Raw genomic sequence first — 115,343 nt, 5'->3', positions numbered from 1 at the left:
ACTCACTTGGGGTTTCCGTTTCTTTGAAACTGTCACGCCAATTAAGGCAGATGCCACACTGAAAAAGCAGCGTGTCTGGTTTGGTGATACTTCAGAAGTTGATTTAGGTGTTGCCGATGATGTTTCAATTACGATTCCTAAAGGGCAATTGCAAAACTTGAAAGTGGATATTCAACTAACTAACGATTCACTTGAAGCGCCTCTTGCTAAAAACCAAGCGGTAGGAACGATTAACTTTATTCTGAATGATGAAGTCGTCGAACAGCATCCTCTAGTTGCAAAAAGTGCCGTTGAGGAAGCGGGGTTCTTCGGTCGTATTTGGGATTACATCATGAAAACGATTAGCGGCTGGTGGAGTGCCATTTTCGGTTAATAATGATTAAATGAAAATGATGTGAACAAAAAAATGCCTGCATTAGCAGGCATTTTTATAGAGACGATAGATAAACAAATGCTATTCGCAGTGAGCCAATTTAATCGCTAATCCCCCTTGGGATGTTTCACGATACTTAGCGTTAATATCTTTACCAGTTTCATACATGGTTTCAATGACTTTATCGAGGCAAACACGTGGGTCACTGACACGGCGTAATGCCATGCGTGCGGCATTTACGGCTTTAACGGAAGCAATGGCGTTACGTTCAATGCAAGGTACTTGAACTTGCCCTCCAACAGGGTCGCAGGTGAGACCTAAGTTATGCTCCATGGCAATTTCTGCTGCGATACACACTTGCTCAGGGCTACCGCCCATTAATTCGGCGAGCCCCGCAGCGGCCATCGAACAAGCAACACCCACTTCTCCTTGGCAGCCCACTTCGGCGCCGGAAATTGACGCATTCATTTTATATAATGCACCAATGACACCGGAAACTAGAAAATAACGGGTATAGGAATTTTCATTCACAGGGCGAATAAACTTATCATAATAAGCTAATACCGCAGGAATAATGCCACATGCACCATTCGTTGGTGCCGTTACAACACGACCACCCGCTGCATTTTCTTCGTTAACGGCAAGCGCATACATATTGATCCAATCTATGACGGCCATTGGGTCCATATTGGTGTTATCGGTTGTTACGAGTTGACGACGTAACGCTGCTGCTCGACGTGGCACACGTAATGGGCCTGGTAGTAAACCTTCGGTTGTCACTCCCCGTTCAATGCCGGATTTCATGACATCCCATACGGACGAGAGATATTGCTGAATTTCTTCTTTACTGCGTAACGCTAATTCATTCTGCATCACGAGTGCGGAAAGTGATAACCCTGTGTCTTTACAATGTTTTTGCAGGTCGGCCGCATATTTAAATGGGTAAGGGACTTGAACTGCATTTTCGTCTGACTGGCCAAAATGTTCTTCATCGACAATAAAACCACCGCCGATAGAATAGTAATTTTTGCTGTAAATAACATCATCACCACTGAATGCCGTAATACTCATTCCATTTTCATGGAGGGGGAGATTGGTTGTATGAAAATTCATCCCCCCTTCAGTAGGGAAATCAACTTCATGTTGCCCTTGTGCAAGGGAGAGCCTTTCAGTTTGCTCAACATTACGCATAAAAGCAGGAATAGCGTCAATATCAATGGTATCCGGTAAGTTACCCGCAAGACCCATAATAATCGCCATATCCGTTGCATGGCCTTTACCCGTTAAAGAGAGCGAACCATATACATCAACTGCAATTCGTGTTGTGCGAGAGAGTAATTTTTGCTGGATAAGGTCGTCAACAAACTGTTTGCCCGCTTTCATTGGGCCGACGGTATGGGAACTTGAAGGGCCGATGCCAATTTTGAAGATATCAAATACACTAATCATATTCAGTGCTTCCTTTTGTAGAAAGTCATTGAAATTAGGTAGCTTCCGTTGTTGGTCGCTACCTAGTGGCTTCAATTAGAAGAATAACTTATATGTTGCCGCAGAGATAGCGACCAGACCCATAATTACGATAAATACATTACTGATTTTACCTGAGTATTTACGCATTGCTGGTACCTTGCTAATTGCATACATTGGCATCAAGAACAGTAAGATAGCGATAACTGGGCCACCGAGGCTTTCAATAATATCCAGCACACCTGGGTTCAATGTTGCCACTAACCAAGTTGTGACTAACATGAAGATTGCAGTACCGCGGTTTAACTTGCGAACATCAATTGTTTTACCTTTTGCACGGTAAGCACGTTCAACTAGACCATTGAAACCTTCACGAGCACCTAAATAATGACCAAGGAAGGATTTAATAATTGCAATAAAGGCAATGATTGCAGCTGCATATTTAATGAATGGCTGGTCAAAATAGCCAGACAGGTAGTCAAGAATACTGATATTTTGTGCTTTAGCTTGTGCAAGATCCGCTGAAGATAAGGTAAAGACACAGCTTATCACGAAGAACATAACTGTCAGCACCATCAGAATGTGTGCAGAAGCAAGGATCCGTGAACATTTTTGTTCAGCTGCATCACCGTATTCTTCACGTTTTGCAACGGAGAAAGCGGAGATAATTGGCGAGTGGTTAAATGCGAATACCATCACTGGGATTGTTAGCCAAATAGTGACCCAGATGCTTTGTCCGCCGGTATTTTTTGTTGCTTCAGTGATACCTTCCCAAGTTAATGTATTTAGTACATCACCAGACCAATGTGGGATCATATACAGTGAGAATGCAACCAGCACGGCGATAAATGGAAACACTAACATACTCATGACTTTTACGATGTATTTTTCACCGAATGCCACAATCGCCATTACTCCGCCTACAAGGATCAAGGCAAGTAACCAGCGTGGTGGTGCGCCAACGCCCAATAATTCGGTTAAGAATTTATTGACGTTATTGGTGATGGAAACACCATAAACAAGAAGAATAGGGTAAATAGCAAAGAAGTAGAGTAGGGTGATCCAGTTTCCTGCTGTGCGACCAAAATGTTCTTCTACAACTTCAGTGATATCACCATCAGGTTTTGAACCAGAAAGAACGAAGCGTGTTAACCCACGGTGAGCAAAAAATGTCATTGGGAAGGCTAATACCAGCATCAGTAAAACAGGTAATAAACCACTCATACCTGCATTGATTGGCAAAAACAATACCCCAGCACCGATAGCTGTACCATATAAACCCAGCATCCATACTGTGTCAGTTTTGCGCCAAGCACTACTATTTACTGTTTGCGAGGCCGTTTTGTCGATGGAACCAACTTTTGTTGCATCCATAATAGTCTCCGAAAATATAAGTCAAAAAAATCATTTAGCGTAACTGCAAATGCGTTACGACCTTTTAATCTTTTGGTACGAACAATTACTCAATAACAATTGTTTTCTTTTGCGTAACAATCTGATTGGAAATAAAACTAAAATTGACGGTAAATTGATTTTCAATCAGTTTTGTATTTTTATCATTAAATTTTAACATTGGATTTTGAGTGTGTGAATTTATAGTTTACCAGAATAAAATGCCGTGATCATTATCTCAAAAGAGAAATATCCCCCAAGATTGCGAGATATAATTATATTTTATAAAAATGTTAAATAAATTTGTGTTAAGTTTGTATTTATTAGCAATTAAATAGTGGGTGAATAAGTTAAGCTTTACTTAAATGTGAGCAGAATTAAATTCTGTTAGAAAAATATTATTATATTAATGATTAAAATTGAGCTGATTAAAATATCATCCATATCAATATAAATATTGAGCTGTACTGTAATAATAGTACAAGTAAATTGTTATAGATAAATGATAACCAATTGAAAATAAATAAAATATTTTTATCTTTTAGATTGGTTTATTGCGTAACTAATTAGTTTGAAAATTGGAGGAAAGATAACTATATATTAATTATTTTACGTTTTTTTTGTGCTTATATTTGCCACTTTTTTTGCAACGAAAAAAATAATTAAAATAGGTAACAAGATATTTGTTAAGTAATTGTTTTAATAATTTTATTGATAACTTCAAAAAAGTTTTAATCATGAGAATGGAAATAAACAGAAACTTTGATTTAGCGCAATTTTTATAATGCTAAACATACTGGCATTAATTAATGCCAGTATTTGAATATACGTTGTTATGGTTGAAACCAACCTTTACGAATAAGAGATGCAAAAATAAAACTATATAGCCGAGTGATAGGTAATTGAATTTTATACGCACCAACAGACCAGAGGATCTGGGCCAAACCGCATGCGACAATCGCCAGTATAAAGGCACCTGCCATATCTAAAGGCCAATGAACACCGAGGTAAATACGTGACCAAGCAATAACGACAGCGGGGATCATCATCACGAGGCCAACCCAAGTTCTTAGCCAGAAAAGAAATGCAAAAGCGAATGTAAAGACAATCGTGCCATGGTTACTTGGGAATGAAGGCGTGGCTTCATGCTCGGAGAAATTAGTGCCAATTCCCATGACAAATGGGCGGTCATGCGGCGCGAAATAGCCCACTAGCCATGAAATGGTTAAGCCAATGACGATAGCAATGGCTGCTTTACAAGCAAAAGCACGTTGGCGAGTCATATTTGGCTGGGCGCCCCAAAACCAACAAGCAACAGTAAATAGTGGAAATAATAGAATTAAGCGTTTCGCAATCACGTTCGCTACAGCAATGGTTCCACTAGCGGTTTCTGGAGTCGCATTGATCAAATTGAATAGATCAAGGTTAAGTTGTTCCAGCACAGTTCAGTACCTCGGTCAGATGGTTAGTGAGACAGAATAGATATAAAAGGGGGAGATTAAAGTTTCTTAATGAGCAGGTAAAGTCCCTTTGTCTTATTATTGAAAGCTATATGCGACAAATTTACTTGCGGTTTAACATTTACTCAATAATTATTTAGTGCAGTAATGAGTTTAGATAAGTCAAGGGAGAAAAAGTGATGTGGTGGCAAAAAGAGATACAACTTAGCGCAAAAGCGAGAGGGTTTCATTTAGTGACAGAAGAAATTCTCAAGCAACTTCCTGAACTTAGCTTAATCAAGGTTGGTTTAGCGAATATTTTTATTCAACATACATCAGCATCTTTAACAATCAATGAAAATGCAGATTACACTGTCAGGGAAGATTTCGAGAGCTTTTTCAATCAGGCCGTTCCTGAAAATGAACCTTATTATAAGCATGATTATGAAGGAAGTGATGACATGCCTGCGCACTTAAAAAGCAGTTTATTGGGTGCAAGTTTGACTATTCCAATTACTAAAGGGCGTTTAAACATGGGGACGTGGCAGGGGATTTATTTATGTGAGCACCGAAATTATGGTGGAAAACGTAGGTTAATCATTACATTGCAAGGCGAACTCAGCCGTTAAAAACAAAAAACCCGATAGCAGGAAAACAAAAAGTTGGCTATCGGGCTCCTCAATATGGGGACATCAAAGAAAAGCAGTGGCATTAATTAAGACTCCGTCTAAAAAAGAAAGTTCTCACTTAGATGAAAAAAAGTGCAATATTTTTATTAAATTTGGCTTAAATAGCACAAAAAGAACAAGCAAAGTGTTAACACCTATAAATAAGTGAACAACTTTGCTTGTTGAGATGAAAAACGGAAAGGGCTAATTATTTGTATAAATTCAAATTTTCTTTTGCGTAAGCTTCGAAATCTGTACATCCACCAATATGTTGCTCATCAATAAAAATTTGTGGAACGGTTTCAACAGGTTTGCCAACAGTTTTAGATAAATCTTCTTTAGAAATACCTTCAGCTTGAATATCAACGTAGCGGTAGTCAAAATCTTCACGTTCATTTTTCAGTTTTTCAGCGAGTTCTTTTGCACGAACACAGTATGGGCAGCCAGGACGACCAAAAATAACAGTATACATAGTATCTCCTTTTTATCTTGAGCTCAGATTCTAATTGCAATGCTCAATACTATGCCTACATAAGTTATGAAATAAAAGTCGAATTTTCCTGTTATACCTATAGGTATGACATATAATTCTCAGTTTGAGAAAGTGACACAATAATGAGAGGAGAAAAAGAATGAGCAATAAACCTCAGTCTAAAGGGACAATGCGTTCACTGGCGGACATGCCAAAGCCCATTATCGTGTTAGAAGGTGTGGGGATCATTCTGCTTATTATTGTTTTGTTAGCAACAAATGACTATATCACATTGCCGGAGCCTTTAATGCAGCCAGGGGCGATCGTGAGCATGATTATGGTCGGCATTGGCTGTTTGGTGCCCGCAATGGTCAATATTGTCTGGCGAGCAATTCATGGCCTGAGTTTTTTGGGCATTGATAATAAACAACCAGAAAAGAATGTATCTAAAAAACCAGACTCTACAGATAATAAACCAGATGAATAAGTAGATTGAGCGTGGTTTTACTGGTGTTTCGCTCTACAATGTGTGAGAATTATTCGTTTTTTAGTTAGGGGGAAAATGTGCCAGAACCCTAACAAATCGATATTGCACGACTATTTTGAGTTGAAGAAGGTTACTATCCATGGATTCTATTTGTTACCCTGACATCACTAAGTTACGTGAATGGTTAGACCAACTCAAAACCTCTTATTTCGAGTGTGATTCCTGCTCTGCATTACATTTACCTCATATGCAAAATATAGACGGTATTTTTGATGCAAAGCTTGATATTTTAAATAATGTTTTGGTGTTGTCTGCATTAGCTGAACTCAAACCGACAGCGATTGTGACGTTAGTGGCGAATATCAGCCAAATTAATGCCAGCTCATTAACGGCAAAAGTTTTCCTTGAAATAAACAATGAAAACTTGCCTAAATTGATTGTTAGCCAATCATTTTCATTAGAAGCAGGAATGACGTATCGTCAATTCTGCCATTTTTTACAGCAAGCGGAAGAGCAAATTTCAGCTATTGTCTTTGAAATCTTTAGTAATAATTTGTTGTATGCAAATCAAGATGACTTTAGTGAAGATGATGACAGCTCTGAAGAAGGCTCTGAGCTTTCTCTTGATGACAAACCTTCAGTTATTCTCCACTAAGTTTTTGCTATGCATTGTGAAAAATATGCCACTGGGCAATGCCATTCATGCCAATGGCTAACATTAACGCCTGAACAGCAAATTATTGAAAAGCAGAGCCAACTACAGGCTCTTTTGCCTGCTATTGATACTTATTTATTTCAGCCTCCAGTGACAGGGCCGCAAACGGCTTTTCGCAATAAAGCCAAAATGGTCGTTAGTGGTAGTGTTGAGAAGCCAATTTTAGGTATTGTTGGGCGAGATGGGCAAGGTGTAGATTTAACGGACTGCCCGTTGTATCCAGATGCCTTTTCTGATGTGTTTAGTGCCATTATTCCTTTTATTGCAAGGGCAGGGCTGACGCCTTATAACATTGAGCGCAAACGCGGTGAATTAAAATACCTATTATTAACCCAAAGTCATTACTCTGGGAAATTCATGCTGCGGTTTGTGTTGCGCTCAGAGAAAAAAATTGAGCAGTTAAAAAAGGCACTGCCATGGCTACAAGAACAGTTGCCACTGCTTGCGGTGATCACCGCCAATATTCAACCCGTGCATATGGCAATACTTGAAGGTGAGGATGAGATTTTCTTAACGGAGCAGCGCACACTTCGTGAAGAGTTTAATCAAGTCCCTTTATTTATTCGGCCACAAGGTTTTTTCCAAACGAATCCTATAGTGGCTGCAAAATTATACCAAACCGCGAGGGAATGGGTTAAAGCGTTAGATATCGATAGCTTGTGGGATCTGTTTTGTGGCGTGGGCGGCTTTGGGCTGCACTGTGCTGAAAAAGACACTCACTTAACAGGGATAGAAATCAGTGCGCCAGCGATTGCCAGCGCACAGCAATCAGCGGATGAACTTGGATTAAAGCATGTTGAGTTTAAAGCACTTGATTCAACGCGTTTTGCCACGGCGAATCAGGATATCCCTCAGCTTATTTTAGTCAATCCGCCACGCAGAGGAATTGGTAAAGAGTTATGCGATTTCCTTTCCCACGTGCAGCCCGAATATATTTTGTATTCTAGCTGTAATGCACAAACCATGGCGCAAGATTTACAACTGTTGGCTGGCTATCAAGTCTGTAAAGTACAGCTATTTGACTTATTCCCTCATACTGCACACTTTGAAGTGCTGACGTTGTTAAAGCGTATTGTACAGTAAAATCCATGTGATGGTTTTTACTGTATAAAACGACAATTCAATATTCGTTATATCATTTGGGTAATTAATTTAATGTTTCAGCAGGAATGAATCCATGGATAATACTCTGAACTTAAATTCATCGATATGATTCGGTATAGGTTTATCACTATGATAGGAGAGCAAATGTTTTAGGTTTTCTAAAAAATCATTTTCGTTATCATATTTTTTTATACCTCTGTTAGGGTCAAAAAACTTATATATATAATTATTTTTATCGTGTTTAATTGAAATTGCCATACAATGGCCATCATAAGAAATCAGTGAATAGTAATCATTGTTATATTTTAATTTATTCTCTATATCAGCTTTTAGTTTTTCAATATTTGATTGGTTTTTATTTATTTGTAAGTTTGCATAGTCACAAATAGGTAGGCTTATATCATTGATTAACCCAGAATTTATATTCTTAGCTGTATTTTTATACATTTCTAGCTTAGATATAAACTCGAAAGCATTAGCTAGAAAAATTTTAATTTCTTTATCATCTAATGGTAAGTCAGATATTATTTTGTTTTTTATATTCTCATTCAATATTTTATGACAATAATAAATTTCTATTGAGTCTTCTTTGTTTTTTCTAACTAAATTATAGTAAAAGGTAACCAACTCTATAATTTCGTATTTACTATCTAAATAACTTACATTTTTATTTACACGAGATATATTTTTCATTAGTAGATGGGTTATATCGTATAGATTTTTTATATTAAGGTCATTTTCCTTATTATCTAATGATATTAAATTTTTATCTACTTTAATATCTGTGCTTTTATTGATTAATGATGTTTTTTTCTTTTTATTATCAATGAGTAATGAATCTATTTTGTGTGCAATTTTATTGAAATCATATGCGCGTTCATAACTGATCTGAATATTCAGGCCATTGACTATCTGTTTATTTAATAAACTTACTTCAACATCATTCGGCTTTCTGTTTTTTAAATGGTAACTTTGTGCTTTTATGGATTTTAAAGCGGCCCCCATCGATTCAATTAGTTTATCCCCATCACTCTTGTTTTCATTAAGAAGGTATAGGTTTGATAGACCATGGCAAATTCCATTGCTAGCATTAGAGGTATTTCTGACTTGAGTGAGCTTTTTTCTTAGGGCATTATTTTCTTTTTTATTAAAGTATGTAAGCAGTTTGTCTTGATCAAAAGGAATGTCAAATTGAATTTTTTTCATAATAAACTCATCAATCATATCTATTTAATTAGTTTAATTAGTTTAATTAGTTTAATTATTACATTTTCAAATAAAGTGTTCTTTAAAAATCCGATTGAGCGAATAAAAAAAGCTTGGTATAAGACCAAGCTTTTTTTACTTGTCGGAGAGAAAGAAAGACTAACCTCTGTGCTCAAATTCCAACGCTTTGCGTTCAATTAAACGCATTAGCACTGTTAAAATTGCATTGACCACTAAATAAATAATCCCCGCAGCAACAAACGCCATCACATTCCAGCTTTGACCAAAGATCAGTTGGCTATAGCCCATGACATCTAACATTGTAATCGTACTGGCAAGTGACGTACTCTTGAAAATCAGGACGACTTCATTGGAATAGGACGATAACGAACGCTTAAAGGCATAAGGCAAAATAATACGCATGGTTTGCATTTTGCTCATACCGAGGGCTTGGCAAGACTGCCATTGGCCTGATGGGATGGCTTTAACTGCACCGTGGAATAACAAAGTGGAATAAGCCGCACTGTTTAAGGCCAATGCAACCATTGCACAGACCCAAGGCGTGGAAATAATCTCCCACAACATGGGATAATCTTGCAATGATTTAAATTGACTTGGACCGTTATAAATTAAGAAAAATTGTACCAATAACGGCGTACCAGTGAAAAGCGTGATATAGATTTTAACGGCTTGAGAAACCACAGGGGTTTTCAGCGAGAGAACTAAAGTAAATAATATCGCTAAGATAAAAGCCACAATGAGTGCGCTAAACGTTAGTGATAAGCTGGTTGGTAGCCCTGGAAGAATATCTAAAATTAAATCCATCATTTTGATTCACCTCGCTCAAAGCGAGTAGTACGCAATTCAATACGTTTTAAGATAACTTGACTGACTAACGTAATGGCAAGGTAAATCAAACCCACAATGGCGTACCATGTGAATGGTTCGTGAGTTCTATTGACGATTGTTTTTGTTTGTAGCATCAAATCATTAACACTGATGAGTGAAACTAACGCGGTATCTTTTAATAATACAAGCCATTGGTTGCCTAAGCCTGGAAGCGCATGGCGCCACATTTGCGGCATAATGAACCGAAAGAAAATAGTGCGTTTGTTTAAACCTAATGCAAAACCTGCTTCCCACTGGCCATAAGGTACCGCTTTTAAAGCTCCTCTTAATGTTTGTGATGCATAAGAGGCGTACAACAAGGCAAGGGCAATAACACCACAAACAAATGGGGTATAGTCAAATTCGCCACTATTAGCAAAGAAAATGCTGGGGTCGATTTGAATAGTGGTTTGCCAAAAACCGAGGTTTATATCGAACCCATCACCAAACAAATTGATCAGTTGTAATGTACCGAAGTAGACAAATAATACGACCAATAATTCAGGTAGACCGCGGATCAAGGTAACCCAGCAGGTCCCTAAAAAGGCAATAGGTTTAAAACGAACGGACTCCCACGCAGTAAATAACATGGCGAGGATCAGCCCCAAAACCAGTGCAGAAACAGCAAGGCCGACGGTGATACCGGCGGCACTTGTTAAAAATAGAAAGTTGCTCATTAATTATATCAATTACTGTTGAAACCATTTTTTGTGGATAGCATCATAAGTGCCGTCTGCTTTAACTTCAGCTAAGGCTTTATTCATTTTATCCAACAGCTCTTTATTCCCTTTACGAACCGCAATACCTAAACCAATACCGAAATATTGTGGGTCAGTCACTTTTTCACCAACAGCAGCTAAGTTTTCGTTACCTTTAGCTTTTAACCATTCGTCAGCAACTGCGGTATCACCGAAGACGGCATCGATACGGCCATTTTGTAGGTCTAAAATAGCAGATTGGTAGTTATCATAAGGAACGGTTGTCATCCCTTTATGTTGTTCCATGATGTATTTTTGGTGAGTGGTTCCGTTTTGAACACCAATTTTTTTATCTTTTAATTGGTCTACTGAGCTGATTTTTTCTTTTACAGCAATAAATTCTGCTGAGTTAGGGTAGTAAGTCTCAGTGAAATCTACTTGCTGTTGGCGCTCAGGGGTAATATCGATACCTGCCATTAATGCTTCAAAGCGACGGAATTTTAAGCTAGGAATTAAGCTGTCGAAAGATTGGTGAGTAAATGTACAAGTTGCATTCATTTTTTCACACATTGCATTGGCTAAATCAACGTCAAAGCCAACGATTTGGTTATTCTTATCGAACATTTCAAAAGGTGCGTAAGTCGCTTCTGTTGCAAAACGGATGGTTTCTTTTTCCGCAGCAGTTGCAGATAGGGTTACAGCGCCCAGCAGTGCAGCTAATATAATTTTTTTCATTGCTTAATCCTATATCTATTAATGTGACAGATAATTTGCAAATGCTTCTGTTTGAGGTGCAGTGAAATGGCTTGCATCCCCTTGTTCTACTATATGGCCGTTTTCCATATACACGACACGACTAGCGGTTTTGCGAGCAATTTCCACTTCGTGAGTGACGATGACTTGTGTAATCCCAGTTGCAGATAGTTCACGAATAATATCAACAACTTGAGCAGTGATTTCTGGGTCAAGTGCAGCGGTTGGTTCATCAAATAATAAAACTTTTGGTTCCATCATTAGCGCTCTTGCAATCGCAACACGCTGTTGCTGACCACCCGATAAATGTAAGGGGTAGCGATCAGCAAATTGCGACAACCGTAAGCGTTCTAATAACTTGGACGCTTTTGCTTGCGCTTCTTGCTTTGATAATTTTAACACGCGGCAAGGTGCTTCAATTAAGTTGTCCATAACGCTCAGATGAGGCCACAGATTATATTGTTGAAATACCATCCCTACATTTTGACGCAGCTCACGAATCGCTTTCGCATCTGGAGCTGAAGAAAAGTCAAATTGCTGACCCACAATATTCAAGTGGCCTGAACGTGGCATTTCTAATAAATTGAGGACACGTAACAATGAGCTTTTACCAGCCCCGCTTGGCCCAAGTAATACCATAGTCTCACCAGCAGAACACTCTAGATTGATATCAAAGAGTGCCTGATGGGAACCATAGAAACAGTTGATGTTTTTTAATTGAATGCTCATGTGTACCAATAATATCTTATTTCACTACCCGCGATATTAATCCTATAAGCATATTTATGCAATAATTTCTGCATAAAAATTTGGTTTTTACGCTAAAATTATTCCGATTTAACGGTCAGTTGCTCTGCTTGCTGTTCTTTAGCGAGTTGTTTATCTCGCTCATAAGCCAGTTCGCTGATGCGTTTTGCCATCCCCTTAAAAATAAATAAATGTGCGGGCATCATGGCAAACCAATAGAGTAGGCCGCAAAAGCCAGCTGGGTGCCACCATGCTCTAACATCAATTGAACGGCGGTTCCCGCTATCATGAATAGTAAAAGTTAAGCGGCCAAGTCCTGGGGCTTTCATACCAAATAACAAGCTAAGTTGTTTATTAGGTTCAAGATTAATTACGCGCCAGCCGTCAATCTCATCACCGAGTTGGAGCTGTTCACGATCGGGGCGGCCGTACTTCACTTTATTTAACATCATATCGTCCATGATGGCGCGAGTTTTCCACAGGCCATTGGCATAGAAATAGCCGTTTTTTCCGCCGATTTGTTGCACTGTATACCAAAGCGATTCTGAACTGGCTGTTGTTCCAAGGGTTGCTCCCGCTTGTTTTGGGTAATAGCCATAGCCGGGACGCCAGCGTTTTCTGACTTCTGGATCATAACCCCAATCTGCGTTATCAACGGCATCGGCTTCTTCTGCTAAAGTCGTTCTAACGGCATCATCAAAAGAAATTAAGGTTTGGGGGATCAGTTCTCGTAACGCTTTATCATCCGCGGGGAGGTCGTGCTGCAAGCCTTGAATTAACTCCTTAGCGATTGACGGTGGTACGGAGGTGATCAAACTGATGAAATGCACGGAAATCATACTGATGGGGATCGGAATAGGAATAAGTAAACGCCGCTTACCACTGACTTTAATAAAGCGCTTAAATAGCTCTTGGTAGCTAATAAACTCAGGGCCACCTGCATCAAAAATCCGATTCTCAGTTGTTGGTATTTTTGCCAGTTGCGTTAAATAATACAAAATATTCGATAAGGCGATAGGTGACGATTTAGAACGAACCCAACGTGGTGGCGTTAAAATCGCTAAGTTGTAGACCATATCACGCATAATTTCGAATGCGGCAGAACCAGACCCAACGATAATTGATGAGCGGATTTCGGTAATAGGAATTTGGCTTTCACGTAAAATATCACCGGTTAAACGTCGAGCAATTAGGTGTGGTGAATAGGTATGCCCGTGTTGTAATGCGCTGAGATAGATAACATGTTTAACGCTTGAGCCTTCAAGGGCTTGTTGCACGTTGCGAGCGGCTGCACGCTCACGCTCGACTAAATTGGCTTGGTCGGCCATGCTATGAACGAGGAAATAAACAATATCGATGCCTTCCATGACACCTTTTAGTGTTTCAGGGTCGTGAAGATCCACATAAATGCATTGGGTATCTTGCCAGCCTTGAGATAACATCCAATCAACACGGCGTGCACCTGCTGTTACGTCATATCCTTGCTCAATGAGTTTAGGGATCAGATTCTGACCAATATAGCCACTAGCGCCCAACACTAAAACACGTTGTTTATCTGTCATGTTAATTTCCTGATTCACGCAAATTAACAGCTATTGTGACTGAAATTTTACCTATGTAAAGAAGGCCATGAGAATTGGCGTAATAAGACTCAGTACGAAGCCGTGAACAATAGCAGCAGGGACAATTGAAACCCCACCACTGCGTTGTAAAACAGGCAGTGTAAAATCCATTGATGTTGAACCACAAATGCCAAGAGCGGTTGAGCGGTAACGGTTAATAATAATTGGGATAAGCATGATTGCAGCAAGTTCCCTTGCTAAATCATTGAAAAAAGCTGCGCTCCCCATGACTGGGCCATAAGCATCGGTGAGGACAATCCCTGTTAATGAGTACCAGCCAAAGCCAGAAGCCAGTGCTAACCCCATTTTCACGGGAAGGTCTAGTAAGAATGCAGCTAACGCACCACCCGCTAATGCACTGACTGCCATGACAAACGCAATGGTTGTGCCGCGTCGGTTGATTAAAATTTGCTTGATGCTCATGCCGCTGTTACGTAGCTGGATACCGACAAGTAATAACAATAGCATTAACGCCAGTTGGCTGCCTTTGTCGGCATAGTGTAGAAAGTCAAAATGAGTTAGGCCAACGACAAATCCGAGCAGTAGCACACCGCATAGCTGTAAGGATTCGAGAACCATTTTGATTCGTGAAGGTGGTTTTTCTTGTTTATGTTGCGGAATTTTCCAAGGATCAAATTTATCCAGCAATAACAGTGAGATTACATTCAATGAAAATATGCAACCAAAAAAGGTAACTGCATAAATTAAAATAGAAAATAAGTGAACACTTAAATTTTCAAGAAGTGCAAGAGTAATTCCCATTAAAAATAAAATAACATACACCATTGAATTCAAGGATTGGTGTACTCGATGGAGAATTTGCTTGTTTTTAATAGGAATAAGATAACCAAGCGTTAATGGTAGAAGAATAATTAAGAGTCCTGAATACATGGCCGCATCCTTAGAGGTTATCCCATCGACTAGCTAAATATAAACAAAGGGTTATACAATTTTATTTATTTAGGTTATTGAAGTACAAACCCGATTTAACGCCCCGTGCTAAAAGTTCTTTTTGTTATAAAATGTTTTTATTGGCTAACTAATAAAAAATAGGTCAAAAACACTAAAAATAAAAGTTTTACTATTTTATAACACTGCAATTAGATGCTCAACATAGTTTGCTATTTTGCTATGAAGAATTTTTATTTTACATACATAGTTATAGTAATAAAGAAGGTTAATCGGTAAGCTCTAAATATTGTTCTTTAGTATATCCAATTGACGGAATCACCCGATATGTAATGAAAACTAATAATATTTAGGGTGAACTAAAAATATTCCAAGGAGAGTGATATGTACCTGGAACGTGTGGAAATATACGGATTTAGAGGGATTAACCGCCTTTCATTAGAACTGAATAACAGTACAGTTTTAGTTGGCGAGAATTCATGGGGAAAGTCGAGCTTACTTGATGCACTTGACCTTCTTCTTTCTCCTGAACATATAGATTACCAATTCAGTCTTCATGATTTTCACTATCCCGCAGGGAATGATGAGTCACGTTACCGTTCATTGCAGATAGTCTTAAAATTTTGTGAACGCCGCAAAGGGCGTCATCAATCCTATCGTTTTCATAACTTAGCCTCAGTTTGGGTAGATAACGGTGATGACCTTAAACATATTTTTTATCGTGTTAGTGCGGAACTTAAAGATGATGACACGATAGTTGTCGATAAAAGCTTTTTAAATGCAGGTGGTAATAAACTTTCATTGGACAACGTCGGTAAATATATTAAAGAAATTATTCGGTTGTATCCTGTTATTCGCCTTCGTGATGCGCGTTTTTTACACTCACTTAATCCAGAAACGATTGTTTCAGGGCAAAAAGAGGTACGTGACTTATTTAATGCTCGTATTAAGGAACTCACTAGCGCATTGGTCAACAACCCTGAACGCTTAAGTGATGAAGATCTCTGTGATGGGGTTGATGCCATGCAACAGTTGCTTAGTCATTACTTCTCTGGGCAAAGCTCCCATATTATTCGTTCAGATAATTCAATGGTTAAAATAGAACCGCGTAAACGCGGTTGGAAAGCGCTTGATAATATTAACCGGTTAATTGCCAAGCCAAATCAACGTAATATTCGGTTAATCATTTTAGGGATGTTTTCTTCTTTATTACAATCAAAGGGCAATATTCATTTAGATAAATACGCTCGGCCATTGATTATTGTTGAAGACCCTGAAACGCGTTTGCATCCAATTATGCTTTCCATTGCATGGGGCTTATTTAGCTTATTTTCTCTACAGAGGATCACCACGACGAATTCAGGGGAGCTACTTTCATTAGCGCCTTTGGAGGATTTATGTCGTCTGGTTCGTAATACGAATAAAGTTTCAGCTTATCGTTTAAATGAAAATGATTTGAGTGCTGAAGAATTACGTAAAATTTCTTTCCATATTCGCTTTAATCGTCCGTCAGCCTTGTTCGCTCGCTGTTGGTTATTAGTTGAAGGGGAAACTGAAATTTGGCTGATGAATGAATTCTCGCGCCAGTGTAACTATTACTTTGAAACAGAAGGAATAAAAGTTATTGCATTTGCGCAAAGTGGTTTGAAACCACTGCTAAAGTTTGCCAATAAAATGGGAATTGAATGGCATGTTTTAACTGATGGTGATGAGGCAGGGCGTAAATATGCGGCAACAGCGACGCATTATGCTAATAAAATTAATTCCTCAGATAGGGATAGGCTAACGATGCTACCCGCACCAGATATGGAACATTTCCTATATCGTGAAGGGTTTCGAAAACTTTATCATGAAATTGCTGATATTCCAGATAATGCGAAAGTTTCAACAAGGCGAGTGATTATTAAGGCGATCTCTCGTACATCGAAGCCAGATTTAGCGTTAGCAACTGTTAATCGGGCGGCTGAGTTAGGTCCAGATAGTATCCCTCTACAGTTGAAAAGTATGTTTTCTCGTGTGGCATGGTTGGCAAGGGGTAAAGCAAATTAATGGTGATATCGATAAATTTTACGGGTTGTTGATGGATTATTGAGAAATCCCACTCTTAGGTTTATCTCATGTTGAATCAATTGATAACTTAAGTGATATATAATTTGATCATTAGTTTTTAGCTGGCAACAAATTGGAAAGTCACCTCCTTTTACAAGTTGTCAGCGATCTTAGAGGGCAATGCCCTCTTTTTGTTCATAGGAAGCGAATAAACATGAAGGCAAAGCCTAAGAAAAAGTGGCCGATTTATTTGGCAATCATTATTGTTGCCCTAGTCACTGCTGGGTTTCTTTTTAATCGTGAGGAAGAAGAGGTTTTTCAAACCGTAGATGTCACTCGAGGCGATTTAGATAAACAAGTGCTGGCAACGGGAAAACTTGACGCTGTACGTAAAGTCGATGTGGGGGCTCAAGTGAGTGGGCAACTACAAACTCTGTATGTTAAAGAGGGTGATTATGTTAAAAAAGGTGATTTATTAGCCGTTATTGACCCGAAAAAAGCCCAAAATGATGTGACTGAGTCTGAAGCGATGACTCGTGAACTTGAAGCGAATCTATCATTAGTTCAAGCGGAACTTCGCCTTGCTCAACTGACTTATCAACGTCATTTAAGCCTAGCGAAACAGCAAGCCGTTTCCCAACAAGAGCTTGATAAAGCCAAAACGGATGTAGAAGTGAAAAAAGCGCAAGTTGCCACTTATCAAGCGCAAATTAAGCGTAACCAAGCCACTTTAGATTCGGCAAAAACAAATTTGAAATACACTCAAATTACGGCTCCAATGGATGGCATTGTCACCTTTATTAAAACATTACAAGGGCAGACGGTTATTGCTGCTCAGGAAGCACCAACGATTTTAACACTTGCGGATTTAGACACGATGCTAGTAAAAGCGGAAGTTTCTGAAGCAGATGTGATTTATTTGGAGTCTGGGCAAGATGCCTCGTTTACCGTCTTAGGCGCTCCAGATAAAAAATTCTCAGGGCAACTAAAAGATATTTTACCAACACCTGAAAAAATCAATGATGCCATTTTCTATTATGCGCGCTTTGAGGTACCCAATCCGCAACATTTATTGAAATTACAAATGACCGCTCAGGTCACTATTGAATTAGAGTCACGTAAAAATGTTCTGTTACTACCGCTATCTGCATTAGGCAATGAAATTTCACCACAAACCTATGAAGTGGATATCCTTCAAGGCAATAAAGTCGAGAAAAAACATGTTGAAATTGGTGGTCGAAATGATGTGTATGTGGAAATTACCAAAGGCCTAAATGAAGGTGACAAAGTGGTCATTGGCCATAGCGAGACGGAATACTAACTATGTCTGCGTTAATTGATCTTCAAGGGATCACTCGCCGCTACGGGGAAGGCGAAAACCAAGTTACAGTCTTAAAAAATGTCTCACTGCAAATTAATGCAGGTGAGATGGTGGCGATTATTGGTGCTTCTGGTTCAGGTAAATCCACGCTCATGAATATTATTGGGTGCTTAGATAAACCAACTGAAGGGAATTATTGCATTGATGGTCAAAGCGTTGCAACGTTAGATAACGACCAATTGGCAGAACTGCGCCGAGAGCATTTTGGCTTTATTTTTCAACGTTACCATTTACTGAGTCATTTAAGTGCGGAACAAAATGTTGAGGTGCCTGCGGTGTATGCAGGGGCGGGTAAAAACCAACGTCGTGAGCGAGCAGCCCAGCTATTACAGCGTCTAGGGTTAGGGGAGCGAGTTGATTATCGTCCAAGTCAGTTGTCTGGTGGGCAACAACAGCGCGTGAGTATTGCTCGCGCTCTTATGAATGGTGGGCAGATAATTCTCGCAGATGAGCCAACAGGAGCACTGGATAGCCATTCGGGGGAAGAGGTCATGAATATTTTAAAAGACCTCTGTGCCCAAGGGCATACCGTAATTATTGTCACGCATGACCCTGAAATTGCTCAACAAGCGGAACGTATTATCGAAATTAAAGATGGCGAGATTTTGAATGACTCGGGTAGCAAAGCCACGAAACGAACAAATTCATTACCAAAAGCTCCCCCACGAAAATTCTCTTTAGCTCAGGCGTATGGGCGGTTTAGTGAGGCCTTATTAATGGCTTGGCGTGCCATGGTCGTTAATAAGATGCGTACATTGCTGACTATGCTTGGGATTATCATTGGCATTGCGTCGGTGGTATCAATAATGGTGATCGGTGATGCTGCTCAAGGCATGGTCCTTAATGATATAAAATCAATCGGGACGAATACCATTTCAATTTATCCAGGGGAAGACTTTGGGTACGATGATGCAAAAAATCGTCAGTCCTTAAGAGCCTCAGATATTGATGCATTAGCAAAACAGCCTTATGTGTACGCGATTTCTGGCGAGCTCAACCACTCAACACGCTTAAGAAAAGGGAATGTTGACGCTTCGGCACAGCTCACCGGTGTTGGTCGGGATTATTTTAATGTTTATGCCTCTAAATTTTCAGAAGGTATGAGTTTCACGCAAGATATGGTGGATAAGCGCGCACAAGTGGTGGTTATTGATGCCAATACTAAGCGCCGCTTTTTCCCTAAACAAGAAAATGTTATTGGCGAAACTTTGCTCATTGGTAATATGCCTGTAACGGTTATCGGTGTGCTTGAAGAGAAAAAATCGACTTTTGGTTCGAGTAAGTCGCTATCGGTTTGGTTACCGGATACTACGGTGAATAGTAAAATTCTGAACCGTCCATACTATGAGAGCTTTGTTGTTAGGGTGAAAGACGGTTACGATGCGAAAACGGTAGAACAGCAACTGACCCGCTTACTCACGTTGCGCCATGGTAAAAAGGATATTTTCACCTATAACCTTGACACTTTTGTAAAAACAGCGGAAAAAACCACCCAGACTATGCAACTGTTTCTAACATTAGTCGCGGTTATTTCGCTGGTGGTTGGTGGTATTGGTGTGATGAATATTATGCTGGTTTCTGTTACCGAAAGGACGCGAGAAATTGGTATTCGCATGGCGGTAGGGGCTAGGACTAGCGATGTGATGCAGCAATTTCTTATCGAAGCCGTACTAGTCTGTTTAATGGGCGGGTTGATGGGGATTGGCCTATCGTATGGGATTAGTTTATTGGCTCAAATGGCACTACCAGGCTGGACTTTTTCTTTTGACCCGGTGGCATTAGTCAGTGCCTTTGTTTGTTCAACAGCCATTGGCATTATTTTTGGCTTTTTACCTGCTCGAAATGCAGCTCGCTTGAACCCAATTGATGCGTTGGCGAGGGAATAAATTGTTCGTATAAAGCTCTCCATGCACATTTATCAAAATAGTGCATGGAGCATTGTTTATATATTATTTCAGTACTTTAAGTAATGCTTGCATATATCCCATCGCATAAGCCATACCTGCGTGCCATGGCGCATCACATGACATTTGTGGCGTATGGTCAGGGATTAATACACCTGTATAATTATTTTCTTTTAATATTGTTAATACCTTCAACATATCAATATCGCCCTCATCAATGAAGGTTTCATGATAGTGTGGCACTTTACCTTTAACGTTCCTAAAATGGACGTATGCCATCGTATCTTGACTTGCATATTGTTGTACTGCTTCGTAAACGTTGCCCTCAGACATTTCGGCAATGGTTCCAAGACAAAACTCTAGTGCATTTGATTTACTTGGTTTTATATCTAGTAATTTTTGATATAAGTGAGGTTGATTGACGAGCCTTGGCTGGCCTCTGACAAACTCTAGTGGAGGATCGTCTGGATGAGCAGCTAGGCGAACGCCTGCTTCTTCAGCGACAGGGATAATATGGTTTAAGAACCAGGTTAACCTTTCCCAGAGTTGCTCTGTTGTTGTTTCAGGACGATAACCAGCACTATGGTTATTGATTTTCATATTCCATGCCATATTATCCGGCATTGGCTCTAGAATGTCTTCATTGATGCCAGATAAACCAACAGTTTGAGCACCTCCTCGTGCTTTGTTTTCGATAACTCGCCCTGCGACTCCTGCCAGACTGAAATTATATCCAAAGACAGGAATACCTGCTTTCCCTACATTTCTAATAATGTTTTTGACGACTTCAAGCTGTTCTAATTTTTTAGGGCCGTCAAACAAAATATCATCCCAGTGGCAAGGGTCGAAATTTTCAATTGCATAAAATGTTAAGCCAAACTCTTGCATCCGGTCACGGATTTTTATTAGTTCATCTACTGTCCAGACATCACCAACAGCCGTTCCCCAGCCATCATTATCGCCAATTGGCTGGTCGCTACGTGAAAATCGTTCATTACTGTTAAAGTAGTCGACCATATGAACAACAATATGAGTTGCTCCACATTGTTTTGCGAAAGCATAATGTTCATCATTAAGCATATGTAGATATAAACCAAATCCTAGTTTTATAATTATTAACCTTTTAATTTGAAAATTTCTTAGTTAGTGAGATTTAGTGGTTTTACATATAATGCGACACTGATTGCGCCAACAATACCGATTCCACCTGCCACAAAAAATGCGATGCTATACATTCCAGACCATTCAATGATATAGCCTGTAATAATAGGGCCTAAAATTCCGGCAACATTTGCCATTGCGTGTACAAATCCACCAACTGCACCAATATTATTTTTTGCAACGGTATCTTGTAGGATTGCCCAATAGGTTGTAGCAGATAAATATAAGAAAAATATTCCGAATGCCATGAGTGCTACGGCACTTTCAACACGAGTAACATTACCGACAAGAAAGACAAGGATTGCCGATATTCCTAGACAACTAACCAACACGATTTTTCTGGAGAATAATGGTTTATTTGTTTTCTTTAAAACAAAGTCACAAAGTATTCCCCCTAGAGCCATTCCAATAGCACCTAATAGCCAAGGTATAATACTTACTATACTCATATCTTTTATACTGAGATTTTGAACATTAGATAAGTAACTTGGAAACCATGATAAAAAGAAAAATAAAATATAATTCAAACTGAAGAATGCAAGAGTTGTTGCTAATATAGTCGGACTCTTTATATAAAAAGATAATGGTTTAGATATAGTATTTGTGGTTTTTGATTCTACATTATTATCGTCAGATAAAATATATTCTAATTCTTCTTTTGATATTTTTTTATGTTGTTCCGGTTTATCTTTGGCAATTTTTAACCACCCAATTAGCCATATAAAGCCTATTGCAGCAAGTATAAAAAAAGCAACACGCCAACCAGTTGTAATTATTAATATTCCCATTATAGGGCCAGCAATAGCTCCACCTATTGGATTACCAGCAGTTGCTATACCTATAGCAGTAGCAACTTCTTTTTTAGGGAACCAGTTATTAACCATTTTATTGAGTGTTGCTGCAAAGGGGCCTTCAGCTGCACCAAATAAAGTTCGGATAATAAGCATAGAGATAAAACCAACAGTTACCCCAATCATGCCGCAAAAGATAGACCAAAGAGCCATACTTACGGCAAAAACCTTTTTGGGACCATATTTATCTGATGCGTATCCGCCAATGAAATTAAATAAAGCATATCCAATAGAAAAACTACTGAAAAGTATACCCATTTCACTTGGTGTTAAGTTTAAATCTTTAGAAAAAACAGGAGCTGCAATAGCAAATGCAGAGCGATCCATATAGTTTATCATTCCTCCAAGAGAAATAAATAAAACTAAATTCCATCTTATTTTTCTAAACATAAATCACCTTTGATATAATGATATGTTTATTATTAAATTTAATAAGACATATCTATTTTTATGTTTATCACATGACGCCAAATTTATTATATGCTTCTACAGCACCCATTCCATTTGCTATTTCTTTTTGTACTTTATTCTCCATTTTTTGTTTTTCAAATGCATTTGCAATAACGTAAGACTCTACATTTTTAGGAATAATTAATACGCCTTCTTCATCGGCAACAATTAAATCACCTGGTTCAATTAAAATATTATTGATTTTGATTGGAACTCGATAATCTAATACTTTACCTCTTATTTTTTGATCTTGAGCATAACTACCTAATGAAAATACAGGGAAATCAAGTTCTAGTATTTCTCTCTTATCTCTTGAATCGCCATAAATAATAGCGCCCGCAGCGTTAAGTTTTTTAGCTCTTGTCGACATTAATCCACCCCACAGGGCGTAATTATGCGAAGAACCGGAAGCGATATAAACTTCACCTTCCTTTAAGCCATCTAGTGCTTCAAACATAATACCGAAATCTTTATTTCCTAATGGCCCATTAGATGTAACGTCAGGCGGTAACATGTAATCAGCTTCTAGTACAGGCATTGCTCGACCTACAATCTTCATATCCTCAGATAAAGGTTTGAGTATAGGAGGCAAGAACTGATGGTGTAATCCTATTTCATCTAAAATATCCCCTAGAAGAGCTACGGGTAATTCCTTTTTAATCTTGTCAAACAAATCATTATCTTTATTCATTTCATATTCCTATGTATCTAAGGTTTTAATCTTACTGTTTGGCTGCCAACCTGTCATACGGGCTAACAGTATGGCCTTAATATTAAAAGAGGGTTAATATAGGTTTTGTGATACGACTCTAGTTTTATTATTGTTTTAATCACAGGAAGATTATTTTTTGATTTTAAATCAAATGGATATTGCTAATTTTGGGGGTTAGATTGCATCCTTTAATTGAAAAACAAACACTTTCAGAGCAAGTTAGAAGCTATGTTCTATCTTTAATATCTCAATCAAATCTAAATCCAGGTGATGAAATACCGAGTGAAAAAGAGATTATTGAACGTTTAGGGGTGAGCAGGGGGGTGGTTAGAGAGGCTTTTCAAAGCCTTTCTATATTAGGTATTTTAGATATTAGTAGTGGCAAAAAACCTAAAATACAAAAAATTAACTCAAACCCGTTAGAAACTATTTTTAATCATGCCATTGTGACTCAGCAGGTTAATTATAAGCAAATCTTAGGCCTTCGACGTGCGATTGAAGTTGATTCTGCAGTGTTGGCTGCAATGCATGGAAATAAAAATGATTATATCAAGTTAAGAAAAATTGCAGATAAAATGAGGAAATCCTTGTTGAGTTCTAATGATTGGGATTTGTTCATTGAGAGTGATATTGATTTCCACTTAACATTAGCTGAAATGTCACAAAATCCGTTATATGCATTGATGCTAAAAGCATTAAGAGGCGCATTAGGTGGTTCTATTTCAGCTGGTTTATTAAACCAAAACAACCATGATGAACATAAAAAGATCATTGATATTCATTTTGATATTTTAGAGTCAATTGAAAAACAAGACTTTGTGGCAACTGGGTTAAAGATGGATACTCACTTTAAGTTAACCATGGATAGTTTTTAGATCAGCCACCCATAATAATTTTTCTTAGTGAGATTTTTGAGTGGCGAAGGATAAGCTAAATTCCTTCGCTCTACTTTCTGTGTAACTCAGTTTTAAGGTCAATTATCAATATGTGAATCATCTGCTTGTAAATAATTTGATTTAGGGGTGGTCTCATTTTTCGGAACCAAGTTCCTCAATTAAATTCTGCTAATTAAATGCGTTATTTTTAACTCCTTCATTTCCCGATAATATTTTTTTCAGTCTGTATATTCCCTCGTTTCTTAAAATATTTCATAATAAAAAACTGTCTGAAAAGATAAATTCTACTTGCGAATTGGTATCGATCATGGATATGATTTGCCTTGTAGAATAAATGAAACCTAGTTCCATATAATGGAACTTATAATAAAGCCAGTAAAAAACTAAGCAAAGACAACCACACAGCAGGTGCGATATGGCGAATAAAGCAGGTGAAGATTATTCTTTGGCTCGGGTACCCCAAAGTGCTCGTAGGCCGTTCTATGAAGTGTTAATTCTACGAATTGGCGCACTAGCTTGTGTTTCACAAGTTATGTTAGGTGCGGCTCTTGGGTATGGGTTAACTTTTTGGCAGGCGTTTTGGGCAACGATGCTTGGATCTGTAATTTTACAGGTTGTCAGCTGGGGGCTTGGAGCGGCTGCGTGCCGCGAAGGAATGTCGATCAGCCTACTGTCTCGGTGGGCGGGTTTTGGTAAGTTAGGCTCAGCCCTCATTGGTGGTGCGATTGCTATCTCCTTAATGGGTTGGTTTGGCGTCCAAAATGGTTTCTTTGCGGATGGAATGTATAAAGCGACTAATGTGCTAACACCAGGGACTTGGTCACTTATTACAGGTATTGCGGTGACGGTTATAACAGTATATGGGTATCGATTTTTATCTATTACTGCCAATATCTCAACGCCGCTATTTTTATTCGCGTTAGGTTGGGCGACATATAATTTATTATCAGGTCAAGACATTGGTACGCTTATCAATGACACTGAACCCGCCGGGCCATTAATGACTATGCCTGCTGCCATCACAATGGTTGCTGGTGGTTTTATTATTGCAGCAGTGACAACACCCGATATCAGCCGTTTCATGAAAGGGCCTAAAGATGTGTTTTGGATGACGCTTATCGGCACATTTTTTGGTGAGTTACTGGTCAATATGATAGCGGTACTAATGGCGCTGTCATTACGTACAAGCCAAGTATTTGATTTAATGATGGCGCTGACAGGCCTATTAGGTGCATCGATTGTTATCTTCTCAACAATAAAAATGAATGATATCAATTTGTATTCATCATCGTTAGGTTTTTCAACACTGTTAAATGCCATATTTAATAAGCGTTTTGACCGTCGTTATTTAACGTGGGTGATTGGTATCTTTGGCACAATCGCTTCAATGTTAGGGATATTAGATAACTTTATCGGTTTCTTAATTTACTTAGGAATAGCCATTCCTCCTGTCGCAGGGATTATGGTTGTTGACTATTACTTGTTAAAACGTGATCGGAAAGAACTAGATATCACTCGAGAGCAAGGCATATTACCACCGAGCTGTGAAGCATATAACCCAGTAACACTCGTGGTGTGGGTGATCGCAGTACTGGTTGGCTGGGGGACATCAGAGTTAGGTCCGCTGCATGCAGACTACGGTATCCCAGCGCTTAACTCTTTGATTACTGGTGCAGTTGCTTATTGGATAGGCATGCGCTGGCAGGCGAAAGCGAGAGGTGTTGAAACGGTACACTTTCGCAAAGTCTCTCATTTAGATTAAGGATTAAACAATGTCAGGTACAAAAGTTAAAGTTGCTCTGGCTCAGTTTGATTCAGAACTTGGCAATAAAACCAATAATTTACAACGCATGGCACAGTTGTGCCAACAAGCCGCAGATTCAAGGGCAAAACTGATTTGTTTCCCTGAGCTGGCGACAACGGGTTACCGTGGTGACTTACTGACCACTAAGTTGTGGGATTTAAGCGATTCCATCGGAAGTGAAACTTATACGCTATTTAGCGAACTTGCTACTCGTTTAAATATCACTATTGTTAGCGGTTTTGTTGAGCGCGGTGAATATTTAGGCGATATCTATAACTCTGTCGGTGTTTGGAACCCGGGGTGTGAAGGTATTAGTGGTGTTTTTCGTAAAGTTCATGCTTTCGGCATAGAAAAACAATGGTTTGGACGAGGTGATAGTTTCCCTGTGTTTGAAACGCCGATCGGTAAAATCGGTATCATGATTTGCTATGACATGGGGTTTCCAGAAGTCGCACGAATTTTAACATTACAAGGCGCGGAATTGTTATTAGCCCCTTCAGCTTGGTGTGTTCAAGATCGAGATGTATGGGATATTAATAGCGCCTGTCGAGCACTAGAAAATGGAACTCACTTACTTGCAGTGAACCGTTGGGGTCATGAAGAAGATCTGCATTTATTTGGTGGTAGCAAGATTTTAGGTCCTCGCGGCCAAGTACTTTGTGAAGCGAGCTGTGAGGGCGAAGAGCTATTAATCGGTGAGGTTGATTTTTTAAACCAAGCCCATACACGTTTAAAAGTGCCTTATCTGAGAGACAGAAAGCCACAAAGCTACAGTGTATTAACCCAAGGTTTAGGGTCATGAGTATTTTATCTAGCGTGGTTGATGTTTACCAACTGTTCTTACGTTCAGGCAATGAACTGACGGTGACAACGTTGGTTAATGAATTAGGTATGCCAAAAAGCTCGGCCTCCCGTCTTTTAAAGCAAATGGCTGAACTCGGATTGCTGGAAAAGAAAAACAATGCACCGATATATCGACCTGGCTTGCTGATTATGGAATTAGCTCATCGGGCAAGGGGGATGAACCCGCTAATCGATATGATGCTTGAAGCACTTGATGAACTTGCGAAAGATAGTGGGTTTACCAGTTATGTGTCAGCACTTGATGATGATATGGTTCGTGTTGTTCATGCTCGTTTTGGTAATAGCATGCTGCAAGTGATCACTCAACCGGGTACCCGCTTACCCATACTGGGAACGTCAACGGGGCGTGCACTATTAGCAAGGTTACCGCTAAATGAGCGGTCAAAAATTATCGACCGTGAACCAAAAGAAGAACGGGGTAAATTAGTTGAGCGTTTGGACTTAGTGGCAGATCGTGGCTGGGAATTTTCGATGGATGAATCCGTTGCTGGAGTCGCTTCCATATCCAGCACGGTGTTCGACCCTGCACAAAATACGTTATATGCCTTGTGTTTAAGTTTGCCTGCTGCACAAATGAATGATGAGGTTATGGTGCAGTTATCTAAGAGCCTTTGTCATAAAGCCGCTTATCTTGGGTGTATGGTGGGTGACCCGTATTGGTTGCAAAAAAGCATGAATAAGTCATGAGATTATTTCATGTTATAAAAGCAAAAAGTAGTAAGTAGTTGAAGTAAGTAGTTGAAGTAAATAGTAAATTATAAATATTTAATATTGTTAGCATTTTAAGTGCGTGAATACGCCTTCATCAGGAAAAATGGAACCTCTATTACGTGAGATTCCATCTAGAGTGAAATGAGATTAACTCGCTATTCTATGCGAGTTAATCTCAAAGTAGCTCTTTACTCTCATAAAAAATAATTAAAATTAAAGGAAGTACAATGAGTCTAAAACAAACTCTTTGCGTATATGATCTAATCGATTGCGCTAGTGTTAAAGGTGAAGACATTGTTGCATTGTTCCAAGATTTCCCACACATTGAAGTCATGTCTAAAACGGTTAAGGATCACAAAGGACAAAGTGACTTTGTTCGCATTCTTATTCCAGGAACACAAGGTAAATCACAGCATAAAGACGCGCCAACACTGGGAATCATCGGGCGTTTAGGTGGAATTGGTGCTAGGCCTTCTCGAATAGGTGTTGTGTCTGATGCAGATGGTGCGATTGCCGCACTTGCAGCAGCGCTTAAACTGGCACAAATGCATGAAAAGGGTGACCAGTTACTCGGTGATGTCGTGATCACGACCCATATTTGCCCAAATGCACCAACACGTCCGCATACACCTGTTGATTTTATGGACTCGCCCCTTGAAGATGCCACGATGAATCAACATGAGGCGATCCCTGAAGCGGATGCTATTTTGTCCGTAGATACCACGAAGGGAAATCGTTTACTCAATCATAAAGGGTATGCACTGTCTCCAACAGTAAAAAATGGTTATATTTTACCTGTATCAGAGGATTTAATTCGTTTGATGGAGTGGAGTAGTGGCCAAAAAGCGGTGACATTTCCATTATCAATTCAAGACATTACGCCATATGGTAATGGTCTACATCATATCAACAGTATATTACAACCTGCGGTATCAACATCTGCACCAGTGGTTGGTGTCGCTATTTGCTCAGAAACGGTAGTACCAGGTTGCTCTACAGGGGCTAGCCATGAGGTTGATATTGCGGCTACTGTAAAATTTATGATAGAAGTGGCTAAAGCATTCACAGGAAAACAATGTGCGTTTTATGATGTTGAACAATATGATTTATTGACATCATTGTATGGTGATATGTCACACCTGCAAACAGCAGGTAATAATGCAGCAAAAAATGATTAATTTATAAATAGTCACAGTTAATTATTAGCGTTGTCAGTGTTATTAAAATAATTAACTGTGCTCTATTGGTGAGCTATAAATTCGATTCTGTTGTGTTGTCTGGAACATCCTCATTTTCAATAGGAACAATGAGGTCTGCATGATTACCTTTTGGGCCAATAGTCACACTAAATTGAACTTTCTGGCCTGCTTTTAGTGTCCTGTAACCGTCCATTTGGATACAGGAATAATGAGCAAAAATATCTTCTCCGCCATCAGCCGGGCAAATAAAACCAAAGCCTTTTGCGTTATTGAACCACTTAACGATACCCGTCTCCATATTTTATCCTTCAAATTTACCAGTATTTGCATTTAGAACGATGTATAAAAAACACATACAAAATAAGTATAAATACGATGTTATTTGTTCGTAAAATATACTGTAATAAATTACCTTCTAAGGTCAAGAGGTACGGTTCAGGAATTGCTGGAAAGTGTTAAGAATTCGCTAATCAATAGCGCTCATTTTCTATAATATTTGATATGGCTCACAGATTGCTAACCATGGAAGCAAAGGTGATTCCCATGATACACTGTCGCTTGATGCAATATAGACAAAAAACAGCATAGTAACTAAATGGTATAGTTTTATGATGTTATCAATATGATTGATAGAAATCGTTGATAATAAAGACTATGCTTAAATTGAAGTTAAACACTGAGCAAGAAAGCAATGAGTGATTTTCTGGGCACATTTAAAACTGACGTCATTTTTAAAGATGAAATAGAACAAACCTTACAGCCACCATCGATGTATAAGGTGCTATTAAATAATGACGATTACACCCCGATGGATTTTGTTGTCGAAGTGTTACAAAAATACTTTTCTTTTGATGAAGAACGCGCTACACAGATAATGTTAGATGTCCATATTCAAGGAAAGGGAGTTTGTGGAATTTTTACTGCAGAGGTTGCTGAAACTAAAGCGGCGCAAGTCAATACTTTTGCTCGTGAACATGAGTACCCTTTGCTTTGCACTATAGAGAAAGTCTAATTTGGCTTAATATCAATTTTGGGAGGTGCTTATGCTCAATCAAGAACTGGAGCTTAGTTTAAACGTAGCTTTTACGAAAGCGAAAGACAGTCGCCATGAGTTTATGACTGTAGAGCACCTATTGCTAGCGTTACTGAGTAATATCTCTGCTCGCGAAGCTTTAGATGCTTGTAAGGTTGATCTTGTTGCATTACGTCAAGAACTTGAACACTTCATCGCGCAAACTACACCTTTGTTACCCGAAAATGATAGCAGAGACACCCAGCCTACGCTGAGTTTTCAGCGTGTATTACAGCGCGCTGTTTTTCATGTGCAATCATCTGGGCGCAACGAAGTCAGCGGTGCAAACGTATTGGTCGCGATTTTTAGTGAGCAAGAGTCCCAAGCTGCGTACTTATTACGCAAGCATGATGTAAGCCGTTTAGATGTAGTTAATTATATTTCTCATGGCACGATAAAAGGCGAAGAGTCGTCATCAGAACAAGATATCTCCTCTAATAGTGTGCAAAACGAAGAGCAGCCGGTCCCAGAAGACCATATGGACAACTTTACGACCAACTTGAACCAGCAGGCCAAGAAAGGGAATATCGACCCTCTGGTTGGACGTCAGGCTGAATTAGAGCGTACGATTCAAGTATTGTGCCGCCGTCGTAAAAATAATCCACTATTAGTCGGTGAGTCAGGTGTCGGTAAAACCGCGATTGCTGAAGGGCTAGCATGGCGTATTGAGCAAGATGATGTACCTGACGTAATGAAAGGCTGCACAATTTTTTCATTAGATATTGGTTCATTATTGGCTGGAACCAAATACCGTGGTGACTTTGAGAAACGTTTCAAAGCATTATTAAAAATGCTGGAAAAAGATCCGAAGAGCATTTTATTTATTGATGAAATTCACACTATCATCGGTGCAGGAGCCGCGTCTGGTGGGCAAGTTGACGCAGCGAACTTAATTAAACCGTTGCTATCAAGTGGTCGAATTCGTGTTATTGGTTCAACAACATACCAAGAATTTGGCAGTATTTTTGAGAAAGATAGAGCGTTGGCTCGTCGTTTCCAGAAAATTGATATTGTAGAACCAACTCCCGAAGAAACAATTCGTATCATCAATGGGTTGAAGCCTAAGTATGAAGCTCATCATGATGTTCGTTATACCGCAAAAGCGATCCAAGCGGCGGTGGATTTATCCATTAAATATATTACCGACAGGCATTTGCCAGATAAAGCCATTGACGTGATTGATGAGGCCGGGGCGCGAACGCGACTGGTTGCACCAAGTAAGCGTAAAAAAACCATTGGTGTGCCTGAAATTGAAACAGTTGTGGCGCGTATCGCCCGTATTCCTGAAAAAACGGTTTCCTCAAGCGATAAAGATAAACTCAAGACACTCGACTCTCGTTTGAAAATGTTAGTGTTTGGACAAGACAAAGCGATAGATTCATTGTCTGAGGCAATCAAAATGAATCGGGCAGGTTTAGGGTTAGAAAATAAACCTGTGGGTTCTTTCTTATTTGCTGGTCCAACAGGGGTGGGTAAAACCGAAGTGACCGTCCAGTTAGCGAAAGCGTTGGATATCAAATTGCTGCGATTTGATATGTCTGAATATATGGAGCGCCACACGGTTAGCCGCTTAATTGGTGCGCCTCCTGGCTATGTCGGCTTTGACCAAGGTGGTTTACTGACCGATGCGGTTATCAAACATCCGCATTCAGTGGTGCTGTTAGATGAAATCGAAAAAGCGCATCCAGATGTGTTTAATATTCTTTTACAGGTAATGGACCACGGAACGTTAACAGACAATAACGGTCGTAAGGCGGATTTCCGTAATGTTGTTGTGGTAATGACAACCAACGCTGGGGTGCAAGAAACTCAGCGCCGTTCTATTGGTTTTGCTGAGCAAGATAATAGCACTGATGCGATGTCTGAAATCAAAAAGGCGTTCTCACCAGAATTTCGCAACCGCCTTGATGGTATCATTTGGTTTAACTCATTAACTCCAGAAATTATTACGCAAGTCGTTGATAAGTTTATTGTGGAATTACAAGTTCAGCTTGATGAAAAGGGTGTATCAATTGAAGTTAGCGCCGCGGCTCGCCGCTGGTTGTGTGAAAAAGGTTATGATAAAGCGATGGGTGCCCGACCTATGGCTCGCACCATTCAGGATAACCTGAAAAAACCATTAGCAAACGAGTTGTTATTTGGTTCACTAACCAATGGTGGCTCTGTAAGTATCGGGCTTGATGAAAAAAGTAACACACTGACATACAGCTTCAGTAGCGTGCACAAGGCCTCTCCGGAGGATGCGGTATTCTGACGAATAGACCACAGGTGTATCAATGCACCTGTGGTTGTCAGGCCTTGCCTGAAGAGAATATCAACGGCTACGGAAAATGATTCGGCCTTTGCTCAGGTCATAAGGTGTTAACTCTACAGTTACCTTGTCGCCTGTCAGGATGCGGATATAGTTTTTACGCATTTTTCCAGAAATATGAGCAGTCACCACGTGACCGTTTTCCAGTTCAACACGGAACATTGTGTTTGGCAGGGTATCTAAAACTGTGCCCTGCATTTCAATATTGTCTTCTTTGGCCATCTAATCCTCTAAGTTTAATAACCGTGATTTTTAACGGGCAAGATAATGCCCAAAAACCCGCACTAAGTAAAGAAGTGTCGCATTTTAACGCGATCTTTATTTTTAAGTGAAGGAATAAAATTAATGTAAAACCAAAATTCATTAATCGAAAATTGGCGGTATTTCAATCGATTGCGGTATCCAGCAGGCGGGGTCAATCGCTTTGTCACGCCACCGATAAAGAATATGTAAAAAATCCCTACGGGATATCTCTTTTGCGCCCATTGAGGCGGTATGGTGGTTAAGTACCTGACAATCAAAAAGTTGCCCATTATAGCGCAAAAAATGAAAATAGAATGTAATAAAAGCAAATTTGGATGCATCATTCATTCTACTGAACATAGATTCCCCACAAAATAGGTGCCCCATGTTCACGCCATACAGGCCTCCAACGAGTTTATCGCCATACCAAGCTTCAATGGAATGCGCCATACCTGCTTGGTGTAGCGCTAAATACCCAGCTTGAACTTCGGGTAAAATCCATGTGCCTTCTTGGCGTACAGAACAAGCTGCAATAACTTGCTTGAATGCATGGTTAACAGTAATGCGATAAGTCTGCTTTTTTAAAACTTTTTTCATTGACCGGCTAATATGGAGTTCACCAACCATGAGTACTGCTCTAGGGTCCGGAGACCACCATAAAGGCATCTCTCCAGGATTAAACCAAGGAAAGATACCATCATAATAGGCAGCTTGCAGCCTTTTTGATGAAAGATCTCCGCCAATCGCTAATAAGCCATTGGGCTCCCGCATGGCTTCAGACACGGGAGGGAATAAATAGGAGTCATCATCTAATTGGTACATATACGCCTCAGAGCGGTTGCTGTGCCCAGTGGCGCTGGCGGAACTGATAATACTGGCCTTGCATACCTAACAGCGCTTGATGGGTACCTTGTTCGATGATTTTACCATTATCCATCACACAGATGTTATCCATTTCCTCTAAGCCCTGCATACGGTGAGTAATGACAATTAACGTCTTATCGGCACATTTTTCTTTTAACAGTGCTAAAATTTGCTGTTCAGTTTGTGCATCAAGCCCTTCCGTTGGTTCATCCATTAGAATTAATGGTGTGTTATGTAATAAAGCACGGGCAATACCTAAGCGGCGTTGTTCCCCTCCAGAAAGTTGTCGGCCGCCTTCACCCATCCACGCATTAAGCTTTAATTCGTTTTCTAATAAATTACCTAGACCAACTTGCTGCAATACTTCGCTTAATTCGGTATCCGTCGCTTGTTCATTGGCGAGCAACAGATTATTGCGCAATGTATCACTAAAGACATGAACCCGTTGTGGTACTACAGACATCATATTACGTAACGATTTTTCGCTAAATTCGTTAATAGGCGTGCTATTTAAGTAGATGGTTCCGCTATCAACATCCCAAGCACGGGTTAATAACTGCAGAAGAGTGGATTTACCACAACCTGTTTTACCTAATAAAGCAAGGTGTTGGCCTTTATTTAATGTTAAAGACACATTTTGAAGAACGGCAAATGGCTGTTCTGGATAGGTAAATGAAATATTATCGACAGTCAGATTTTCCAATGTTGCGATTGAAGGGCTTTCACTTGGGAAAGTTACCTCTGGTTTTGCGGTCATTAATTGGGAAACGCGAGTGGCAGATGCAATCACTTGACCCATATGTTGGAAGGCAACAGCAACAGGGCCTAATGCTTCGAAAGCCGCTAGCGCACAGAATACAAATAAAGCAATCAGTGCTCCCGGTTTTGTATCGCCCCCTACATGGTCGGCAGCCATCCAAAGAAGTAGTGTTGCTGTAACACCAGAGGCAAATAAAATAATGGCTTGAGATAACCCAGTGAGTGCCGCTTGCTGTTGTTGACGCACTTGCCACTTATTTTCGATATTAAGCAAGTTTTGGCGAAAACGTTCAGTGGCGCCAAATAATGTTAACTCAGCTTGCCCTTGCAGTGCGGAGGTTAAAATAGTGCGATAACTTCCACGTAATTCGGTTAGCTCACGGCCAATGGGTTTTCCTGCACGATAAAATATAAATGGCATTGTAAATAGCAAGAACAGCATGATGCCACCCAGTGTCCAAGCAAGACGAGGGTCGAGATAACTTAAACCAAAAATAAGGACAAAAGTAACAAAAAATGCAGTAATGATCGGCGATAAAACACGTAAATAGAGGTGATCTAGGGTCTCTACGTCAGCGACCAGACGATTGAGTAACTCCCCTTGACGAAAACGACTGATACCACCCGGCGAAAGGGGCAATACTTTACTAAAAGCAAAAACCCGTAAATGAGCAAGTACTTTAAAAGTAGCATCGTGGCTAACTAGGCGTTCTCCATAGCGGCCAGCGGTACGAAAAATAGCGGCACCACGGACACCCGCAGCGGGTAACATGTAATTAAAATAGTAAAGACCCGGAAAACCAGCAATGGCGGTTCCGGCTAAAAACCAACCAGAAAGGGTAAGTAAGCCAATACTTGCCAGTAAGGTCACAATCGCCAAGATAATGCCTAATGTAATTAAAAACCAATGGCGGCGGTAAAGGGCTAAGAAAGGTAATAAAATTTTCATTATCAAAGCTCCTCACTGCGATGGGCAAGTAACTGGGCAAAAGCGCCTTCTGACTGGCTTAACTGTGTGTAATTACCTTGTTGAATGATTTGCCCGTTAGCCATTACCCAAATTTGGTCATAATCAAGGGTTTCTTCCAGTAAATGGGTGACTAAAAGGGTCGTTTGCTGACTTGATAGCTGGTTAAGTGTTTGCATAACACGTTGTTCGCTGTGGGAGTCTAAGCTCGCAGCAGGCTCATCTAGAAGGAGCATACGAGAGGGTTTCAACAGGGTTCGTGCAACGGCAACTCGCTGAGCTTGCCCGACCGAAAGGCGAGCGGCATAGTCACCCAGCTTGGTATTTAGGCCATCAGGCAAATGGGCTAAGAATTCGGAAACATATGCATTATCAATCGCCTGTTGAATTTCCGCTTCTGTAGCATTTGGCTTGCCTAAACAGATGTTTTCAACCAGTGTTTGCTCTGGAAGGTGAGGGTTTTGCCCAACCCAACCGAGTAATTCACGCCATTTATCAGGGCATAATTCACGAAGTTCAACACCATTTATGGTGATGGAACCGCGATAAGGCAAAAAGCCTAACAATAAATTCAGTAATGAGCTTTTTCCCGCACCACTTTGACCAACAATTGCAATACGTTGTTGTGGCTCAATATTGAAATCTAATGGCCCAGCAAGGCGCACACCATCATGGGATAAAATTTCTAATTGTTTAGCTTGAATATAGATAGCCTCATCACTCAGTGTTTGGGTTCCTTGTTGAGCTTTTTGTTCGCCATCACTGTTTAATAGCGTTTCGAGTGTTTCAGCGGCACCAACAGCTTGCGCCTTGGCGTGGTAGTATGTGCCAAGGTCACGTAATGGTTGGAAAAACTCTGGCGAAAGTATCAGGGCAAGAAAACCTGCAAATAGCGTGACAGGTAAACCATAGCTACCGAAGTTCATTTCGCCCAAGTAGGAAAAACCAAAATAGACAGCAACAACAGCAATAGAAATCGACGCAAAAAATTCAAGAACGCCAGAAGACAGAAATGCCATCCTCAATACTTCCATCGTTCTGGAACGAAAATCTTCTGTTGATTCACGAATTTGCTTAATCTCTGCTTTTTCACGAAAAAATAACCGTAAGGTATCAAGGCCCCGTAATCTATCGAGAAAACTCCCGCTTAAACGACCTAAGGCAATAAAGTTACGACGGTTAGCATCCGCAGCGCCTAATCCGACTAATGCCATAAAGATAGGAATCAGCGGGGCAGTGACGAATAAAATAAGTGCTGCAGCCCAGTTAAAGGGGAAAATAGCAATCAGGATCATAATGGGGATGATCCCAGCTAAATACATTTGAGGAAGATAGCGCGAATAGTAGTCTTGCATATCTTCAATTTGTTCAAGAATAATTGTAGCCCAGCTACCCGCTGGCTTACCTTTAACCCACACAGGGCCGAGTTCTTGAAGTTTATCGAGTACCATGGTACGTATTTCTTGGCGCACCACTTGGCCACAACGAAAGCCAACGCGTTCTCGTACATAAGTGACAATTGCGCGTAAGATAAAAACGCAAAGCAGAAGAACAAAAGGGGTTAATAACTGTTCTCGAGGAACGTTATCCATAATCAATGCTTGTAAGATAACAGCTAAGAACCAAGCTTGAGCAATAATCAGTAATCCACTCAAAATGCCTAGTAACATAGAGATCCGCAACCAGCGCTTGGCAGGGGCACTGTATTGTTTTAACCAACGTACCAATTCAGTCTGTCTTGATTTATCCATAATGATTTAGTTAGCAGGTGTAGTTTTAATGTCATTGAGTATAGTTAGGAAACATCACCCTAACGTTGTTTTTACCATGCGTGATATTGCAGTTGACCTGTTTTAAACCGCATGAGAACGATAAATTTTGATCTGGTAACGCAATTGGTGATTATAAGAAAATCTGCGTTTTTGATCTTACCCACAAATTCGAGTATTAGAGTACATCATAACAGCTTCACCGCGATATGTTACCTAATAAAAGTGGGTTATTTAAAGTGAGTTGTGCTTTGTTATTAAATTGTTTTATAAAGGTAAATTTAATATTTCAGTAAATTTTTAGATGTAATGATATTGGGATATTACTGTATTTTTACGTAATAAAAAGGTGGCTTAACAAAGAAATGTTAAGCCACCGGCATTTTTCACTACAATTAGAATGTGGGGTCTATCATTAACCATTCTTTGGGTTTTAATCTATAGTTTCCTTTTAATAAATTATCCCAAGCCTGATCTTTTTCTTTCATGGTATTAAATGAGCGAGTTTGCGTATCCATTAACTCCCAGGTTTGTTCCGTTTGTTGCCATATATTGCAATCAATACTAGAACTACTTGGATAGGAATAGCACATAACCACATCATCTTGATTGTTTTGGTTAACATCGGCCATAAAGCCCACACACGGGTATGGGTCGTATTGTGAGGTACAATACCAAGCACTGCTAAGGTTTTCCCCGAGGTCGAACCAACTCTCCGGTATTGCAGGGCTATTTTGAGCTTGAATTAATACTGATTTTAGCGATCTGCGCTGTTCTTCTTCATAAGGGCTGGTTTGGAATAGTTTTTGATATTCAGGGTTATTATTGAGTTTTTCAAAAGCTTGTTGCCCTTTCTCACCTAATTGTTTTAAGTCATAAGCAAGCGAGCTATTGACTTTGATTTTGCCATTTTCAATCCCCGCAAGAATACTGTTCAGTGTGATGCGTTTAAAATCAGCAATAGGGCTGTTAATGACCAATATAATGGCAATTAGAGACAAAATTCCCGCTTTATTGATAGGGCCTAAATAGGACATCCAGGCTGATTTTTTATAGATAATTGCGATGCTATAAGCAAAAACCAATACAAATAGGAATAGGGCAATAGTAAAGGCGTATAGGCGCTCAACACTCCAACTATACTGGTTAACTCGTACTAAAATTCCATAGAGCGAAAGCACTGAAAATGCATTAAGTAACATAATGCTAATTAAGACAAAACCGTTGAGACCCGCACGGAATTGATATTGGGTTGTGCCATCGCCATACACGAAATTGATAAAAATAAGGTTTAAAATTAAAAACCACAGCATTACTGCGGAGCCTAAGCCTGCAGAGGTTAAACCTGAAAAGAATGAAACAACGAAACCGCCTAAGAAAATAACAGCAACAATATTCAATAGAGGTAAGAAAAAACGCGCAATAAAGCTAACAAAATTACTGAGTTGTACATTCAGTGCTGTGCGTAAAAAAGCTAAACTCACGTTGAACCCAAGGGCAAAGCTCACCCAATAGATAACGTCGTTATCAAGAGCTTCACTCAAAAAAGTTAGGTTAACAATGCCAAATAAAAAACTGGCTATTTTTACGATTAATGTTAGCAACCCACCGATTATAGAAGCGAGAATACCCAGAAAGGTATTTTTAATATATAGCCCCATTAAGCAACCGTAATCAATTTTCCATGTTTTTGTGGTTTGCCACGATTGCATCCAAGGAAGTATAAAAAAGAGCAGGACGGTGAGGGTGATAAAGGCGAAGAATGGGTCTGTATCTGAAGAATTTAGAAAGTCTTGGGCATGCCAGTAATTGAGCCAGAAAATTAACCCAATAATGACCGCAATGTTGAGATAAAAAATAGCGGATTTTGCATTGGTAATTAGGTAACTGATTGCTGAAGGAACAAAAATGGCGAGCAAAATAGGCAGATATAGGGTGGTGGCGCTTAGTTGGCTTTCTAGGCGGATAGAGTAATCAGTAGTGGCTGTGATGACGATGCCTTGAATCACGGCAAGTATGACAATAATAAAATAAGAATAACCGCGAATGGCATCACGTTCTAATTGTTGCCCCATACCTACACCTTATATTAATTAATGTTATGTAAAAACAGTATAGGCAGTATTAAAAAAGTACAATATAAACTTGGTCTTAAAAATATATGCAAAACCAATAGTTAGGATGGGGAGTATAAGTAATAAAAAAGGCTTCAATTGAGGAAAAATTGAAGCCTATCTAAATTACAATCACTTATTGATTATTTTGATGCTAAGCCATCAAGATAACGTTCTGCATCTAAGGCTGCCATACAACCTGTGCCCGCAGAGGTAATTGCTTGGCGGTATATATGGTCCATAACATCACCAGCCGCGAACACACCTTCAACAGAAGTTTGAGTTGCATTGCCTTGGGTGCCAGATTGCACTTTAATATAACCGTTGTCTAAATCTAATTGGCCTTCAAAAATAGCTGTATTTGGGCTGTGGCCGATGGCAATAAATGCCCCCATAACAGGGATATCTTCTGTTGCATGTGTTTTAGTACATTCTAAGCGCACACCCGTCACGCCCATATCATCACCTAATACTTCATTTAATGTGCGGTCGGTATGCAGAATAATATTACCGTTCTCAACTTTATCCATTAAACGATTAATCAGGATTTTTTCTGCACGGAAACTATCACGACGATGAATTAAATGAACTTCTGAAGCAATATTAGAAAGGTACAATGCTTCTTCTACCGCAGTGTTTCCGCCACCAACGACAGCGACTTTTTGGTTACGATAGAAGAAACCATCACAGGTTGCACAAGCTGAAACGCCACGGCCTTTGAACGCTTCTTCTGAAGGTAGGCCGATATAACGAGCGGAAGCCCCTGTTGCAATAATTAATGCATCACAGGTATATTCATTTTCATCGCCAATTAAACGGAAAGGACGTTGTTTTAAGTCCACTTTTTGGATATGGTCAGATATGATTTCGGTGTCAAATTTTGACGCGTGCTCATGCATGCGTTCCATAAGCCCTGGACCGGTTAAACCTTCTGGGTCACCAGGCCAGTTTTCAACTTCAGTTGTGGTGGTCAATTGACCGCCTTTTTCCACCCCAGTAATCAATGCTGGGTTTAAGTTTGCACGTGCAGCATAGACAGCCGCAGTATAGCCCGCAGGGCCAGAACCAAGAATGATTAACTTGCGATGTGTTGTTGTGCTCATGAATTCCTCTTTAATCTAAAAAGCATTTATCAGATTGTAGGAGAAATAAGAGGTTAACAAAAGTGGTTTAAGTGCGACTTAGTTTCATTTGGCTTATTTCATCAATAGGTAACACCGACAAAATGTAAAAAAATATGACAAAAGTTGCTTGTGTCACGCATCACAATTTTTAGGAATTATCTTGAATTAAGGCTGCGAAACGTTTTACTGGAAAAAAAAGCGAAATCTTGTACTGATTTTTATTCATTTGCTTTGACAATCGGCTGCGCATTTGCGAAAACATCAGTGTAAGAGTTAATTATCTAGCTGATCAATGGAAATAGCGCATTTTTGTTCTTGCTGGAAAATTAACTTTACACTACTTACAAATTTAAAATACAAGTAAACATTGTGGGTGATAATTACATTCACACTAACTTCAGCATTATGAATAAAATTTGCTCCTGAACACGAATTCCTAAATAAAAAAGGTGGTGGCTAAGGTGCTTATTTTTAGATGTAGAAAATAACAATTAGAGAAAGAGAGATAAAGAGATGATTGACAATAAAAAGCGTCCTGGCAAAGACCTTGACCGTATCGACAGGAATATATTAAACGAACTACAAAAAGACGGGCGAATTTCTAACGTAGAGTTATCTAAACGAGTTGGTTTATCTCCAACACCTTGTTTAGAGCGTGTACGTCGCCTTGAGAGACAAGGATTTATCTCTGGCTATACTGCGTTATTAAATCCACACTACTTAGATGCATCTTTGCTCGTGTTTGTTGAAATCACACTTAACCGTGGTGCTGCGGATGTATTTGAGCAATTCAATACAGCAGTTCAAAAACTGGAAGAAATTCAGGAATGCCACTTGGTTTCTGGTGACTTTGACTACCTGTTGAAAACGCGTGTGCCAGATATGTCCGCATATCGTAAACTGTTAGGTGAAACTCTGTTACGTTTACCAGGCGTAAACGACACTCGCACCTATGTAGTTATGGAAGAAGTTAAACAAAGCAACCGCTTAGTGATCAAAACTCGCTAATTAGTGCTTTTTAACCTCGCTTCAGCACAGCATTTCAGCTTTGTTGCCGCACTGCAGTTTCAACGCTGAGTTTACTCAGCGTTGTTCCGTTTTTCTCGCCTCATTTGTTGCTTTATAAAAACGTAATATTTTGCTGTTTCACAGCTTCAACTGGCTGCTATCCATGCCTTTCTACCTTGTTTTACGTAAATTACTTAGCAACTGATAAGTTTTATTTCCAATTTATTGATTCTAAAGCTATAAATATTTAGGATTTTTGACGAGAAATAGAAATTGAATCATCATACATTAGATGGAATACTGCACCTTAGTGCTTTTGTGAAGCCTTGATATCTCTTAGTCGCTGTAAAACAGGCAGAGTCAGGCGTTTAATGGTAGAATAAACCTAGGTTAGTCAAGAACATCAGTTAGCAAAGAAATAATAATGAGCCAAGAATATACAGAAGATAAACATATCAAATTTAAAAAACTAAGTAGCGGAAGACGGCTATTAGAGGTTATTTTGCTCGCAATATGCTTGAGCGCACTCTTCTTAATGGTGGCTTTATTGAGCTTCAGCCCTTCAGATCCAAGCTGGTCACAGACCACTTGGAATGCCCCAGTGAAGAATTTAGGGGGTAGTGTAGGTTCATGGAGTGCAGATATTCTTTTCTCTGCTTTTGGTATTCTTGCATTTGCCATTCCTGCACTATTACTCCTAGGCTGCTGGGCGATTTTCCAATATGAAAGTCGGCGCCGATATATTGATTTTTTCTCTTTATCGTTAAGATTAATAGGTGGTTTAGCACTTATTTTATCTTCTTGTGGGCTTGCGGCTCTCAATTTTGACGACTTACCTAATTTCGCCTCTGGTGGTGTGATTGGCAGTGTATTTAGTAATGCAATTATGCCGTGGTTCAATTCATTAGGTGCTACGTTAGCATTGCTGTTTTTATGGGCGATAAGCTTTACGCTGTTTACGGGATGGTCATGGCTTACAATCGCAGAAAAAATTGGTGCAGCGGTACTTCTCCCTATTACTTTGCTAACAAATCGAGCGAGGGGAGACGATTTAGATAACTATGATTACGACGTTGAAGAAACTGAAGGAGCTTTACAGCGTGCGCAAGAAGCTGAGCACAGAGCCAATGACAGCCTAGAAAATATTGATGCGGATGATGTTTTGTTTTCCGCACCCACTGTGGCTGAATTAGTCACTGAAGTCGCTCCAACAACGGAAAAAAATACGGGTGAAGCGGTTGTTACTACAGAAAACCCAATTCCTTCAGTGAATCAAAACACATCAGAGCAAGATTCGGTACCTGCTTTCTCTGCAGTGGATGAGCCGAGCACATATCATTTTGAAGTACCAGAAGATTACCAGCCTAAGCTCGGTGCAAGTTTTGATTCAACATCAGATACCGTTAATGAGCCGTTAGTTCAAGCGTCACCGTATGTTGCACCAGAAGAACCGATATTTAGTGTTCAGCATAATCAACAAATAGAACAACAAAAACAAGACAATACCGCTTATCAAGAATATTCGGATAAACAAGAAACACCTGTTAATCAAGCTGCGTTTGAAGCTCAAGCAACATCAGTGCTCCCACTTGACTCTTCAAGTACAACAGAAAGTTTTATTCCATCATCAGTTACTGAAAGGGTCTCTAATCCAGCTGCATTAGCGGCTGCGGGTATTTCAGTCGCTGCACTGGAGCGCCATGCTCAGGTTAAACAAAATATGGAGCCAGAGCTTCCACGGCCAAATCCTGTTCGTTTGCCGACTCGTCGTGAGTTATATGGTATTCGTATTCCATCGTTACGTGATGCGGAACTACAGCGGCGCGAAGAAGAGGCCTCTAAACGTGAACAAATATATCAGCAGTGGTCTACGAGTGAGTCTGAGCAACCTGAAACTGATGATGAGGCACAACAAGACGAATTACTACGAGCGCAGTTCTTAGAACAGCAACGTGAACGTTATGGTGAAGTTGATGAAACTGATTATGATGTATCGCTTAATAGCCTGCACTCGCATGATGAGCAATTACAAAATGAGCCAATGACTGACAATAGAGTCAGCGCATTTACGCAGCCAGAAATTGAACACCGTTGGGCGTCAGCTTCACAACAATCCAATAATACGCATACAATTCCAGAGCCTGATGAGGCCGTGCCAGTCGTGGATAATGGCTATCAATCTCAGTTTACACAAGAGCAAGAAGACTTTGAGCCTAAAATTGATTTAAGAAAAGAGTTCTCTGTGCTGGATAGTTTTACCCCTGTTGATGATTTGGTTGACAACGAACCAGCTGACCCATTATTTATGCCATCATTTAGCGCGACTTCTGTTACAGCAGGTACCCCACAAAATAATATCGCTGAAGGGCTTGCTAGCTCACCATCAGTAACACAAACTTTTGCGCAGCCACAGCAGCCACAGCAGCCACAGCAGCCACAGCAGCCACAGCAGCCACAGCAGCCACAGCAGCCACAGCAGCCACAGCAGCCACAGCAGCCACAGCAGCCACAGCAGCCACAGCAGCCACAGCAGCCACAGCAAGATAGCTTATTCCACCCGTTCTTAGTGCGTAATGACCAACCATTACCAAAACCAACAACGCCAATGCCATCTCTTGATTTGCTGGCAAGTCCGCCAGCACAAGAAGAGCCAGTGGATATGTTCAAACTAGAACAAACAGCAAGGTTGATTGAAGCAAGGCTTAATGATTACCGCGTTAAAGCTGAAGTGGTTGGTTTTTCTCCAGGCCCTGTCATTACTCGGTTTGAACTTGACCTCGCACCGGGAGTAAAAGCTGCACGGATATCCACATTGTCACGTGACCTTGCTCGTTCGTTATCAACCGTAGCCGTACGTGTTGTAGAAGTGATACCGGGTAAACCTTATGTAGGCCTCGAACTCCCTAATGAGAAACGGCAAACCGTTTACCTAAGTGAAGTCTTAGACTGCGATGATTTCCGCAAAAACCCATCTCCTCTCACTATTGTATTGGGTAAAGATATTGAAGGTGACCCTGTTGTTGCGGATTTAGCGAAAATGCCTCATTTACTCGTTGCGGGGACAACCGGCTCTGGTAAGTCGGTTGGGGTGAATGCAATGATCCTCAGTATCTTGTATAAAGCCAAACCCGAAGATGTTCGCTTTATCATGATTGACCCGAAAATGCTGGAGTTATCCATTTATGAAGGTATTCCGCATCTATTGACTGAAGTGGTTACTGACATGAAAGATGCGGCGAATGCCTTGCGCTGGTGCGTGAATGAAATGGAACGCCGTTATAAACTCATGTCTGCATTAGGGGTACGTAACCTAGCGGGTTATAACGACCGCATTAAAGCAGCAGAAGAAATGGGGCGGCCAATTCCTGATCCACATTGGAAACCCGGTGATAGCATGGATGTAGAACACCCAATGCTGAAAAAAGAACCTTACATTGTTGTCATGGTTGATGAATTTGCCGATTTAATGATGACAGCAGGTAAAAAAGTGGAAGAGTTAATTGCACGGTTGGCACAAAAAGCACGTGCCGCGGGCATTCATTTAGTATTGGCAACTCAACGGCCATCGGTTGATATCATTACTGGACTAATCAAAGCAAATATTCCAACGCGGATTGCATTTACGGTATCCAGTAAAATTGACTCACGCACGATCCTTGACCAAGGCGGCGCTGAATCTTTACTAGGCATGGGGGATATGCTGTATTTACCACCAAACTCTTCAATTCCTGTGCGTGTACACGGTGCTTTTGTTCGTGACCAAGAGGTTCATGCAGTTGTGAATGATTGGAAAGCTCGCGGTAAACCACAATATATTGATAGCATCACGACCTGTAGTGACGATAGCGAAGGTGGTGGTTATGATAGCGGAGGTGAAGAGCTTGACCCACTGTTTGACCAGGCAGTTGAGTTTGTTGTTGAGAAACAACGCGTTTCCATTTCTGGGGTTCAACGCCAATTTAGGATAGGTTATAACCGTGCTGCAAGGATTGTTGAGCAAATGGAGCTCCAAGGTATTGTCAGTGAGCAAGGGCACAATGGTAACCGTGAAGTTCTTGCTCCTCCGTCAATGGGACATTAATAATTTAGTGTGCTAATTGCTGGTTTAATTTAAGGGGTGTATAAAGACGTAACACCTCTTATGGTAATAATTTTAAGGTCTCTCATCGATGAAAAAAATGATGTTATTGGGTGCGTTAGCCCTGAGTTTACATATTGGCCAAGTATTGGCAGACGCAAGCAAAGACCTTCAAGAACGTTTGAATAAGGTCAATAGCTTCCAAGCTAGCTTCTCGCAAAAGGTGACGAGTCCTGAAGGGGATTTGGTTCAAGAAGGTGTTGGGGATTTATGGCTTGAGCGCCCAAATTTATTTAATTGGAACATGACATCACCTGATGAAAGCGTATTGGTGTCAGATGGTAAAGATTTGTGGTTTTATAACCCGTTCGTAGAACAAGTGACGGTGACTAATTTAGCAGATGCTACGCAGGATACGCCATTTCTACTAATTACACGTAACGACCCGAAAGATTGGAAACAGTACTCAATCATTCAGCAGGGAAATACGTTTGATTTAAAACCAAAACAAACTAATGGGACTTTAAAACGTTTCTCCATTACGGTTTCTCCCGAAGGGACGATTGAGCAGTTTTCAGCGGTTGAACAAGATGGCCAAACCAGTGCTTATCAATTAAAAGAGCAAAAAAATGGTCGCGTTGATGCGAGTAAATTCAAGTTTACAGTACCAAAAGGCGTCACTTTAGATGACCAGCGTTCAAATGCTAAATAAGCTTGATTAGAGAAAATATTAGCCAGCAGTATTCATACTTGCTGGTTAATATATAAGATATTTTAAGAAGTAAAAAAGAGGATATAGTGGGTAACCTGTCTCTTGATTTTTCGCAGAATGAATTTCAACCTTTAGCAGCAAGAATGCGGCCTGAAACCCTTGAACAGTATATTGGCCAAAAGCATTTATTGGCTGAGGGGAAGCCGTTGCCACGTGCGATTAAAGCGGGTCATCTGCACTCCATGATTTTATGGGGGCCCCCTGGAACAGGTAAAACAACCCTTGCCGAAATTATTGGTAATTATGCACAAGCCGATATCGAACGTATTTCAGCAGTTACTTCTGGTATTAAGGAAATTCGAGAATCCATCGAAAAAGCCCGGCAAAATCGCAGTGCGGGGCGGAGAACCATTTTATTTGTCGATGAGGTTCATCGTTTTAATAAAAGCCAGCAAGATGCATTTTTACCTCATATAGAAGATGGCACGATTACATTTATTGGTGCAACAACTGAAAACCCATCATTTGAATTAAATTCCGCGTTATTATCACGTGCTAGGGTGTATTTGCTTAAATCCCTTGAAGAAAATGATATTGAACAGGTCTTGTTACAAGCACTGGCAGATTCATCTCGTGGCCTTGGTGGGCAAAATATTGTTCTGCCTGATAACACGCGCAAAATGGTCGCTCAGTTGGTTAATGGGGATGCTAGGCGTTCATTAAATCTGCTGGAAATGATGGCAGATATGGCAGAGGCTGATAGCCAAGGGCAGCGTATTTTAACCGCTGATCTGTTAAAAGAAGTTAGCGGTGAACGTACTGCACGGTTTGATAACAAAGGCGACCGTTATTACGACTTAATCTCTGCTCTGCATAAGTCGATTAGAGGCTCAGCACCAGATGCCGCACTGTATTGGTTTGCAAGGATTATTACTGCGGGTGGTGACCCTCTGTATGTTGCCCGTCGGCTACTTGCAATTGCATCAGAAGATGTGGGGAATGCGGATCCTCGTGCGATGCAAGTCGCCATTTCAGCTTGGGATTGCTTCACGCGAGTGGGGCCAGCCGAAGGCGAGCGTGCAATTGCCCAAGCTATTGTTTATTTAGCTTGTGCGCCGAAAAGTAACGCGGTTTATACCGCCTATAAAGCAGCGATTAAAGATGCACAAATGCAACCAGACTACGATGTGCCAGAACATCTTCGAAATGCCCCAACTAAACTATTAAAAGAAATGGGTGCTGGGAAAGAATATCGTTATGCACATGATGAACCTAACGCATATGCTGCGGGAGAAAATTATTTTCCTGAACCTATGCAAACAACACGTTATTACTACCCTACGAAACGGGGCCAAGAAAGCAAGTTTGCTGAAAAATTAGACTGGTTAGCCCAACAGGATCAAATTAGCACCACAAAACGCTATCGCTAAACTAGGCAATGCGGTAAGGTTATATAGCGAAATACTTTACTTTATTTGTTGTGCTGGAATGCACCTCAAAAAGTATCATTAATTACTAACAATAATCACAGGATAAGCATGCTCGATCCCAATTTACTGCGTACGGAGCTAGACGCGGTTGCTGAAAAACTGGCTCGCAGGGGTTTTACCCTTGATGTGGAAAAGCTGCGTGAATTAGAAGAACGCCGCAAAGTTTTACAAGTTGAAACTGAAACCCTGCAAGCAGACCGTAATTCGCGATCGAAAACTATTGGTGCGGCGAAGGCACGTGGTGAAGATATCGAACCATTACGTCTGGAAGTTAACCAATTAGGCGAAAAATTGGATTCTGCAAAAGCAGAGCTAGATAAGCTGCAACAAGAAATCCGTGATATTGCCTTGAGTATCCCGAACATCCCTGATGACCAAGTACCTGATGGTAAAGATGATTCTGACAACGTTGAAGTTGCTCGTTGGGGTGAACCTCGCCAGTATGACTTCGAAGTTAAAGACCATGTTAGCCTTGGTGAGTTATCTGGTGGCTTAGACTTCCCTGCTGCGGTAAAACTGACAGGAGCACGTTTTGTTGTCATGAAAGGGCAAATTGCTCGCATGCATCGTGCCTTGGCTCAATTTATGCTTGACTTACATACTGAACAACATGGTTACCAAGAGTTGTATGTTCCATATTTAGTCAACCATGACACACTGTACGGAACTGGCCAATTACCAAAGTTTGGTGAAGATTTGTTCCATACTAAACCACTGGAAGAAGAAGCAGACAGCAGTACTTATGCGTTGATCCCAACCGCAGAAGTTCCAGTGACTAACTTGGTTCGTGATGAAATTTTAGATGAAGACTCACTTCCTCTGAAAATGACGGCACATACGCCTTGTTTCCGTTCTGAAGCAGGGTCTTATGGCCGTGATACACGTGGTTTGATCCGTATGCACCAATTTGACAAAGTTGAGTTAGTGCAAATCGTACATCCAGAAAAATCTATGGATGCATTGGAAGAGCTGACTGGCCATGCAGAGAAAGTATTACAATTACTGAACTTGTCTTATCGTAAAGTGATTTTGTGCGCCGGTGATATTGGTTTTGGTTCACGTAAAACCTATGACTTAGAAGTGTGGTTACCAGCGCAAAATACTTATCGTGAAATTTCATCTTGTTCAAACATGTGGGACTTCCAAGCGCGCCGTATGCAAGCGCGTTTCCGCGGTAAGAGTGATAAGAAAACACAACTTGTTCATACCCTGAATGGTTCTGGTTTAGCGGTTGGTCGTACATTGGTGGCGATTTTAGAAAACTACCAATTAGCAGATGGCCGTATTGAAGTTCCAGAAGTATTACGCCCATATATGAAAGGGTTAGAGTACATCGGTTAATTTCCGTTACTCTTTCAAACATAAAGCGCGACTGACGACAGTCGCGTTTTTTTGTGTAAATTTAAAGTGTTCTGGAAAAAGCATCCTCAGGTTAAACCTGATCCCCCCTCAATATTTTCCAAATAGCAGCATTCAATGCATGACATTAATCTACGGTAAAATAAATTTATCGGGGTGATATTGATGGGTGTAATTATTGGTGTTTTCTTATTAGCGGGTATTGTAAAAGGGGTGATCGGGCTAGGCCTACCAACAATCGCGATGGGGTTATTAAGCACATCAATGGAGCCTGCTGCAGCTGCGAGCTTATTAATTATTCCGTCATTAATTACTAATATATGGCAATTATTGATTGGCCCACAATTTATAGCACTAATCAAACGGCTCAGTGGTTTTATTATTGGGGTCATGCTTGGCACATTATTCAGTTTTTTACCTTCTTTAACCTCGGCATCTCGTTGGACACTACCTGCACTGGGTATCGTGCTTATTATCTATGGAATTTGGGGCTTAATTGCTAAAAAAACGCCATCTTTCGAGAAACATGAAACATGGCTTTCGCCAACAGTGGGTTATATTACAGGTGTAATTACAGCAGCTACAGGAGTATTTGTTATTCCAGCAGTCCCTTATTTGCAAACCTTAAAATTAAATAAAGATGAGCTTATTCAGGCTCTAGGGTTAGCATTTACCGCATCAACAGTTGCATTAGCCATCAAGTTATCTATTGACCATCAACAATATGATATTAATTGGAGTTTATCTGCCTTTGCCTTAATACCTGCTATTGGTGGAATGTATCTTGGTCAATATTTACGCAAGATTATTAGCGAGAAATTATTCCGTCGTTGCTTTTTTATTGGGTTAATCGGATTAGGGATTTACATGACGGCAAAATTAGCTTTCAGATGACCAGTTAATTAAAAAATGAATAAACTCGTTGGTATAATCAGGTAATTGGCTGAAATCTCGTGCGCAGATAACTAATTTTCGGCATGCCCAATCTTCGGTCAATTGCAGTATTTTACTAGTAGAAAATTGACTACGCTGTGCCGCTTGTTTGGGAATAATAGCAATGCCAATTCCATCGTTAACCCCTTGCATTACCGCATCTAGTGTTGGCATGCGTACCCGGTAGTTGAGCCGTTTGCCTTGTTGTTTAGCGTTATTATCAATATGTTTTTGTAATGGGTTATCTTCCATTAAACCAATAAATTCAGCATCAATAATATCAGAAAATAGAACGCTTTTTTGGCTTACCCAAAGGCTATCTTTATGGGCAAAAACGACTAATTCATCTGAGCTGAATGGACGAATATCCAGACCAGTGAGGTCAGTAGAATCTGCGATAATACCAATATCTGCAATTTTATTTTTGATGGCAGTGACGATATTAGCACTTGGCATTTCTTTCACGGATACAGACATAGTGGGTTGTTGTCGTAAATAAGCGCTAACACGGGCGGGTAAAAATTCCATTTGAGCTGAAGTATTACAAAGAATATTAATATGCCCACGCAGGTGTCGACTATATTTTCGCAGTTCATCTTGCATTAATTCAATTTGCTGCAAAATTGTTTTCGCATGCTCGATAAATACATGACCTGCATTCGATAATGAAACCCCTTTCACTGAACGAATAAATATATCGATGTTTAATTCATTTTCTAACCCACGTATTCGTTCACTTGCAGATTGCAGTGTAAGATAAGTTAGTTTTGCTCCTTGGGTGATGCTTCCTGCATTGGCTACATTAACACACAGTTTTAAATCAGTGATATCGAAATACATGGAAAACAACTCCAAATTATGAAAAGAAGAGGGAAATTATCATTTAAAGGAATATATGTGAATTTTTTCGGGATAGCAAAAAGGAAAGCAATTGCTTTCCTTTTTTTAGATTTAATGATTTAACAAAGTCGTCAAATCATTAGATTTTGGTTTATTTTACTTGTGAGAAAAACAGGCTGCGATAGCTGCTGTAATAGCAAACATACATAATTGGCATAGAAACTAATAAACCTAAACCTAATGGGATAACTGAAATTATCATTAAGATTGATAAAACGATAAAGAACAGGATACCTGGTAGGAGGTTTTTCTTAACAGCTTGTAAGCTTGCTGAGATTGCAGCGCCAACAGTGAAATCATGGTTCATCACTAATGCAGGAGCAAACCAAGTTAAGGCTGTACCCACTAATGCTGCAATGGCCATTATGATGATTGCAAAGAAGAATGTACCTGAAGACGCAAGGATAGCCGCGTCAGATGGCGAACCGTATTGGTTGCTTTCCATCAGTAAACCGAACATTGCAGAACCACCGATAATAAATGCGATGATCATTCCTACTAAGTTAGCAGCAAAGTTGATGGCTCCAACGGCAAATAGGGTACCAAATTTATTTTGGAAGCCTGCAAATAATAAGCCGATTTCTGCTTGGCCTGTTTTACGTTGATTTTCACTGATAGCAATAATACCACCGATAAAAATAGGTGTAATAAAAGTAATCAGTAAGTTCAAGAATGGGATCATTGAAATGATAAAGATCACCGCAAACAGAACGATGTTAATTAGGATCCACATTCCCAGTTTTTCTTTAACGAGAGACCATGATTGGCTGATCCAGTTAACACCTTCACCTGCATCTACTGCGCGAGGTTCTGCGTGAAAAACGAATGTATCGGCTTGAGTTTGTGCGTTAATTGTAGGTGCAGGGTTGTTATCTGCACTGAAGTTTTCATTATTCATGATAAAAAAGGAACCTGTTAGTCGTAGTGAATTAGCGATATATTATTATTAATAAGTTTTTTGAGCTTATACTCATTCTTGTAACTTATCGGCAGTAGTATGCAGATAAGTTAGCTTATTATAAAGCAGACTATTCTGGTAAGGTATTTTTGATTAAAATTTTCTTGTATAAAATATTTTCTATCGAAATAAGAAGGTTATCTATTCCTTAATGTACTGAATAAAATACGAATATTTAGTATATTTAGTGAAAAAAGCTATTTTTTGGTTCTATCAACAAGGTTAAATCGTCAATTAAATAATCACGATTCATAATAATTAAGTAAGATTTTATTTAATTTAAAAGCTAAATAAGTGATATTGGGTAAGCATCCAACGGCTTAATTTCTTTAAGTACAAACATACTTTGCATTTCTTTGATACCCGGTAACCGGCGAATAACCGTCATAGCAAAGTCGGCATAGGAGTCTAAATCATGGGATACAACCTGTAATAAAAAGTCAGTATCACCACCAATACTGTAGCAAGCGACGACATTTTCTAGCTCAGTCACTTCTTGTTCAAATTTTTGTGCTTCAGCCTCGCTATCACTATCAATAATGACGCGAACAAAAACCATCACACCTAAGCCAATCTTTTTACGATTGAGAATGGCGCGATATCCTTGAATAATATTTTCTTCTTCTAATTTTTTAACCCTTCGCCAACAGGGAGAGGCTGACATGCCTACTTTTTCGGCAAGCACTTGGTTAGTTATTCGAGCGTCATCTTGTAGTAACTTTAGTATTTTTATTTCTGTCTTATCTATTGCCATAAATGAAAATCTCTACCTTAAAAATGCTTTAAATGGGATAAATTTACCTAAATCTTAGCGTGTAATGACTGAGTTAGAAAGCCTATTTCTTTCTTTAAATGCCATAATTATTGGGAAATTGAATACAGATAAAATCATAGGGGACAGGAATGATATTTAATCCAGCTGAGCATCGTTGCGCTATCGTCGTTAATCAGGATTTATCTAACGGGTTGGCAATGAATGCCGCTAGTGTGATTGGCGTGAGTTTAGGAAATAAAGTTAACAATATAGTAGGGGAAGATTTGAACAGTGCGGATAATATCAATTATCCCGGTGTGATTTATGCGCCATTACCGATTTTAAAATCACCGGAGCAGTATATTAAAGAGATTGAAGTGGCTGCATTAAAGGTAAATGAAATATACATTATTCCTTTTAGCTTATTGGCACAATCGTGCCGGACTTATGATGAGTATCAGCAAAAATTATTAGAACACGAATATAAAAATATTCAGTTAGCTGGTATTGGGTTGGTAGGAAATAAAAAGGCGGTGACGCAGCTTATTGGCCACTTACCTTTGTTTAGATAGGAATAATGGCAGATAAAGCAGAGGCTCTATAAAGAGCCTCAAATTGGTTAGTACATTACTTTGTGACCATAACTTTCTAGAATACTTTTAACTCGTTCCATCACTTCTTTTGATGGTGGTCTAACGCCATCTAGTTTGTATTCTTCACCCATGGTTTCCCATTTGTGTTTACCGAGTTCGTGGTAGGGCAGTAATTCGATTTTTTCGATATTGCTCATATCTTTGGTAAATTCGCCCAGTAAATGTACTGAATGGTCATCATCACTCCAACCCGGCACGACAACATAGCGTACCCAAGTTTTCTGGTTGCGTTTGGCAAGGTAACGAGCAAATTCCAAAGTACGATGGTTAGAAACCCCCACTAATTTTTGATGAATTTCATCATCGATTTGCTTTAAATCTAACATCACTAAGTCAGTGACATCCATCAGTTCATCAATCACTGGGTCGTAGCGGCGCACGAATCCATTGGTATCAAGGCAAGTATGAATATTTTCTTTTTTACAGGCACGGAACCAGTCACGTACAAATTCAGCTTGTAAGATAGCTTCTCCGCCTGAGGCGGTAACACCTCCGCCAGTCGCATTCATAAAGTGGCGATAGGTTACGGCTTCTTTCATTAATTCTTCAACGGTAACAATATTGCCACCGTGGGTATCCCAAGTATCGCGGTTATGGCAATACAGGCAGCGCATTAAGCAGCCTTGGAAAAACACAATAAAACGGATCCCAGGACCATCAACGGTTCCGCATGATTCAAACGAATGAATACGGCCGAGTGTGGTTGGGGTTTCTGTCACATTAGTCGTCGCTATTGTTTTGGTTTTAGTATCATTGATAGACATAGCAGGCACTCCAAAATATCCTTCATACCGCAAACTTTAGAGCAAAAATATCGTTGCTGGTATAGATAAAAAGCCCCCGTGAGGGGGCTCAGACTGCTGACAAACATATTATGTTTGGCTGCAAGTCGAATAGGTTTTGAAAATAAACTAGGAAAATCAATTTATTGATTTTCGGCTGATAACACAAAGCGGGAAAAATCACGCTTTTATCCCGCTTTGTCAACAACCTCAGACCCCGTAAAGCGGGGTCTTTAATTTACTTTATTTTAATGAGCTAATTATTACATTGTACTGGTGAAAGTACGAGTAATAACGTCTTGCTGTTGTTCTTTAGTCAGTGAGTTGAAACGTACAGCATAACCAGATACACGGATAGTCAGTTGTGGGTACTTCTCTGGGTTTTCCATTGCATCTAACAGCATTTCACGGTTCATAACGTTAACGTTCAGATGCTGGCCGCCTTCGATAGACGCTTCGTGGTGGAAGTAACCATCCATCAGACCCGCTAAGTTCGTTTTACGAACATCATCATCTTTACCTAACGCATTTGGTACGATAGAGAAAGTATAAGAAATACCATCTTTCGCGTAAGCAAATGGCAGTTTAGCAACAGAAGTCAGTGAAGCTACCGCACCTTTTTGGTCACGACCGTGCATTGGGTTTGCACCTGGTCCGAATGGCGCACCTGCACGACGGCCATCTGGTGTATTACCTGTTTTCTTACCATACACAACGTTAGATGTGATGGTCAGAATTGACTGAGTTGGTACCGCGTTACGGTAAGTAGGCAGTTTCTGAATTTTCTTCATGAAACGTTCAACTAAGTCACACGCGATATCATCTACACGAGAATCGTTGTTACCAAATTGTGGATATTCACCTTCGATTTCGAAGTCGATAGCGATACCGTCTTCATCACGAATTGGTTTAACTTTCGCATATTTGATTGCAGACAGTGAGTCAGCAGCAACAGATAGACCCGCAATACCACAAGCCATGGTGCGATAAACATCACGGTCATGTAACGCCATCAGCGAAGCTTCATAGCTGTATTTATCGTGCATGAAGTGGATGCAGTTCAGTGCAGTGACGTACTGAGTTGCTAACCAATCCATGAAGTGGTCCATTTGGTTCATCACAGTATCGAAATCTAAGACTTCGTCCATGATTGGTGCATGTTTAGGACCAACTTGCATTTTCAGTTTTTCATCAACACCACCGTTGATGGTATACAGCATGGTTTTCGCTAAGTTTGCGCGAGCACCGAAGAACTGCATTTGTTTACCAACAATCATTGGGCTGACGCAACATGCAATTGCGTAGTCATCGTTATTGAAGTCTGGACGCATCAGGTCATCATTTTCATACTGAACTGATGAGGTATCGATAGACACTTTAGCTGCGAATTTTTTGAAATTCATTGGCAGTTTTTCTGACCACAGGATAGTCATGTTTGGCTCAGGAGATGGGCCCATGGTATACAGTGTGTTCAGGAAACGGAATGTGCTTTTCGTTACCAGAGTACGGCCATCAAGGCCCATACCTGCTAATGATTCAGTTGCCCAGATTGGGTCACCAGAGAACAGCTCATCGTATTCAGGAGTACGTAAGAAACGTACCATACGCAGTTTCATGACTAAGTGGTCAATCAATTCTTGCGCTTGTTGTTCGGTGATTTTACCTGCTTCTAAGTCACGTTGGATATACACGTCTAAGAAGGTAGAAACACGACCAAATGACATTGCAGCACCGTTTTGTGATTTAACAGCGGCTAAGTAACCGAAGTAAGTCCACTGTACTGCTTCTTGTGCGTTTGTTGCTGGTGCAGAAATATCGTAACCGTATTTTGCAGCCATTTCTTTCATTTGACCCAATGCACGGTGCTGTTCAGCAATTTCTTCGCGCAGTTGGATAGTCATTTGTAGGTCTTCACCTTTTTCTAATCTTTCTTGCAAAGAGGTGAATTGGTTAAATTTGTCTTTCATCAGGAAATCAATACCGTACAGTGCAACACGACGGTAGTCACCGATGATACGACCACGACCATATGCATCAGGTAGACCAGTTAAGATACCTGATTTACGGCATTTTAAGATGTCTGGCGTGTAAACGTCGAAAACACCTTGGTTGTGAGTTTTACGGTATTCAGTGAAGATTTTTTTGATTTCTGGATCTAAAGTACGGTTGTAAGCTTTGCATGAGCCTTCAACCATTTTGATACCACCGAATGGGATAAGACCACGTTTCAGAGGTGCGTCAGTTTGCAAGCCAACGACTTTTTCTAATTCTTTAGTAATGTAACCTGCATCATGAGAAGTGATGGTTGAAGCGACATCAGTGTCAAAATCAACTGGCGCATGAGTGCGGTTTTCGATTTTGATCCCTTCCATGACTTTATCCCACAACGTGTCAGTTGCTGGAGTAGAGCCTGCTAAGAAAGATTCATCACCTTCATATGGAGTGTAGTTTTTCTGGATGAAGTCACGTACGTTGACGTTATTCTGCCAGTCACCTTGGTTAAAACCTTGCCATGCTAAAGCGAATTTTTCATTTAACTCGGACATGATACTTTTACCTTTTAACAATGGATCTTTTAGGGATCTTAATAAATCTTTTCGTGTGTGTCAGTGGCTATTAATGTTTTTGGCCACTACGTAAATGCATAAACCAATAAATGAGGCCGACTAAAATCGCACCGCCAATAATATTTCCGATAGTGACTGGAATTAAGTTATCTGTAATAAAGTTACCAACCGTTAGGTGTGAAAATTGGTCAGGAGACATATTTATTTGAGACCAATATTCAGCGGGGGCGAACTCTTTAATCATAATGCCTAACGGGATCATGAACATGTTTGCGATACTATGCTCAAAACCGCTCGCTACGAACATCGCGACAGGTAACACTAGAACGACCAGTTTATCAGTTAAACTACGGCCGGAGTAACTCATCCAAACCGCAAGGCAAACCATTAAGTTTGCTAAAATTCCTAATGTAACCGCTTCAATAAAGGTATGGTGTAATTTATGGCTGGTGGTTTGTAATACATTTAACCCCCATTGACCATTGGCTGCGGTGTATTGTCCTGCAAACCAAATCAGTGCAACAAAGAATAACGCACCAATTAAGTTACCAATATAGACATTAAACCAGTTACGGAACATTTGCCCCCAAGTAATTCTTCCTGTGGCTTTTGAGACGATAGTGAGTACGGTGGAGGTGAAAAGATCTGCGCCACATACAACCACTAACATCAGACCTAAGGAGAAACAAATCCCGCCAATAAGTTTAGTGAAACCATAAGGCGCTTCAGCTGCCCCAGTTGTTGCTGTGATATAGAATACAAACGCGATAGAGATAAAAATACCGGCAGTGAATGCTGACAAGTAAGTAATTGCAGGATGTTTATTTGCCTTATAAAAAGAGGCATCATCTGCGACTTGCGCCATTACAGCAGGTGGCAATAAATTAAAAGGGTTGTCAGCTTTCATACCAACACTCTCTTACAAAGTTGATTAATTATAGCACGCAATAATAGTAACAAAGGGGTGAATTGATAAATTTGATATGGATCATGAACTCTCTAGAGAGAGCGGTGAAAATGGTTAGTAAATTGTTAAATTTGAATGTATCTTGTTGATATATAAGGTATAAATATTTTTTAAAATTTATATAAAATTTTTATAAAGTCAGTTTTGAGCATTAAAATAAGTAAAAATATACGCGTAAATGTTAACTATTTAAGATGAATATGATCCTTTTGGCATACAATTTAACTTATGTTTGCATAATACCCTATTTAATTCGGGGGGATTCCGATATATATTCCTTAACCAAACCTTATTTCTGCAATATTTATCTAACAATAATGTAAATAATAAAAGATTCGTATAAATGAATCTACAAATGAAAGTGATATATGTTAACTAATCAAACAGCTTTTAATGTTATGGCTAGGTATAAAACTCAATATCTTCGAGTGTGTTCAATTCTTGCTCAATACGTTCACGACTTGCTAAAAGTGTTTTGATGACTTGGTTCACTTTGGATTCATCAATGCGGAAAGTTGGGATAGACACACTAATTGCAGCTATGATTTTATCCCGCTGACGCAATGCAACAGCATAGCAGGTCGTTTCTTCATTTATTTCTTTATTATCAACGGCATAATTATTTTCACGAACTGCGTTAAGCTTTAGGCGCAGTTCAGCCAAAGTTTGCACACTGTATTGGGTTAACGGGGTAAAACCTGAAGGATAAAGCTCGGAAATTTGTTGGTCACTGTAGTTAAAAATCATGGCCTTACCCAGTGCCGAGTAAATAGCAGGCAAACGAGTACCAATATTAGAGATTAATTGGACCTTTTGGGCTGATTGGACTTTATCAATGTATAGTACATCGGCACCGTCTAAAATCCCCATTTGACACACTTCATTGCATTCATCAACAATATGTACCATTTCCCGATGAACCATTTTTAGCCAATAGGATTTTTCGAAAAATGAGCGGGAAAGGAGTGAGCAGGCGATACCTAAATAATACAGCTGGCTATTGTCATCATAATTAATATATCGATGTTCAACCAACGTTTTTAAGATAGGATAAATAGTCCCCTTTAAGATTTGTGTTTTATCAGAAAGTTGTGTCAAAGAAAGCCCAGTATTTTCAGCCGATAAAACTTGCAGTATTTCTAATACCCGAATTGTCGGCATGTGCCCCGTAGACATTAAACCACCTCACTGATTAATTTTGTCGCTATTCTAGGTTTAAAATACCACTATGTAAATCATCTCAGGAATACGTTTAATCTCAAATTGGTCACTCTTAATAATGGGTAAAGTCATCCAAAAGGCGTGACCTTGCTCAAAATTTAGCAATAAAAAAATTATTCTTTAGTTAGCTTTATGACCACTTAATCCCTTCAAATATCTTTTTAATCAGATTATTACATAAAATTTTCATATGAGTTGTATGAATTTGACTCAATCCATGATTCATGATTTCTTGTTTATTGTTTTTATTTATGAATTCAGTTTGTATATATGAACAATAATAGGTAAGGAGATTACCGGTATGGAAAGTCGTTATATCACTCCAGTAGTGACCATCTTTGATGACAAAGGTCGAGTGGATATAGAACAAAATATACGTGTTTATGACTCATTGAAGGGCAAAGTCTCCGGTTTTGTCACTATGGGAAGCACGGGGGAGTTTTTTGCGCTCAATATGCAGAGCTCAAAAAAACTCATCGACCTATGTGGTCGTTACCCAAAGGAGGAAATGCGTGTTTATGCAGGGGCAAGCCGCCTTGATGTGGAAGAGTCGATTGAATTGGCTAACTATGCATATGAAAAAGGAATTGATGGGGTGATGATCATTAGCCCATATTATTTCCCGCTAGATGATGAAGGTGTTTTTCGTTTTTACAGTGCGATAGCAGCAAAAACATCTGCTAACATTTTCATTTATAACTTTCCTGAACGAACAGGTTATTCTGTCTCCCCTGATGTTTGCCTACGTTTAGCGGATAAATATCCCAATATCATCGGGTTGAAAGATACCATTCCTGACACGACTCATACCGCCCAAGTGATTGAAACGGTGAAATCACGCTTGCCTCATTTTGAGGTATACGCAGGTTACGATAATAACTTTGCTCATGTGGTTTTATCGGGGGGAAATGGTTGCATTGGTGGGCTTTCAAATATTGTTCCACAGTTTTTTGCATCGTGGATGCAGGCGTTTATCCAGGGTGATTTAGCATTAGTGGCAAAACACCAACAACAAGTAGACCAATTGATGGCTATATATAGTGTCAATGCACCATTTATCCCAACCTTTAAAAAAGCATTGCAGCTAAAAGGTGTGGTTAATTCAGACTATTGTACAGCGCCATTTATTGGCTTGAACAATATACAGATTGAGCAACTTCAGCAGTTATTAACCCTTGCTGATTTACCGCTCTGACCTTTCCTGAATCAAACACAATAGAACATCTTACCAACAGGGAAAAATATCATGGCGACAACGAAAGCTTATAACAATCCTGTTTTAAATTCTGCGATAGCCAAATCGTGGAAACGTTTAGTACCCCTGATGTTTATTTTGTATTTTGTTGCCAACTCGTCGCATCGAAATCTCAGTGCTGTGTATGTTAGCCGCAGCATTAGGTTTGGCATTGTCAGCATTTGCAAGCCCTGTTTTTGCTATTGCAGCATTATATTTAAGCGCTGTTGGTTTTTTATCCGTTCAACCAGTATTTTGGACGTTTCCTCCTCAGTTATTAAGCGGCCCTGCATTAGCAGCAGGAATTGGTTTCTGTACCACCATGGGGGCATTCTGTTCATTCCTCGCACCAATCATTCGCGTGGAAGTCGATAAAATGATGAATAGCAATACCGCAGGTATCGTGATATTAGCGGTGATCACCGTCGGTTGTGCCGTTTTAATCGCATTACTTAAAAAAAACACTCATAACAACAACCTCAAAGCATTGTCATCTAACTAATGACAATTTTTAGGAAGGTGTGACATGCAAAAAATTCTCAAAATTGATGAGAGCGACAACCTAATTGTTGCTTTGAAAGACCTGCAAGCAGGAGATATCTACCACTGGGGAAGTGAAGAAGTGACCCTAGTGACCGATGTGAAAGCAAAACACAAGTTCGCCATGGAAGCGATACCCGTTGATGGTATTGTTTCGATGTATGGTACTGCAGTAGGAAAAGCCACAAAGCCAATCGCAAAAGGTGAAGTTATCACAGTCGATAATATTCGCCACTATGCAGCTCCGGTTTCTTTAGAGCAAGATGCGCCATATGAGTGGAATGCGCCAGATGTATCGGCATATCAAGGACGTACATTTAAAGGCTATATACGTGAAGATGGGCGAGTGGGAACTGCAAACTATTGGTTAATCTTTCCATTAGTATTTTGTGAAAACCGCAATGTAACAAAGCTCACTGATGCCTTAAATGAGGCATTAGGTTATACCAATAATAGTTTGAAAAACTTTGCGTTAGATTTAACCGCAGGCGAGCAAAGGGAAGCCGCAAAACCTAAATTATTCCCACATATAGAAGGTGTGCGTTACATTACGGTCACGAGTGGTTGTGGTGGGGCGACTTCTGACAGTAAAACGATGTGTGATGTGCTTGCTGCTTATGCAGATCACCCTAATGTGATAGGTATTACGGTGTTTAGTTTGGGCTGCGAAAAAGCACAGCGCAAAATGTTTAAAGAGTCACTGGCTGCTCGAAACTCCAATTTTAATAAGCCTGCACTTTACTTCCGCCAGCAAGAATGGAATAGCGAAGAAGAAATGATGCAAACCGCTTTGAAGCAAACTTATGAGTGCATGAAGGCTGTCGAACCACAGTCCCGTGTGGATGTTCCGTTGTCTCATTTAAAACTCGGTGTGAAATGTGGCGCTTCTGACGGTTTTTCTGGTATTTCGGGTAATCCTGCGATGGGGCTAGTTTCTGATTGGTTAGTGACCTTGGGGGGCGCATCAGGTTTAGCTGAATTCCCTGAATTGTGTGGTGCAGAAGGGGACATGGTGAAACGGTGCGTGTCTTTTGAGGATAAGAGAAAATTCTTAGACTTGATGGAGCGTTATGAAAAGACAGCAAATTTCTTTAATACTACGATTGCCGATAACCCGAGCCCCGGTAATATTGCAGATGGACTAATAACAGATGCAATTAAATCGACGGGAGCGGCTAAAAAAGGCGGAACGTCGCCGATTAGTGCAGTGTGTGACTATGCGGAGCCTATGCCTGACAGCGGGTTATCATTAGTTTGCACGCCGGGTAATGATGTTGATGCGGTTACCGGCCTTGTTGCTGCGGGGTGTAATGTGGTTATTTTTCAACAGGACTTGGAACTCCTACAGGGAACCCGATTGTGCCAGTTTTAAAAATATCGACTAATAGTGCCATTGCAGAGCGTCTGTCAGACATAATTGATTATGATTGCGGGCCAATTATTGATGGGGTTCCACTACCAACAATTAGTAAAGGGTTATTTGAACGGGTGATTGAAACGGCAAGCGGTGACTATCAGGTTCAAGCGGACCGATTAGAACAGTTTGATTTCTTATTATGGAAACGTTCATTGGATTTATAATTAATATAAACCAATAAATTGTGAAAATGTTGACGGGGCAAGTTCCCCGTCAACGATTTAATTCACATTATGCATTATCACGCTTTGCTTTTTGCAGCTTTTCATAAGCAGCCAGCAAGGCTTGATGCGCAGGAAGTGCTTTAAGTTCTTCGTCAATAGACCACAAGCCATAGAAGCATGATTCCCCAGCGATAGCGGCTGATGCAGCATTTACTGCCTCTTGACCATACATACGTACAAAGGCGTTGTAGTATTGTGCAGGATCACGTTCTTCTTCTTGGGATAACAACAACAGGGTTTGCAAGCAACGATAATAATTTGCACGCTCAGCAGTAAATACCGAGCTATTGAAGTCTTGTGTCCATTCAACCCAAGTAAGTGCTTGCTCGAGATCACCACCAGCCAGTGCCAACATGGATTTTAGTTCGCCAATACGCAGGTTACTCCACCCATTGTCTTTACCTACAGCCAAACCAAGTAATTCACGAACACGGGTAAAATCATCTAAACCATCATCATCTAATTGCTCGATAAGGGCAAGATAATCTTGTTTTTCCCATTGGCTATCAGGTAGGTTGATAATGGTGTCACGTAAATAAGCGCCCATCGCGTTATTGGCGATATGTAAGTCTTCTACTGGGTAAATATCAGACATACCTGGGACTAAAATACGGCAAGCGTAGACACCCAAATGGTTATAATCTGCAATATAGATTTCAGCATCTAATTTATTGAAAATACTGATAAGTGTTGCAAATTCTTCTTGAGTTGTGCCTTTAAAACTCCAATCTGCAAAGGCATAATCGGCATTATCTTTAAACAGATCCCAGCTAATTAAACCGCTTGAATCAATAAAGTGAGTTTCAAGATTCGTATGCTCTGCTACTTCTTCGTCATCAAAGGTTGGTGCATTAAACACATCGAGGTCTTTTAAGCCACGGCCTTGCAGCAATTCTGTGACAGTACGCTCAAGGGCCACACCAAAGTCAGGATGAGCACCAAATGAGGCAAAGCAAGTCCCGTTCTGTGGATTGAACAACACCACACAAATTACAGGGTATTGTCCGCCTAGTGATGCGTCATAACAGAAAATTGGAAAACCTTCTTTCTCTAAGGTTTCAACCGCTTCAACGACTGCAGGGTAGCGCGCCATAACATCTTCTGGGATAGCTGGCAGGCTAATACTTTCAGCGATGATTTTATTTTTCACAAAACGTTCAAAGACTTCGGAAAGACCTTGTACACGAGCTTCATTGGCTGTATTTCCCGCAGACATACCGTTAGAGACATACAAATTACCGACAATATTCATTGGAATATACACGGTTTGGTTGTCTGATTGACGGGTAAATGGCAGTGCACAAATACCGCGTTCTTCATTACCAGATTGCAAGTCAATTAATTGGCTGGCGGCTAAGGCGTTGTCGGGGTCATAAAACTTAATCAAACGATTGTCTAATAACCCTTCAGGTAAGCTATCATCTTCGGTTAATGGGAACCATTTTTCATTAGGGTAGTGGACAAAATCCCCTTCAGCAATAGATTTACCTAGGTAGAAATCCGCAAAGAAGTAATTCGTTGATAAACGCTCAAAATACTCACCAAGCGCTGAGGCTAATGCAGCTTTCTTGCTCGCCCCTTTACCATTAGTAAAGCAAAGTGGGCACGCTTTATCGCGGATATGTACAGACCAAACGTTAGGTACAGGGTTTAACCAAGAGGCTTCTTCAATATCAAACCCTAATTTCTTTAATTTGGTTTGAAATGCATCAATGGAATCTTCAAGAGCGGCATCTTTGCCGGGAATAAAAGTTTGGCTCATTGTCAGTCACTTGTGAATAGAGTGTTTCAAACGGGCTATGATACGGATTTTTGCTGCAAGCCTCACGCTTTTTATTCATTCATAGATAAATCATCTTAAAATTCATTATTTATCCTAAAATAATTGTATAGGTCACATAAAATTCAGCACAATTCCACATAATAACCGAAGTTTATTAATGAAAGGAAAATAGGATGAAAAACAGAAATAAAGCGCTTTTGGCGACATTGGTTTCACTGTTTGCCGTATCCGCTATCGCTCAACCGAATATTACGGTATTGGCGACAGGGGGAACGATAGCAGGAGGTGGTGATTCAGCCACATCTTCCAGTTATCAAGCGGGTAAAGTAGGGATTGATGCTTTAATTAATGCGGTGCCAGAAACCAAAAAAATCGCTAATTTAAGCGGTGAGCAATTGGTGAATATTGGTTCGCAAGATATGAATGACCAAGTTTGGCTGGCACTGGCGAAAAAAATTAACCAAGATTGTGATAAAACAGATGGTTTTGTAATCACTCACGGTACTGATACTTTAGAAGAAACGGCATTTTTCCTTGATTTAACCACGCAATGTAAAAAGCCAATTGTTTTGGTTGGTGCAATGCGTCCTTCAACAGCTTTGGGCGCTGATGGTCCTTTGAACCTGTATAATGCAGTAGTTTTAGCGACGGATAAGTCTGCTGGAGAGCGCGGTGTTTTGATGGCAATGAACGATAAAGTCGTGCAAGGCCGTAATGTGATGAAAATGAGCACCACTGAAGTACAAGCGTTTGATGCCGTTAATAGTGGGGCAGAAGGCTTTATTCATGATGGTAAAGTTACTTATTTCCAAGCAGCGCAACCTCGTAGTGACAAAGCGGCATTCGACGTCAGTAAGCTCGAAAAGCTCCCTGCGGTAGGTATCGTTTATAACTATGCCAATGCATCAGCAGCTCCTGTGAAAGCCTTGAGAGAAGAAGGGGTTGAAGGAATTGTAAGCGCGGGTGTGGGTAACGGTAATATGTATAAGACTGTCTTTGACGCTTTAGCAAAAGCAGCGAAAGAAGACGTGGTTGTCGTTCGCTCAAGCCGTGTACCAACAGGGTATACGACAAGAAATGCCGAAGTGGATGATAACTTATATGGTTTTGTTGCTTCAGAAAGGTTAAATCCGCAAAAAGCGCGCGTATTGCTGCAATTAGCCTTAACTCAGACTAAAGATCCTCAGCAAATTCAGGCATTATTCGAAAAATATTAATTATCAAAACGAGTATTTATTTCATACAGCGGGGTGCAGTAGCCTGTACCCCGTTAGCTTTATTGTTTGTTAAGAAATTTTATACTTACGTATGTTATTTTTCAGTACAACAACATTTATCCTAATTATTTGACTCAGTAATCTGAGCTTTTTTAAGGCAATTAGGTCAATGTGGTGATAGAACTTTGAGAATTCCTACAAAATAGGAAAAATTAAGGTACAAACAGTTAATTTATTGATTTTATCTTGAACCCTTTCTTATGTGTATTCTCTATATATTTTTTATATTTATCAATTTATTACATTTTATTTTTAGCAAGGTCATCACTGGTGATAATGGCAATTAATTAAAATTAATGTGTCGTTGATCATATTTTGGCAACAAAGCCTGTATCTGTGTTGATAATTCGCGTTGCAAAAAATAGGCTAAATACATCGCATGAGGCATAACTCATTGTGAATATTTAGATTTAAATGGAAAGTTAAATCGTATTTCGGCCGAAAAATAAAATTAAAAAATATTAGAGGAATACAAGAATGGTTAATAAAAATGTCAATACTGGCAGGAAATTGCTCGTCTTAAAAATCGCAATAGCGATGCTGCCTATTGGTTACCAGCCAATCATGCATGCGGAGCAATTTCTTGAAGATTCAAAACTTACTGGTGGCCTTTACTACTGGCAACGAGATCGTTCACGTAAAGATTTAGACCCTAATAGTGATAAATATAAAAAGTATGCGGATAATCTTAAACACTCAACGTTTAATGCCAGCCTAGATTTCTCATCAGGCTATTTTCAGGACATTATTGGGCTTGATTTAGCGGGTTTTACAGCTATTGAGCTATCGAACAGTGGGCCTGCTGCACCAAATGAAATCGGTTTTAGTGACGCAAAATCACGTTGGGATGAAAAATGGACAGGGGATCGTAGTGGTGTGACTTTTTATAAAGCGGCTGCAAAATTGAAATATGGCCCTTTCTGGGGGAGAGGCGGCTATATTCAACCAACGGGGCAAACGCTATTAGCATCCCATTGGAGTTATATGCCTGGAACATACCGTGGATTAGAGGTGGGCGGGGTGTTTGATTTTGAGCAAAATGGTGAACTCAGCATGTCCTATATGTGGACCGACCGCTATAAAGCACCTTGGTACCGCAGTATGTATGATTTTCGTGAAGCGGATGGTAAAACTGGGATCAGCTATTTACAATCAATTGGTTTCAAATATGACTTTAAAAACAACTTAGTTCTTGAAGGGGCATATGGGCAAGCAAAAAGCTATATGGACCAATATTTTGCCAAGGTTTCCTATGCTGTTCCTGTTGTAGACCGTGATTTACGTATGTCTTATCAATTTTATGGAGCAAAAGACAAGGTTTCAGACGGCGGAGTTAATGATGTTTATGACGGTTTAGCTTGGTTGCAAGCGATGACATTAGGTTACACCTACGATGAATTTGATTTTAAATTAGAGGGAACCTATGTAAAAGCTAAAGGTAATCAAGGTTATTTCCTACAGCGTATGACCCCTGGTTGGGCAACATCAAATGGCCGCATGGATATCTGGTGGGATGGCCGTTCAGACTGGAATGCTAATAATGAAAAAGCCGTTATGGCTGGTGTTATGTATGATTTAAAAAATTGGGATTTAGCAGGATGGAAAGTCGGAACCTCATATATTTATGGTTGGGATGCTAAACCAAGTACGAATAGCCAATATGCTCAAGATGTACGCTTAAAAGAAAGTGCATGGAACTTTGATATTTTATATACCGTGCAGTCAGGTAGAGCAAAAGATACGCTATTTAAGCTACATTTTACCAAATATGATAATCATACAGATATTCCGAGTTATGGTGGTGGTTATGGAAATATTTTCCAAGATGAAAAAGATATTAAGTTTATGGTAATGATGCCATTTACTGTATTCTAGAGTAGAAAATATTTTAGTAACAAATGACTGCTATAGGGGAACTATGGCAGTCATTTGCCTAGATAGGAAAGAGGTTTGCTATATATTTTAATATTAATGAGATGTTTTAATGGGTGTAAATACTGATATAAAAATTGAAAATAAGGTGGGTATATTCACCTTATTTTTATGGTGACTACAAAGAAGCGTTATTTACACTTTCATTGGGTATGATAGCGTCTTGTTTTAACTTATCTTTTAATATGGTAACTTTTTCCGATTGATGAGGAGGATTTTTAATTTGAGCATGGCCAGATAAAACCCCACCTTTTTTAATTGATAAGCTACTGTAATGGATAGTACCGTGGATTTCGCCATTATTTTCAATACAAATAGTATCAGATAAGCATTCACCTTCAATACGACCATTAACCACCAGTTCTTTGCAGGTGATATTTCCCGTAACTTGGCCGTTTAACATAACTTTAACCGTATTTTCTTTTCCTGTTATATTTCCAATGACTTTTCCATAGATATGTACTTGCTCATTAGAGGTAATATTCCCTTCAAAAATAACGTCCCTAGAGATAACCGTATTCGATTTTTCTTCACTAATAGTAGGCGTTGATAGTGTAATTTGTTCTTCTATCTTTGCAGTCACTTCAGGCTCATTACTTATAGAAGGGGGCGTCGATGTAGGCGTGGGCTTGTTTTGTCTTTTGGTGAACATTTTACTTACCTTTTTTTGATTGAAGTATACGATCAAGAATAGCACTGATAATACGAACGAAAATAAGGTGATAGAGAAATAGCTAAAAAACCACCCTATTAAAGTAAGAAACCAGAAGAAAAAACTTGTGTTGAGAAAAAGATATGTTTTTTTCATCAGATAATCTCTTACAAATTACTAAAATACGTAATTAGTTTAGTCAATAAATGTAATTGTACATTTAAAGTGTATTTTAACTTTATGACTACATTTGAATCATCAACTTTCTAAATTATAGTTAAAATAATAGAAAGGAAATAAAATAATTTTTATATAGTTAAAATAATAGAAAGGAAATAAAATAATTTTTATATAGTATGAAAAATTAGAAAACATCTATAATGTTATTTATATACCACTTTGATATATAAGTATAATTCTAGATGATAGAATATATTCATCAGTGAAATAATATAAGGGTTTTGATTTGAATTGCAACTATTATAGTTTCTAGGAAAATTTTTTTTAACTAAAAATTGTAGTGATAAATAGTTAAATTTAAGTTACTCATCATAAATTATCACTAATTGAGTGAAAAAAATATGGATATTTGAAATAAAAAACCCTGATAAAGTTTATTATCAGGGTTTTGGTATTTTTAACCATTACGTTTTATCAGCGATGGTTGAATACTATTACTCTTTTGCTTCGTGTGCGTCAGCATTATCACGGCAATCACCATCTGCGCAATGACCATATAGATATAAACTATGGTTAGATAGTTTAATGCCATGGCGAGCAGCGATATTTTTTTGGCGAGTTTCAATGGATTCGTCAGTAAACTCAATCACTTTTCCACAATCTAAACAGATTAAATGGTCATGGTGATGTTGCTGAGTTAACTCGAATACAGATTTACCCCCCTCGAAGTTGTGACGGGTTACGATACCTGCATCATCAAATTGGTTTAACACGCGGTATACGGTTGCTAACCCGATCTCTTCGCCCATATCGATCAGCTTTTTATAGAGATCTTCCGCACTGACGTGGTGGCACTCAGGCTCTTGAAGTACTTCCAAAATTTTTAATCTTGGAAGAGTGACTTTGAGTCCAGCATTTTTCAATGCTTTGTTGTTGTCTGTCATGCGGGTTTGTCCTGTATCTTAAATCATAAATTTAACAATAATGAGACATTTTTAACATCAATACAGTTGTCTTCTAAACTGATTTACAATTATAGGCATGGAAAATAAAAATAGAAACCATGCATTGTCTCATTATTTTGATAATCTCTTGAGAACCTATCCTATTAGGATACCTTATCGGTTATTTTAGATTACGCCGCTGGCTTAGTGATTCATTTTGTACAAGGCAGTGGTGTAATCTATGGGTAAGGTTTCTTTATATGATCTATTAGCCTAAAATTTCAGCTAAAGACATTTCTTCAGAGATTTGTTTTACCCATGCATCAACACGTTCATCAGTTAGCTCAGGTTGACGATCTTCATCAATAGCTAAACCAATAAAGTGGTTGTCATCTGCCATACCTTTGGATACTTCAAAGTGATAACCTTCTGTTGGCCAATGACCAACAATAACAGCACCACGAGGCTCAATAATATCGCGGATCGTACCCATAGCATCACAGAAATATTCAGCGTAGTCTTCCTGGTCTCCACAACCAAATAAGGCGACAAGTTTACCTTCGAAATCAATTTCTTCGAGAGTAGGGAAGAAATCATCCCAATCACATTGAGCTTCACCATAATACCAAGTTGGAATACCGAGAAGTAGAATATCAAAAGCTTCAATATCTTCTTTACTGCATTTTGCGATATCGTGAACTTCTGCTACATCTTTGCCCAATCTTTCTTGGATCATTTTGGCAATATTTTCTGTGTTACCTGTGTCACTTCCGAAGAAAATGCCTATGACTGCCATAAAGTGATTAACCTCTTGTTTTTCTAAGAGGACTAGAAGTGAAAATTCGCCTTCTAGAGCCCACTTAGAACGAAAATAGATAGAATATTACGCCTTATTCTGGCGAAAAAATGATGCTAAGTCTGTCAAATTTGTGTGATTTATCAAGATAACGTTATTTGAGTATTGATGTGTTAACATGCTCAAGTTGTGACATCAAAATTTCTTCGATCAATTCACTACGGCTTATATTTTTATCTTCAGCTAACTGATTCAATATCACGACAGCTTCTTCGTTCAGTTTCAATTCAACTCTACGCAATCCTTTCACTTTATCTCGTTTCAGTTGGTTGCGTTTGTTGATCCTCAGTTGTTCATCCCGTGATAGCGGGCTTGTTTTAGGTCGCCCAGGCCTTCGTTCCTCAGCGAACAAATCTAGTGTAGTTCGATCCGTTTGTTCTTTTGCCATGTCTATAACTGCTAAAAGGGTGTGCCAGTAATTCAGCGCGCCATGATACCCTAGCTAATCCCCTTGTGCTATAGCTTCATCTACGATGATTTGGTTTAATCGGTTGTAAAATGAGCGCTTTTAGTAAAAAAGCACCACTTGCTATAGGTGTGATGCTTTTTTATCCGTGTTATTGCGTTTGTTGGCGCCATAAATTGGCGTATAAGCCATTTGATTTGAGCAAGTTTTCGTGTGTATCCATTTCGTGTACTTCTCCTTGGCAAATAACACATATCCTATCAGCATGCATAATCGTGTTGAGTCGGTGAGCAATACTAATGACTGTTCTTCCTTGCGTAATTAAAGGCATATTTTCCATAATGGCAGCTTCTGACTCGTAATCGAGCGCAGAAGTGGCTTCATCGAGAATTAAAATGTCTGGTTCGGTGAGTAAAGCGCGCGCAAGTGCAATTCTTTGACGTTGACCACCTGAAAGGTTCAAGCCTTTTTCTGATAAGGGATAATTAAAATTATCAGGCAATGCCATAATAAAGTCATATGCTCCAGCTAATTTTGCTGCGTGAATAACTTGTTCGTTAGTCGCTTGCGGGTGGCTTAAACGGATATTCTCTGCGATAGAACCGACGAATAAAGTGCTTTCTTGTAATACAACGCTCATTTTTCGACGTAATGACACAGTATCTGCGACAGCTAAATCCATGCCATCAACAATAACTTGCCCATGTTGTGGTACATAAAGTCGTTGTAATAATTTCGTTAAGGTGCTTTTTCCAGAACCAGAAGGGCCAGTAATCCCAATAAATTCACCAGAATTAACCATTAATGACAAATTATTGATAACTTCAGGCGTATCAGGTTGATAACGAAATCGGATGTTTTGAAACTCTATTTTTCCGTGAATATTTGAAGTGTTTGCAATCCCTTTACGTTCATTTTCTACAGGTTCATCAAGAATATCTCCCACCCGACGCAATGAAATGATGGTATGTTGGAAATCTTGCCAAACTTGAGCAAATCGCAATACAGGTTGTGTAACATGCGCGCTTAGCATATTAAATGCCACTAATTCGCCAGGAGAAATCCCACCGTTTAATACCTCCTTGACACCAACCCACAAAAGAATTGCGGTAGTTATTTTACTCACAAGTGTCATTAACTGAGAGGCAACTTCACTGCGCATTGATACTTTAAAGCTTTGAGTTAGCTGCTTGCTAAATATTTTTTTCCAGCGTTGATTAAAGTATTTTTCTGTTGCTGTCGTTTTTATGGTTTCAATCCCAGTAATACTTTCGGTGAGAAAAGTGAGACCATTTTCATCGGCTTGGTAAGATTTTTGAGTTTGTTGGCGAATGATTGGGCCTAAAATCATCCATAAAACAAAAAATACCCCCATAGAGCCCAATAAAATCCAAGCCATCAAACTACTGTAGGAAAATAAAACCGCGACAAAAAGGATAACAAAGATAAAGTCAATGAATAGCATCAGTGTCGAGCCCGTTAAAAACTGCCTTATATGAGCTAATTCACGGATCCTTGCGATAATTTTCCCTGTTGGCCTTAGCTTAAAATAATTTAAAGGTAAGGCCATTAAATGGCGATAAATTTTCCCTGATAATTCAGCGCTTATCTGGCTACTACTATGACTAAAAATCTTATTACGAATAAAACCATATATCGGCTCTGCAACAGCAATGGCAAAAATCGCCAATGCAATAACGTGTAAATTTGAGAGACTGCGGCCAACTAACACTTTGTCGATTAAATTTTGAAACAACAGTGGGCTAATTAAGGCGAAAAGCTGAATAATGGCAGAGAGAATAAAAATATTTCGTAATTTAACATGTTGTCGCAAAATAGAGGGAATAAACCAGCTAAAACCAAAGGCCTTTTTTTGCTCCGGTTCTAATTGCTCCTTAATGAGTACTATGTCAAATTCAGCTTGTTGATGCCCAATCGAATTATAAATAGGTTTTCGTTCATCATTAGTCGGGTTAATGAGTACCAATTCATTTTCTTGGCTAATTACTTGCCAGAAACCATCTATATAGATTAAAGCGGGCAAAGGTAGTGTTCTTAATTGCTTATATTGTGCTGCAATAAGCTCGGTTTCATACCCCAATATTTGTGCGCATTCTCTAATTTCCCACTCAGTAGGGGATAAAGTTTGCATACCAATAGCATGTCTTAGTTGGTCAGATGAAACATTGTTTTGATAATATTTAGCCACCCAAACTAAGGCATCCAAACCATGATTATTTAACTGTTCCATCGATTATTTTTCTCTCATCGCGTTTGAGGTGTATTCATTGATTGGGCTAAGTAAGTAATCAATAATACGGCGTTTATCTGTTTTTATTTCTGCCACAATGGATAAACCGGGTGTCAGTTCAATAGACTCACCATCAACTACTAGTTCTTTTTGCTTAAGACCGATTTGCCCTAAGAACACTAATCCAAGATTTTCATCGAGAGTACTGTCACGAGAGACGGAAATCACTTCCCCTTCAACTGTGCCATAACGAGTGTAAGGGAAAGCATCTATTTTCACCTCTGCTCTTAACCCTTCATGGATGAAACCAATATCTTTATTTAAGATTTTAATTTCAGCTAGTTGAACATGATTATTAGGTACTATAGCCATTAACTGCTGTGCGGGTTGTAACACTGCACCTATAGTGTGTGTAGCAAGTTGTTGTATCGTGCCATCAACGGGAGCCCGTATGATTTCTAATTGGTTTCTTTCTTTATTTTTTAATAGTTCTTGCTCAAGGGAAGCCCGCTTAAAGTCAGCTTGTTTGTATTTTTCATCCCACTCTTGGTTTTTTTGGGCTTTAATTCTGTCTACCTTTTCATTTAAGGCTTGATACTGGCTTTTCAGAATGGAAAGCTCAGATAATTTGGTGACTTTTTCTTTTTTAGCGATTAATAGTTCTCGCTCTTGTTCTAAAAATTCCTTCTGGCTGATCAACTGCTTTTTAGTTAACGAATGGTGTGCATCGAGACGCTTTTTGATGTTTACGATGAGGGAATTGATAGTGAGTAATTCGTCTTTTCTAGCTTGCTGATTGACAGTATTTAATTGAATTTCATTATTAAGTTCATTAATTAATGAATCAAATTCTATTTTTTGTGTTTGATAGCTAGCCCGTGTATTGTTTTGTTCTAGTTCAGTTAATTGGTTAAATAAAGGTAATTGCTCAATAGGCTGTTGTGAAATCAATGCTTGATAAATTAATATTTCGGCTACATGGAAGTTATGTTGGTAATTTAAACTCAGGATATCTTGGTCAACACCTAATACATTGACAGTTATTAAAGGATCCCCTTGTTTTACTACTTGCCCATCAGTGACATGAATATGTTCTAAACGACTTAATTCAAACGCTTGAATTAACTGTGTTCGTCCTGAAACAATAAGTTTACCTTGCGTGGTTGCTTGAATATCCAACTTACCAAAAAATGACCAAGTCACAGCAAGAAAAACGCCTACACTAATAGAAATAGCGACGTATAGTGCCAAGTAAGACGGTGGTGTTTTTAATATCGCCAAGTGTGAAGGCAAAAAGCTGTTATAACGGTTTTTGTCTAATCGATGTTTCATTTTACGTCCATGTCTGATTTCAGAGACTGTTGTAGAGTCCACAAATGTTTATAAAAATTACCTTGTTCAATAAGTTGCTGATGGCTACCTTGCTCGATAATTTCACCATTTTGCATCACAATGATCCGCTGGTGATGGCGAATAGTTGATAGGCGGTGAGCAATTGTGATGATGGTCCTTCCTTTTGCAATAATATGCATATTTTCTTGAATAACGGCTTGGGATTCGTCATCTAAAGCGCTAGTTGCCTCATCAAAAATAATCACTTTAGGGTTGGAAAGCAGTGTTCTAGCAATAGCAATACGTTGGCGTTGGCCGCCAGAAAGTGATGTTCCCCCCTCGGCAAGAACGGTGTCGTAACCTTTTGGTAATTTCAAAATAAAATCGTGTGCTCCCGCCATTTTGGCGGCATGAACGACTTCGTCCATGGAGGCATCCGGTGAGGTTTGAGCGATATTGTGAAAAACAGATTGGCTGAATAAGAAATTTTCCTGTAAAACAATACCAATTTGTTGTCTAAGGGAGTGCAAGTTAATCGCAGACATGGGGGTTCCATCCACAAAAATAGCACCACTTTCAGGGGTATAAAGCCGTAGTAATAATTTAGCGAGGGTGCTCTTACCTGACCCTGATGTCCCAACAATACCAATAGTTTCTCCCGCTTTAATATTTAAATTAAAGTTTTTTAGAACAAATGGCATGTTAGGTTGGTAGCGGAACGAGATATTTTTTAGATTTAAATGCCCTTGAAGAGATAACTTATTTTCTTGCTGTGATTGTTCGGTAGGTAAGTTAATAATTTGGGAGAGTTTTTCGATAGCGACACTGGTTCGAATGTAGTCCCCCCATAGTTTAGTTAGTTTGATGAGGGGCTGGTTAGCGTGGCTAACCATCATGTAAAAGGCAATAAGCTGGCCAATCGTCATCTGCAATGCTAAAACTTCAGAAGCACCAACCCACAAAACAATAGCACTGGTGATTTTTTCAATAGCCATCACTAGATGTTCAGAGCGGGAGCTTATTTGCCCTGATACAAAGTTAGTTTGGCTCATATCAGCGGTTTGGCCGTCCCAGCGACGAGTGAAATTTGGTTCGACGGATAAGCTTTTGGCTGTTTCGATCCCATTGATACTTTCGGTCAAAAAAGAGGTGTTGATGGCAATATTGGTGAACTGTTGTTGTGCAGCAGATTCAATTTTAGGCGTTAACCACCAAGCTAATAAAAGATAAAAAGGAATAGAACACAAAAATATTATTGTGAGTGTTGTGGAGATCAAATTCATCACAAAAATAAATACAAATAAAAATAGCACATCGACACATAGAGTAAAAAAGCTGCTGGTTAAAAATTCACGAATAGTTTCGAGCTCTTTTACTCGGGTGACAATTGCGCCTATTTGCCTGCTTTTAAAAAAGGGAATAGGTAGTCTCAGTAAATGATTCACCAGCTTCAAGCCAAGTGTCATATCAATGCGGTTAACAGTGTGATGATAAATATACTCACGTAACCCTTTCAATGTCACTTCTATTAACGCCGCAATAATTAACCCAAAAATTAAAACGTCCAATGTGACTAAGCTATTATGAACGAGCACTTTATCCATAATAACTTGCATAACAATAGGGGAAACTAATGCGAGTATTTGTAATATAAATGAAAAGAATAAAACCCACAAAATAATAGGTTTGTATTTCATAAATTCAACTTGGAACCAGGTAATGTCAAATTGACCCTGCTTAAGGTTTACTTCTAACCAATGACCATTCCATTGTTGATTCAGCTCATCAATACTCCATATCTCTGGCGGGGTATTCCCAAATTGCTGAATGAGTACTTGTTCTTGATTGCAGTTAGCTAATAGAATGGCTTCTCCTTTGGTATTATATAAAATAGCAGGGCATACGATTTTAGTTACATTTTTATTCTTCTGATATTTATTCCTACAGCGAATGGCATGTTTCGATTTAATAATGTTAAGTTTTTCATTATAACCAATAGATTGATTGAGTGTTTGTTCTAGTTCTTTAGGATTTACTTGCCCTGATAACTTAGCAATAACACTAATGAAGTATAATGTTGATTTTGATTTGAGACTATCCATTTTCTATATTAATAAATTCCTTAAGTTATTTGAATTTTTAATTCCAAATTTGCATTGATAAAATATGCACTAGATAGTAATAAGGTGGAGTAGAATTTGGATAATACAGGGTTTGTAATTCGCTGTGTATTGAAGTTAGTCTTATTATGTAATTAATAAAGTAATTATATTTAACTACAAATATATTTAAAGATATTGAAAAGTTATATATCTTTTCAATATCTATATTTAAATGTGAACAATTATTCAGGGATAGATAAAAAACGATGAATGGCTCTTAAAACATGGTCTGGTTTTTCTGCATGAACCCAGTGCCCTGTATCAGCAACAACCCACGCTTTGGCTTGCGGAAATTGTTGTGCGATTTGTTCTTTATATTCAGCTTGTACATAAGGGGAATTTCCTCCTGGGATTAACAGCACGGGTTTATTCCAGGCGGGTACTATTTCCCAACCAATAATACTTTCATAATTAGCTTTTAGGGCAGGTAAATTAAATTTCCACTCACCCTGTTTAAAGGATTTAAGCAGAAATTGGATAACACCATCCTCATTAATGTAATCACGCATAATCACAGTAGCTTCTTGGCGAGTTTTTGCATTTTTTGCTGTGACGGCATCAAGCGCCGCGAATATTTTATCATGACGACGGACTTGGTAAGCGACAGGCGCCATATCAATAGCAACGATACTATTAATAAAATTAGGGGCTATTGCTGTTGCCGCCATGGCGATTTTGCCACCCATAGAGTGACCAATTAAAATAGCATTTTCGTAACCTAAAGACTTTATTAGAGTAATAACATCTTGGGCCATTTGTTGGTAACTCATTTGCTCATCACGAAATGAGTCACCATGATTACGAACATCAATTTGAATCGTATCGAAATATTGTTGTAGATTACGTCCTAAAACACCTAAGTTATTGAGGTCACCAAATAACCCATGTATGAGTACAATAGGACTATTTGAGATTGGATTTTCAGGTTTATGGATAGTATGGTTAAGTAACACAGTCATATTTGTTTGATCAATTCGTCAGCGGTACATGTGGTCTTATCATGTCACGGCTATGAATAAAATCCAAATGGTCAAATAAGCTGCGATTTTGGCTGAGGTAAGTCAATGAGTCGATAATCAAAATATCCTTAGCCAATGAATTTCAGAAAATTGAAGTTGATCACTGAGACAAAATACTGGAAGTCATGGCATGATAACCCACTGAATTATCTTTGAACTTAGAATAATGTTTACTTTAAGTTATTGAAATTTTAATTGTTTTGTTTTTTTTAAATCTGTCTTATAATCACACCGCAAATTTTAGTTAAAAAAGTACTGGGAAAAAATGAAAACGATAGAAGTTGATGAAGAGCTTTACCGCTATATTGCGAGCCATACACAGCATATCGGTGAAAGTGCATCGGATATTTTGCGCCGTATGTTAAATTTCAAATCCGGGCAGCCAGTACAAGCAAAAGAAATTAGTCAGGAACATGCTGTTATTAAGGCTGAACCTGCGATGAGTACACCTGCTGTTGCATTAAACCCTGTTAGAGTCATTAGAGAGCTTCTGTTATCTGACGCTTATGCAGAAAAAAGTAAAGCGATTGACCGCTTTATGTTGATTTTATCTACTTTATATAGTTTAGATGCGAATCGTTTTGCGAGTGCAACAGAGTTAATGCATGGCCGAACTCGTATTTATTTTGCTGGTGATGAACAAACATTACTTGCAGCTGGTAAGCAATCTAAGCCGCGTCATATACCAGGAACACCCTATTGGGTGATCACGAATACGAATACGAATCGTAAACGTAGCATGGTTGATGCGATCATGCAGGAAATGCAATTTCCAACCAATGTGATTGAAAAAGTTTGTAATACTATTTAAAAACTGAAAGGCCACTGATGTTGATAACAAAGCATCAGTGCTTTGGGAGAAAACAAGTGACAATACATGAACGTGCAGGGCAGCTTCCGTTTCAAAGTGACTTGATCAATGTCGCTCAATTAACCGCTCAATATTATACGCAGCAACCACAACCCGATAATACATCTCAAGCTGTTAAGTTTGGCACATCAGGGCATCGTGGTAGTTCGTTGCGTAAAAATTTTAATGAAAACCACATATTAGCCATTGCACAAGCAATTGCCGATTTACGCAAAAAGCAAGGTGTAACAGGTCCTTGTTTTGTAGGGAAAGATACCCATGCGTTATCAGAAGCAGCGTTTATTACAGTGGTTGAAGTGTTAGCGGCAAATCAAGTTCATGTAATTGTTCAGGAAAATAATGGTTTTACGCCAACTCCAGCTATCTCTCACGCTATTTTAAGTTATAACCAATCACACCAAGATGTTGCGGATGGCATTGTGATTACGCCTTCACATAACCCACCTGAAGATGGCGGTATTAAATACAACCCTGCGAATGGCGGGCCGGCTGATACCGATTTAACTTCTGTTATTGAAAAAAATGCAAACCAATTGCTAGTCAATAACCTGGAAGGGGTTAAAAGAGTCAATTTTGATACAGCGATGGCGAGTGAATACGTTATTCAGCAAGATTTGGTTATGCCTTATGTCTCTGCATTAGGCGAAGTTGTTGATATGCAAGCGATTGCTAAGTCTGGTTTGAAAATTGGTGTTGACCCACTAGGCGGTTCCGGTATTGAATACTGGAAAAAAATTGCTGAATATTATCAATTAGATATTGAAATCGTAAATGACCAATTAGACCAAACGTTCCGTTTTATGCCTTTGGATCATGATGGTGTTATCCGTATGGATTGCTCATCAAGTTGGGCAATGGCGGGTTTGCTTGGGATGAAAGAAAAATTTGATTTAGCTTTCGCTAATGACCCTGACTATGACCGTCATGGCATTGTTACCCCCGATGGTTTAATGAATCCAAATCACTATCTTGCTGTAGCAATCGACTACCTATTCCAACACCGCCCTCAGTGGGGAAAAAATGTTGCGGTAGGGAAAACACTTGTCTCAAGTGCGATGATTGACCGTGTTGTTAATGATATCGGTCGTGAATTAGTTGAAGTGCCTGTAGGGTTCAAATGGTTCGTTGATGGGTTATTCAGTGGACAACTAGGTTTTGGCGGTGAGGAAAGTGCTGGGGCATCATTCTTAAAATTCGATGGCACACCTTGGTCAACAGACAAAGATGGTATCATTCTTTGCTTACTAGCTGCGGAAATTACGGCGGTTACCGGTGAAAACCCGCAGCAGCGTTATAATAACCTTGCCAAAAAATTTGGGGCACCGATTTACAACCGTATTCAAGCGAAAGCTACTCACGAAGAAAAAGCGAAGCTGAGTAAATTATCACCGGAAATGGTTGCAGCAGATACATTGGCAGGAGATAAAATTACACAGCGTTTAACCGCAGCCCCCGGTAATAATGCGCCAATTGGTGGTTTAAAAATCATGACTGATTATGGCTGGTTTGCAGCAAGGCCATCAGGCACGGAAGAAGCGTATAAAATTTATTGTGAAAGCTTCCGTGGAGAAGAGCATTTATGCCAAATAGAAAAAGAAGCGATTGAGATCGTAAGCAAAGTTATTCGCTAATTTTTAATCTTCAATAAAAGACATTTCAATGAATATCCCGAAACACAGCGCAATGATGTAATTCGGGATATTATCGCTTATTTATTGTTAATTTCTCCATAAAATGGTGCTTGTCGAGAGTGTGACAAGATTAACAAAATTCTTTTCCCCATTATCAAAAAATAACCCCCCTTTCATTTTTGGGATTGCTGACAATAACCGTTGCAGCTAAAGGCTTGGAGTGGTACAACTTTAATTATCTGAGTGAATTTTATTAACCATAATTGAAGATGGATAGGGTGAGGTCAATGAGTCAGGTTTATAATTTCAGTGCAGGTCCAGCTATGCTACCTGTTGAAGTCATGCGTCGTGCTGAACAAGAGTTTTGTAATTGGAAGGGTTTAGGCGTTTCTGTCATGGAAGTTAGCCATCGCGGAAAAGACTTTATCGAAGTGGCAACAGAAGCAGAGCAAAATTTACGTGATTTATTAAACATCCCTGATAACTATAAAGTTTTATTTTGTCACGGTGGAGCTCGAGCCCATTTTGCAACGTTACCAATGAATTTACTAGGTGATAAAACGACCGCAGACTACATTGTAAGCGGCTATTGGTCAGAGTCAGCAGCAAAAGAAGCTGAAAAATACTGTACACCTAATGTAATTCAAATTACTGAAGAAAAAGATGGCATTGTTAGTTTAAAACCTATGAAAGAGTGGCCATTAAGTGATGATGCCGCTTATGTTCACTATTGCCCAAATGAAACCATAGGCGGTTTAGCTATTCATGAGGAACCTGACTTCCCTGAAGATAAAATTATTGTTGCTGACTATTCCTCTTCTATCTTATCTAAACCGATTGATGTAAGCCGTTATGGCGTAATTTATGCGGGAGCTCAAAAAAATATTGGGCCAGCTGGATTAACTATCGTTATTATTCGAGAAGACTTGCTCGGTAAAGCTTCGCCTCAGACTCCATCTGTATTTGATTACACGGTATTAGCAAAACACGATTCAATGTTTAATACTCCACCGACCTTTGCTTGGTATCTCGCGGGGATGGTCTTCAAATGGTTAAAAGAGCAAGGTGGTTTGCAAGAAATGGCTAAGCGTAATTATGAAAAATCACAATTACTCTACAATGCAATTGATGATAGCCAGTTCTATATTAACCGTGTTGCGGTTGAGAACCGTTCTTGGATGAACGTACCGTTCCAAATGCAAAACCCGGCACTTGATGCGAAATTTATTGAAGAAGCCAAAGAGCAAGGCTTACTTTCTCTAAAAGGCCATAAAGTGGCTGGTGGTATGCGTGCGTCAATCTATAATGCGATGCCATTAGCTGGTGTACAGGCTTTGGTTGATTTTATGGCTGATTTCGAACGCCATAACGCTCAATAATGAGATTTGCCGACTGAAATAGGATGTTCAGTCGGTTATCTGTGCTCTTCTTATTTGACTTAAAAGAAAATAGAGCCAGATTTTATTTACTTGCAAAACTTCACTGGAGAAACTGCTTTTTATGCAATCCCTGACATTACAACCTATTTCTTCAATCAACGGCACAATTAATTTGCCAGGGTCAAAAAGTGTCTCAAACCGCGCACTATTATTAGCAGCGATGGCTAAAGGAACGACCACACTCACTAACTTATTGGACAGTGATGATATTCGCTATATGCTGAATGCATTAAGCCAGCTAGGTGTTAACTACCAATTGTCTGAAGATAAAACACGTTGTCGTGTGGAAGGTTTAGGTGGAAATTTATCTCATCCAGATGAAACAGAAATCTTTTTAGGCAATGCGGGAACTGCAATGCGCCCACTGACCGCAGCACTATCACTAAGCCGTAATAATATTATTTTAACGGGTGAGCCTCGCATGAAAGAGCGCCCAATTGGGCATTTGGTTGATGCGCTGAGGGAAGGCGGTGCAGAGATTGAATATTTGGAACAAGAGAATTACCCACCATTACGTTTAAAAGGTGGTTTTATTGGTGGCCAAATTTCAGTTGATGGGTCTGTTTCCAGCCAGTTTTTAACTGCGCTGTTAATGGCGGCACCGCGTGCAGAGCAAGACACAACAATTACAATTATTGGCGAGTTAGTCTCCAAACCTTACATTGATATCACATTAGCATTAATGAAAACGTTCGGTGTTAATATCGAAAATCATCAATATGAATATTTCGTTATCAAAGGGCAGCAACAATACCAATCACCAGGCGAATATTTAGTGGAAGGTGATGCTTCATCAGCGTCTTATTTCCTCGCTGCGGCCGCCATTAAGGGGGGCGTAGTGCGTGTAACAGGAATTGGGCGCAATAGTTTGCAAGGGGACACTAAATTTGCCAACGTATTAGAAAAAATGGGCGCGACTATTCGTTGGGGTGATGACTACGTTGAATGTGAACGCGGAACGTTGACAGGTATTGATATGGACATGAACGCGATCCCTGATGCGGCAATGACCATTGGAACGGTTGCCCTGTTTACTGAAGGCGAAACGGTTATTCGTAATATCTATAACTGGCGGGTAAAAGAGACCGACCGGTTATATGCGATGGCGACAGAGTTACGAAAAGTTGGCGCTGAAGTGGAAGAGGGGCATGATTATATTCGTGTTGTTCCACCGAAAAAATTACAACATGCTGAAATTGAAACCTATAACGACCATCGTATTGCAATGTGTTTTTCGTTAGTTGCATTATCAGATACACCAGTAACAATTTTGGATCCGGGCTGCACTGCAAAAACTTTTCCTGATTACTTCGAACAGTTGGCACGTCTAAGTCATTAATCTATTGATTGGGTTGATATTATTTTCTTTGATATCAACCTGATTTTTACGATTCAAATATCAACTTTTTCTTATTTTTTAGCAATCATCAGAACCTGCTTATTTCACAAATCTACTGAATTGGTATAATACCTTCACAGATTTTAATTGCGGGTAGCTAGGCTATTTGCAGAAAAGGAGATTTTTTATGGTGGCGATAGCCCCTGTAATCACCGTTGATGGACCAAGCGGAGCAGGTAAAGGTACGCTTTGCCAAGCATTAGCAAACGAGTTTGGGTGGCAACTTTTAGACTCTGGCGCGATTTATCGTGTATTAGCGTTAGCAGCGTTACATCACCATGTTGATATCCAATCCGAAGATGCGTTAGTTCCGTTGGCTGCAAATTTAGATGTGAAATTTGTTCCTGAAGATAATGTACTGAAAGTCATTCTGGAAGGGGAAGATGTTTCGAATCAAATTAGAACCGAAACAGTAGGAAACACTGCATCCCAAACAGCCACTTTTCCTCGCGTACGTGAAGCTTTACTCCGACGCCAACGTGCATTTAGAACCCATCCAGGGCTAATTGCTGATGGCCGTGATATGGGAACGGTGGTTTTTCCCGATGCACCGGTAAAAATTTTTCTTGATGCCTCCGCGGAAGAACGGGCTCATCGGCGGATGAAGCAGTTGCAAGAAAAAGGTTTTGATGTTAATTTTGAACGTCTTTTAAGCGAAATTGAAGAGCGGGATTTTCGTGATCGTAATCGCTCTGTTGCACCTCTTATTGCCGCGAAAGACGCATTAGTGCTGGATTCCACAAGTATGTCTATTGAGGAAGTTATTGAAAAAGCACACACCTATGCAAAAAAAATTCTACAATTATCGTGATAATAGGCTTTATTTTAGCTTATAATTAGATAATATACGCAGTTACCGCTATGTGATTATATTATTAGCATAGCATCAACCTTGCGACATGGAATGTTGTGGGGTATGTGAAACAACCCCATTTGGCGGGAAGCTAAGTGGACGTTAATTTAAAACTCTTGAAGATCATTAATATGACTGAATCTTTTGCTCAACTCTTTGAAGAATCCCTGCAGAATATTGAAACTCGTCCTGGTTCTATCGTCCGTGGTACTGTTGTTGCCATCGATAAAGACGTAGTCCTTGTTGACGCAGGTCTTAAATCAGAATCTGCTATCCCAGTAGAACAGTTCAAAAATGCTCAGGGTGAGCTAGAAATCCAAGTTGGCGACGAAATCGATGTAGCTCTGGATGCAGTAGAAGATGGTTTCGGTGAAACTATCCTGTCTCGTGAGAAAGCTAAACGTCATGAAGCATGGCTGATGTTGGAAAAAGCTTACGAAGAAGCTGAAACTGTAACTGGTGTTATCAACGGTAAAGTTAAAGGTGGTTTCACTGTTGAGCTGAACGGTATTCGTGCGTTCTTACCAGGTTCACTGGTTGATGTACGTCCAGTTCGTGATACTACTCACTTGGAAGGCAAAGAGCTTGAGTTCAAAGTAATCAAGCTGGATCAGAAACGCAACAACGTTGTTGTTTCTCGTCGTGCTGTAATTGAATCTGAAAGCAGCGCTGAGCGCGATCAACTGCTGGAAAATCTGCAAGAAGGCATGGAAGTTAAAGGTATCGTTAAGAACCTTACTGACTACGGTGCATTCGTTGATCTGGGCGGTGTTGACGGCCTGCTGCATATCACTGACATGGCTTGGAAACGTGTTAAACACCCAAGCGAAATCGTCAACGTTGGTGATGAAATCAATGTTAAAGTTCTGAAATTCGACCGTGAGCGCACTCGTGTTTCTCTGGGTCTGAAACAACTGGGCGAAGATCCTTGGGTCGCAATCGCTAAACGTTACCCAGAAGGTACTAAACTGACTGGTCGCGTTACTAACCTGACTGACTATGGTTGCTTCGTAGAAATCGAAGAAGGCGTTGAAGGTCTGGTTCACGTTTCAGAAATGGATTGGACTAACAAAAACATCCACCCATCTAAAGTTGTTAACGTTGGTGATGTTGTTGAAGTTATGGTTCTGGATATCGATGAAGAACGTCGTCGTATCTCACTGGGCCTGAAACAGTGCAAATCTAACCCATGGCAGCAATTTGCAGAAACTCACAACAAAGGCGACCGCGTTGAAGGTAAAATCAAGTCTATCACTGACTTCGGTATCTTCATCGGTCTGGACGGCGGCATCGATGGCCTGGTTCACCTGTCTGACATCTCCTGGAACGTTGCAGGCGAAGAAGCAGTTCGTGAATACAAAAAAGGTGATGAAATCGCAGCTGTTGTTCTGCAAGTCGACGCAGAGCGTGAACGTATTTCTTTAGGTGTTAAACAGTTAGCTGAAGATCCATTCAATAACTATTTAGCAGCAACTAAGAAAGGCGCAATCGTAACTGGTAAAGTAACCGCAGTTGATGCTAAAGGTGCAACTGTTGAGCTGACACTGGGCGTTGAAGGTTACCTGCGTGCATCAGAAGCTTCACGTGACCGTGTTGAAGATGCAACACTGGTTCTGAACGTTGGTGATGATGTTGAAGCTAAATACACTGGTGTTGATCGTAAAAACCGTGTAATCAACCTGTCTGTTCGCGCTAAAGACGAAGCTGATGAGAAAGACGCTGTCGCAGCTGTGAACAAACAAGAAGATACAGCATTCGGCAACAATGCTATGGCTGAAGCTTTCAAAGCAGCTAAAGGCGAATAATTAAGTGGGGGCAACAGTAGCGTTGCCCCTTTGTAACGGTAGTTTAGGGAGGTACTATGACCAAGTCTGAATTAATTGAAAGACTGGCTAGCCAGCAGTCTCATCTTTCAGCAAAAACCGTTGAGGAAGCTGTAAAGGAAATTCTTGAGCATATGGCGGATACGTTAGCTAACGGTGAGCGTATTGAAGTCCGTGGTTTCGGCAGTTTTTCTCTTCACTACCGTGCTCCACGCGTTGGCCGTAACCCAAAAACTGGTGATAAAGTGGAACTAGAAGGTAAATATGTTCCTCACTTTAAACCAGGTAAAGAATTACGTGATCGTGTAAATATTTACGGCCAATAATCGGGCTGTAAATCTTAATTATTACATCAAAACAGTGCTTGTATTTTATACGGCACTGTTTTTTATTTCTGATCAACACCAACCCCAACCCCAACCCCAACCCCAACACCAACCCCAACACCAACCCCAACACCAACACCAACACCAGCACCAACACCAACACCAATATATTTCTAAACTCTTAATGTAATAAAACAAATTCAAAACTACTTTTAGAGATATATACATGTTTTGCGAAGCGCTTCGCAAACTAATATGTACCTTTTTATAAAGAAAAAATATTTCGGGAAGGGCTACATAAAAGAGATGATAGAAACTTAAAAAATTTAGTATGAATAATTAAACTAGAGCTAATAAATCTATGTAGGGATACTAAAATTGATAAAAAATATCATCTACATAATGAGATGGTTAAATAATCCACTCAAAAAATATAATTAATCTTTAATAAAAACTCACCTGTTTCGATGACGCTGGCTTCTATTGCTTTGATTTTAGGTACGTTACCACTTTTATTTATACCTGAAATTATAATGTTGAGTGAATTATTCCTTATCGTGTTATTTATGGTGCTGTTAATAATGCTCTTTCTATTGGGTAAGTTAGGAAAGTTCCTTGCATTAACTATTATGTTTTTCTTATGGGCTAATTGGCATGGAATTAATATCATTAACCATATCAATTATCTATCTACAAAAAATAACGATATTAATATAGTTATTGTTGGTATTTCATTAAGTGACAAAGAACAAAAAATCAAAGTACGTATTGATAAAATTAACAACCGCATTGTTTTCCCTCCTTTATATGCTACGTGGAAAACAAAGGAAACAGTTTGCGCTGGGCAGTTGTGGCGAATCGATGGCACTGTAAAGCCACTACACAGCTCACTAAATGAAGGAGGATTTAACCTACAACGTTATTATTTGGCTAATAGAATCATTGGAGTTTTGAAAAGTAAGAAAATAGAATTATTAAAAAAGGATTGTTCTGTAAGACAAAAAGTTATCCATAATTATATGGAGCTAATTAATTCATTATCTAATAAAGGGATTATTTATGGACTAATGTTTGGAGATAGAAGTTTGTTGGCAGTAGAACAAACATATTTACTACAGAGAACAGGTTTGACACATTTAATGGCTATATCAGGCTTGCATATTGGGTTAGCTTACTTGTTTGGTTTTCTTATCACTCGAGGGATTCAATATTTTTTACCAATAAAGTATGTCAATGAAACACTACCAGTAGTAATTGGTATAGGGTTAGCAATTTTTTATGCATGGATCTCTGGCTTTGCTATCCCTGCGACTCGAGCATTATTTGCCCTACTATTATGGGTATATATCAGAAATAAGCCTGCAAGGTATTTTGCTTGGCAATGGGCACTGTGGAGTATCGCAGGAATATTATTATTAGACCCATTAGCTATTTTGTCAGATAGTTTTTGGTTATCTAGTTTCGCTGTGCTAGCCATTCTTTATTGGTTAACCATATTTCCACTACCATATTATTTATCTAAAGGTGTAAAGGGGAAAATTATAGGGTTAACCCATTTACAAATTGGCTTACTAGTCTTACTGATCCCAATGCAACTTAGTTTATTTAATGGTATTAATGTAATGGGGTTAGTGGCAAATATCTGGTTTGTCCCGTTAGTTTCTTGGTGTGTTGTTCCTGCTATTTTGCTCTTGTTTTTAGTACCAATAAAAGTGGTTCAGCAACCTATTTTATATACGATAGATAGGGTTATAGATATAGGGCTAAAACCATTACCTTATTTAAGTACCTTTTGGTCAGAATTTATCAATGTTCCCTATTATTTATTTTTAATATGTTGGTTAAGCATCATTGTTGCCTTATTTAAGTGGTACAAACGTTATTTTGGGCTTATTGGTTGTGTGGTTATTTCAATTTTCTTAGAAAGGGGAAGTGGTAAGCAATTCAAAGAAGGCTGGAAAATTACGGTATTAGATATCGGCCACGGGTTAGCGGTTGTGATAGAACAAAACAACTTGGCATTACTTTATGATACTGGAAACGCTTGGAAAGGGGGAAGCAATGCACAGCGTCAAATTGTTCCTTTTCTTAAATATCACGATATAACCCCAATTGGGGTAATTTTAAGCCATAATCATTTAGACCATACTGGTGGCACAAATTATTTAATCCAGCAATACCCATGGCTAAGTGTAAGAAGTAGCTTTGGTCCACAAAAAACGTCGGTAAATAGGGAAAAAACTAATAATATAAAAAGTATGGAACACCTTCCGTGTTTTAAAGGCCAAAAATGGCAGTGGGGGATATTAACTTTTGAAGTATTATGGCCTGAAAAGCTAGCGCCAATATCACATAATGATGATTCTTGTGTTATTCAATTAACGGATGGGTTTCATAAAATTTTATTAACAGGAGATATCGAAAAACAAGGGGAAAAATCACTGGTCGCAATGTACAAGAATCGGTTACGTTCGACTCTTCTTTTCGCTCCTCATCATGGAAGCAGCACGTCATCAACTGATTTATTATTAAGAAATGTTCAACCTTCAATGGTGGTAGTCTCATCAGCAAGGTATAGTGCATGGAAAATTCCATCGCCAAAAGTCTATTTTCGGTATAAAAATAATAATATTAAATGGTTAAATACAGCGGAAGATGGCCAGTTAACTATATGGTTTAAAAAGGAAAAAATTAAAATTTCACGTTATCGCTATGAAATTCAGCCCCGCTGGTATCATCTGTGGTTTGGCTTACCGCTATTTCCCGAGTAGAATAGTGCGCTTACATTAAGTCTGGTAATTAAAAGTATGAATGATAAAGACCTTTCGACAAAACAAACTTTTCGTCGCTTGTGGCCGATAATTGCGCCTTTTAAAGCGGGTTTAATCGTTGCAGCAATAGCACTTATCATAAACGCAGCGGGTGACGCGTTTATGATTTCTTTATTAAAACCTTTATTGGATGAGGGCTTTGATAAAGCAGATAATGACGTTTTAAAATGGCTTCCGCTTGCGGTGTTAGGTTTAATGGTTGTTCGAGGTGGGTCTAGCTTTGTTTCAACCTATTGTGTTTCCTGGGTTGCAGGTAAAGTCGTGATGAACATGCGGCGAAAATTATTTGGTCATATGATGGGAATGCCTGTTAGTTTTTTTGACCAGCAATCAACAGGAACACTATTATCTAGAATTACCTATGATTCAGAACAAGTTGCATCTTCTTCTTCTGGAGCATTAATTACAATTATTCGTGAAAGTGCTTATATCATTGGGTTGTTTGCGATGATGTTTTATTATAGCTGGCAACTTTCTCTTATTTTAATCGTAATTGCCCCGATTGTATCAGTCACTATTCGTATCGTCTCTAAACGTTTTCGTAAGATTAGTAAAAACATGCAAACCGGTATGGGGCATGTGACGGCAAGTGCTGAACAGATGTTAAAAGGCCATAAAGAAGTTTTAATTTTTGGGGGACAGAAAGTTGAGACTGAACGCTTTAATAAAGTCAGTAACAACATGCGCCGCCAAAATATGAAAATGGTAACCGCTTCAGCAATTTCAGATCCTATTGTTCAGTTAATTGCATCATTTGCACTAGCATTTGTCCTTTATGCAGCGAGCTTTCCTGAAATTCGTGATGAATTAACATCGGGTACAATTGCAGTTGTTTTCTCATCAATGTTTGCACTGATGCGTCCTTTAAAATCATTAACTAACGTTAACTCTCAATTCCAACGTGGTATGGCGGCTTGCCAAACTTTATTTGCTATCTTAGATTCCGAACAAGAAAAAGATAACGGAAATAAAGTACTTAAAGAGGTTAAAGGAGATATTAAATTTGAACATGTTACCTTTACCTATGCAACCAAAGAGCATCCTGCGTTAGACGATGTTTCGTTTACTTTGCCAGCAGGGAAATCAGTTGCTCTGGTTGGGCGATCAGGTTCAGGTAAGTCCACAATTGCAAATTTGATTACACGTTTTTATGACATCGACGAGGGGTCTATTCAAATTGATGGGCATGACATTCGTGAATACACGTTATCTTCATTACGTAGCCAAGTCGCGTTAGTTTCTCAGCATGTTTATCTATTTAACGATACGATAGCCAATAATATTGCCTATGCAACAGACGGCAGCTACAGCCGTGAGCAAATAGAGAAAGCTGCAGAAATGGCTTATGCAATGGATTTTATTGCTAAACTTGAAAAAGGCTTGGACACGGTTATTGGTGAAAATGGTGTTATGCTTTCTGGAGGGCAACGTCAAAGGATCGCGATTGCTCGAGCACTGCTACGTGATGCCCCAATTCTTATTCTTGATGAGGCGACATCCGCGCTAGATACAGAGTCTGAACGTGCTATTCAAGCTGCTCTTGATGAGTTACAGAAAAATAGAACATCTTTGGTCATTGCCCACAGGTTATCGACGATAGAAAATGCAGATGAGATATTAGTTGTACAAGATGGCCGAATCATTGAGCGTGGTGACCATAAATCGCTATTAGCTCAAGATGGCGCATATTCACAGTTACATAGCATTCAGTTTAAACAATGATAGAACGCATTTGGTCTGGTAAATCATGGCTGTATCTCTTATTACTGCCGTTATCTTTCCTTTATGGGTTAGTAACGGTAATTAGAGATATGGTTTATAAAATCGGGCTAAAACGTTCATGGAAAGCCCCAATTCCAGTAGTAGTGGTTGGAAACCTGACAGCGGGGGGAAATGGTAAAACCCCTGTTGTTATCTGGTTAGTGGAATCACTTACTAAAGAAGGCTACCGTGTAGGGGTTGTTTCTCGAGGTTATGGTGGTAAATCTGAAAAGTACCCGCTGATACTCGATGAAACAACGACAACTGAAGTTGCAGGAGATGAGCCCGTATTAATTTTTCATCGTACTAAATCTCCTGTAGCGGTTGCCCCCAAGCGTAGTGATGCAGTTAAAGCCTTATTAGAGAAATTTCCATTAGATGTGATTATTACTGATGATGGGTTGCAGCACTATGCATTGCAACGTGACTACGAGATTGTCGTTATTGATGGCCAGCGTCGTTTTGGTAATGGTTGGTGGCTACCCGCAGGGCCTATGCGTGAAAGGGCTGGGCGTTTAAAGCGTGTTAATGCTGTCATTGTTAACGGCGGTGAAGCTCAAGAAAATGAAGCCTTAATGGCCCTTGAAGGTGATGTTGCTTGTAACCTTGTTAGTGGGGAAAAACGAGCGGTTACACAGTTACCTGCGGTTGTCGCAATGGCAGGTATTGGTCATCCTCCTCGTTTTTTTACCTCATTAGAAAACAAAGGGGTCGAAGTTATTAACACTCATGCTTTTGCTGATCACCAATCGTACGAATTAAAACAGCTTTCACCGTTAGTTAAAAATGAGCAAAACTTATTAATGACCGAAAAAGACGCGGTGAAATGCCGTGCTTTTGCACAACCAAATTGGTGGTTCCTGCCAGTACAAGTACAATTGCAGCCGATTGACGCTGAAAAAATCTTAAGCGGAATAAGAAAACTTATCACAAATAACAAAAAAACTTGTCTATAACGTTCCTCTGTGATAATAATATCGCCAATGTGATATAGATCCACTTATTATGTATCTAGATGCAATACATTGATAATTGGATTTTATACTAGCTTAAATTTCACGCCCCGTTCTTTAGTTAGTCTTCATATCCTCGCGTAATCTACATTGTAAAGTCGCTGTCACTGCGTTTTGTCATCATAATGTCAAAATAGACTGTTAACTTCGCAGTAGATTAGCGGTGTCTGAAATCTATATATATGGGCGTTATAAAATATGCGCAATGATTTGTGCGCATGAATTGGTAAAGTTTAATTACTCTTTGATGTATTAATAGATCGGCATTTTATAAATGGGAAGCAAGAAAGAGTAATGATACAAAGATAAAAAAAATATTGTTCTCAGAACAAAAGGAGTTTTAATATGAATTTTCAATTACATATGGGTCGAGTTAAATGGTTTGACGCAAAAGAAGGTTACGGTTTTATTTCACCATTCAATGGTGGTGATGATGTATTTGTGACAACAAAGTCAATTGCTAATAAAAAAATCAAATCATTATTCGAAGGTCAAAACGTTGAGTTCTCTGTTACTCGTAATTCGGATGGCATAACGGCAGCTGACGTTATTGCTTATTAGATAATAAACAGAACAATTTCTTCTGCTTTTATCCTCTCATCTCTCGCAGGAGATCTTATTCAGGAAGATTAAAGTTAACGGTGATATCTGCATGTGATATCCTGACTCCAAGTGAGTTAAAATCCATTCGGGAGAAAACATGGATCACCGTTTACTTGAAATCGTTGCCTGTCCTGTATGTCACGGCAAATTAAGTTATAACAAAGAAAACCTCGAACTTATCTGTAAGTTTGATCATTTAGCCTATCCCATTCGTGATGGCATCCCTGTATTACTAGAAAATGAAGCGCGCCCCGTTTCATTAGATGAAGGTCAGTAATCCTCATGTTTACGGTTATTATTCCTGCTCGTTATGCCTCAACACGCTTACCAGGTAAACCTTTGGCTGATATCCATGGCAAGCCAATGGTTGTTCGAGTAATGGAGCAAGCTGTTAAATCGGGGGCTAGCCGAGTGATAGTTGCGACAGATCACTCTGATGTTGCTAAAGCGGTGATTGAAGCAGGTGGTGAAGCTTGTATGACTAACCCAAATCATCAGTCTGGGACAGAAAGACTAGCTGAAGTTATTGATACCTATGCTTTTTCTGACGATGAAATCATTGTGAATGTGCAAGGTGATGAACCTTTAATTCCACCTGAGATTATCAGCCAAGTTGCTCGTAATCTTCAGGGGAGTAAAGCTGAAATGGGGACGCTAGCTGTACCTATTAATGATGCTCATGAAGCGTTTAATCCAAATACTGTCAAGGTTGTAACTGATCACGAAGGTTATGCATTGTATTTTTCTCGGGCAACTATTCCTTGGGATAGAGACAACTTTGCGAAAAGCCATGATGTAATAGGGGATACCTTTTTGCGTCACATTGGTATATACGCTTATCGAGCAGGGTTTATTCGTCGTTATATTAAGTGGGAAGCAAGCCCATTAGAGAAAATCGAAATGCTAGAGCAACTTAGGGTGCTTTGGTATGGCGAGAAAATTCATGTGGATGTCGCGAAAACTACGCCAGGTGCTGGTGTTGATACCCCTGAAGATCTTGAACTCGTTAGAAGTCAATTTATTCAGTAGCCCACATTTTCCTAATAGCTCAAATAGCCAATATGCGATTTAGCTAAACAAAAGGTGTAATCTCAATAGATTACACCTTTTTTGCTACTATTCAGCGGTAACTGACTCAGGCGTAGCAAGTTGCTCTTCTAACGCCTGTGTATTATTGGGTTTTAAATGCCACCAAAGCGTACCAAGAAATTCATACCAAGCACGTTCACTATGGCCAAAGTAATAAGAGGAAGGGATATATTTCTCCCATGGATTAATTTCACTCGTGATAACTAACTGGTTTGCGGGTGCAGGGAAAGGGTTCATTCCTCGTTGAGTAAACATAGTCATCGCTCGAGGTAGATGGTTAGCAGAAGTGACTAATAAAAAAGGAGATTTCCCAATGATTTTTTCAACTTCATAAGCTTCCTCTTGTGTATCTTTGGGTTCAGTGAGGGGAATTATATCTTGTGCGGGGACACCCAAGGATTGAGCAACTTGTGCAGCAACTTCGGCACTGCTAATAGGACTACTCGCTTTACCGCCAGTGAAAATTAGTTTACTACCAGGGTGTTTAAGGTAAAGACGAACACCTTCAGTCACTCTAGGTAGGCTATTATTCAACAGATTGGAACTTGGACTCCAATCAGGGTTATACGTAAAACCGCCACCGAGAACAACAATATAACGTACATCTTGAGGTGGATTATCAGTAATTAATTCATAGCGCTTATTGAATAGTTTTTCTGCTGGGGCAAGTAAAGTATCTGAAACAGGTTGTAACCCCAACAGAGTTATTAAAACTAAACTTAGGGTAGTAAACGCCTTTCCACAACGCTGCCAGCGTGTAAACCAAAGCAAAAGCAATCCGATAAACCCGATGATGAGTAATAATGGTAATGGCATCAATAGAGAACCAATATATTTTTTTAAGATAAATAACATAACTAAGCCTATTTTTAAGGGTTATCGATTAATCATTGTGGCAGAATCTACGGAAAAATATGCAATAACGCAGCGAAATTAGAGGGAAAATAACAGAATAGTGTTTAATAGTAGCAAACTGAAATTTGCTGAGCACAATGAAGTACTATGCAAAAATATAGCTATTATCTGTTATAATTCCTGTTTTAACAGTCGCCTCGCATTGTATGTGATAAATACGCTGCAATATGAGAATATTTCTGGTTAGAGTTAATTTTCTCAATATCAGGATGTAATCAACCATTTTACGTTTTTTCGCGACAAATTGGCTCATAAACCGCTTTAAATAATAGATGATAGGCAACCGGATAGCACATGGCAGACCGCAACTTTGATGATATTGTCGATAAATTTGCAAAAAATATCTACGGAACGACAAAAGGAAAAATACGAGAAGCGGTAGTTTGGCAAGATTTAACTCAATTATTAAGCAGCCAATTTGAGGGTAAAACTCTAAAAATACTTGATGCAGGTGGTGGTGAAGGACACTTTTCACGCAAACTCGCCGAAATGGGGCATCAGGTGATACTTTGCGATTTATCTGAAGAGATGTTGGAACGAGGCAGTGAGCTTGCCAAGGAACAAGGTATTAGCGATAACATGCGTTTTGTTCATTGTGCAGTGCAAGATATCGCACAATATATTGATGAACCTGTTGACCTTGTTTTATTTCATGCGGTACTTGAATGGATTAGCGATCAAAAATATGCAATTGAACAACTGGTAGATATAATTAGACCAGAAGGCGTATTTTCTGTCATGTTCTATAATGCAAATGGTCTGGTGATGCGTAATGCAATTTTGGGAAATTTTCATCTTGCAACGCCACATATTCAACGTCGTCGTAAACGCTCGTTATCACCACAAAACCCGCTTTTTCCTCATCAGGTTGATGCTTGGTTGGGCGAGTGTAATATGCAAATCATCGGTAAAAGTGGTGTCAGGGTATTCCATGACTATTTACAAAGTCGGCAGTTACAACAAAAAGATTTTCCGGCATTGTTGGCATTAGAACAGCAGTATTGCCGTGAAGAACCCTATATTAGCATGGGGCGTTATATTCATGTCATGGCACGCAAACAAATACAAAAGGACGATTTATGAGTGATTTTTCCCAGACCGTCCCTGAACTTGTGTCTTGGGCACGAAAAAATGATTTTTCGATTTCACTTCCCGCTGAACGTTTAGCATTTTTGCTCGCGGTAGCGGTATTAAACAGTGAAAGAGTCAATGGTGAAATGAGTGAAGGGGAACTGGTTGATGCCTTTCGTGAAGTTTGCAAAGGGTTTGAGCAGACAACTGAATCATTGTCAGTAAGGGCCAATAATGCCATCAATGATATGGTTCGCCAGAAGATTTTTAACCGTTTTGCCAGTGACATTGTTGAAGGTAATGCAATTTACCGGTTAACCCCTTTGGGGATTGGCATCAGCGATTATTATATTCGTCAGAGAGAGTTCTCAACATTAAGACTTTCCATGCAACTTTCTATTGTTGCAGGAGAGCTGCAACGTGCCGCTGAAGCCGCAGAGGAAGGTGGTGATGAATTTTATTGGCATCGTTACGTGTTTGCCCCACTAAAATATTCAGTTGCTGAAATTTTTGACAGTATTGATTTATCCCAACGTATTATGGATGAACAGCAAAATTCAGTAAAAGAAGATATTGCCGCATTATTAAATCAAGACTGGCAGGCAGCTATTGCTAACTGTGAGCAATTATTATCAGAAACATCAGGTACATTGCGTGAGTTGCAAGACACATTGGAAGCCGCAGGGGATAAACTGCAAGCGAATTTATTACGTATTCAAGAAGCCAATATGAATGCGCCAGCGTTCTCTGATTTAGTGGATAGGTTGGTTTTTGACTTGCAAAATAAACTAGACCGTATTGTTAGCTGGGGTCAACAATCTATCGATTTATGGATTGGTTATGATCGTCATGTTCATAAGTTTATCCGTACAGCTATCGATATGGATAAAAATAGAATATTTTCTCAGCGGTTACGTCAATCCGTTCAGCATTACCTTGATAGCCCTTGGGCACTCACTTACGCTAATGCGGATCGGTTATTCGATATGCGTGATGAAGAGCTCGCGTTGCATGATGAAGAGGTCATGGGTGAATTACCACCAGAGCTTGAGTTTGAAGAGTTTAGTGAATTAAATGACAAGCTTGCTGAGCTAATGGAAGTTGAGTTAGCTATTTATAAAGCAGAGCAACGGCCGCTCGATATTGGCCGTGTGTTGCATGAGTACTTACTGCAATATCCACAAAAACGTCATTTTGATGTTGCTCGAATTATTATCGACCAAGCTGTTAAATTAGGTATCGCAGAGGCTGATTTGGCGGGATTACCGGCAGAATGGCAAGCTATTAATGATCACGGAGCCAAGGTACAGGCACATGTCATCGACAAATATTGAACAATTTATGCCAGTTAAGCTGGCTCAAGCATTAGCTAACCCGATTTTTCCAGAACTAGACAGCCAATTGCGTTCAGGTCGCCATATTAGTGTTGATGACCTTGATAACCACGCATTTTTAATGGATTTTCAGGAAGCATTAGAACAATTTTATGCACGATATAACGTAGAATTAATTCGTGCCCCTGAGGGGTTCTTCTATTTACGTCCGCGATCAACAACCTTAATACCTCGCTCTGTGTTATCTGAATTAGATATGATGGTTGGGAAAATTCTTTGTTATCTCTATCTCAGCCCTGAACGCTTGAGTAACCAAGGTATTTTTACCTCACAAGAGTTATTTGAAGAATTATTATCATTAGCGGATGAAAGCAAACTACTTAAATTTGTTAATCAACGTTCGACAGGCTCTGACCTAGATAAACAAAAATTGCAGGAAAAATTAAGAACATCACTCAATCGTTTACGTCGCTTGGGAATGGTGCATTTTCTGCAAAATGATTCGAGTAAATTTATTATTAGTGAATCTGTATTCCGTTTTGGCGCCGATGTGCGCAGTGGCGATAACCCACAAGATGCACAGTTACGGATGATCCGTGATGGTGAAGCTATCTCTCTTGACGGTGAATTATCACTAAAAGATAGTGATGAAGAGGATGGCGAAGAGAGTCAAGAACCGGCAGAAAGTGATGAGGATGAAGAATAATGATTGAACGCGGAAAATTTCGCTCACTGACGCTGGTGAATTGGAACGGTTTTTTTGCCCGAACTTTTGACCTTGATGAATTAGTGACCACGTTATCGGGTGGTAATGGTGCAGGTAAATCAACAACCATGGCGGCATTTATTACCGCGATGATCCCAGATTTAACCTTACTTCACTTCCGTAACACAACGGAAGCCGGCGCGACCTCAGGTTCTCGTGATAAAGGCTTGCATGGTAAGTTACGTCCTGGTGTCTGTTACGCTATTTTGGATGTGTTAAATTCGAAGCATCAGCGAGTCATGGTGGGGGTGCGTTTACAGCAAGTCGCAGGGCGCGATAAAAAAGTCGATATTAAGCCATTTATGGTACAAGGCATTCCATTAGCGACAGTTCCAACGGAAATATTGACGGAAGTTATCGATGGCCGCCAAGCAAAAGTGATCCCACTCAATGAGCTAAAAGAATGTCTTGAAGAACAGGAAGGCGTTTTGTTTAAGCAGTTTAGCTCAATTACCGATTACCACTCGACACTGTTTGAATTAGGCGTGTTACCGAAACGCTTACGTTCTGCGAGTGACCGAAGCAAATATTATCGACTGATTGAAGCGTCACTATATGGTGGTATTTCTAGTGCCATTACTCGCTCATTACGTGATTATTTGTTGCCAGAAAACAGTGGGGTACGTAAAGCATTCCAAGATATGGAAGCGGCTCTGCGTGAAAACCGTTTAACATTAGAAGCCATTCGTGTCACTCAATCAGACCGCGACTTATTCAAACATTTGATTAGCCAGGCGACTGATTATGTTTCTGCGGATTACATGCGCCATTCCAATGAAAGACGCATTCACCTTGATGCAGCACTGGCTGCGCGCAATGAGCTATTAGCTAGCCGTAAACAATTACGTGTTGAACAAGTTCGTAGCGTCGAAATGGCGCGTGAATTGAATGAGCAAAATGGGGCATCTACAGAATTAGAAGCTGACTACCAAGCTGCCAGTGACCATTTAAATTTAGTGCAAGCCGCGCTGCGTCAACAAGAAAAAATCGATCGCTATCAAGCAGATATCGAAGAACTGACTTATCGTCTTGAAGAACAAAGTGAAGTTGTTGCTGAAGCGACTGAAACTCAAGAAGAATATGAAGCACGAGCTGAAGCTGCTGAAATTGAAGTTGATGAATTAAAAAATCAATTAGCTGACTACCAACAAGCACTGGATGTACAACAAACTCGTGCCATTCAGTACCAGCAAGCCTTGCATGCCTTAACGCGTGCTCGTGAATTGTGCCAGCTTCCTGAATTATCCATTGATAACGCAGATGAATGGTTAGATACCTTCGAAGCGCGTGAGCAACAAGCTACCCAAGCGTTATTAGCGCTTGAGCAAAAAATGAGTGTGGCTGATGCCGCACATAGCCAATTTGAGCAAGCCTATCAATTGGTTAGAAATATGGTAGGGGAAGTTAGCCGCAGTGATGCATACCAACAAGCGCGTGCATTATTACGTGATTGGTCATCACAACAACATTTAGCGGATCGTGTACAACCATTACGAATGCAGCTATCTGAATTGCAACAACGTCTGAATAGCCAGCAAAATGCAGAACGCTTATTGGCGGAATTCTGTAAACGTCATGGCCAAAGCTATGAGCCAGATGAGCTTGATGCACTGATGGCTGAGCTGGAAGCGCAACAAGAAGAGCTCAGTATTGGTGTGAATGAGAGTGGCGAAAGACGAATGCAAATGCGCCAAGAACTGGAACAAATTCGCCAGCGGATTAGCCAACTTTCATCTAAAGCCCCTGCATGGATTATGGCCCAAGAAGCGCTAACACAGCTTAATGAGCAATCCCATGAAACGTTTGAGTCAAGTACTGCTGTGACTGAGTTTATGCAGCAACTCCTTGAACAAGAAAGGGAAATAACGGTTGAACGAGATGAAGTTGCTGCGCAACGTAAAGATCTCGAAAAGCAAATTGAGCGGTTAAGTCAGCCAAGTGGTGCGGAAGATGGCCGCATGTTAGCGTTGGCTGAGCGTTTTAATGGTGTTTTGTTATCAGAAATTTATGATGACATTACCATCGAAGATGCGGCTTATTTTTCTGCGTTATATGGCCCAGCTCGTCATGGTATTGTGGTTCAAGACTTATCTGTGGTCCGTAGCCAGCTCGAAACATTACAAGATTGCCCTGACGATGTTTATTTTATCGAGGGGGATCCTCAATCGTTCGATGACAGCGTTTTTGATGCGCAGGAATTTGAAAATGCGGTATTAGTCCGTTCGTCTGAGCGTCAATGGCGTTACTCTCGTTATCCTGAATTGCCTTTGTTTGGTCGTGCTGCTCGTGAAAGTCATTTAGAGTCATTAACTGCTGAACGTGATGAGCTTGCTGAGCGTTATGCGAATCTGTCATTTGATGTGCAGAAAATTCAGCGTTCGCACCAAGCATTCAGTCGGTTTATAGGCCAACATATTTCCGTGGCCTTTGAAGATGATCCTGAAGCTGAAATTCGTTCGCTTAACCAGAAACGCACGGAAATTGAACGTGCTTTGGCACAATTTGAAGAGCAAACTCAGCAGCAACGCCAACAATTTGCACAAGGCAAAGAAAGCCTTGCGGCTCTTAATCGTTTATTACCTCAAATGGGGTTATTACTCGATGAAACATTGGCGGACAGAGTCGAAGAGATAAACGAAGAACTAACGGAAGCAGAAGAAGCGGCACATTTCCTGAATAAACATGGTCATGCGTTAGAAAAGTTAGAACCGATTGTGACAGTGTTACTCAGTGATCCTGAACAACATGAACAATTACGCAAAGATTATGAGTCAGCAAAACACAGCCAACAAAATGCAAAACAGCAAGCCTTTGCATTAGTTGAGGTTGTTCAGCGTCGTGCTCACTTTAGTTACAGTGATTCAACAGGAATGGTGAATGAAAACGCGGACTTGAATGAAAAATTACGTCAGCGTTTAGAACAGGCAGAAACCGAGCGTACACGTGCTCGTGAACAATTACGCCAGCACCAAGCACAAAGTGCACAGTTCCATCAAGTTTTTGCCTCGTTACGCAGTTCTTTCGATACCAAACAAGAAATGTTGAAAGAGCTCGAGGTTGAGATGCAAGAGATCGGCGTAAAAGCTGATCCTGATGCTCAAGAGCGCGCTCGTATTCGACGTGATGAGCTGCACCAGCGCGTCATGGAAAATCGTAGCCGTATTAACCAGTTAGAAAAACAGCTGACATTATGTGAAGCTGAAATGGATAACTTACAGAAGCGCCTTCGTAAGTTAGAAAAAGACTACTATATGCTGCGTGAGCAGGTAGTGACGGCAAAAGCAGGTTGGTGTGCGGTAATGCGCTTGGTGAAAGACAATGGTGTCGAGCGTCGTTTACATCGCCGTGAGCTGGCCTATACTGACGGTGACAGCTTACGTTCCATGTCGGATAAAGCCTTAGGTGCGTTGCGTTTAGCGGTTGCGGATAACGAACATTTACGTGATGTACTGCGTTTGTCCGAAGATCCAAAACACCCTGAGCGGAAGATCAAATTCTTTATCGCGGTATATCAACACCTACGTGAACGTATTCGCCAAGACATCATTCGTACAGATGACCCGATTGATGCAATCGAGCAAATGGAAATTGAGCTGGCGCGCTTAACGGAAGAGCTAACGGCGCGTGAGCAAAAATTGGCGATCAGTTCAAAAAGTGTGGCGAATATTATTCGCAAAACCATTCAGCGCGAACAGAATCGAATTCGTATGCTAAACCAAGGGCTGCAAGCCGTGGCATTTGGTCAGGTTAAAGGTGTTCGCCTCAATGTGAATATTCGAGAAAGCCATGCGCTGTTACTCAGTGTCCTTTCTGAAGAAAGTGAAATGCATCAAGACTTGTTTACCAGCCAACGGTTAACTTTCTCTGAAGCGATGGCGAAATTATACCAACGCCTTAACCCTCAAGTGGATGTTGGGCAGCGGTTGCCACAAACCATCGGTGAAGAATTACTCGATTACCGCAACTACTTAGAATTAGAAGTTGAGGTTAATAGAGGTTCAGATGGCTGGCTAAAAGCAGAAAGTGGTGCGTTATCCACCGGTGAGGCTATTGGTACGGGTATGTCCATCTTAGTGATGGTAGTACAAAGCTGGGAAGAAGAGTCTCGCCGTCTGCGTGCTAAAGATATTATTCCTTGCCGGTTATTATTCTTAGATGAAGCTGCGCGATTAGATGCTAAATCAATTGCAACCTTATTTGAACTGTGTGACAGGTTAGAAATGCAGCTAATTATTGCGGCGCCTGAGAATATTAGCCCTGAGAAGGGCACAACCTATAAGCTAGTTCGTAAAGTGGTTGGTAATCATGAGCATGTGCATGTGGTTGGCTTAAAAGGCTTCGGGCAAGAAACCCCGAACGTACAAGCACCAACATTGCAGTAATAGTTTTTGTGAATGAAATGAAAGCCGGTATTTAGGAATAAATATCGGTTTTCTTGTATTTAACAAATAGTGCAAATGCAATTTAACAAGATTATTAATTAATTTGAATAAAACCCGATGTTTAAAACATATTTTTTCATGATGAAAACCTCTTTTTCTATATGGAAATTAAGTGAGAAAGAAAGCGTTAGCTAAAGCTTTTAATTAAAATAAAATTCATCTATGTTTAAAGCACCAATAAATACCCACTAATAATGAAAATAATTCTTTTTCTCATTAAGTGCTTATCTGTCTATAATCCGAAAAAAGGAAAATTAGTCTATTCCTATAACATTACTGCTAAAATTAAATACAATAAAATTGTAATTATAATAAAAAATATTGTTATCCATGTAGTTAATTAAGGTGGATGTATGGCAAAGAGAAGAGTGCGAGCTCTGCAAGTCTCAGTAATATGCGGGTTGATGGCGTTACAGTTTCCTGCATTTTCAAATGAAGAAAATACGCAGCAAAGTGTTTCTGAAGTTCAAGCGGTAGCTCCAGTTACACCAACAGAAAGTTTAGTAAAAATAACACAATCACTTCCTACGGATGTGAAACCTATTTTTTCTACGCAATTAGCAAAACTATATGCTGATAGGCAAATGCAGCTATTGTGGCAAGATGAAACGGCAATTAGCCAATTTCAACAACAATTGGCAGAATTATCCCTTGCTGGGGTTCAGCCTCAATTTGGGGAATGGTTGGCAATACTGGAAAATAACCAGTTAAATGAACTGGGCCGCGACGTTATTTTATCTGATGCCATGCTTGGCTATTTACAGTATTTGTCATCAATAGAGGCGAGCGGGCAGTACTGGCTATATACTAATCGGCCATATAAAATTATTGCTCCAACAACGGCTCAAATGAAACCATGGATAGACGCCGTTGAATCTAATAACCTAAGTAGTTGGGTAAGATCACAGGCACCGAATCATCCAATGTATTTGCCAATGCGCAAGGAAATGTTGAAATTATTGGCGATGCCTGAAGATAATTTGGAAATTGTGGGAACGAAAACATTAAAGCCAGGGCAGTCTAGCGATGATGTGGTTATGTTACGTCAAATCTTACAACGTGAAGGGTTACTTGAAGGTGGAAGTGTAACCGAAGAAATTGAACCTCCTGAGACAATGGCTCAAGTCGCAGAACAGGCGGTTGAACAAACAGTCGAACCATCAGAAACACCAGCGAGCGCTGTGTCGAAAGTCTATGACCAAGAACTCGTCGAGGCTGTAAAAAAATTCCAATTACAATATGGTTTAGAAGCAGATGGTGTGGTTGGAAAAGGTACGCGTGTTTGGCTAAATATGCAGCCTAAGCAGAAAGCGGGTTTAATGGCACTTAATATTCAGCGCTTGCGTATTATTCCTGCAAGTAGTGGTACCGGAATTTTAGTCAATATTCCTGGCTATTCTTTAGATTTCTATTTAAATGATGAAGTGATTTTAGATTCAAAAGTGATTGTTGGTCGTGCTGATCGCAAAACACCAATCATGAGTAGTGCACTAAATAACGTGGTTATTAATCCGCCTTGGAGCGTGCCAACCAGTATGGCTCGTAAAGATATCGCACCAAAAGGAAAGCAAGATCCAAGTTATTTTAGCCGTAAAGGGTATACAGTGTATTCAGGTTGGGGCTCCGATTCGTACGAAATTGATCCTTATGCGATAGATTGGGAAAATATCACCCCAGCGAATTTCCCATATCGCATTCGACAAGCCCCTGGCCCTACCAATTCATTAGGGCGCTACAAGTTTAATATGCCGAGTTCAGATGCGATTTATTTACACGATACACCAAACCATAGTTTATTTAATCGTAATGCACGTGCAATAAGCTCTGGATGTGTGCGAGTGAATAAAGCAAGCGAATTAGCCAGTATTTTGTTAGGTGATGCTGGTTGGGAACAAAAACGAATTGATGGTGCATTGAAAGAAGGCGCAACACGGTATGTGAATATACCCGATAGGATCCCAGTTTTTCTGTATTATCAAACTGCTTGGGTAGATAAAGACCAGCAACCACAATATCGAGCCGATATTTATCAGTATGATAATTCTATTAATAATGCAGATAAATATTTGCCAATATTGAAAAAGATTTTACACTAATTGTGGGTTTTAATTTGTAAGGGGGAGTTTTCTCCCCTTAATTATTTTACGTATTAACGGCCTGAACATAGTTCTTCGTAAATTTTCATTCCGTGACGTTTCCTCTATTCTCTGTTTTTATCCTGTTTATTCCATTATTTTATAGTTATTCAGCTATGGCTATTTTACTTACTTTGATAAAGGCAGCATATTTTGTGTCTAAGATTGCATGTTTCGAGCAGTTTGAGTGACAAAACTCTATTACTGACGAAAACTGCAATAAAATTCCTGTTAAGTATGCATATCTTTACATAATTATACATTAAAGCTAAGCATGATTTGCTAGACTCAATAGATTGCCAAAATTTTATCGATTAATACTGAATTTATTAGAGTCTGAGCTATTACCTATGGATATAATTGATCAATCCCGCAGAAAGTGGTTAGGTATTGGGGCTGCAACGATTGGCCTTAGTTTATTACCAAGCCATGTCTTTGCTGCAATGACGACCCCTCGACCACGAATTTTGCGTTTTCAAAACATTAATACAGGCGAATCGCTAAAAACTGAGTTTTTTGACGGGCGCCGTTATAATAAGTCTGAATTAGCGCGTTTAAATCATTTTTTCCGTGATTACCGTTGCGACAAAGTAAAAACTATTGACCCAAAACTGTTTGACCAAATCTATTTATTACAAATGATGATGGGAACAAACAAACCTGTCCAACTGATCTCTGGTTATCGTTCTTTAGAGACTAACAATAAATTACGCAGTAAAAGCTCTGGCGTAGCAAAGAAAAGCTACCACACACGCGGGCAGGCGATGGATTTCCATATTGAAGGGTTACAATTGAGTAATATCCGTAAAGCTGCGCTGAAAATGAAAGCAGGTGGTGTTGGTTATTATCCACGAAGCAATTTTATACATATTGATACAGGGCCTGCAAGAACGTGGTAATCTGTGCATAGGTGACACAGATTATGGAGTAATTGCTCGATGAAATATACTATTATCCCAGTAACACCGTTTATGCAAAACTGCCAAGTTATTTGGGATGAAAATACGTTAGATGCAGTTGTTGTTGACCCCGGTGGAGAAGCAGAGAAGTTAATTTCTGCTATTGAAAACCTTGGGCTGAAGTTAACTAAAATTCTGTTAACGCATGGTCACTCTGATCATATCGGTGCATCGGCTACCCTCTCTAAGCACTTTTCAGTGCCTATTTATGGTCCACAAAAAGAAGACGCTTTTTGGATTGAAAACCTCGCAGAGCAAAATGCAATGTTTTATATAGGCGAATGCCCTGACTTCACACCAGATTACTGGTTAGAAGAAGGGGACAAAGTGACTTGTGGCAATATTACATTTGATGTACTGCATTGTCCTGGCCATACGCCCGGTCATATTATTTTTGTGAACCATGCTGATAAATTAATTTCCATGGGTGATGTATTATTCAAAGGTGGTGTTGGTCGTAGTGACTTCCCACGAGGTAATCATCAAGATTTAATTTCATCAATTAAAAACAAAGTATTACCGCTTGGCGATGATTATCAATTTATTCCTGGTCATGGGCCGATGTCTAATCTCGGTTTTGAACGAAAAACAAACCCTTTCTTGCAAGATGAACAGCCTATCTGGTAATCATCTCATCTGATTTGAACCCCTTAAATATAGGGGGTTTTTTATAGTTTGATATTTAGCAAGTTATAAAAATAATAATCAACACTATGTCCTAATTGTTCTCAATCTAGTTTGGGAATACCTTGAATTTTGCTATTTTCCTATCGAACAATAATTATTTTTTTTAATAATAATTAATTGAAATGGTAAGTGAATTTGTAATTTTTAGGGAAATAAGAATATGAATGATCAGGATGTCAAAGTAACAACTCAAGGTAATAACAAAGCAGGACGAGGTTATTCGAGTATCAATCTACAGCTGAAACCGTTGGCAGAACCTGTCTCGCAGGTTAAAACGGGCATTCCAGTGAGCCATCAACGCATTTTTACGAAAATAGCTACCGAAGAAAATATTATTATTGGTATACGGCCAGTAGATATTAAATCAACGAGTTTAATTGAATCGGGAATGTACAGTAGTAAAGGTTTAGCCGTTAAAGGTAAAAGTGCAGATTGGGGACCTCACAGTGGCTTTATTCCAATTCAACAACAATTTGCAAAAAAATCAGGTCGAGATAATAGTAGCCAATTTAATGACCAAATTCAGGGGCTACTTGGCACTGGTAAGGTCATTAGTGTTCATTTAGAGATTAGTACTGAGCGAATTGATGAATTATTGCGATTTCGTGCCATTTCACCATTAGAACCCATCGATAATGGTGGCTATCAACGTATTACATCTATTGTTAATGGTAACGAAAAAGTATTTTTTCTGAGGAAAAATGAAAATAGCGCTTCAAATAGTTGGAAAGTTTATCATCAAGATAGCGGAAAATTCACTGAATTTCTGGTTGTAGGAGATAGCAAAACTGGCAAGCCGATAACGGCTGATTATGATTTATTTAGTATTATATTTCCAATATCGGATTTGGAACATTATATCAAAGTCAGCGAAATGCCATCTTGGGAAGAGTGGAAAAAAAGTGTTAATTATGATGAATTATCCCTCAAGCAAAAAAAATTATTTAATAACAAGGCGGAATATGATCGTTATGAGGGGCAAGATAACGGAGTTATCAATAAAAAAATAAAACAGATTAAAAATAATATTAATCGCCAACTAGGTCGTGAAAATGGGTTTGAACTGGTTCACCACGGTGCTGATGATGCTAACCCTGCCAGTGTGATGAGTGAAAATTTTCCGATAACGTTTTTCTTACCTGAAAACTTAAAGGGGAAAAATAAACTTAAAGGGTCAACGGAATCAATTGAGACGTATTTTCCAATGAATTCTAATGGCTCTATTATTATTGATAATGTAGAACAGTTGTCTAATTTTCAGCAATTATTAATTAATCAGGGCTATCGAGCTCCGTTAAACAAAAAATGGAGTGAAGGTGATAATGGAGAATTATTTGAACCAAAAAGAAAAATATCAGAGAGTTATTTAAGAGGGGTAACAGAAATTAGTCGAAAAAAAAGTCTGAACGACAATGCGGAAAATAATCAACAAGCTAATGATATTGACGATGAATTTAAAGATATTCATTTAGATGATGATAATAAATGTAAACCCATTCTTGCAGGAGAGCATTCATCCGAAATAGAAAATATTGATATTTGGGAGAGGCCTTTGCTGGAATATAGTTTTGAGAAGGCTTTAGAAACAAAAAAAAAGCAACAAAGTAGTACTGATAGCGAACGATCAAATAAGTATACTTATAATGTCATTGTTCAATTAGAAGGGGACAGTGTAACTGCGGGTGCTGCAGCTAATGCATTTTCTAAACACCCTAGTGATACGATGGTTATTCAATATAGTTTAACGACACGGAAATATCATGTTTTACATGGTGATGTTACCCGAGCTCAGTCAGGAAAGGTGCGGTGGATAACTGTAGGGCATGGTGATTATTTTGGCGCAAATAATCCAACCGTCTATGCCTATAAGTCAGCAAGTGAATATACCGAAGGGCTAAATTATTTAAAACAAAAAGTGTTCAATAATCATAATCCAGATAAGTTAGTCATGTTGGGCTGCGAGCTAAGCCGCGGCGGGATAAATGAAAACTTTGCATTGAAAGCCGTTGTACTGCTTGGTGAGAGCCATACTAATGTGCCAGTTGTTGCTTACAAACGGGAAATTAATGTGGCAAATAATGGTCAGAAAAGAATTTATCCTACTGGGAAATATGGAGATTCAGTTACTACAGAGGGGTATAAGATGATTTATACATATCATTCTGAGACTGGCCAAGTAGAGATAAATAATCGGTTCGCAGCACTACATTTTATTAATGAATTACGTCGTGGCGAACTCACCTTTGCCCAGTTAATACAATCTTCTAAGATAGACCCGTTGCGTATGTTTAGAGGTATAGATTCTCGAGTATTTGATATCAATTTATTAAAACAAGTGTGCTATAACCCTGATGCATATAGATTATTCAATGAAGAACTAAAAAAAAGTAATGGAGTTTTACCGGCGGATTTTCACACAAAGTTTTCTAAGAAACTTTGTGAAATGAAAATTACTGATGTGCCTTTTTGGGAAATGGTGGACGCTAAACGCATTCTTAAAACACCGACTAGTAGACAGCCGACGAGCTCAGAGCAGGTTGTTGTTATTCGCTTGTCTGAGGGTGAGAGTGGCTTACATCTAGCAGAAAAAATAGCGACTAGAGACCCATTGGGTACGGTAATATTTCAAATGGATGTAGACCGCAAAAAATACATTTTAGAGTATGGTTCATTAGATTTAGCCACTTCAGCTCAAAGGCAACATAAGGTCAGTTGGTTACTTATAGGGGATGATGGCGTTATTCAACAATCAGCGACTAGGTTGGCCGCTGAATTATCGGTATTAAGAAAGAAGTACCCACAAATAGATGCTCAAAATATTATATTTCATTTAACCGATCCTTCAATGAAAGAGACAGGAAGTAGGCATAGGCAATTTATCTATGAGCTTTCTAGTAACCTCAAAACTCGTGGAATTCCATTGACAGTTAAATCTAACTTTAATGATGAAACTCAAGGTCATTTGTTAGAGCCACATAATAAAAAAAGAAAGGAAACAGTACTCAGTAAAAAATCACGCCATGCTATTATTGATATACTTGAAAAAATAGCGTTAAAAGAAATTTCTATTCAAGATATCAATAAGACAGATCACGCTTATTTATTGACGTATTTTTCAGATGAAAATGGAAATATAGATGTTAAAAAATTAAACATCGCAGTATCAGACCCGTTAATTAACCGGAAACTAAATGAATTTCTAAGTCATAACGCTGAAACGAATACATTATCACTAGAGCTGCTTCTAGAACCCACAATATCAAGTAGTCATCAACAACAAGCGGGCGATATTCAGACATTATTGACCGCAATAAAAAATGACATATCAATATTAAATCACTTAAGTGGGCGTTCGCAGAAGATATTAATGAAACTATTTCCTGCAGGGGATGGAATAGATAAAGGAAAAATTTTAGCATTAGTGACAGATAATCATGAATTCATTTCATTTAGCAATAGGTTAAATGACTTTAGTAAACTCTCCACAGCTAATTTTACTGGCGATAATGCGCCATTAAAAAAATATTCTTTTGCGGATGCATTTAGTATTTATGAACAGAACCAAGTACAGCGATTGACCCAATTTAACCAACAGCTAATGTATGGCAATAAGGTTGAGCTAGTGAACCATGGGGTTATTCGTTTTGGCTCTCAAAGCCGCGAGATGGATCAAACTTTGGGGGGAACATACGCAGTTGAATTTTATTTAGCAGGTGGTCATTTAGCACGAGATTTTATTGAACGTAAAGGGCAAATAGAGCAAGCCACAGTGAAAAATGCATCGACATCAGCAGAAAACTCACTGTTGATAAAGATGGAGCAGTACAGCCAAGATATTAATACTGTACTCCACAAAAATGGGATATCAGTAGCGGACCAATCACTTGGTAGCCTATTTACAACGTTTAGCGAAGTGAATAACGCAATAATATTCTTAAAGGGGAAATCGGTCACTTATACAGTAACTTATGTACAACGTAATGGCGGTTATAAAATCAGCTTATTTGATCCCCATGGGCTCCAATTTAGTGTAAAAAATAGCTCTCCTCAACAAGCTCAGCAGCAATTCCAACAGCAAATTAAGCATTACTTTAGTGAAAATAACCAACTTTCTGAAGGGGAATTTAGAGCAGACTTTCAGCTTATTGACTTAGACTCAGCTGGCTTTAAAAGCGCATTGTCTTCTTTACGTAGCCAGCGACAATCAATTATTGAACAACCTGAATTTACGTTACCAAAAAACTGCTGGGTCACTATTAATGGTGAAAAAATTGCGTTTGCCAAATTACAACAATTAGGTGCCACTATTGATGGAAAAATGATTTCCTTAAGTGATATCAATAGCCCTGATCTACATCATAAAATTCGTTTTTCCCCAGATAAGCTAGCGATGTATTTCACATTAATGGAAGGTGGGAAAGAAGATCTCTCTTTTATTAAAGTGTTCCATGAGCAATTAAAATCTGCGGATATCCACCAATTAATTGAGCGCCAAGCTAATTTTACTGAGTCGGGCGTATTAAGAAAACAGTTTAAATACTTAGCGAATAGCATTGATATTCAGCAAGATGCTATCTCTTCTTCTGTTTTATTTAAGGTTCGTCAAGAAGGTAAGAGGCTTTCTCAACTTCGACGTTTGGCAAATCGTTCAGGGCAAATAATGGGGACAGCCGGAGCTATTCAAAGTTTGATTAGTGCTTATGCTATTTTGGATAAACTAGATAACCCCGATATTAGTGATGAGGAAATTAAAGAGTTAGAAAAACAGTTTTATTTACTTGCTGCGTCAGCCTTGTTTAATTACGGCGATATGATAGTGCAACCGATGCTATTAAATATTGCATCCAGTAAGGGAGCAACTTCGTTAGTCCGTGCGAGGATTGCTTCGGGGACGGTGGTGATTTTCAATTTGGTAGGGATGGGAATTGATGTTTACCAAGCCTACGACAGCTTATCTAAATTAGACAATGTCACAGACCCGAAACAACGCCAAGATCTTATCGTAAATGCATCTTTCTCTATTGCTAATGCTGTGATCAATGGGGTCACTGTTATTGGCATCTTAGTGGGCTCTTCCGTTATCCCCGTCGCTGGGTTAGTTATTGGAGGTATACTGCTGGTTGGGGGCTGGGCTTATAGCGGTGTTCGTGCGGTTCAAAACATCAAAGAAGTTATTGATATTGACTGGGATCGTGAATTAGAAGAGGGGATCCGCGGTGCTTTAGGTTTAGACCCAACCATACGTAGCCAGCAAGAAATGAATGTACAACATTATATTAATGCTTTCAAAGAGCAAGATTGGCATATGGATCTAGCTCTATTTGAAAATAATATTCTACAGGCAGGATTTGCTCATCACCTCAGTATTATTGAAAAGCCCACCTATGAAAATGAGTCTCGATATTATTTAGTTGATAACTATGATAATTATTTCTACGGTAAGCTGGGAAATCTATATCTAGGGGCGGGAAATACGACGGTGCGTTTTTTACGCAAAGGGGCACCCTCGTTTACTGCTGATGAAGTTAAATTTATTTTACAAAATAAAATTGTCAGAACGACGGCGTGGTTTAAAAATTTAAAACATCTTTATGAAAAGATAGGATGGTCTATTCACCATGACTTTCATCTGCAAGCAAAAGAGAAAGAGATATTTGACCTTAGAAATACGGGTAGCATAGCGACTCATGAGCGTTACTCTTTAAATTCTACCTATAAGAACTCGTTATTAGATGAATTTAAATTACGACACCAAATTTTAGATGATGAATTATCACAGCCTCTTCAAGACCAGTTAATAAATTCTAACCCGGAACAAATTAGTTTTTATTCGAAAAAAACGGAATTTGGTGTATTAGGGCAACAAATGCTAAGGGAAAATGAACGTGTTTTCAGTGAACATTTAGTGAATAACAGACAACGGACAGCGTTATATATTGAAAATACCAATAGTGAAGGGACTAGCTGGAATACGGCTAATGGTAATGACGTTGTAATCGGTAAAAAATCACAGAAGAATGCCTTTCAAGTATTATCAGGTGAAAAGTATTTTGCAGGGGGAGATAAAGACGATCTATTTTTTATTCGAGATAGCTGTTTAGCATCGTTAACTTCACTAGGGGGAAAGAAGCCGACTAAGTATCTAGATGGCCAAGACGGGCAGGACACAATTATTATTGATAATCTACCAGATAGCCACCGTGTATATGTAAACTTAAACAAAAATACGGTGCTTTATCAGCGAGAGCGAAATCATTCTTTTATTCCCGTTGCCCATTTGCAAAGTATGGAAAATGTGATGATAAGAGGGAATAGCAATGATCATTTACGGGGAAATGATACGGCGAATATATTGGATGGCGGGTTAGGAAAAGACATCGTAGAAGGAAAAGGGGGGGATGATAAACTCATTTTAACTCAAGGTATTGCAGCTGGTGGTGACGGTAATGATAGTTATCATATTCGCCGTTATGAGTGGCTTGACCATGCTGACGATTTGTACCTAACAGAGCGCTATTTTGATAGAAAAGAAAAATCAGTTAAAACGCGAAAATACCTAAACCCTATTTATATACAAAATAACCACAAGTTTCAGGCGAAAGTGGTTATTAAAGAATCTAATTACCAACAAAGCAGAGTCGCTTTAGAGTATTTTCTAGATGAAATAAAGCAAGTTCAGCTGGACGGCAACCACTTGGTTTTAACAATCAGACAACCCAAAAATAGTATTGATGGCCACTTTTTTCAAAATGTAGAAAGTGAAGTCAATATTGTCCTCGAAAATATTCAAGATGCAGATTCGAAGGTGCCACATCATGTCTATCGATTACAAACCCTTGATGGTTGGATGATAACAACGGTAATAGATGAAAAATATCCTAACAAGTATTTTAGTTTAAGCTATATACAAGAAGGGGATCAATTATCATCTATAGACGGAAAATCTGTCAAAATAGATGAGTCAATGGGTACCATAACGATAAACCAATCACGTCATTATAAGGAGCCTAATTGGGGATGGTTTACGCCCATAGGACGTGCTGAACACTTAACCTACCGTGGAAATAGTCAAAATAATATATTACCCCTAATAAAATTAGGTAGTTATATTGAAGTTAGCCATGGAATCGATACCTACCAAATTGTACAAAATAAAGAGGAATATGGTGAGGTCGAATTTGATTTTTCTAAAGTCAATGACAGTTTTACGGATAAGGACAGCCTGTGCTTATTGTTGTCTACAGAAAATGGTTATTCGCTGTATATGGATGATGGGCAGCTATACCGTTTAGATAAATTCGGGCAAAAACAATTGACTATTAAGTTTACTAATGTAGGCAATAAGCTCTGTGATGTTGTTTTAATTCAAGACAAGCATAGCAATTTATTTAAAGTCAACTTACAGGAAAACCGCTTAACACCAGTAAACCCAGTTAAAGAAAGTAGTGCGGGTGACGATCAAATTATATTGTCAATGGGCTATCAATCTGAAAAACATGTCATTGATGCTCAAAATGGCGATGATACTATTATCAATAAAGGCTTAGAAAGCTATGTCCTCTTGGGAGGGGATGGTGATGATAATATTAAAGCCAGCGGTGGAAATAATCTCTTATATGGTGGTGCTGGGGACAACTTTATTAGTGGTGGCTCGGGGGATGATTTGCTGTTATCCAGTCTAGGAAACGATACGTTAATGGGCGAGGCTGGTGATGATCACTATTTAATTGATGGTCATCAGGCAGGTGTCGTTTATATTGAAGACCAGATTGGCAATAACCATATTCATTTGGTCAATTTTAAACGTCAACCAATTGAAGAAAGTGACTCAATATACCAATTTTATGCTTCACCCGCCGGTAAACTGGTAAAAATTAAGGCTTCTAACGATGATGGTGAGGGGAACTTCAATATTCACCATTATGAGCGGCTGGACGAAAAATTTAACTCCTCCACGAGACACGGGATGACTCCGCTCGTTAATTATCTCTCTGAAAAACTCCATAAAGCCAAACAGTCAGGGGCGTTCACCACTTGGAAACCCGTTGATGAGCTTGCAAGCACATTAAATGGCGTGGTAGTTGATGGTGTAGCAAGGCCTTTAAAACTAACGTTGAGAGATGATGGCATTCTATTACAGCAGGATTGTACAAGAAATAATTGGCTTATTGATACCTTAGGTGGCAATGATCATGTCATGGATATGTCTAAACAAGGGCGCATTATTAAGGGGGGGAGTGGTCACGATAAGCTGATTACCCAAGGAGGTGAAAATGTGCTGTATGGCGGGCAAGGTGATGATATTTTATTGGCACAAGGGATGCATCAAGATGTACTAATCTCTTTAGATGGAAAAGACCAATTAGCGGGAACTCAAGGTGATGACCTCTATATTGTCAGCGGTCATGGAAAAGGTGATGTGAAGATCACGGATGTTGAGGGGCGCAATCAAGTGGTGTTAATTGATTTAGAGGAAACTAATTATAAACAATTATCAACTAAAATTGCTGAAACAACATATCGCTCAAAGAGTGGAAGGGAAGTAACGCTGATTCATAACAACCATATTGGGTCAAAGAATCATGTCATGCAGGTGCGTCATCTCAATAGTTACCAGCAATTATCGGAACAACATATAGAGAAAACTATTGACCGTTTGGTTCAGCTACTCGTTGAAGAGCGCATTGATTATGAACGAAATCTCGACCTTAGCATCCCTAATGATAATTACCGGAAGAATTGGGGAGCGGTACAAATAACGGAGCGCTTCCTTAGCCATCTTAAATAGTTTTTTATAAAAAATGCCAGTCAGTAACGCGACTGACTGGCATGATATTAAATACGCTGCTTTAACATTTTCAATGCTTAATTTTTAACGCATCCGAACAATTACAGCACTTTAACGATGGCATCACATAATGGAACCATGTTCTCTAATGTTAAGCCTGCCACGTTAATACGGCCAGAGCTTACGGCATAGATACCAAATTCGCTACGTAGACGCTCTACCTGCTCTTTTGTTAGGCCACTGAAGGAGAACATACCGTTTTGGTTGATAATGAAGCTAAAGTCCTGTTTAGCGCCTTTTTCTTCCAATGTTTTCACTAACAGTTGGCGCATGCGTTTAATACGCTCACGCATTGCGGTTAACTCTTGGATCCACTCAGCTTTTAATACGTCATCAGAAAGGATGGTTGTTACCACTGCAGCACCGTGCGCTGGTGGGTTTGAGTAGTTTGCGCGAATAACCGCTTTCGCTTGACTAAATGCACGCTCTGCGTTGTCACTGTCTTTGGCTATGATGGTACAAGCACCAACACGCTCATTGTATAGACCGAAGTTTTTAGAGAATGAGCTCGCCACAATCATTTCAGGGTTGTTTTTGGTGAAAATACGCAGGCCTTCGGCATCTTCATCTAAGCCTTTTGCGAAACCTTGGTAAGCAAAGTCAAAAACCGGCAATAAACCTTTTTCCGCACATAATGCCGCCAGCTTTGTCCATTGCTCAGCAGTTGGGTCAATACCCGTTGGGTTATGGCAGCAACCGTGTAGAACAATCACATCGCCAGCAACAGCGGATGACAGGCTGTTAAGCATACCGTCGAAATCCATACCGTGGTTGGCTGCATCATAGTAATTGTAGGTCAGCACTTCTAAGCCAGCCGCTTCAAAAATATTTTTGTGATTAGGCCAAGTTGGGTTGCTGATCCAAACGCGTTTTGCATTAGTTTGCTTCGCAATAAAATCAGCTGCGATACGCAGGGCACCAGTACCGCCGGGTGCTTGCGCTGTACGTGCACGTTTTGAGGTGACAATTTCATGTTGTGCACCGAATAACAGTTCTTGTGTTACACGGCCGAACTCTGGCATTCCGCTAATCGCAAGATAGTTTTTGGTGTTTTCGTTATCCAGCAGGTATTTTTCTGCTTTTTTAACGGTATCAAGCACAGGGGTTTTCCCTGATTCATCTTTATAGACGCCAATACCTAAGTTAATTTTATTATCGCGGGGATCAGCACGGAAACTATCAGCAAGACCTAAGATTGGGTCAGCAGGGGCAGAAGTAATTTTTTCAAACATGTTGTCGATTCCAAAGCTCTGTAGTGGTACCCACACAGTTCCTAAGGTATGAAGGCGTAAGTGAGAATGCGGTTGGCTATCCTTGCTTGTAATCTGCCCATACCATACGAAACTCGCGGGTGTAGCTGAAAACGGGTTTAGTCGAACGAGTCGAGTTCTCAGGGTAACGTGATAAAGGCTTTTTGCCAACCGTTTTACCAAAAATTGGCGAGATCTTGTGAACTAGGTAGGAATTGCATGTAATCTGACCATAAATATCTATAAAGATGGTGAATCAGTCTGTCTTATTGATAATTCTGGTGTTTTCGTGGAGGAGGAATTTATGCTAGAGATGAAAAAGAGAAATAAAAAAGCAGCGCCGAAGCGCTGCTTACAAAAACATGTTACCGTTTTCTAACTTATCAGTTAACTGATAATTAGAATTGGTAAACTAAACCTAAACCAACTACGTTATCAGTGTTGATACCAGCAGCTTTAGTGAAGCTGTTGTCATCTAACAGGTTGATTTTATAGTCAACAACTGCAGACATGTTTTTGTTGAAGTAGTAGTAAGAACCAACAGAAATATATTTCAGTACG

General features: G+C 39.5%; 86 protein-coding genes and 2 pseudogenes (2 of these 88 running past the window's edge). 48 read left to right on the top strand and 40 right to left on the bottom strand.

Translation table 11 applies throughout. The features are described from left to right. Window positions 1-373, top strand: partial view of a serine hydrolase gene (locus M1F26_RS13215; RefSeq protein ID WP_004256445.1) — the final stretch only. 833 nt of this gene lie to the left of the window's left edge; 373 of the gene's 1,206 nt are visible here — the last part of the coding sequence; the start codon falls outside the window, past its left edge; the stop codon is at window positions 371-373. Window positions 374-454: 81 nt separating this feature from the next. Here the strand turns inward: M1F26_RS13215 and M1F26_RS13210 are convergent, their stop codons facing one another. The 3 genes from M1F26_RS13210 to ybjG all read right to left on the bottom strand — a co-directional run bounded on the left by M1F26_RS13210 (window position 455) and on the right by ybjG (window position 4,674). Further along, complete coding sequence (locus tag M1F26_RS13210) at window positions 455-1,822, bottom strand: L-serine ammonia-lyase (protein WP_036957923.1); 1,368 nt, start codon at window positions 1,820-1,822, stop codon at window positions 455-457. A gap of 75 nt (window positions 1,823-1,897) precedes the next feature. Next, window positions 1,898-3,214 (bottom strand): serine/threonine transporter, encoded by a 1,317-nt coding sequence (locus M1F26_RS13205; protein WP_004256437.1) that lies wholly within the window; start codon window positions 3,212-3,214, stop codon window positions 1,898-1,900. Window positions 3,215-4,065: 851 nt separating this feature from the next. Beyond that, window positions 4,066-4,674 carry an undecaprenyl-diphosphate phosphatase gene (gene ybjG / locus M1F26_RS13200; RefSeq protein WP_004256430.1) on the bottom strand — a complete coding sequence of 203 codons (609 nt, stop codon included), beginning with the start codon at window positions 4,672-4,674 and terminating at the stop codon, window positions 4,066-4,068. A 197-nt stretch (window positions 4,675-4,871) separates the two neighbouring features. Here ybjG and M1F26_RS13195 point away from each other — a divergent pair, with 197 nt between their 5' ends. Further along, a complete protein-coding gene (locus M1F26_RS13195; protein ID WP_140170915.1) occupies window positions 4,872-5,300 on the top strand; it encodes a secondary thiamine-phosphate synthase enzyme YjbQ in 429 nt (142 codons plus the stop codon). Window positions 5,301-5,547: 247 nt separating this feature from the next. Here the strand turns inward: M1F26_RS13195 and M1F26_RS13190 are convergent, their stop codons facing one another. Beyond that, window positions 5,548-5,811: a GrxA family glutaredoxin gene (locus M1F26_RS13190; RefSeq protein ID WP_004256424.1), complete on the bottom strand. Its 264-nt coding sequence runs from the start codon at window positions 5,809-5,811 to the stop codon at window positions 5,548-5,550. A 160-nt stretch (window positions 5,812-5,971) separates the two neighbouring features. Here M1F26_RS13190 and M1F26_RS13185 point away from each other — a divergent pair, with 160 nt between their 5' ends. The 3 genes from M1F26_RS13185 (at window position 5,972) to rlmC (ending at window position 8,096) form a co-directional block, all read left to right on the top strand. Continuing rightward, window positions 5,972-6,298, top strand: coding sequence for a YbjC family protein (locus tag M1F26_RS13185; RefSeq protein WP_004256421.1), 327 nt, complete (start codon window positions 5,972-5,974; stop codon window positions 6,296-6,298). A gap of 139 nt (window positions 6,299-6,437) precedes the next feature. Beyond that, entirely contained in the window at window positions 6,438-6,953 is a 516-nt protein-coding gene (locus tag M1F26_RS13180; protein ID WP_096864157.1) for a YbjN domain-containing protein, read from the top strand. A gap of 9 nt (window positions 6,954-6,962) precedes the next feature. Next, on the top strand, window positions 6,963-8,096 hold the full coding sequence (gene rlmC / locus M1F26_RS13175; protein WP_140170820.1) for a 23S rRNA (uracil(747)-C(5))-methyltransferase RlmC: 1,134 nt from the start codon (window positions 6,963-6,965) through the stop codon (window positions 8,094-8,096). 69 nt (window positions 8,097-8,165) lie between these two features. Here rlmC and M1F26_RS13170 read toward each other — a convergent pair whose 3' ends face one another. The 7 genes from M1F26_RS13170 to M1F26_RS13140 form a co-directional block, all read right to left on the bottom strand. Then, window positions 8,166-9,323 carry a hypothetical protein gene (locus tag M1F26_RS13170; RefSeq protein ID WP_140170819.1) on the bottom strand — a complete coding sequence of 386 codons (1,158 nt, stop codon included), beginning with the start codon at window positions 9,321-9,323 and terminating at the stop codon, window positions 8,166-8,168. Between the two features lie 159 nt (window positions 9,324-9,482). Continuing rightward, window positions 9,483-10,151 (bottom strand): arginine ABC transporter permease ArtM, encoded by a 669-nt coding sequence (gene artM / locus M1F26_RS13165; RefSeq protein ID WP_096864159.1) that lies wholly within the window; start codon window positions 10,149-10,151, stop codon window positions 9,483-9,485. Further along, on the bottom strand, window positions 10,148-10,888 hold the full coding sequence (gene artQ / locus M1F26_RS13160) for an arginine ABC transporter permease ArtQ (protein ID WP_004256406.1): 741 nt from the start codon (window positions 10,886-10,888) through the stop codon (window positions 10,148-10,150). The genes artM and artQ overlap by 4 nt, the downstream gene beginning before the upstream one ends. Before the next feature lie 12 nt (window positions 10,889-10,900). Continuing rightward, the gene (artJ, locus tag M1F26_RS13155; RefSeq protein ID WP_004256405.1) at window positions 10,901-11,644 is read right to left on the bottom strand and encodes an arginine ABC transporter substrate-binding protein; all 744 of its coding nucleotides are present in this window, start codon (window positions 11,642-11,644) and stop codon (window positions 10,901-10,903) included. Between the two features lie 18 nt (window positions 11,645-11,662). Then, on the bottom strand, window positions 11,663-12,391 hold the full coding sequence (gene artP / locus M1F26_RS13150; RefSeq protein WP_004256404.1) for an arginine ABC transporter ATP-binding protein ArtP: 729 nt from the start codon (window positions 12,389-12,391) through the stop codon (window positions 11,663-11,665). Window positions 12,392-12,489: 98 nt separating this feature from the next. Then, the gene (locus tag M1F26_RS13145; RefSeq protein WP_140170818.1) at window positions 12,490-13,971 is read right to left on the bottom strand and encodes a DUF2867 domain-containing protein; all 1,482 of its coding nucleotides are present in this window, start codon (window positions 13,969-13,971) and stop codon (window positions 12,490-12,492) included. A 51-nt stretch (window positions 13,972-14,022) separates the two neighbouring features. Further along, window positions 14,023-14,922 carry a lysine exporter LysO family protein gene (locus M1F26_RS13140; protein WP_004256402.1) on the bottom strand — a complete coding sequence of 300 codons (900 nt, stop codon included), beginning with the start codon at window positions 14,920-14,922 and terminating at the stop codon, window positions 14,023-14,025. Between the two features lie 402 nt (window positions 14,923-15,324). On the opposite strand from M1F26_RS13140, the gene M1F26_RS13135 reads away from it, so the two are divergent. From M1F26_RS13135 to macB, 3 genes are all read left to right on the top strand, one after another. After that, complete coding sequence (locus M1F26_RS13135; RefSeq protein ID WP_094960662.1) at window positions 15,325-16,989, top strand: DUF2813 domain-containing protein; 1,665 nt, start codon at window positions 15,325-15,327, stop codon at window positions 16,987-16,989. Window positions 16,990-17,203: 214 nt separating this feature from the next. Next, window positions 17,204-18,310 carry a macrolide transporter subunit MacA gene (gene macA / locus M1F26_RS13130; protein WP_140170816.1) on the top strand — a complete coding sequence of 369 codons (1,107 nt, stop codon included), beginning with the start codon at window positions 17,204-17,206 and terminating at the stop codon, window positions 18,308-18,310. 2 nt (window positions 18,311-18,312) lie between these two features. Next, a complete protein-coding gene (macB, locus tag M1F26_RS13125; protein WP_140170815.1) occupies window positions 18,313-20,256 on the top strand; it encodes a macrolide ABC transporter ATP-binding protein/permease MacB in 1,944 nt (647 codons plus the stop codon). A gap of 63 nt (window positions 20,257-20,319) precedes the next feature. On the opposite strand, the gene M1F26_RS13120 is transcribed toward macB, so the two are convergent. From M1F26_RS13120 to M1F26_RS13110, 3 genes are all read right to left on the bottom strand, one after another. Beyond that, a complete protein-coding gene (locus M1F26_RS13120; RefSeq protein WP_227528825.1) occupies window positions 20,320-21,354 on the bottom strand; it encodes a mannonate dehydratase in 1,035 nt (344 codons plus the stop codon). 59 nt (window positions 21,355-21,413) lie between these two features. After that, window positions 21,414-22,676, bottom strand: coding sequence for an MFS transporter (locus M1F26_RS13115; RefSeq protein ID WP_140170813.1), 1,263 nt, complete (start codon window positions 22,674-22,676; stop codon window positions 21,414-21,416). Window positions 22,677-22,743: 67 nt separating this feature from the next. Continuing rightward, the gene (locus tag M1F26_RS13110) at window positions 22,744-23,427 is read right to left on the bottom strand and encodes an RraA family protein (RefSeq protein WP_140170812.1); all 684 of its coding nucleotides are present in this window, start codon (window positions 23,425-23,427) and stop codon (window positions 22,744-22,746) included. Window positions 23,428-23,627: 200 nt separating this feature from the next. Between M1F26_RS13110 and M1F26_RS13105 the strand changes: the two genes are divergently transcribed. From M1F26_RS13105 to M1F26_RS13085, 5 genes are all read left to right on the top strand, one after another. Continuing rightward, a complete protein-coding gene (locus M1F26_RS13105; RefSeq protein WP_140170811.1) occupies window positions 23,628-24,323 on the top strand; it encodes a FadR/GntR family transcriptional regulator in 696 nt (231 codons plus the stop codon). Window positions 24,324-24,759: 436 nt separating this feature from the next. Beyond that, the gene (locus tag M1F26_RS13100) at window positions 24,760-26,106 is read left to right on the top strand and encodes a purine-cytosine permease family protein (protein WP_004256368.1); all 1,347 of its coding nucleotides are present in this window, start codon (window positions 24,760-24,762) and stop codon (window positions 26,104-26,106) included. 10 nt (window positions 26,107-26,116) lie between these two features. Continuing rightward, window positions 26,117-26,950 (top strand): nitrilase-related carbon-nitrogen hydrolase, encoded by an 834-nt coding sequence (locus tag M1F26_RS13095; RefSeq protein ID WP_140170810.1) that lies wholly within the window; start codon window positions 26,117-26,119, stop codon window positions 26,948-26,950. Further along, complete coding sequence (locus M1F26_RS13090; RefSeq protein ID WP_004256362.1) at window positions 26,947-27,699, top strand: IclR family transcriptional regulator; 753 nt, start codon at window positions 26,947-26,949, stop codon at window positions 27,697-27,699. The genes M1F26_RS13095 and M1F26_RS13090 overlap by 4 nt, the downstream gene beginning before the upstream one ends. Window positions 27,700-27,950: 251 nt before the next feature. Beyond that, a complete protein-coding gene (locus M1F26_RS13085; RefSeq protein ID WP_140170808.1) occupies window positions 27,951-28,901 on the top strand; it encodes a DUF1177 domain-containing protein in 951 nt (316 codons plus the stop codon). A gap of 73 nt (window positions 28,902-28,974) precedes the next feature. On the opposite strand, the gene cspD is transcribed toward M1F26_RS13085, so the two are convergent. Next, on the bottom strand, window positions 28,975-29,220 hold the full coding sequence (gene cspD / locus M1F26_RS13080) for a cold shock domain-containing protein CspD (protein WP_004256359.1): 246 nt from the start codon (window positions 29,218-29,220) through the stop codon (window positions 28,975-28,977). A 378-nt stretch (window positions 29,221-29,598) separates the two neighbouring features. On the opposite strand from cspD, the gene clpS reads away from it, so the two are divergent. Together clpS and clpA are read left to right on the top strand one after the other, a co-directional pair. Beyond that, a complete protein-coding gene (clpS, locus tag M1F26_RS13075; RefSeq protein ID WP_377145624.1) occupies window positions 29,599-29,934 on the top strand; it encodes an ATP-dependent Clp protease adapter ClpS in 336 nt (111 codons plus the stop codon). A gap of 31 nt (window positions 29,935-29,965) precedes the next feature. Next, window positions 29,966-32,248 carry an ATP-dependent Clp protease ATP-binding subunit ClpA gene (gene clpA, locus M1F26_RS13070; protein WP_004256354.1) on the top strand — a complete coding sequence of 761 codons (2,283 nt, stop codon included), beginning with the start codon at window positions 29,966-29,968 and terminating at the stop codon, window positions 32,246-32,248. Window positions 32,249-32,308: 60 nt separating this feature from the next. On the opposite strand, the gene infA is transcribed toward clpA, so the two are convergent. The 6 genes from infA to trxB form a co-directional block, all read right to left on the bottom strand. Continuing rightward, window positions 32,309-32,527 carry a translation initiation factor IF-1 gene (infA, locus tag M1F26_RS13065; protein WP_004244560.1) on the bottom strand — a complete coding sequence of 73 codons (219 nt, stop codon included), beginning with the start codon at window positions 32,525-32,527 and terminating at the stop codon, window positions 32,309-32,311. Between the two features lie 141 nt (window positions 32,528-32,668). Next, window positions 32,669-33,370 carry a leucyl/phenylalanyl-tRNA--protein transferase gene (aat, locus tag M1F26_RS13060; RefSeq protein ID WP_140170807.1) on the bottom strand — a complete coding sequence of 234 codons (702 nt, stop codon included), beginning with the start codon at window positions 33,368-33,370 and terminating at the stop codon, window positions 32,669-32,671. Between the two features lie 7 nt (window positions 33,371-33,377). Further along, window positions 33,378-35,120 carry a heme ABC transporter ATP-binding protein/permease CydC gene (gene cydC, locus M1F26_RS13055; RefSeq protein WP_140170806.1) on the bottom strand — a complete coding sequence of 581 codons (1,743 nt, stop codon included), beginning with the start codon at window positions 35,118-35,120 and terminating at the stop codon, window positions 33,378-33,380. A gap of 2 nt (window positions 35,121-35,122) precedes the next feature. Continuing rightward, window positions 35,123-36,889, bottom strand: coding sequence for a heme ABC transporter permease/ATP-binding protein CydD (gene cydD / locus M1F26_RS13050; protein ID WP_140170805.1), 1,767 nt, complete (start codon window positions 36,887-36,889; stop codon window positions 35,123-35,125). Window positions 36,890-37,302: 413 nt separating this feature from the next. Next, a complete protein-coding gene (locus M1F26_RS13045) occupies window positions 37,303-38,982 on the bottom strand; it encodes a DUF4153 domain-containing protein (protein WP_140170804.1) in 1,680 nt (559 codons plus the stop codon). Window positions 38,983-39,164: 182 nt separating this feature from the next. Next, complete coding sequence (trxB, locus tag M1F26_RS13040) at window positions 39,165-40,124, bottom strand: thioredoxin-disulfide reductase (RefSeq protein WP_004256339.1); 960 nt, start codon at window positions 40,122-40,124, stop codon at window positions 39,165-39,167. Window positions 40,125-40,658: 534 nt separating this feature from the next. Here trxB and lrp point away from each other — a divergent pair. The 6 genes from lrp to M1F26_RS13010 all read left to right on the top strand — a co-directional run bounded on the left by lrp (window position 40,659) and on the right by M1F26_RS13010 (window position 49,686). Further along, entirely contained in the window at window positions 40,659-41,153 is a 495-nt protein-coding gene (gene lrp, locus M1F26_RS13035; RefSeq protein ID WP_004256338.1) for a leucine-responsive transcriptional regulator Lrp, read from the top strand. A gap of 424 nt (window positions 41,154-41,577) precedes the next feature. After that, on the top strand, window positions 41,578-45,234 hold the full coding sequence (locus M1F26_RS13030; protein WP_318839320.1) for a DNA translocase FtsK 4TM domain-containing protein: 3,657 nt from the start codon (window positions 41,578-41,580) through the stop codon (window positions 45,232-45,234). A gap of 88 nt (window positions 45,235-45,322) precedes the next feature. Further along, window positions 45,323-45,943 (top strand): outer membrane lipoprotein chaperone LolA, encoded by a 621-nt coding sequence (lolA, locus tag M1F26_RS13025; protein WP_140170802.1) that lies wholly within the window; start codon window positions 45,323-45,325, stop codon window positions 45,941-45,943. A gap of 86 nt (window positions 45,944-46,029) precedes the next feature. Continuing rightward, on the top strand, window positions 46,030-47,373 hold the full coding sequence (locus M1F26_RS13020; RefSeq protein ID WP_094960674.1) for a replication-associated recombination protein A: 1,344 nt from the start codon (window positions 46,030-46,032) through the stop codon (window positions 47,371-47,373). A 108-nt stretch (window positions 47,374-47,481) separates the two neighbouring features. After that, on the top strand, window positions 47,482-48,774 hold the full coding sequence (serS, locus tag M1F26_RS13015; RefSeq protein WP_140170801.1) for a serine--tRNA ligase: 1,293 nt from the start codon (window positions 47,482-47,484) through the stop codon (window positions 48,772-48,774). A gap of 183 nt (window positions 48,775-48,957) precedes the next feature. Further along, window positions 48,958-49,686, top strand: coding sequence for a sulfite exporter TauE/SafE family protein (locus M1F26_RS13010; RefSeq protein WP_140170800.1), 729 nt, complete (start codon window positions 48,958-48,960; stop codon window positions 49,684-49,686). On the opposite strand, the gene M1F26_RS13005 is transcribed toward M1F26_RS13010, so the two are convergent. The 3 genes from M1F26_RS13005 to M1F26_RS12995 all read right to left on the bottom strand — a co-directional run bounded on the left by M1F26_RS13005 (window position 49,672) and on the right by M1F26_RS12995 (window position 52,337). Beyond that, window positions 49,672-50,565 (bottom strand): LysR substrate-binding domain-containing protein, encoded by an 894-nt coding sequence (locus M1F26_RS13005; protein WP_140170799.1) that lies wholly within the window; start codon window positions 50,563-50,565, stop codon window positions 49,672-49,674. The two genes, M1F26_RS13010 and M1F26_RS13005, sit on opposite strands and share 15 nt — an antisense overlap. A gap of 151 nt (window positions 50,566-50,716) precedes the next feature. Continuing rightward, entirely contained in the window at window positions 50,717-51,523 is an 807-nt protein-coding gene (locus tag M1F26_RS13000; protein ID WP_004256309.1) for a BPSS1780 family membrane protein, read from the bottom strand. Window positions 51,524-51,869: 346 nt separating this feature from the next. After that, the gene (locus M1F26_RS12995) at window positions 51,870-52,337 is read right to left on the bottom strand and encodes an Lrp/AsnC family transcriptional regulator (protein ID WP_004256307.1); all 468 of its coding nucleotides are present in this window, start codon (window positions 52,335-52,337) and stop codon (window positions 51,870-51,872) included. Window positions 52,338-52,486: 149 nt separating this feature from the next. Between M1F26_RS12995 and M1F26_RS12990 the strand changes: the two genes are divergently transcribed. After that, a complete protein-coding gene (locus M1F26_RS12990; protein ID WP_004256305.1) occupies window positions 52,487-52,909 on the top strand; it encodes a DUF2000 domain-containing protein in 423 nt (140 codons plus the stop codon). A gap of 47 nt (window positions 52,910-52,956) precedes the next feature. Here the strand turns inward: M1F26_RS12990 and pflA are convergent, their stop codons facing one another. The 4 genes from pflA to M1F26_RS12970 all read right to left on the bottom strand — a co-directional run bounded on the left by pflA (window position 52,957) and on the right by M1F26_RS12970 (window position 58,482). Continuing rightward, the gene (gene pflA / locus M1F26_RS12985; protein WP_227528824.1) at window positions 52,957-53,754 is read right to left on the bottom strand and encodes a pyruvate formate lyase 1-activating protein; all 798 of its coding nucleotides are present in this window, start codon (window positions 53,752-53,754) and stop codon (window positions 52,957-52,959) included. 281 nt (window positions 53,755-54,035) lie between these two features. Next, window positions 54,036-56,318 (bottom strand): formate C-acetyltransferase, encoded by a 2,283-nt coding sequence (gene pflB / locus M1F26_RS12980; protein ID WP_140170798.1) that lies wholly within the window; start codon window positions 56,316-56,318, stop codon window positions 54,036-54,038. 70 nt (window positions 56,319-56,388) lie between these two features. Next, the gene (gene focA / locus M1F26_RS12975; protein WP_004256299.1) at window positions 56,389-57,246 is read right to left on the bottom strand and encodes a formate transporter FocA; all 858 of its coding nucleotides are present in this window, start codon (window positions 57,244-57,246) and stop codon (window positions 56,389-56,391) included. Between the two features lie 462 nt (window positions 57,247-57,708). Next, a complete protein-coding gene (locus M1F26_RS12970) occupies window positions 57,709-58,482 on the bottom strand; it encodes an IclR family transcriptional regulator (protein WP_140170797.1) in 774 nt (257 codons plus the stop codon). 346 nt (window positions 58,483-58,828) lie between these two features. Here M1F26_RS12970 and M1F26_RS12965 point away from each other — a divergent pair, with 346 nt between their 5' ends. The 3 genes and pseudogenes from M1F26_RS12965 (at window position 58,829) to M1F26_RS12955 (ending at window position 61,882) form a co-directional block, all read left to right on the top strand. Next, a complete protein-coding gene (locus M1F26_RS12965) occupies window positions 58,829-59,722 on the top strand; it encodes a dihydrodipicolinate synthase family protein (protein WP_140170796.1) in 894 nt (297 codons plus the stop codon). Window positions 59,723-59,873: 151 nt separating this feature from the next. Continuing rightward, window positions 59,874-60,263: pseudogene (locus M1F26_RS12960) on the top strand (MFS transporter); the annotation flags it as partial. A 24-nt stretch (window positions 60,264-60,287) separates the two neighbouring features. After that, a pseudogene (locus tag M1F26_RS12955) lies at window positions 60,288-61,882 on the top strand (UxaA family hydrolase). A 67-nt stretch (window positions 61,883-61,949) separates the two neighbouring features. Here the strand turns inward: M1F26_RS12955 and ycaO are convergent. Continuing rightward, window positions 61,950-63,704, bottom strand: coding sequence for a 30S ribosomal protein S12 methylthiotransferase accessory factor YcaO (gene ycaO, locus M1F26_RS12950; protein WP_140170795.1), 1,755 nt, complete (start codon window positions 63,702-63,704; stop codon window positions 61,950-61,952). A gap of 194 nt (window positions 63,705-63,898) precedes the next feature. Between ycaO and ansB the strand changes: the two genes are divergently transcribed. Next, window positions 63,899-64,942 carry an L-asparaginase 2 gene (gene ansB, locus M1F26_RS12945; RefSeq protein WP_109911037.1) on the top strand — a complete coding sequence of 348 codons (1,044 nt, stop codon included), beginning with the start codon at window positions 63,899-63,901 and terminating at the stop codon, window positions 64,940-64,942. A gap of 537 nt (window positions 64,943-65,479) precedes the next feature. After that, window positions 65,480-66,877 (top strand): chitoporin ChiP, encoded by a 1,398-nt coding sequence (gene chiP, locus M1F26_RS12940; protein WP_004256290.1) that lies wholly within the window; start codon window positions 65,480-65,482, stop codon window positions 66,875-66,877. Window positions 66,878-67,052: 175 nt separating this feature from the next. Here chiP and M1F26_RS12935 read toward each other — a convergent pair whose 3' ends face one another. The 8 genes from M1F26_RS12935 to ybfF form a co-directional block, all read right to left on the bottom strand. Further along, the gene (locus M1F26_RS12935; RefSeq protein WP_227528823.1) at window positions 67,053-67,586 is read right to left on the bottom strand and encodes a bactofilin family protein; all 534 of its coding nucleotides are present in this window, start codon (window positions 67,584-67,586) and stop codon (window positions 67,053-67,055) included. Between the two features lie 674 nt (window positions 67,587-68,260). Then, complete coding sequence (gene fur / locus M1F26_RS12930; RefSeq protein ID WP_004256285.1) at window positions 68,261-68,710, bottom strand: ferric iron uptake transcriptional regulator; 450 nt, start codon at window positions 68,708-68,710, stop codon at window positions 68,261-68,263. Between the two features lie 268 nt (window positions 68,711-68,978). Then, on the bottom strand, window positions 68,979-69,506 hold the full coding sequence (gene fldA, locus M1F26_RS12925; RefSeq protein WP_004256261.1) for a flavodoxin FldA: 528 nt from the start codon (window positions 69,504-69,506) through the stop codon (window positions 68,979-68,981). A 154-nt stretch (window positions 69,507-69,660) separates the two neighbouring features. Continuing rightward, on the bottom strand, window positions 69,661-69,954 hold the full coding sequence (gene ybfE / locus M1F26_RS12920; protein ID WP_004256256.1) for a LexA regulated protein: 294 nt from the start codon (window positions 69,952-69,954) through the stop codon (window positions 69,661-69,663). A gap of 169 nt (window positions 69,955-70,123) precedes the next feature. After that, window positions 70,124-72,223, bottom strand: coding sequence for a type I secretion system permease/ATPase (locus M1F26_RS12915; protein WP_140170793.1), 2,100 nt, complete (start codon window positions 72,221-72,223; stop codon window positions 70,124-70,126). Window positions 72,224-72,226: 3 nt separating this feature from the next. Continuing rightward, window positions 72,227-73,555 (bottom strand): HlyD family type I secretion periplasmic adaptor subunit, encoded by a 1,329-nt coding sequence (locus tag M1F26_RS12910; RefSeq protein ID WP_140170792.1) that lies wholly within the window; start codon window positions 73,553-73,555, stop codon window positions 72,227-72,229. Continuing rightward, complete coding sequence (locus M1F26_RS12905) at window positions 73,552-75,657, bottom strand: peptidase domain-containing ABC transporter (protein ID WP_094960684.1); 2,106 nt, start codon at window positions 75,655-75,657, stop codon at window positions 73,552-73,554. The genes M1F26_RS12910 and M1F26_RS12905 overlap by 4 nt, the downstream gene beginning before the upstream one ends. 242 nt (window positions 75,658-75,899) lie before the next feature. Beyond that, window positions 75,900-76,676, bottom strand: coding sequence for an esterase (gene ybfF / locus M1F26_RS12900; protein ID WP_004256243.1), 777 nt, complete (start codon window positions 76,674-76,676; stop codon window positions 75,900-75,902). A gap of 325 nt (window positions 76,677-77,001) precedes the next feature. Between ybfF and seqA the strand changes: the two genes are divergently transcribed. The 13 genes from seqA (at window position 77,002) to kdsB (ending at window position 92,315) form a co-directional block, all read left to right on the top strand. Beyond that, window positions 77,002-77,547 (top strand): replication initiation negative regulator SeqA, encoded by a 546-nt coding sequence (seqA, locus tag M1F26_RS12895; RefSeq protein WP_004256238.1) that lies wholly within the window; start codon window positions 77,002-77,004, stop codon window positions 77,545-77,547. Between the two features lie 56 nt (window positions 77,548-77,603). Then, window positions 77,604-79,238, top strand: a complete 1,635-nt coding sequence (gene pgm / locus M1F26_RS12890; protein ID WP_140170791.1) for a phosphoglucomutase (alpha-D-glucose-1,6-bisphosphate-dependent) — start codon at window positions 77,604-77,606, stop codon at window positions 79,236-79,238. 287 nt (window positions 79,239-79,525) lie between these two features. Continuing rightward, window positions 79,526-80,617, top strand: a complete 1,092-nt coding sequence (serC, locus tag M1F26_RS12885) for a 3-phosphoserine/phosphohydroxythreonine transaminase (RefSeq protein ID WP_036957913.1) — start codon at window positions 79,526-79,528, stop codon at window positions 80,615-80,617. Window positions 80,618-80,738: 121 nt separating this feature from the next. Beyond that, window positions 80,739-82,016 carry a 3-phosphoshikimate 1-carboxyvinyltransferase gene (aroA, locus tag M1F26_RS12880; RefSeq protein WP_140170790.1) on the top strand — a complete coding sequence of 426 codons (1,278 nt, stop codon included), beginning with the start codon at window positions 80,739-80,741 and terminating at the stop codon, window positions 82,014-82,016. Window positions 82,017-82,203: 187 nt separating this feature from the next. Continuing rightward, window positions 82,204-82,887, top strand: coding sequence for a (d)CMP kinase (gene cmk / locus M1F26_RS12875; RefSeq protein ID WP_094960688.1), 684 nt, complete (start codon window positions 82,204-82,206; stop codon window positions 82,885-82,887). A gap of 173 nt (window positions 82,888-83,060) precedes the next feature. Then, window positions 83,061-84,734 carry a 30S ribosomal protein S1 gene (rpsA, locus tag M1F26_RS12870; RefSeq protein ID WP_140170789.1) on the top strand — a complete coding sequence of 558 codons (1,674 nt, stop codon included), beginning with the start codon at window positions 83,061-83,063 and terminating at the stop codon, window positions 84,732-84,734. Between the two features lie 56 nt (window positions 84,735-84,790). Beyond that, window positions 84,791-85,078 (top strand): integration host factor subunit beta, encoded by a 288-nt coding sequence (gene ihfB, locus M1F26_RS12865; RefSeq protein WP_004256221.1) that lies wholly within the window; start codon window positions 84,791-84,793, stop codon window positions 85,076-85,078. Window positions 85,079-85,545: 467 nt separating this feature from the next. After that, entirely contained in the window at window positions 85,546-87,849 is a 2,304-nt protein-coding gene (locus tag M1F26_RS12860; RefSeq protein ID WP_318839319.1) for a DNA internalization-related competence protein ComEC/Rec2, read from the top strand. Window positions 87,850-87,885: 36 nt separating this feature from the next. Further along, complete coding sequence (gene msbA / locus M1F26_RS12855; protein ID WP_004256213.1) at window positions 87,886-89,631, top strand: lipid A ABC transporter ATP-binding protein/permease MsbA; 1,746 nt, start codon at window positions 87,886-87,888, stop codon at window positions 89,629-89,631. Next, entirely contained in the window at window positions 89,628-90,626 is a 999-nt protein-coding gene (gene lpxK, locus M1F26_RS12850; protein ID WP_140170788.1) for a tetraacyldisaccharide 4'-kinase, read from the top strand. The genes msbA and lpxK overlap by 4 nt, the downstream gene beginning before the upstream one ends. Window positions 90,627-91,028: 402 nt before the next feature. Next, window positions 91,029-91,244 (top strand): cold-shock protein, encoded by a 216-nt coding sequence (locus tag M1F26_RS12845; protein WP_004256206.1) that lies wholly within the window; start codon window positions 91,029-91,031, stop codon window positions 91,242-91,244. A gap of 139 nt (window positions 91,245-91,383) precedes the next feature. Next, window positions 91,384-91,563, top strand: a complete 180-nt coding sequence (locus M1F26_RS12840) for a Trm112 family protein (protein ID WP_004256203.1) — start codon at window positions 91,384-91,386, stop codon at window positions 91,561-91,563. Between the two features lie 5 nt (window positions 91,564-91,568). Continuing rightward, on the top strand, window positions 91,569-92,315 hold the full coding sequence (kdsB, locus tag M1F26_RS12835) for a 3-deoxy-manno-octulosonate cytidylyltransferase (protein ID WP_096864230.1): 747 nt from the start codon (window positions 91,569-91,571) through the stop codon (window positions 92,313-92,315). 87 nt (window positions 92,316-92,402) lie between these two features. Here kdsB and elyC read toward each other — a convergent pair whose 3' ends face one another. After that, complete coding sequence (elyC, locus tag M1F26_RS12830) at window positions 92,403-93,230, bottom strand: envelope biogenesis factor ElyC (RefSeq protein WP_140170787.1); 828 nt, start codon at window positions 93,228-93,230, stop codon at window positions 92,403-92,405. Window positions 93,231-93,584: 354 nt separating this feature from the next. Here elyC and cmoM point away from each other — a divergent pair, with 354 nt between their 5' ends. From cmoM to M1F26_RS12790, 8 genes are all read left to right on the top strand, one after another. Next, window positions 93,585-94,373 carry a tRNA uridine 5-oxyacetic acid(34) methyltransferase CmoM gene (gene cmoM / locus M1F26_RS12825; protein WP_140170786.1) on the top strand — a complete coding sequence of 263 codons (789 nt, stop codon included), beginning with the start codon at window positions 93,585-93,587 and terminating at the stop codon, window positions 94,371-94,373. Then, window positions 94,370-95,695 carry a chromosome partition protein MukF gene (gene mukF, locus M1F26_RS12820; protein WP_140170785.1) on the top strand — a complete coding sequence of 442 codons (1,326 nt, stop codon included), beginning with the start codon at window positions 94,370-94,372 and terminating at the stop codon, window positions 95,693-95,695. The genes cmoM and mukF overlap by 4 nt, the downstream gene beginning before the upstream one ends. After that, complete coding sequence (gene mukE, locus M1F26_RS12815) at window positions 95,676-96,401, top strand: chromosome partition protein MukE (protein WP_004256187.1); 726 nt, start codon at window positions 95,676-95,678, stop codon at window positions 96,399-96,401. The genes mukF and mukE overlap by 20 nt, the downstream gene beginning before the upstream one ends. After that, the gene (gene mukB, locus M1F26_RS12810; protein ID WP_140170784.1) at window positions 96,401-100,843 is read left to right on the top strand and encodes a chromosome partition protein MukB; all 4,443 of its coding nucleotides are present in this window, start codon (window positions 96,401-96,403) and stop codon (window positions 100,841-100,843) included. Before mukE ends, mukB begins: the two co-directional genes overlap by 1 nt. A gap of 413 nt (window positions 100,844-101,256) precedes the next feature. After that, window positions 101,257-102,999, top strand: a complete 1,743-nt coding sequence (gene ldtD, locus M1F26_RS12805; RefSeq protein WP_140170783.1) for a L,D-transpeptidase — start codon at window positions 101,257-101,259, stop codon at window positions 102,997-102,999. 389 nt (window positions 103,000-103,388) lie between these two features. After that, window positions 103,389-103,937, top strand: a complete 549-nt coding sequence (locus tag M1F26_RS12800; protein WP_004256173.1) for a YcbK family protein — start codon at window positions 103,389-103,391, stop codon at window positions 103,935-103,937. Window positions 103,938-103,976: 39 nt separating this feature from the next. Continuing rightward, window positions 103,977-104,624: an MBL fold metallo-hydrolase gene (locus M1F26_RS12795; protein ID WP_140170782.1), complete on the top strand. Its 648-nt coding sequence runs from the start codon at window positions 103,977-103,979 to the stop codon at window positions 104,622-104,624. Between the two features lie 220 nt (window positions 104,625-104,844). Beyond that, window positions 104,845-113,472 (top strand): anthrax toxin-like adenylyl cyclase domain-containing protein, encoded by an 8,628-nt coding sequence (locus M1F26_RS12790; RefSeq protein WP_140170781.1) that lies wholly within the window; start codon window positions 104,845-104,847, stop codon window positions 113,470-113,472. Between the two features lie 101 nt (window positions 113,473-113,573). On the opposite strand, the gene M1F26_RS12785 is transcribed toward M1F26_RS12790, so the two are convergent. Beyond that, a complete protein-coding gene (locus M1F26_RS12785) occupies window positions 113,574-114,764 on the bottom strand; it encodes an amino acid aminotransferase (RefSeq protein WP_109911054.1) in 1,191 nt (396 codons plus the stop codon). A 416-nt stretch (window positions 114,765-115,180) separates the two neighbouring features. Then, window positions 115,181-115,343: the 3' portion of a porin OmpC gene (gene ompC, locus M1F26_RS12780; protein WP_272515532.1), read on the bottom strand. It continues 950 nt past the right edge of the window; the window shows 163 of its 1,113 coding nt (coding positions 951-1,113); its start codon lies off the right edge, out of view — the gene reads right to left on this strand; the stop codon is at window positions 115,181-115,183.

The organism is Providencia sp. PROV048, assembly GCF_033688165.1.
Lineage (GTDB): Bacteria > Pseudomonadota > Gammaproteobacteria > Enterobacterales > Enterobacteriaceae > Providencia > Providencia hangzhouensis.
This window is presented reverse-complemented; position numbering and strand designations above follow the sequence as displayed.

Bases quoted from the DNA above. Each gene is read 5' to 3' on its own strand.
- M1F26_RS13120 (WP_227528825.1), bottom strand. From the start codon at position 21,354: ATGCTTAATGATGAACATTATGCTTTCGCAAAACAATGTGGAGCAACT.
- M1F26_RS13000 (WP_004256309.1), bottom strand. From the start codon at position 51,523: ATGAATAATGAAAACTTCAGTGCAGATAACAACCCTGCACCTACAATT.
- M1F26_RS13170 (WP_140170819.1), bottom strand. From the start codon at position 9,323: ATGAAAAAAATTCAATTTGACATTCCTTTTGATCAAGACAAACTGCTT.
- focA (WP_004256299.1), bottom strand. From the start codon at position 57,246: ATGAAAGCTGACAACCCTTTTAATTTATTGCCACCTGCTGTAATGGCG.
- ihfB (WP_004256221.1), top strand. From the start codon at position 84,791: ATGACCAAGTCTGAATTAATTGAAAGACTGGCTAGCCAGCAGTCTCAT.
- lpxK (WP_140170788.1), top strand. From the start codon at position 89,628: ATGATAGAACGCATTTGGTCTGGTAAATCATGGCTGTATCTCTTATTA.
- M1F26_RS12845 (WP_004256206.1), top strand. From the start codon at position 91,029: ATGAATTTTCAATTACATATGGGTCGAGTTAAATGGTTTGACGCAAAA.
- artJ (WP_004256405.1), bottom strand. From the start codon at position 11,644: ATGAAAAAAATTATATTAGCTGCACTGCTGGGCGCTGTAACCCTATCT.
- cspD (WP_004256359.1), bottom strand. From the start codon at position 29,220: ATGGAGACGGGTATCGTTAAGTGGTTCAATAACGCAAAAGGCTTTGGT.
- M1F26_RS13095 (WP_140170810.1), top strand. From the start codon at position 26,117: ATGTCAGGTACAAAAGTTAAAGTTGCTCTGGCTCAGTTTGATTCAGAA.
- rlmC (WP_140170820.1), top strand. From the start codon at position 6,963: ATGCATTGTGAAAAATATGCCACTGGGCAATGCCATTCATGCCAATGG.
- M1F26_RS13140 (WP_004256402.1), bottom strand. From the start codon at position 14,922: ATGTATTCAGGACTCTTAATTATTCTTCTACCATTAACGCTTGGTTAT.
- trxB (WP_004256339.1), bottom strand. From the start codon at position 40,124: ATGAGCACAACAACACATCGCAAGTTAATCATTCTTGGTTCTGGCCCT.
- M1F26_RS12785 (WP_109911054.1), bottom strand. From the start codon at position 114,764: ATGTTTGAAAAAATTACTTCTGCCCCTGCTGACCCAATCTTAGGTCTT.
- M1F26_RS13185 (WP_004256421.1), top strand. From the start codon at position 5,972: ATGAGCAATAAACCTCAGTCTAAAGGGACAATGCGTTCACTGGCGGAC.
- pflA (WP_227528824.1), bottom strand. From the start codon at position 53,754: ATGTCTATCAATGATACTAAAACCAAAACAATAGCGACGACTAATGTG.
- M1F26_RS13090 (WP_004256362.1), top strand. From the start codon at position 26,947: ATGAGTATTTTATCTAGCGTGGTTGATGTTTACCAACTGTTCTTACGT.
- lolA (WP_140170802.1), top strand. From the start codon at position 45,323: ATGAAAAAAATGATGTTATTGGGTGCGTTAGCCCTGAGTTTACATATT.
- M1F26_RS12800 (WP_004256173.1), top strand. From the start codon at position 103,389: ATGGATATAATTGATCAATCCCGCAGAAAGTGGTTAGGTATTGGGGCT.
- aat (WP_140170807.1), bottom strand. From the start codon at position 33,370: ATGTACCAATTAGATGATGACTCCTATTTATTCCCTCCCGTGTCTGAA.
- M1F26_RS12860 (WP_318839319.1), top strand. From the start codon at position 85,546: ATGACGCTGGCTTCTATTGCTTTGATTTTAGGTACGTTACCACTTTTA.
- seqA (WP_004256238.1), top strand. From the start codon at position 77,002: ATGAAAACGATAGAAGTTGATGAAGAGCTTTACCGCTATATTGCGAGC.
- cmk (WP_094960688.1), top strand. From the start codon at position 82,204: ATGGTGGCGATAGCCCCTGTAATCACCGTTGATGGACCAAGCGGAGCA.
- ycaO (WP_140170795.1), bottom strand. From the start codon at position 63,704: ATGAGCCAAACTTTTATTCCCGGCAAAGATGCCGCTCTTGAAGATTCC.
- M1F26_RS13085 (WP_140170808.1), top strand. From the start codon at position 27,951: ATGAGTCTAAAACAAACTCTTTGCGTATATGATCTAATCGATTGCGCT.
- fur (WP_004256285.1), bottom strand. From the start codon at position 68,710: ATGACAGACAACAACAAAGCATTGAAAAATGCTGGACTCAAAGTCACT.
- M1F26_RS12840 (WP_004256203.1), top strand. From the start codon at position 91,384: ATGGATCACCGTTTACTTGAAATCGTTGCCTGTCCTGTATGTCACGGC.
- lrp (WP_004256338.1), top strand. From the start codon at position 40,659: ATGATTGACAATAAAAAGCGTCCTGGCAAAGACCTTGACCGTATCGAC.
- M1F26_RS12790 (WP_140170781.1), top strand. From the start codon at position 104,845: ATGAATGATCAGGATGTCAAAGTAACAACTCAAGGTAATAACAAAGCA.
- M1F26_RS12965 (WP_140170796.1), top strand. From the start codon at position 58,829: ATGGAAAGTCGTTATATCACTCCAGTAGTGACCATCTTTGATGACAAA.
- ansB (WP_109911037.1), top strand. From the start codon at position 63,899: ATGAAAAACAGAAATAAAGCGCTTTTGGCGACATTGGTTTCACTGTTT.
- aroA (WP_140170790.1), top strand. From the start codon at position 80,739: ATGCAATCCCTGACATTACAACCTATTTCTTCAATCAACGGCACAATT.
- M1F26_RS12970 (WP_140170797.1), bottom strand. From the start codon at position 58,482: ATGTCTACGGGGCACATGCCGACAATTCGGGTATTAGAAATACTGCAA.
- ybfE (WP_004256256.1), bottom strand. From the start codon at position 69,954: ATGGCAAAAGAACAAACGGATCGAACTACACTAGATTTGTTCGCTGAG.
- M1F26_RS13210 (WP_036957923.1), bottom strand. From the start codon at position 1,822: ATGATTAGTGTATTTGATATCTTCAAAATTGGCATCGGCCCTTCAAGT.
- M1F26_RS12995 (WP_004256307.1), bottom strand. From the start codon at position 52,337: ATGGCAATAGATAAGACAGAAATAAAAATACTAAAGTTACTACAAGAT.
- artM (WP_096864159.1), bottom strand. From the start codon at position 10,151: ATGATGGATTTAATTTTAGATATTCTTCCAGGGCTACCAACCAGCTTA.
- rpsA (WP_140170789.1), top strand. From the start codon at position 83,061: ATGACTGAATCTTTTGCTCAACTCTTTGAAGAATCCCTGCAGAATATT.
- artP (WP_004256404.1), bottom strand. From the start codon at position 12,391: ATGAGCATTCAATTAAAAAACATCAACTGTTTCTATGGTTCCCATCAG.
- M1F26_RS13045 (WP_140170804.1), bottom strand. From the start codon at position 38,982: ATGGGGCAACAATTAGAACGTGATGCCATTCGCGGTTATTCTTATTTT.
- mukF (WP_140170785.1), top strand. From the start codon at position 94,370: ATGAGTGATTTTTCCCAGACCGTCCCTGAACTTGTGTCTTGGGCACGA.
- ldtD (WP_140170783.1), top strand. From the start codon at position 101,257: ATGGCAAAGAGAAGAGTGCGAGCTCTGCAAGTCTCAGTAATATGCGGG.
- msbA (WP_004256213.1), top strand. From the start codon at position 87,886: ATGAATGATAAAGACCTTTCGACAAAACAAACTTTTCGTCGCTTGTGG.
- M1F26_RS13030 (WP_318839320.1), top strand. From the start codon at position 41,578: ATGAGCCAAGAATATACAGAAGATAAACATATCAAATTTAAAAAACTA.
- pflB (WP_140170798.1), bottom strand. From the start codon at position 56,318: ATGTCCGAGTTAAATGAAAAATTCGCTTTAGCATGGCAAGGTTTTAAC.
- M1F26_RS12935 (WP_227528823.1), bottom strand. From the start codon at position 67,586: ATGTTCACCAAAAGACAAAACAAGCCCACGCCTACATCGACGCCCCCT.
- M1F26_RS13205 (WP_004256437.1), bottom strand. From the start codon at position 3,214: ATGGATGCAACAAAAGTTGGTTCCATCGACAAAACGGCCTCGCAAACA.
- M1F26_RS12795 (WP_140170782.1), top strand. From the start codon at position 103,977: ATGAAATATACTATTATCCCAGTAACACCGTTTATGCAAAACTGCCAA.
- M1F26_RS13135 (WP_094960662.1), top strand. From the start codon at position 15,325: ATGTACCTGGAACGTGTGGAAATATACGGATTTAGAGGGATTAACCGC.
- M1F26_RS13005 (WP_140170799.1), bottom strand. From the start codon at position 50,565: ATGTATTTCGATATCACTGATTTAAAACTGTGTGTTAATGTAGCCAAT.
- M1F26_RS13110 (WP_140170812.1), bottom strand. From the start codon at position 23,427: ATGAATAAAGATAATGATTTGTTTGACAAGATTAAAAAGGAATTACCC.
- M1F26_RS13010 (WP_140170800.1), top strand. From the start codon at position 48,958: ATGGGTGTAATTATTGGTGTTTTCTTATTAGCGGGTATTGTAAAAGGG.
- elyC (WP_140170787.1), bottom strand. From the start codon at position 93,230: ATGTTATTTATCTTAAAAAAATATATTGGTTCTCTATTGATGCCATTA.
- mukB (WP_140170784.1), top strand. From the start codon at position 96,401: ATGATTGAACGCGGAAAATTTCGCTCACTGACGCTGGTGAATTGGAAC.
- M1F26_RS12910 (WP_140170792.1), bottom strand. From the start codon at position 73,555: ATGAAACATCGATTAGACAAAAACCGTTATAACAGCTTTTTGCCTTCA.
- serC (WP_036957913.1), top strand. From the start codon at position 79,526: ATGAGTCAGGTTTATAATTTCAGTGCAGGTCCAGCTATGCTACCTGTT.
- M1F26_RS12915 (WP_140170793.1), bottom strand. From the start codon at position 72,223: ATGGAACAGTTAAATAATCATGGTTTGGATGCCTTAGTTTGGGTGGCT.
- M1F26_RS13195 (WP_140170915.1), top strand. From the start codon at position 4,872: ATGTGGTGGCAAAAAGAGATACAACTTAGCGCAAAAGCGAGAGGGTTT.
- infA (WP_004244560.1), bottom strand. From the start codon at position 32,527: ATGGCCAAAGAAGACAATATTGAAATGCAGGGCACAGTTTTAGATACC.
- artQ (WP_004256406.1), bottom strand. From the start codon at position 10,888: ATGAGCAACTTTCTATTTTTAACAAGTGCCGCCGGTATCACCGTCGGC.
- cydD (WP_140170805.1), bottom strand. From the start codon at position 36,889: ATGGATAAATCAAGACAGACTGAATTGGTACGTTGGTTAAAACAATAC.
- M1F26_RS13180 (WP_096864157.1), top strand. From the start codon at position 6,438: ATGGATTCTATTTGTTACCCTGACATCACTAAGTTACGTGAATGGTTA.
- M1F26_RS12905 (WP_094960684.1), bottom strand. From the start codon at position 75,657: ATGGATAGTCTCAAATCAAAATCAACATTATACTTCATTAGTGTTATT.
- fldA (WP_004256261.1), bottom strand. From the start codon at position 69,506: ATGGCAGTCATAGGCATTTTCTTCGGAAGTGACACAGGTAACACAGAA.
- M1F26_RS13145 (WP_140170818.1), bottom strand. From the start codon at position 13,971: ATGACAGATAAACAACGTGTTTTAGTGTTGGGCGCTAGTGGCTATATT.
- clpA (WP_004256354.1), top strand. From the start codon at position 29,966: ATGCTCAATCAAGAACTGGAGCTTAGTTTAAACGTAGCTTTTACGAAA.
- chiP (WP_004256290.1), top strand. From the start codon at position 65,480: ATGGTTAATAAAAATGTCAATACTGGCAGGAAATTGCTCGTCTTAAAA.
- M1F26_RS12990 (WP_004256305.1), top strand. From the start codon at position 52,487: ATGATATTTAATCCAGCTGAGCATCGTTGCGCTATCGTCGTTAATCAG.
- macA (WP_140170816.1), top strand. From the start codon at position 17,204: ATGAAGGCAAAGCCTAAGAAAAAGTGGCCGATTTATTTGGCAATCATT.
- ybfF (WP_004256243.1), bottom strand. From the start codon at position 76,676: ATGACTGTGTTACTTAACCATACTATCCATAAACCTGAAAATCCAATC.
- serS (WP_140170801.1), top strand. From the start codon at position 47,482: ATGCTCGATCCCAATTTACTGCGTACGGAGCTAGACGCGGTTGCTGAA.
- M1F26_RS13115 (WP_140170813.1), bottom strand. From the start codon at position 22,676: ATGTTTAGAAAAATAAGATGGAATTTAGTTTTATTTATTTCTCTTGGA.
- macB (WP_140170815.1), top strand. From the start codon at position 18,313: ATGTCTGCGTTAATTGATCTTCAAGGGATCACTCGCCGCTACGGGGAA.
- cydC (WP_140170806.1), bottom strand. From the start codon at position 35,120: ATGAAAATTTTATTACCTTTCTTAGCCCTTTACCGCCGCCATTGGTTT.
- mukE (WP_004256187.1), top strand. From the start codon at position 95,676: ATGTCATCGACAAATATTGAACAATTTATGCCAGTTAAGCTGGCTCAA.
- M1F26_RS13190 (WP_004256424.1), bottom strand. From the start codon at position 5,811: ATGTATACTGTTATTTTTGGTCGTCCTGGCTGCCCATACTGTGTTCGT.
- M1F26_RS13100 (WP_004256368.1), top strand. From the start codon at position 24,760: ATGGCGAATAAAGCAGGTGAAGATTATTCTTTGGCTCGGGTACCCCAA.
- cmoM (WP_140170786.1), top strand. From the start codon at position 93,585: ATGGCAGACCGCAACTTTGATGATATTGTCGATAAATTTGCAAAAAAT.
- kdsB (WP_096864230.1), top strand. From the start codon at position 91,569: ATGTTTACGGTTATTATTCCTGCTCGTTATGCCTCAACACGCTTACCA.